Raw genomic sequence first — 82,531 nt, 5'->3', positions numbered from 1 at the left:
GCGTTTCGTGCGGGTGGAGAAGTCATAGATAATCTGGACGCCTTGGCTGCGGAGGTCCGCAAGATGATGGTCAATCCGGCCTGACAAATTCGTGTGGATGGCCTGGTGTTGAAGAATGAACTGCAGATCCCCTTCGTTTAAGGCAAAATCGCCCATGACGCCTTCGACTTTTTCCTTGTGTACCCTGTCGTTACCGTTCAGATCCATGCGGAAGATGGCCGTTTGTCCTTCTTCCTGCGTATGCATGTGAGTCACATCAATGCGCTCCTCACGGAGCTTGTTAATCATGAGCGCCCCATAAGGGTCGCCGCCGACTACGCTGACCATCGACGCGTCTGCGCCAAGCCGGCTCATGTGAATCACGAAATCGACACTGTTTCCTGTGGGATACAACCGGTCTAGATTTTCGTATACGTCTATACAACAAAAGCCAACGCCTGCCACCCGCATATCGTCCCCCCAGTCCTTAAGCTGACAACATAGAAGCTAACATTGTATATGTTGTTATATTATATTGTATACCATCGGAAATTAAGCAAGTCAACAAAAAAATCTAATGTAAATGCTTTCCTCATGTCATATTAATGATCATCACTTCAAAAACCTCTTTTCCGGCCAATAAAAACACAAAAACGTGTAAGTTAATCTTACACGTTTTTGTGTTTGGGAGAACGTTATTCCAAGATGATTCCATATCCATAAGCGCCATAGTGCTGGCAAGTCGCAGCTGCCGAATAAGCCGCTTGCTGAAGCGCTTTTTCCATGTTCCATGTACCGTGGTAGGAAGCCAGAAATCCGCCGATGAAGGAATCACCGGCACCCATTGTATCTAAAACATCGACTGCCATCGGCGTTTGTTCATATCGGATGCCTTCGCATGAGAACTGCGCTGCTTCGCTTCCACGCGTAACGCCGACCACTTTTACGCCTAGTTCATGTACGAGAGCAATCAGATCATTTATTTCATTCCGCTCCATATCGCTGCCAGAAAAAAAGGCATACGCCAGATATGGACAAACCTGTCGTAAATACTTCTCATTCCACCGGTTCTTTGTCGAGAAATCGAAGGAAACCGGCCTTTGATAAAGGCGCGAAAGCTCATGCTCAATATCGCTGTTTACGCTCGTATGGATCATATCGAAGGTACTAATATACGCGAGATCGGTTTCAGTCAGTTTAAGCTGCAAAAGGGAGGACATGCGAACCCCGCGGTTTGTGCCGATGAAAATCCGGTCTCCCTCCTCGTTAAGCGTCACATTTGCTTCCCCATTGGGTCCATAAGTCTGGCGGATCTGAGCAAGGTCGATCCCTTCCATCTTCAGGCTGTGAATCACATGCAAAGCGGCTGCATCATCACCGGTAATTCCGATATAAGCGCAGTTCTCAGCGCCATTGCGCTTGGCTGCAACGGCTACATTCACGGCATTCCCGCCTGGATATATCCGTCTCTGATCCAAATAGCAGTCCACCACATTGTCTCCGATTGTAACAAGTTTCATATGCAGCGCCCCTAACCTGTTATGTGTTGTATTATACTAATTTATACAACGCGGTAGTTAACAGGTCAAGCTTCATGTCAGATATTCGCACATGACTCTACGTGCGGCGGTTTATAGCCTGGGCCGGATAGTGCGCTTAACGATCTTCTCCTCCAATTCGCGCAGATGAAGCGTAAGCATCCATTGCGTGATATCATTATCAGGCAGTAATCTTCTTAGTTCATTGATTTAGGAAAAAGCATCTGCACACGCGAAGAAAGTTACCAAACGTTTCTAATTATGGTATGAGTATTGTGCTCGAATCGAATTTCAGTACACCTAACCTTCTGTTTATGTAAAGTCAAAAACTAGCCGCTGACAGTATGTAAACGGCTAGTTTATTTCATTGGAACGGTTCTATTCTTTTCTGTCAAATTTGTCCCGCTGGTTGGGAGGCCTTCGAGTAACGGTTCTCTGGTACCGGAATGCCAAGGTTTCCGCGCAGAGTGCCGCTTTCATATTCCGTGCGGAACAGTCCGCGTTTTTGCAGAATCGGTACTACCCGGTCCACAAATTCCTCCAAGCCGTTCGGCACAGCCGCTGCGACCATAAATCCGTCAGCGCCGCCTGATTCAAACCACAGCTGGACCTGATCAGCCACTTGCTCCGGTGTCCCAATGAAGCTGCTCCGCGGGGTCGCCGATTGAATGGCTACCTGACGCAGCGTCAACCCCCGCTCCTTCGCATCCTTTTTGATCTTGTCGGTACTGCTCTGGAAGCTATTGCGCCCCAGTTCACCCACGTCCGGGAACGGCTCATCCAGCGGATATTGCGAAAAATCATGATGCTCGAAGAATCTGCCCAGGTAGTTCAGCGCATTTTCAATCGTCACAAGTCCGGCAACCTCCTGGTATTTGCGTTCAGCTTCTTCCGGTGTATCCCCAATGATTGGAGCAATGCCAGGGAAGATCAGAACTTCATCCGGGTTCCGCCCGAACGAGGCAATGCGAGTTTTAACATCACTGTAGAACGCCTTCGCGTCTTCCAGTGTTTCGTGTCCGGTGAAGATGGCGTCCGCTTCCTTCGAGGCGTAATTTTTACCGACCTCCGAGGAGCCTGCCTGGAACACTACAGGATGCCCCTGCTTCGAGCGGGCAATATTCAGCGGTCCCTTTACGGAGAAGAACTCTCCCTGGTGGTTCAGTGTATGCATTTTTTTCGGGTCAAAAAAGACGCCTGACGCTTTATTACGGACAAACGCATCATCCTCCCAGGAATCCCATAATCCGCGTACCACCTGCAAATACTCTTCTGCGATGCGGTATCGCTTGCTGTGGTCCGGATGCTCAGTTTTACTGTAATTGGAGGCGGAGCCTTCCAGCGGTGAAGTCACTACGTTCCAGCCCGCCCGGCCCCCGCTGATTACATCCAGGGACCCGAATTGACGGGCCACAGTAAACGGCTCACTGTAGGAGGTGGACAAGGTGCCGACCAGACCAATGTTAGTACTGACAGCAGCCAATGCACTGAGGATGGTCAGCGGCTCGAACCGGTTCAGGAAATGCGGGATGGACTTTTCATTGATGTACAGACCGTCAGCAATGAAGATCAGGTCCAGCTTGCCTTCCTCCGCCTTCTGTACCCACTGTTTGTATAATTCAAAGTTCACACTGGCATCCGGCTTGGCATCGGGATGACGCCACATCGATGTGCTGCCTCCCACCCCGTGCAGCAGTGCGCCCAGCTTCAGTTGTCTTGGTTTGGCCATGTTTTTTCCCTCCTCAAAGTTTTGGTAGTAAAACCGAAAGCATACGCTTAGTTTTGATAGCAATCGTTCAGTGATTCATTTCGTAGGTATTCGCTAAGTCTCACTGAACAATTGCTGCAGCCGCAGCTCCTTGTTTAATCCGTTCGATCTGGGCAAGATGCGTCTGCACATGCGCAATGAAACCGCGGATGATGTCGGTGATTCTCACCGTCTCGCCCTTAAAATTAATTCCGCTAAGTTCCCAATCTTCAGCGCTAAGCCGGTCAAACAGCAGGCTGTTATAGTGCAGCAAGCTGCGGAACAGCTCCAGGCTGTCAGCGGCACTTCCCTGGTTGGCATATTGGCCGCTGATCCAGGCATCCTGGTTAAAAACCGGCAGCTGCGCAGTTGTACCGGCAAGGATATCACGGATGCGGAAGGAGACGACAATGCTGTGATCGGCCAAATGGGCCAGTACCTCCGTGACACTCCAACTGGCCGGCACCGCCTTCCATTTCAGCTGTTCCTCCGTTAATCCGGCTGTCGCCTGTACCAGTTGCTGATGGGTATTCAGATAATCGCTGATTTGACTGCTGCTCATTAAATTTCCTCCCGTAAAAGTTCTGCTACCGAATGGTCCGATGGTGTAAAACGTTCTAATGAAAAGGGCGAAATATTATGGCTTGTCGCTCCGCGCGTTGTGAGATCTGCCAATATTTCTCCCACGACACTGGAAAATTTAAAACCGTGCCCGGAGAATCCCCCGGCGATTAGCACATTCGGGTGGACGGGATGCCGGTCAATAATAAAATCTTCATCAGGTGTATGCTCATATTTACAAACAGAGCCTTTCAGCAGGCGCCCGGCGGCACCCGGCATATATGCCTCCAGTACCCGCCGCAGGTCTGCCTCGTCGCTGGTATCATTGCCAAACGGCGCCAGCGCTTCACCCGGTTTCCATTCCAATCCCTTATCGTGCCTGCCGATCTTCAGCCCATTTCCGCCGATGCCGGGGAAGCCGTAATAGCCGCCTTCTTTTGTTCCAAGCGTAAACCCGGGAAAATTCCCGGCAGCAAAATCCGGTGCGCTGTTAAACCATCCGACTACCTTGCGAACTGCCTTAATTGGCAGATACACAAAAGGCGCCAACGCGCTGAACCAGGCTCCGGCACTAAGAATCGCCGACGCTCCGTGATAATCGCCTTTAGCTGTGTGGACGGTGACACTGCCTTCGCGGGCGGTGATGTTCACTACCGGAGTGTTCGTCAGCAGCACTGCGCCATGTGATAGAGCAAGCTGGCGGTAGGCAGTAATACACCGCTCGCTGTACAAATACCCGGCATCCGGTTCGTACATTGCTGCGAAGGATTCCGGAATGTTCAGAGCCGGCCAGCGCCGCCTAATCTCCTCGGCGTCCAGGTGCTCTACCCTCACCTTGCGTTTCCCGGCTTCTGCCAGACGGCCGCTGAAGGAATAGACGGCACTGTCCGCTATATTGAGTACGCCAGAGCGTACCAGCAGTTCTGCCCCGGTCAACTGCTCGGCTTCCTGCCATAGCTGATCTGCCCGCTGGGCCAGTTCAATATAGACGGGATGACCGCTATAAGCATGGCGAATGAGCCGGGTATCGCCGTGATGGCTTCCTTCTGTATGCGGCGGATCAAAGGCGTCGACCAGCAGTGTCTTCACTCCGCGGCGGGCCAGTTCATAACCTGCGCTGATGCCCATCGAGCCAGCACCGGCAATAATAACGTCATAACTAGCTTGCTGATCTATAATTCTGCACCTCCTCCGGCAGCATAGTACTCCAGCGAACGTACGGCCAAATCCGCGAGGAAGCGGGCGGCAACCGGCAGTGCCCGTTCATCCAAGTTAAAAGCCGGATGATGCCATTCCTGGCTCCCATCGGTGCCGACAAAAACGAACAGTCCCGGCACCACGCGCTGATAGAAGGCAAAGTCCTCCCCGGCTGGGGATGGAACAGGCTTCACCGCTTTATAGCCCAGCGCTTCCGCTGCTTCAGCCCCGAGCGCAGCGAGAGTCTCGTCATTTAGCACCGGCGGCGGCCCGCCGATCCAGCGCAGCTTCGTGGAAGCTCCAAGGGCGGCAGCTACTCCAGACGCGACCTGCTCGAAGCGCTCCAGCACCTTGATCCGCACGGCCTCATCGAAAGTGCGGACTGTACCTTCAAGCACGGCTTTGTCCGGAATGATGTTCCATGAATTGCCGCTGTGGATCTGCGTCACACTGACCACCGCGCTGTGCAGCGGACTGACATTGCGGCTGACGATGGACTGCAGTGCAGTTACAATCTGTGAGGCCGCTACGATGGGATCGATTGCTGCTTCCGGAGCCGCTGCATGGGAGCTGCCGCCTAGAACCTCAACCACAAAGCCGTCCGCTGCTGCCATCAAAGGCCCGCCGGTAATTCCAATTGTTCCGACCGGAAGGTCTGGCTTGTTATGCAGCCCGACGATTGCGCGAACCCCCTCCAGTGCTCCGCTGGCGATGATCCGCTGCGCGCCCTGCGCTTTCTCCTCAGCGGGCTGAAACAAGAGACGAACGGTTCCCGGGAGCTGATCCTCCAGCTGATTCAAATGATACGCAGCACCAATCAGAGCCGCCGTATGAAAATCATGCCCGCAGGCATGCATTTTCCCAGGAATCAGTGAAGCATAATCTGCGCCTATCTCCTCGTGGATCGGCAGGGCATCGATATCGGCACGCAGCGCAACAACCGGACCAGGCTTGCCGCCCCCAATCTCTGCAACAACTCCGGTAGGCAGACCGTAATCTGCGATACGGATTCCGGCCTGCTCCAGTAAGGCAATGATATATTTGGTTGTTTCGAATTCTTCGTTGGACAGCTCCGGGTGCCGGTGCAGATGACGGCGGATCCCGGTCAATTGTTCACCGAGTTCTTCCGAGCTCAGCTCGAATGCTTTGTTTGTCATAAGCAGGCTCTCTTCCCTATACGATTTTCTTGTGCTTTCAATTCTGAAGCCGTCCTGTCCGATTTCACCTTTGGCCTTATACCTCAACTGGCACTTCAGCGAGCCAGCTCAGCTAGGCCTTGGCCGGCACCTCAACGTATGCGCGTCACTCAGCAGCGTTGTTATGCCTCAACCGGCACCTCAGTTAGGCCTCGGCGGGCACCTCGGCGAGTGCTTCACTCAGCAGTTCAAACGAGCGAAGCCGTTTGTCAAACGGTTGTACATTGGTTGTCACGATGAACTCCTCGACACCGGATGCCTCAGACAACGCCAATAGCTGTTCACGTACAGATTCCTTAGTGCCTTTAGTAATCTCCGGCTCCCGTTCTTCGATGGTATAGGCTTCGTTCGTTTGACGGGAAAATTCCTCCGCCTGCTCTCGGGTAGCCACCGTCAGCGTCTTGCCGCTAGCAAGTGTAATCCGGATCAGCTTATGGGCTCCTGCCAGCTCCTTCGCCTCTTCCTCTGTGCTGGCGGCGATCAGCGCCAAGGCAATAATCACTTGCGGCTGCCTGCCTTCCGCAGATACAAACCCGTTGCGGTAAACACGGATCGCCTCCAGCGCCACGGCCTGATCGCCGTTAATAAACAGAGAGAACACATAGGGCAGTCCCAGTTCGGCGGCAATTTCCGCACTGCTTACACTTGCGCCTAACACGTACAGTTCAGGCGGGATACCCGGAATCGGACCTGCCTTCAGCCCGGCCAGCGGATGATCCTCCCCAAGCCGGCTATGTACGTACTTCTCCAGCTCGATAATTTTATCCGTCAGGCTTAGGGAATCTCCTTTCCCCTGCTGCAGCGCTTGTGTGCTGCGCGGCAGACCGCCAGGAGCACGTCCTACACCCAGGTCCACCCGGCCTGGAGCCAGTGATGCCAGTACATTGAAATTTTCCGCCACCTTATAAGGACTGTAATGCTGCAGCATAATTCCGCCGGAACCGATACGGATCGATTCCGTTTTCGCAAGCAAATGTGAGATCAGCACTTCCGGCGAAGATCCGGCCACCTGCTCGGAATCATGATGCTCTGAAACCCAGAAACGGCGGAATCCCAGTTGTTCCGACAGCTGCGCCAGCTTGATGGTATGCTGGAAAGCTTCTTCCGGCGTTTCTCCGGGATAGATCGGACTTTGATCGAGCACGCTGATTGTAATGGCCATGATTTTGCCTCCTAAATGGAATAGTTCAGTTCAGGGGTAATCCGCTTGAGGAACTGCTTTGTTCTTTCTTCGCGTGGATGATTGAACAGCTCTGTCGGGCTTCCTTCTTCAACAATAACGCCACCATCCATAAAGACCACATGATTCGCCACATCGCGGGCAAAACCCATTTCATGAGTCACTACAATCATCGTTATGCCTTCTTTGGCAATCTTGCGGATGACGGCCAGAACTTCCCCCACCAACTCCGGGTCCAGCGCCGATGTTGGTTCGTCGAACAAAATGACCTCCGGCTCCAGCGCCAATGCCCGGGCGATGCCCACCCGCTGCTGCTGGCCTCCGGACAGCTGGCTTGGATAAGCGTCCAGCTTGCTGCCAAGGCCAACCTTTTCAAGCAGCGCAATGCTGCGTTTTCTTGCTTCCTCTTTCGGAAGTTTCTTGACGATCAGCAGCCCTTCCATCACGTTCTCCAGCGCGGTTTTATGGCGGAACAGATTGTACTGCTGGAATACCATCGCCGTTTTTTGCCGGAGCTGATGAATTTCCTTTTTTCGGGCACGCCTGCAGTTTAGCTTAAAATCACCAATGGAAATCTCCCCGTCGTTTGGCTTCTCCAGATAGTTCACACAGCGCAGCAGTGTGGTTTTGCCTGATCCGCTTGGGCCGAGAATAACGACCACCTCGCCTTTTTTGACCGTTAAATCTATATTTTTCAGCACCTGGTGTCTGCCGAATGACTTGGATACATGCGTAATCCTGATCATGCCACTCCTCCCCGGTTATACAGATTGATCCGCTTCTCAATCAGCGACGTCACGCGCTCAATCAGGAACGTTAGCCCCCAAAAGATCAGCGCCGCCGCCAGATAAGCCTCAAAAAACTTCCAGTTCGTCGAAGCCACAATCTGAGCTTTGGCGTTGATATCCACCACCGATACAGTAAAAACTAACGTAGATCCATGCAGCATGCCGATTACCGAATTCGACAGGTTGGGCAGACTTGCCGCCAGCGCTTGAGGGAATACAATCCGCCGCAGCGCCTGAGGTGTGGTCATCCCGATAGAATGAGCCGCCTCCAACTGGCCGCGGTCCACCGCGAGCAGGCCGGAACGGACAACCTCTGACATGTAAGCCCCTGCGGTTATGGAGAATGAAATATAAGCAAATCCAATCATCGGAATCGATACGGATCTAAAGCTCCAGCCGAGGTGCACCGCCAAACTGTCGATCAGCACGGGAAGCCCGAAATAAATCAGCAGCAGATGCGTCAGCATTGGGGTTCCGCGGATAAAGGTGACGTACCCCACAGCGAGCGGATGCAGCAGCGGAATTCTGTATATCCGAATGAGGGCCACCGTCACGCCGATCACAAAGCCGATCAGTACAGAGACAAGGGTAATATATAAGGTCGTAGGAATTGCACTTAAGATTTGCACAAAAGCGGTCCAGATAAACGACGGGTCCAGCTTCATCATCCGGCTCCCCCTTTACCCGGCCCCAGTTCCGCAATGATACGGCGGTAGGACCAGTTTTTGTTGATTTTGAACGATCTTTTTTCCGGAGTGCTCCGCATCTCATGCCGCAGCAGCCGCTTTTCCGCTACCATCAGCAGCTTCTCAATCGTAAAGCTGATGACCAGATAGATTAGCGCCAGGGCGATATACGTCTCAATAAAATGCTGCGTTAAGCTGCCCAGAGTCTGCGCTTTCCCCGTCATTTCCATCACACCCAGCGTAAACGCCAGTGACGTATCCTTCAGCAGGGCAATCACCAGATTGGAGAATACGGGAAGGGCAATACCAAGCGCCTGCGGCAGCACAATCCGTGTAAAAGCCTGGAACCCTGTCATCCCTGTTGCATAAGCGGCTTCTATCTGCCCTTTATCCACCGCGAGCACAGCAGCCCGGATCATTTCGGACATATATGCGCCTGTATGGAGTCCGTAAGTCAAAATCACAAACACCAGCACCGGCGTGCGGGTCATATCCACATGCACCAGCTTCAGTACTTCCGGCAGCCCGTAATAGAAGAGGAAAAGCTGGATCAGAATCGGCGTGCCGCGGAAGAAGGAGATGTAGATTTCGGAGCAGGTCTTCAGCACCGGCACCTTATACAGTCTTGGCAGCGCTATAAGAAAACCGGCAATCATTCCGGCCAGCAGGGAACTGCCGACAATCAGCAGCGTGGTACCTAAAGTTCCCAGCAGCTTGGGCAATAGGGAAAAGACATAGCTGATATCAAACGGTGCGCCCATAAACTCCCTCCTTTCCCGTGCTCACCGGCTTAATCATTTCACCGAATCCGCCGTAACATCCGCACCCAGCCATTCCGTGCTCAGCTTGCCCAGTGTTCCATCCGTCTTCAGTTCTTTAATGGCTCCGTCAATCGCATTTGACAGTTTTTGCGACTCAGCATCCTCCTTGCGGAACACATAAAGTATGTCTGCGGAGGATAACTCGTCACCCGTAGCCTTAAGCTGGCTCTGCGGGTCAATGATCGGCAGGACGAAATCTGCAGCCAGCGTGGCATCCACACGGCCAGTGGTGATCTGGTTTGCTGTATCGTTAGCCGTACCGCTTTGGTAAACGATATGGATTGCGTCGTCATGTTCTTTATTGTAATTCTCAAGAATTTGCGCCTGTGCGCTTGTTGCTCCGGTCAGCACCTTCTTGCCTTTTAGATCATCCAGGGTGTGGATCGTGTCATTGTCCTTGGCCACTACAATGCGGTTTCTCCAGTGGGCATAGGCTTCTTTATTAAAGGAGTACTTCTGCTCCCGCTCCGGATTTTTCTCCATAACATGAGCCACGAGATCGATTTTTTTAGTCTCTAGGCTGAGCAGCAGGTTACTGAAATCCATGGTTTGAAAATCGAACTCATATTCCGGCAGCCGGTTATCAATTTCTTTGAGCAGCTCCACATCAAAACCTGTCAGCTTGCCGTTCTCATCAATGAAGCATACCTGTGGAAAAGCCGTACCTGTACCCACAGTGATCTTTGTAACCTTAGCCGTCTCAGCAGCTGTGTTTGCAGCGGCGGCGTCAGCCCCATTTCCGGACTGGCTGCTGTTCCCGGCGCTGCCGCCTGCTGAGCTGCTGTTATTTCCGCAGCCGGCAATCGCTAGTGTCAATATGGATGCGAATAGGAGTGAAGCGGGTTTTCTCATGGTTCTATCCCCTTTGAGCGGTTTGTGGTTTATTTATAATTTTCTTTTTCAGCAGATACATAATGCCGTCGCCATTCTGCGGATCCAGCTCCCGAAACCGTTCGTAGCCCCGCCGCTCGTACATCTGAACTAGCCACGGGTGTTTCTGTGCTGTTGCCAGCGTCACCTCCGGCGAACCCAATTGTCCAAGAATAATATGCTTTTCCACCCAGTCGAGCAGCTTTCCGCCATACCCCTTATTGCTGTAATCCGGGTGGGCTGCAAACCACTTGATAAAAGGCAGCGGGCTAAGCTTCTTGATCTCTTCTTCCTTGGACAGTGTGATGGTGGCAGCTATCACTCCGTCAATCTCAAGCACATAACACTCATTTACGGCAATGTTCTCTTCAATCAGCGCCAGATCGGCTGTTGCCGCCGGCCAATGCAATCCCAGTTCGCGAATCAGCGCATAAGCGCGGTATGTAACCTCCAACAGTTGTTCCGCATCCTTCCGTTCTGCCAACCGGTATACCTCACTCATGTCATGACCTCCAGCCGTCCGCGATTTAAATTCATAATTCCCATCGAAATAGTCGTGATTATATGCAATTAACTTTATCACTGCCTGATGCCATCCGGCTAATAGAGTTTTTTAATACATCTATACAATTTGTCGATCTCCGGCTTTACCGATCCTCAGCTCGAGCAGGGTTTCTATAAAATCTGCATTTTCCCCGTGTAGTGAAATCAGGCTGGTTCCCAGGGAGATGCCCTCTGTCTCCGCTATATCAACCCGAATCAGCGTTCCCGCCGCCACTTCTTCCTGCACACTCAGTGACGGCAAAAAGCAGATGCCCGCTTTTCTAAGCACAAGCTTTTTGGCGGTTTCCAGATTATCGACCTGATATACAATATTCGGCGGCTGATCCATGCTCTCGAAGACACGGTGCAGCCGCAACCAGTCCAATGAGCCGCATTCAAAAAAGACCAGTGGTTCGTGACGGATATCCTGCAGAGAAGAACGGCCGCCTTTTGCCAGCCGGTGACCAGCATGCACATACAGCGAAATCGGATCCTCACAGAACGGAAACGCCTGTATCGCCGGATTAACCACCTTGCGAATAAAGGCAAGATCAATTTCTTTTGTTTTCAACTTAGCAACCAGCACATCTGTTGAAGCGGTGGTCAGCTTCATATGGATATGCGGAAATTTCCGCTTCAGGTGATGCAGCAGATGCGGCATTAAGTAATTGGAGACCGATACTGTGCTGCCGATCCTCAGCTCATTCGGTATCTGACCCTTCGCTTGGAGTTGATGTTTACCGTTTTGGTAAATTTGGAGGATTTGCTGCGCATAAGGCAGGAACTGTTTACCTTTGTCCGTAAGGGTAATCTGCTTGCCGAGCCGGTCAAATACCCGGCAATCCAATTCCTTCTCCAGCGATTGGATGCGCGCGGTCACCGTCGGCTGTGAAATATACAGAACTTCTGCCGCCTTATTGAAGCTTCCGTAATGGTTGATATAGACAAAGGCCTCAATATTATCGATGTTCACTCCAAGCCCTCCTTTTAGGTCGGTTTGATTAAATTTTAATAGACTATTCCGATTAAAAAACAGTGAATTAAGACGGCGACGACTTGTAATTTTCTATATATCTTAGTCAGGGCCCCTTTTTTTGTCAACTCAAAATCCGAGTGATTTCATAGGAGTTGCAATTCAATCAATCACAAATATAGATAGAATTTTTCTATCCTTTAATTGGAATTGTTAAACCCCTCTTATAACACTAGGGATTGTTAAATATAATGAGGACATTTAATGGATCTTACGTTTACTAAGGGGGTCATCGAAAACATGTCAAAAGAGATTATTATACGTGACGCCTTGGTCTGTGACCGTGAAGCCATCGCCGCAGTACTTCTGGATGCGTACAGCCAGTACTCCGCTGTGTTGCCTGAAGCTTTTTGGCTCGAGTATAAACAGTCGATCCTCGATTCCGTCCATGGAGATGCCCCATTCGCACGAATCATTGCAGAAGTTGATCAGCAAATTGTCGGCAGCGCGCTGCTGTTCAACTCTTCGGAAGCCGCCTACGGCAGACCTGAGCTAGGTATTCATTCACCCGTCCTACGCCTGCTTGCTGTATCCCCTGCCGCCCGCGGCCGCGGAATTGCCACCCTCCTGATTCAAGAAGCCGCACAAAGAGCCCTCGCATCTGGCGCCTCAACCCTTCATCTCCACTCCTCGGATAGGATGGCCTCTGCTATCAGGCTTTACGGGCGATTAGGCTTTAAGCGTGCTTATGAGACCGATATTCAGAATGGCGACACCTTGGTGCAGGGCTTTCAGTTGGATCTTCGCTCTTTCCCTTCTCTACACGTAATGTTAACCAATCATTCTTTATAAAAAGAGGCTGGCCTTCCGGCCAGCCTCTCTGTAATATCCTTAAATAACTGTTCATTCGGATTAAGGCGCAATAATTGGTCAGCCTAGGTGCGAATCTTGTTTTTTTCATCGCTGTTTTGTTCATAGGTGTTTGTTTCCTCCGCTGTTCTCTCCGTCCACCAACATTACCTTATCTTTCTAACCATACTTCTATATAGAATTCCAATCCCAATCAATATAACTCCACCGCCAAGCAGCCAATATTTCTCCCTTAAACTCCCGCTGGTTAAAGAAAATAAATACAGCTTTCCTAGCCTAACGCCTGAAAAGATATTCAGCATGTAATAACCAAGCGGCAGCATGTAGCCAATTACCACGCTGCCCGACAACGAATAGGCCGCAAACCCGATGGAACCCAGGAAAAACGCGGTAGCAAATGTTCCGAAAATAAATGGCCCGGCAGCAAACTGGCAGTGGTTCAGCAGCATGACACCGATAAAGCCGCTCAGGATGCACAGCAGCACAACAACTGCCAATGTAAGCCGGATCAGATAAGTTCCGCTAAGGGAAGTAATTTTGGATTCAATCACTTCCCTGATGCTGTGATCCTGTTCCGGCAGAAACAGCGGGGTACATAACACAATTCCGCTTAGAGCCACAAACCGCTCCAGCACAACGCTGGAAGCTGTGCTGTCCAGATTGTTGATGCCAAACAACAACGGAGTAATCAAGGCGATGGCAACAGCCAATAAGGCATTAGGAAAAAGCGTCAGCTTGAGCTGCATTTTGGCGATGTCTAAATATTTTTTGGATACGGCCATAGAGATCCAGCTTCCCCCTTCTCTTCATCTCATAAATCAGGATGGCTGCCAACACCAGCACCAGCGAAAGAGCCACATAGAACAGCCTGTTCACCACAAGCTCACCGATGTCATCCTTCATCGTCTGCAGGTGGAATAGGGAATTATGGCGGATCGTCAATCCCAGGCCGTAATCTCCGCCGTAGATGCGTGATATTCCGTTGTTGATATCCAAATAGCTCCACAGAAACTGTACAGCAATTGCGATGGGCGTATCGGTTAACGTTGTTAAAAACAATCCGACGGCCGTTGTTGTCATCATAGTTGGCAGCAGCCAAGCTGCAATATATTTAAAAAAGGCAAACAGATCCACAGTTAGATGATTTTCCATTCCATACCGGACCAATTGAAACAGCGGAAGAAGCGACAAAAGCACAAAAGGAAGCAGCAGCATTAGAACCAGCGCAAAATATCGGGTCACAATCAGGTGAACCGAACCGGCTCTGCGGGAATAGATCAGCTCATTCATCCGGGCTTTACGATCTCTGGTTACATATGCGACGGGGACAAAAACTGAAAAAAGCGATATGGTGATCCCCATATAGTCACAAAACAATCGGGCATACGCCCCGCTTATTTGATCCTCGTTGATAAAAGCGTTATATTCCGCCAGTTTTTCTTCATAGGTGACCGTAGCTTTCCCAAATTCCTTGAGCGATTCAGGAGCATATTTCGATCCGCCGCCCAAGATATCATCAATTTCAGCCATTTTGCTTCTAAAGGCCTCGTAAGCAATTTTGATGGGAATATTCGTTTCCGTAGCAGCTGTCTCTTTCCCGGATAACACTGCTGCTTGCTGTTCCCCCATTTGTTTCTGTATGGCAGGCAGTAGAGCGTCAGGGTGCTCTCCCGTGATTTCTGTAATAATATCTGCGACCTTTGCCTGATCGTCTTCACTTAGCTTCACGCTTTTATAAAAACCAAACGGATAGGCCGCATATTGATTATTGGTATATTCCTGAACTAGGCTTGCAATGGCTCCAGGCATAACCTGCTCCGGAATTTCAGCCTCTCTGCTGCCGTAGTCCTTTGCATGGGCTGGCGGTTTCATCAACGGGTTGTCGATGTTATAAGCGGATGGCTGGCGTGCTTCACGGATATCCGAGCCGATACTATCGCCAATTTGGGTGACATAAAACAAAACAATGACGCCAATAAACACAAAATAGATGATACTTTTCGAGATTTGCCGGCATTCTTTGAGGAGCAGACTCATCGTTGCTGTCCTCCCATCCGTTTCATGTAAGCATCCTCGAGGTTCTGTTCATCACCAATAAAATGCTGCAGTGAACCTTGATAGATGATTTCCCCTTTGTCAAGTATGGCAATGTTCTGGCAGGTCTTTTCGATGTCCTCCACGATGTGCGTGGACAGGATAACAATCCGGTCTTCGGCAGTCTCGCACAGCAAATTCCGGAACCGGATTCGTTCTTCAGGATCAAGGCCTGCGGTCGGCTCGTCCACAATCAGAATGCGGGGATCATGCAAAAGAGCCTGGGCGATTCCGAGCCTGCGTTTCATTCCTCCTGACAGCGCCTTGATTTTGAGCTTCCGGCAATCGTCAAGGTTGACCTTTTGCAGCAGCATGGGAATCCGTTTCGCTCTTTCCGCCTTCGATAAATCGGATAATGTGCCCAGATAATCCATGGCTTCATACACACTCATTCCGGGATAAACGGAAAAATCCTGCGGCAAATACCCGATCAGCGGTCTGACTTTTTTGGCTTGCTCGACAGGAATTCCACATACGGTAACCTTGCCGCTGGATTTGTTAAGCAAAGTGGACAAAATTCGCATCAAGGTTGTTTTGCCGGCGCCGTTTCTGCCAAGCAGTCCGTACATCCCCGGTTCCAGATGCAGGGAGACCTGATGGAGCGCTTGTTTTTGTCCAAAGTTTTTTGACAGATTTTGAATCGTTATTTCTGTTTTCACCTCTACCCCTCCTCAATTCAATTTGAAAGCTTTTTGTGCAAAAAAGAATCCCACATATAGCCGAGTACGAGATATACAATACCGACGCCATAAAGCAGGTCAAGGTTCGTCACATCAATGAAAAGCAGGAGCAAAAAGTTCACGCATAATGCCGTGTATATAATTCCATTTTGAATCAACAATGAGCGGTGTTTCTGCCGGGCTTGTCGTTTTTGCTGCTCTTCATGCTCGATTTTTGCGATGGTGGTCCACATCTCATTCAAAAACTCCTGTTCGCTTTTCATTCTGCCTCAACCCCTTTATATTGGTTTTTGAATTTCTGTCTGGCCCTGAACAGCAAAATCTTAATTTGCGGCACGGTTTTGTTCATCGTTCTGGCGATGTCCTTATAACTGAAATCAGCAACAGCATAAAGATATAGGGCGGTTCTATAATCGCCTTGCAGCTGGTTCAGCGTCTCAAAAATATGCTTCGTCCTTTCCCCGCTGCTCACGATTTCCTCCGGTGTGCGCTGGCCGCTTATGAGGGAAACGGTGTCCGAATTCAGTGTCTGTCTGGTTTTCCTGCTCCTAAGATAATCGATGCAGCTGTTGCGGATGACCGTAAACAAATAGGTATTAAATGCATAGGCGGGGCGGTAAGAATCTCTGCTAATATAAATTTTCACAAAACTCTCCTGTACAATATCCTCGGCTGTATACGGATCAAGCACAAAGCTGTTAGCGAAGGCAATGGCTTTCGCTCTGTGCTTTAACACCAGTTGTTCGTAAGCGCGCTGATCCCCCTTTTGCACCCGGATCATTAGTTCATTGTCATCATCCAATACTCCCCACCTCCATCCCGGCCTAGCTTACACGGATTAGGTATAAAAAGGTTACACATTTCCCGGACCCTTTGCGATGAAATAAATCTGAATATGCCGGTTGGAACGGTGCCGATTTGCTGTTAAAAAAAGAAAACCCGCGCTGGGCGCGGGTTTCTTAAGATTAGGCTAAATAAGATACATCCTTGCTTCATAGGGACGCAGCTCTGTTTCCGAGACGTTGTCTGAATAATTCGATAGGATCGGCTGCCGGGTGGCGAACGCCTGTGGAAGTGTGAAGGGTGCCGGGAGTTTATCGAAATTACATACAACCAGTAACTTTGATTCGTTCAGCGATCGAGTGTACACGAACAAACTTGGATCCTCGGGGTACAGCAGCTCGTAATCTCCGTAGATGATCACTTCATTCTTTTTTCTTAACTGAATCAGCTTGCGATAATAATGGAAAATGGAATCAGGGTGATCCAAACTCGCTTGTGCATGGATTTCCTTATAGTTTGGGTTCACTTTAAGCCAGGGTTCCCCCGAAGTAAAACCGGCATTTTTGGAGGCATCCCACTGCATGGGCGTGCGGGCATTATCGCGTCCTTTTGCATAGATAGACTCCATGATGTTCTCAATCGTGTAACCTTGTTCAGTTCTTTCTTTGTACAGATTAAGCAGCTCAATATCCCGATAGTCTTCAATAGGGTATTGAACATTCGTCATACCCAATTCTTCTCCCTGGTAAATGTAAGGCGTGCCCCGCATGCCGTGTAGAAGGGTCGCCAACATTTTCGCCGACTCCTCCCGATATTCTCCATCATTTCCCCAACGGGAAACAATGCGGGGCAGATCGTGATTATTCCAGAATAAGCTGTTCCAGCCTTCCTCATTCAGTTCGGTTTGCCATTTGGATAATACCTGTTTCAGCTGGAGAAAATCAAGGGGCTTAAGGTCCCACTTGCTTTTCCCTTCTTGTTCGTCCAATCCGATATGTTCAAATTGAAATACCATTGAAAACTCACTGCCGTCAGGGTTGCTGTATAGCTTGGCGATCTCCGGCGTTGCGCCCCATGTTTCTCCAACAGTCAGCAGATCACCCGCTTTTTGAAACGTCTCTTTGCTGAGTTCCCTGATATATTTGTGTAAGTTAGGGCCATTGCCGGTAATTTTTTTGTCGGGTTCCTTTCCGATCAAATCAATGACATCCAGCCGGAAGCCGCCTACCCCCTTGTTGATCCACCAAATGATCATCCCGTAAATTTCTTGCCGGACTTTAGGGTTTTCCCAGTTGAGATCCGGCTGTTTTACAGAGAACAGGTGCAAATAATATTGCCCTAGCTCGGGCACCCATTCCCAAGCTGAACCACCGAAGGTGGAACCCAGGTCATTTGGAGGGCTTCCTTCAACGCCATCTCTCCATACATAGTAATCATGATAAGGATTGTCTTTGCTTTTTTTCGCTTCCTGGAACCAGGGATGCTCATCGGAGGTATGATTCAGCACCAGATCCATGATAATTCGGATATCCCGTTGTCCGGCCTCCGCAATCAGCTCTTCCATATCCTCTAAGGTTCCAAACATCGGATCGATATCCTGATAGTCGGAAATATCGTAACCATAATCATCCTGCGGGGATTTACACACAGGCGATAACCAAATTGCACCGATCCCCAGCTGCTGCAAATAGTCCAGACGGGTAATAATTCCCTTCAAATCACCAATCCCATCGCCATTACTGTCTTGAAAGCTCCGCGGGTAAATTTGATAGACAACGGTTTCTTTCCACCATTTTTTATCGTTCATTGCCAAATCCACCTCTTTCGATTCACTATAGATGGAGTGATATCTGTTACCAGCCCATCCTTATTCTTTTACTGATCCTACTACAATACCAGTCACAAAGTATTTTTGCAGTAACGGATAAATCAGTAACAATGGAATAACAGCGACTACAATTTTTGCCGCATTCAAATTTTTATTGGATATTTCCGTCAAGCTGCTGAGTTCCTTGGCGTTCGTGCCGGCTTGTAGAAGTTCGGCAATATTGACATTCAAAGACTGGATGTAGGTCATGAGCGGATAATTGCTGACTTTGGTCATGTAGATCAGCCCGCTAAAAAAGTCATTCCAAGAACCAACAATGCTGAATAAGGCTACCGTTGCAAGCGCCGGAATCGATACGGGTACGTAAACTTTAAAGAGGACCTGGAGCGGACTTGCCCCGTCGATAAACGCCGCTTCTTCCAGTGCACTGGGTACGGCAGAAAAAAAGTTCATCACAAGAATAACACTAAAGATGGGGACCGCCCCAGGCAGAATAAGCGACCATACGGTATTGAGCAGATCCAGGTTTTTGATCAGCAGATAACCCGGGATCATCCCGCCGCTGAACAGCATGGCAAAAATCATAATATTCATATAGATGTTTCTGCCTCTAAATTCTTTTTTCGACTTGGAGAGCGGATAGGCCATTAATATGATCAATATCATGTTGAGGACAAGTGTGAGCGCCACACGGATAACAGAGATGCCAAAGGAACGCCAAAACTGGGCATCGTCAAGAATTTTGGTATACGCTGCGGTTGTAAAGTTAACTGGAATAAGCCCTACAGCGTTCGCCGAGACGGCTTCGCTACTGCTGAAGGATATCGCCACAATATTCCATAACGGAAGAAGGCAGATCAATGCCAGCATGATAATAATGGCATAAATGACCAACCTGCCCATTCGACTTTTTAGATTTGCAGCATAGGTCACAGGTTTGGCCTCCTTTAGAAAATTTTCCGGTCGGTATATTTCTTAGCCAATTGGTTGGCGGATAAGAGCAACACAATGCCAATCACGGACTTAAACAACCCGACAGCCGTACCAAAGCTATACTGCCGGCCGACAAGCCCAATCCGGTACACATAGGTATCCAGAATATCTCCCGTCTCATAGACTACCGGGTTATACAGATTATAGATTTGATCGAAACCTGCACTTAAAATGTTGGTCAGGCTCATTACACCCATAAGCAGGATAATAGGCAGCATTCCTGGCAGTGTGATATGCCATACTTTTCTCCACCAGCTGGCTCCGTCTATTCCTGCCGCTTCATACAATCCCGGATCGATCGACGTAATGGCAGCTAAATAGACAATGGAGCTGTAACCAAATTCCTTCCACACATCTGTGCCAATAATCAAGGGCTGGAACCAATGGTTGCTGCCGAGGAAATTAACCTGTTCAAGACCAAAAAACGTCAGGATTTGATTCACAATGCCGTCCAAACTGAACATATTGACAACAACTGACGCCAACACAACCCAGGATAAAAAATGAGGGAGATACACGATCGTTTGTACAGATTTTTTTATATATTTGATGCGGATCTCGTTTAACAGTACAGAAAAAATGATCGCCATCAATGTTCCTAATACGATCTTGGCAATGGCAATCACCAACGTATTGCTGATGACTTGGGCGATGTCCGGCAGCTTGAACATATAAATGAAATGCTTCAGTCCAACAAATTCCGAGCCAAACATCCCTTTGGCCGGTATATAATCCTGGAATGCCGTAATGATGCCTACCATCGGCACATAACTGAATACCAGTAAAAATAAAATCCCAGGAAGCATCATCAAATGATACATGGCACCGGTGCCTAACCGGCCTTTTGCTTTGGATTTCCCCTGCTGCATAGATGGGCCCCTTTCTGAAAGCAAGGCTGCCTGTCACAGCGCAGCCCCGTCAAACCTCGTTGTTTATTACTCAGACGCGGTCTCTGCTTCAATTTCCTTAATGATTTGGTCTCCGCCTTGTTTCTTCCAATCGCTGACGAACGTATCAAAATAATCAAGAGGCTCTGCACCTGTCACAATCTTAATGAAGGATTCCTGTTCCATCTTGGTCAAATTGGCCCATGTCTGTTTCATGCTTGGTGTTGTGCCGGAAAAAGCCGGTGTCATCCAAACGAACTTCTTCTCCTGTGTCAGTTTATCAATGAGCCCTACTCCGTTGATACGCGAGTGGTATTTGGACCACGCCGTTACATTATCGGTATCCATATTGTTCAGATACGTTTTGATGCTCCCGATATTGTTTTTCGATTCGGTTGTCCGGACCTCATCCAGGCTGATCTCCCCTTTAATTCCGCGGACGACGTCAGAATAATCATCCAGCAGCGAAGTAGCCGAGTTGATTTCGATATTAAAGGGCCGGGTAGAACCGTCTACCCCGTCTTCCAAATACTTGGCGGCTTCCGGCATGGAGGTTTTCACATTTTTATCATTTGCTAATTTATCGTAGAACAAATTGATGATTTTAATGGCCAGCTCCGGATGTTCATATCCTTTTCTCACCACGATAAACTGATTGGATGGATTGGCATGGGCCACGTTGACTTTCCCCTCTGCATCCTCCAAGGCGTAAGCCGAAAATTTGGCGTTTTTGTCCATCTGCTTTACGCTGCTTAATCCCCAGTCAGGGATATGCCATGGGCCAAACGCAATTCCACATTGTCCATTTGTATAAAGCGCGGTAATTTCATCAAATGTGCGTGTGCCAAACTGCTGGTCAATGATGCCTTTTTTATGCCAGTCCGCCATAATACCCAGCATCTGCTTTGTTTCCGCTGTGGTCGAGCCATAAACAATGCTGCCATCTTTATCCTTCATCCAGTATTGCGGGTATGCGCCTTGGGTGGAGGCAACGCCCAGCATCGTATAGGCCGATCCGTTATAGTCTGTTGTATTCAGTGTGTTGACAAAAGGGATACCCACCGGTTTACCGGTTTGACCCGGATCCGACTTCAGGAATGCCTCGGCCGTTTTTTCTACATCTTCGAGTTTGATGGTACCGTCTCCGTCGGCATCCAGCTGGATGCCCAATATATCCAGCCAGTCTTGACGTACCCAGACCATGGCTGGGGCGGAATCCACGGCGGTGGCTGGCAGGCCCATCAAACGCCCGTCAATTGTTGCGTTGTCCAAGGCGCGTCCATCGTAGGAGTCATACGTTTTTTTGACATTGTCTGTGGCATACTGCTTGTAAATCTCCGTCATATCTTCAATCAGATCATTATCCACCAGTTCTTTGAGTTCATCTTTGGAGTCGACACGCATCATGTCAGGCAGTTCCCCGGATGCGATCGCGAGCGAAACCTGACGGCTGTAATCCTCTCCGTTGGCTTCAAATTGGTCTTTAATCTTAGCGTTAAGCGTATCTTTGACCAATCGAGTGTAAGCATTGTTTTCGTACGTATCGCCTGCAGGCAGTTTGGGGTTCGCTGTAGTCACACGTCCCAAGGTTACGGTTACTTCGTCTTTGTAAGGACTAAACGGATCCCCCGGGGCCGTTTCATATTTACCCGCTTCCTCCGCAGTAGGAGGACCGGAAGTCCCCCCGCAGGCTGCAAGCGCCGACATCATTAATGCAGTCACCGACAGTACAGCCAGACGTTTAGTTAACACGTTCCAACTCGTTTTCATATCATTCGGCTCCCCTTTATTCAGGTAATGGCTACGTTTTGTTGTTTCCGCTTTCATCTTACAACACCGTGAAGTTTAATCGGGATAGGGATTAAGCGTTTGTTAGGATAGAGGAATGTATACAGTTCCTGCCGTGACCCCAAAGTAGACGTAGCGTTTGTGATCATTTATCTAACTAACAAAACTACATTTGTCTAACCTCGCTAATGAATCGGAGCAGGGCAAAAAAGCCGACATCTTCTGAAACGGAATTTATCGGCTTAATTCATTGGGTTATGTGGAGGTTGAGGGCGGGTTAGTGTCCCCTCTGCCCTGCTGCCGGTATTCACTTGGCAGAACACCTGCCAGCTCGCGGAATATCCGGCTGAAATATTTTTCGTCCGTATAACCTACATGCTCGGCAATCCAGAAAATCGTGTTATTGGTGTTTAATAAATACTCTTTAGCTTTCTCTATCCGAATATACCGGGAGTATTCATTAAACGTTTTGCCCATCAGATCCTTGAAGCATTGGCTAAAATAACTTCGGCTGATGTTGAACTGACGGGATAGTTCTGAAGCCGTAAAGACTTGGTCCAATTCATTTTGCATCAGGATGACCGCTTTTTTTACGGCGTCAACAATCTCATGTGAATAGGTAGTTTGTTCATCCGTCTTACGAATACTCAAGGAGGTTTGTTTGATCCAACTTTCTACCTCGTACCAGGACTGAAAAGAATGAATCATGGAGATTCTGCCGAGCGTTGTCTGGGCAAAAAATTGATTCCACTCCATAACGATGGAATACAGCAGTCCAGTTAATTGTTCTTTATGCAGCCTCAAAGCTTTGAGCTGCTCAAGGAGTTGATCGAAGTAATAATCGTTATGAGACCATGGAGTTAAAAACCAGCTTTGTTTTATATGATCCAAATCTTCGTCCTGCGGCGGTTCTGCCGGGAAGGAGTCAACCTCCGTATTCATCGAAACAGCCAGGACCGGATGGTCGGGAGTGTAGGTATAAAACAATGGCGTTTCTGTATAATTTATAATCCAGTTTCGAATTTCCAGCCACGACCGCTCCTGCACATCGGATAGGACCAGCAAAACACTCTTGGGAATTTGATTCAGATATCCCTGCAATTTATGGATAAGCTGTTCTTCCTTGTCCGCAGGCCCCGCCCACATCCAACTGCTGCGATCCACTTCCATCCTGAATTCGTCTTCACCAGGCTCAAGTTCAGTAAACGAAAATTGTCCGGACTTCCGTTCCAGTGAAACAAGCGCATATACCTTGCGGTAACGGTCGTTTGTCTCATTCGGCTGCGGCAGCTTTCTTTTGGTGTTCGACAGTTCATCCATGCGGTTACGAATCCGGTTCAGCACGTGTTCAAACTGCTCTTTCTCGAGCTGCACCTTCACGATATAGTCGATGGCGCCCAGCCGCAGCGCTTCCTGGATGTAATCAAAATCTTGATGGAGTGTTAATACGACAATAAAAAGCTCGGGATAACGCTGTCTGGCCGCACGCATCAGCTCAATGCCGGACATCATGGGCATCGCAAGATCTGTCAGCATCAAATCGACCGGTTGAGATTCCAGGAATTCCAGCGCGTTTAACCCGTTGCTGGCTTCTCCGACAACCTCCATATTAAACTCCTTCCAAGGCATCGCGGAGCGAATCCCTTTTCGTACCAGCTTATCGTCGTCTACAATCAATACCTTAATCATGCCGAGCCACCTTCTCTTTTTATGGGCAGGATGAGCAGTATATTTGTCCCCGTTCCCAATTCGCTTTCAATTACCAGCTGTGCTTCATTTCCGTATTGTGCCTTCAGCATGCGGTGAACGTAATTAAGTCCGATGCCCATCCCTACTTTTTTATGTTCAGCCACACGATTGTTCAACAGCCGTTGAATGGCTTCCTCGGTCATCCCCGCTCCATTATCCTGGATCATAATGTTTAACGTGTCAGTTAAGGTAACTTCAATTTGAATAAATCCCTTATCACTTAGTCCATGATAAAGTGAATTCTCAACTAAAGGCTGCAAAATAAACCGCGGCACCGAGATTTCAAGCACAGAATCTTCTACTGAGATGCGCACGTCAAATTCAAAGTCATAACGGATTTGCTGAAGGATGAGGTATTGTCTCAGTGCGTTCAACTCCTCTTTCATTGAGGAGGCTTGTCCTAATTTTCCTAAATTGTAATACAAAAGTTTGTTTAAAGACTGTACCAGCTTGTCAATCTCCTCTTGTCCGTTCATGACCGCCAGCCAATGCACCGTATCCAGCGTATTCATTAAAAAATGAGGATTGATCTGATACAGCAGTTTTTCCACTTCCAAATCCGCACGGATTTTTTCTTTGGACTGCACTTCGACGAAGAGATCACTAATCTGGTGCTGCATCTTTGAGAATTCTCGCAACAGCCGATCAAATTCAGGGATTTGGGTTCGAGTCTGGCTGCTTACGATTTGTGGACTCTGCGACATCTCATTGATTTGCGAATGGAACAAGCTGAGTGGTTTGTATACCATCTTCCACAGCAACCAAGCAAGGAACACTGTAAAACCCAGGAAAAATAAGGCGACTAATAAGATTTGGAGCAGCCACTGATTTTTCTCCTCCTGGTACTTAGACTGTGAGATCACGGATACGACACTCCATTTTTGCGCGGAATCCTGCTTAAACCAATGGTAACCACGCGTGATGCCGTCGCTGATGCTGCCTTTCGCCAGACGCGAAAAATTTTCACCAACCTCCATGACCTCCGGAACTTCACTGTAAATAATGTTGCCTTCCCCATTTAAAATCAGGTGGGATAGCGCTCCCTTGTATTGATTGTAGTTCAGGAAATCTTGGGTAAGCCGGAAGCCGGACTCGACGTAGATATATACATTGTCCTTTTGCGGGAGCTTCACTTTTCTCATGGCGGACAAAACGATTTGATCGTCAAACCGGTTCATGCTGATGTGTGGTCCATGGTAGGTGATCCCGTAGCCTTTGGAAAGCACAGGTAATAATTCAGGTGAAAAATGTTCTTTTATGGGAGCATTATTAAATTGTGTCGTGCCTTGTTGCTGGAAATAATAAGTGGTCAAGCCGATGTTGGGATTGGTAAACGTCACTACACTTAATTCACTTTTTAACTCGTCACGGGCTTCGATCAATTCAATAATATTGGAAGAGGGCGTTAACACTTCGCCCAGTTTCTTCCCCACTGTACCGCTATAAGACAACTGCTGAGTCACATGATTCATGTTGGTAAGGGAATTTTCCAAAGATGAAGTCACTTGATGTAAATTGCTCCGGATGCCGTCATCTATTTTATTTGCAAATATGGAGTCTATCGTGTAATAAGAAATCGCAAAAATACTCATAAAGGGAATAAAGGCGCTAAGAAAAAACAGGTAAAAGATTCTTTTTTTAAGTGTCATTCCAATACGCACCCCTTAAAGAACGTTCCGTCCCGGCTGGTATAGCTTAAGTTCCTGTTCCCTATTATAGTTTGATGCTCGGGCAGATCATAGCTCTTATATTTTGACAAAAGAAAACTCCCCTTTAAGTAACGGTTTATTTAAACCAGTCTACTTAAAAGGGAGCATGTTGTTGAATGTGGCACAAGTTGAAAAAACGCTTCTGTCTTGTTCCTTCATTTATAATAGCGGGGTTGCGAACTTCGCCTCCGGAAAGCGGCTGTCCGCTTCTTTCATTAAGTTTCCGCCTTGATTTTTCAGATACTTATCGAAGAAATCCAGCATATAGGCATTGATAACGGAGTTTGCTCGATCAGGCGAAATCTTGCCGGTAATGCCCAGTATTTTGAAAATAGGAGAAACGAACTGGACATCGGTAAAATTCAAATGCTCCGTATTATCTATATAGAGGACTTGTCCCCCCTCGCCGACCGCTTCAAGCATCCGTTTAAGCTCAAGCTTTTTATCTTCCGTAACTTGATCCGTCCACTCTCTTGTTGAACCCATGCGTTCAAGCTCTTCATCCGTGTAAACCGGGTTTTCCTTCACCCTTTTTAAATTTTCATATTCACTTTCCGAGTTGATGAACAAAAACGGTTTTTGCAGACTCTCCCTCTCACGCAGCCGGTAAAGCCCTCCGTCCAAGTCTATTCCAGCCGTGATTCGCGGATCAAAAGAGGCGTCATAGGCCGTCGCTCCGCCAATAGAATGACCAAACACCCCGACATGCTTGAGATCCATTTTCCCTTTAAAGCGGCTTGGAAGCTGCCCGGATTGGATAAGCTCAAACTGGTCGAGCACAAAAGTCACGTCATCTGTTAGTACCTTCCCCAATTTGTCGCGATTCTCTCTTTCCGTCCGGTAATTATGGTCGGGCGAAAATAAGCCGCTGGTTGTGCTGGTCGTGATTCGGCCGTCCGGAAACTCGGTTGCAAATGTATTGAAGGTGTGGTCGATTACGGCCACGATATATCCATGGCTCGCAAGATCTTCCGCTTGCGCCGTATGGAGGAACCTGGAAGAACCGAAGCCGGGATTTGCAACGATCAGCGGATATGAAGATTGTGCGGATGAGATTTCGGCCCCCAAATAAGTATGACTCGCTACGTATTTCAGGTGTTGAAAAGTAAACCCGGGAAGACCATAATTTGCAGCCATATAACTTAAAATCCGGGTATCAGGAATAAAGGGGGCATATTGGCCGGAGCCGGTTTGGGCCGGATACCATACCTGAACCATCAATTCCCTTTTGCCTGTTGCGGTGGGGCCAAAGGTCTCCTCCCGGCTTGAATCAATGAAATGAAAGACTTGCGTGCCCACCTTCAACTCGCCGGTTGGCGCCGGGTAGTCGAATACGGGAAATACATAGACTAGGCAACCTGTTCCGATTAACCCAATCCCGATAAAAAGGCGGCCCAGCATCCTGCGGATTCGCGAGGCAGTGCGAACGGCTGCCGGTTTTTTGAAGAAGCCGATTAGTGAAAGGATAAGCATCAGAACCGTAAATCCATATAAAAATAAAAGCTGAACCCTGTATCCTTCGACAAGCAAATGGATCACTAAAAAAATGGTGCCTGCTCCGCTTGTCAGGAGCATAGCTAATTTTCGGATACGCTGATTGACAATGAACAGAAATGCCAACGTACAAGCACTTGACAAGAATAACAGCATTTCAAAAACCCTCACGCCAACTCCCCCTCAAATATAGTCCTTTCAATGGAGTATTCTAGAGGAGCCGCAAGGTTGGTACCATTGATTTAGGTGAATATTACCTTACACGCTTGTAAGGTTAGGCAGATGGCGTAGAAAGTAACGTGTTCACCATTAGCCGGAAGGAAGTGCTGCATCTAACTCATTATTTATGATCCAATGCACTAATGTGGTGCTATCCACCGTTTGCTGACTATGCAGGCTATTTAGGAAGTGAATAATCCTATTCTCTTCACGACATAGCTCAGAGATTGAGATCGTAGCTTCTTTTGCTTCAAGATATCCATCTGTAATTAACATAATGTAATTGATTCCTGTTCTAAGTTCCCTGCGTCCAAGTGAATAACTTGGTACGGTCTTATCAAACGTATTCACTTTGCCTATCCATTCGTAGAAATTTCTTTGGTTTAAACGTAATTGCCCCCATTTTTCCAAATCATTATGTACGAGGAATAGCTGACAATCACCAACAGAAAACCACCAAAGGACGTTCTCTTTTCGAATACAGATTAAGCAAGAAGCTTCACCCTTTAAGGAGCGGCATCTTTCCTTAAATCTATTTGATTTGAATGTTTGAATAAGCAGCATTTCAATATGATCGAACAATACATCTATTTTTTTATTGAGAATCCCTTTAATCTTGCTTTCAATTTCATTAAGTGTTTCTATAATTAGTTCTGCACTATCACATGAGTTGTGTGCATCAATTAAGGTTACAAATTCCCATGAACTACTTTGCCAGATTAATAAACCATCTTCATTTTTGTAAGCTCCATTCTCAGTGTTGCCCCCATACCGACCGATTGTTATTTTCTGATATTCATCCAATGAAGGCAGATTAAGATATGCCCGTTCTGATCCAGTCCAGCATATGTCTGATAAATTGCTCGGTTTCACTTTGAATAACACCTCTCTAACGAAAAAAATGGAAGACCGTTTTTTTAATCAATGAAAGGGATAATCTTGTCTAGAAAACGTTCAGACACTTTGGACAAGGGTACTCCCTTCAGAACCGCTATTCCAATGTGCCTCTCCGGGATTGCTGGGGCTATTGGTATTTCGACAAGCTTTCCAGAAGCTAACTCCTTATGAACATAGTCCCTCACAATAAGAGCAAGTCCAAAGCCGCTAAGAGCAAACTCTACCAAAAGGTCAATACTTCCCAACTCAAAATCCGGATTAAAGATTACACCATGAGATAATGCATAGTTATCCAAGTAGGAACGTGTACTCCCTCCCGTCTCTAGCATCAATAAAGGATATTTTTGCAGTTCTCCGAGGGTAGTTGATTCTCCCAAAAGATCAGCAAACCTTGGGATGCCAATCAGGCAGTCTTGTTGAACCAAGCTTTTTTTGAATTGAATTTTTGGATCCTCTGCTGGAAGGTTTACGACCCCAAAATCAATGATCCCCTCTTTTAATAAAGCAATGGTTTCCGGTGTTGTACGATTAGTCACTCGAACTCTAACATCAGGATAATCTTTATGAAACTGCTCCAAATACGGTAACAAATAATGCTTACACAAAGTATCACTAGCGCCTATATTAATCTCTCCAGAAACTAAATTTTGCATTTCAATAAGCTTAGTTTCTCCCTGGTCAATGAGTTGAATCGCTTGTTCTACAAATTGAAAAAGCACTTCTCCTTCTGATGTTAAAGTTACACCCTTGGGCGACCGAAAAAACAAGTTGCCGCCAAGACTTGATTCTAGTTGTTTAAGTGTATGGCTAACAGCAGGTTGAGTAATATGCAGTTTCTTTGCTGCATTGGTTACTCCACCTAATTTTGCGGTCCAATAGAAAACACGGTACCACTCTAAACTCAAACTCATTGGGCATTACCCCTCTTATGATCGTCATTAGTAATTACAATTTTACATGGAAAATGCCTGAAAATATAATGATATGGTAAACAATACAAGATACGGAGGCAATACATTTGACTATCACAGCTATAGTTGGAGCAAATTGGGGCGATGAGGGTAAGGGTAAAATGACAGATTACCTCTCATCGAAATCATCCTATGTGGTACGCTACCAAGGGGGGAGCAATGCAGGGCATACTATTATTAATAAGTATGGGAAATTTGCTTTACACATGTTACCTTCCGGAGTATTTCAACCCCATGTAACCAATGTAATTGGTCCTGGCGTAGCACTTGATATAGAGGCCTTTTTCAGAGAGCGCGAAGAGTTACTTGAACGAGGAGTACCCGAACCTCGCTTGTGTATTTCTGAACGTGCTCAGGTTGTTCTACCTATCCACCGAATATTTGATGAGCTAGAAGAAGAACGGTTAGGCGTACGTAGCTTTGGATCTACAAAACGCGGTATTGCGCCTTTTTATTCAGATAAGTATGCAAAACTTGGCCTTCAAGCAGCTGATTTATTTGATCAGCAAAGATTACGGAATCGGTTGAGTCAGGCATTTGAAACAAAAATTATTCTCCTGCAACACTTATATAATAAAGAGTCAATTTCAGTCGAAAATCTGCTCCCGTATCTGCTGAATCATGGTAAAAAACTGCTGCCTTTTATTTGTAATACTACAAAAATGCTTAACAATGCTTATAACAAAGGTGAAGACATATTACTAGAAGGGCAGCTGGGAGCACTTCGCGATCCGGACCAGGGTATTTACCCTTTTTCAACATCTTCTTCTACTCTTGCAGGTTTTGCATCTGTCGGTGCCGGTCTGCCGCCTTTTGCTATTGAACGCATTATTACTGTTGTCAAAGCCTACTCCAGCTGCGTTGGCAGCGGTCCATTTGTCTCAGAAGTTGAGGGTAACGAAGCAGAAGAACTTAGACAACGTGGTGGTGATGCTGGCGAGTTTGGTGCCACTACAGGAAGACCTCGCCGGGTAGGTTGGTTCGATGCCGTTGCAACCCGTTATGGCTGTATGATTCAAGGCGCCACGGAAGTTGCCCTCACAAATCTTGATGTACTGGGATACTTAGATGAAATTCCTGTATGTACTGGTTACCTGCTGGATGAAGGGATTGTAACTACGGATTTTCCAGTGACTTCAAAACTTGAAACAGCCAAACCCGTTTTTAAAAACCTCCAAGGCTGGAAAAGTGATATCTCAAAAGCTCGTACATTTGATGATCTTCCTATCGAAGCACAAAATTACGTAAATTACGTAGAACAAATGATAGGTGCAAAAATCTCGTATATTTCAATCGGCCCTGAGCGGAATCAGTTAATTACTAGAAACTGCTAGTAGAGGCGCAGCTTGGACGGGAGGCGTGAGTGTTCAAGCATCATTCAGAAACTTTATCCATGGTTTGCAAGTGGACGAAGTTCTGTCCGCATGAGACAAAATAATTGGTATCTTGAAATAGAAGAACCCGCGCCAGGCGCGGGTTCCAATGAAACGATTTCCTTGTCTTTCGACAGTTTGAAGGCATTTTAAGGATCTCACCGGCATTCACAAATTTAATGGCTCATTTTAATTTTTCCGGATTCTTCACTTTAATCGAGACCACTTCTCCGCAATCCAAACAAACCGTGTAAATCCGTTCGGCACCTAACGTCATTTTTTTGTCCAGCGGGCGAAGATTAATAAAGTCCGTGGCTTGTACAAATGAATTTCCTCCACAAGCCGTACATTGCTTTTCGTTAACATCCATGGTAGTGATTCCTCCCTCTTAAATTGAATTCTATTTTAACACGTTATGAATGGAAGAACATTCCTATGGATGTTTCAAAGCGAGTTTCTTCTGTAACCTCAGGCCTTTGCAGCATGTCCACCTCTTCCACTGTCCAGAAGGCTGAATCTTCCGCAAGCGCCAACAACAGAAAGGTTTTGAGCGCCGAATACGGCGAACCCGTCGCATTGTAATTTTCCGATATCACCAGATTGGGATAGGCATATCCCACGGTGAGTAAACCGCTTCTGTCAAAAAAGGGCTGCGCAGGGTCGTCCTCATTCAATCTTGCCAATATTGATAGGCATACACCCAGCCCAAATATTGACTTTGCGCATAAAGTGGTTATAAGTCTAATCACATTAAGGAGTGAATCTCTTAATATGGCATATATGCAACAAATGACTCCCTATAACCCGGCACCCTGGGGACTTCAAAACTGTTTGTATCGTTTCACGTATATGCGCCTAAGAAACGGGGACAACTTCTGGTTTTTTTTGACCGCTGTCGGAGAAGTAAGAGCTTATGGCTACAGGTTTTTTGGTGGAAGATGGAATTCTTATTCCATTGCATTAAGTTCAATTGTTTCATTCCACTGTTCTCCGGTTCCAACTTTATATTAAGGTAAAAGCAACGAGCCGCTGAATAATTTTCAGCGGCTTTATGTTATTCTAAAGTACTCATTTCGATACGAAACCTTATTTACAACCCCACTGCAAAAGGCGCCATACCATAATCAAGCGTCTTACATGTATTGACTTTATCGTTGTTTGCTTTGTGAAGAAATTTACTCCATTTTAGGTGAACACACATACAGTTGGCCTGGTTTTACAGTATATTGTAATAATTCAAAGGAGGTGTTACCCTATGAGTTATGATAAAGGATGCTATCCCATGTTCACTTCTACTGCTACTATACTGGTACTCTATATCCTGCTGGTCATTGTTTTGAAAACTTTTTGTTATTAGTAACATGTATATTTAGCTCCCGCTACTCTTGATACCTGCCTGACCCATTCAATTTGAATCCTCCCCTTTTTATAAACTTCTACGAGAACAGATCTTATCCAGATCAAAGATAAGGTTTGTTCTCGGCCACAATTTAACATAACTATAAAAGCTCAATTTCATGATATTCGGACCCTCAACATACCTATTGGATTTGCTTCATGTACGCTTTGAATTCCTTGGCGATTTCTTTGAATTTCGTATGATGCAGGTAATGTGATCCATCCATCGGGATCATTTTGCCCAACGCGGATTGCTTCGCTTGTTCCTCATGCAGCAGAATCCACTGCTCATTGTGCGCGTTATTCGACTGAACGAACAGCAGCAGCGGAAAATCATGAGGGTAGGTAAGTTTTTCTGCATTTTTGAAATTGGAGCCAAGGTGCCTCAACTCATCCATCATCGTTGGATTGCTGGTGATCTGGTTCGAAATCAAACGTAGCTGTTCTTTGGTATGCTCATCAAATGCAAGTGACTTATAGGGGTCCCCGCTCACTTTTTTGAGCAATCGCATTAGTCCAGATTGTTGAAGAAATTGTATGGATTTTAAAGGCAATTTGACGTCCATGCCGGGTTGATTGGGAACACTGCTGTCGATGCCAACAAAAGCAACAACTTCATCCGGATAGGTGTTTACATAGGACAATCCGTAAAGTCCCCCAATGGAATGCCCCATCAGCACGTAACGGTTTATTCCCAACTGCTGAACAGCTTCGTGAACTTCGCTGACGATGTTCTCAGTTGTTCTATCTTTTTCAGTTTGGTCGCTCAGCCCATAACCGAAGGGTTCGATGACGATGACTTTGTAATTTGGGGACAATTCATTAAGCAACAACTTGAAATCAAGCGCTGGCGACGGGGTTCCTTGTCCCGGAAGGAGAACGACCGTCTGTTCGCCGCTGCCTTGGATAAGCACGTTCATTTTTTTGCCATCCACATTGACATATTGGCCGTACGGTTCAATTTTCTTTTTTTCGATCCCGTTGCAGATTGCATTAACAACAAACACAATGCCCATGAACAGCACAATCGCCCCAAATATACTTCCTAATATTCTTACCCATACCTTCCGTTTCTTTGGACTTTTGGGTCCGGGTTGTTTGACTTCCACCGTTTTTGTCACGCTTCTCTTCTCCTGTCCTGGTATCTGTAGAGCCGCTTTTAGCGGCATATTCACAGTGTAATCAAACAAGATGTCCCCTTCGTTACCGGAGTATGAACGGAATATGAACTTGCAAAAAAAGGAGGCGTAACATCAATAAGATGTAAACACCTCCATCGTCAAAAGGACCTGGACATCATTAGACGCAGCCGAATGTGCAGCCGCTGCCTGAACTTTGCGCTGAAATCATTTTATTTTTCCAAATTGAGATTATACATAATGGCGTTGTAAAGAAAATCCGCTACATCCTTATCGCCGTATTGATTCAAATAGTTTTTGAACCGCGCATCGAATTTGTAGGTATGGGCAATACAAGCCAGCAGTTCGGCATCGCATTTCATGAGCTGCATTAAGATTTTTTTCCATTCCTCAATTAATCGCTGTACTTCATCGGACGAAGGAGGCTGATGGATGCAAGACGCAATTTGTTGAAAGATTGCCTCCATGGATGAGTAACGTTCCGCTTTTTCATCTTGCGGTAAATTATCCAACGTTTCATTAAATACTTTATACGCTTCTGTGTCCCCATAAAGGAATTTTGCTTCATTGGCATATTGTTCTTTTAAAGGCAATACAGAAGTATGGTTAAAGATAGGCAAACTGCTGATATCCGTACCCGCTACATATTCTTCAAGTGCTGACATGATAGTTTCTAGTCTTTGTTTTTTCGATAATAAGGTTTGTCTCTGTTTCTTTAATAGCTCTTTCTGCTCCTGCTCGCTCAGTTTTAGAATGTCTGCAATTTCTTTCAAGGAAAAATCCAATTCCCTCAAAAACAAAATTGTTTGAAGCCGCCCCAAACTGCTTCGGTCGTATAACCGATACCCTTTTTCTGTCAGATGAGCCGGTTTAAATAAATGAATCCTGTCGTAATAATGCAGGGTCCGGGCTGTAATGCCTGTAATCTGAACAATATCCTTAACCGTTAATAATGGTTTCTTCATCCCAAAATCCTTTTACTTCATCGAGTATTTGCGCAGCAGGCGTTATAGTTGCCTCAAAAATCGACTTGCCTGTTTGTCTTAAATAATGTTGGATCAAATAATAGCCGCAAGCGTAGCCGGCGCTGTAAGGCATGTTGACCGGTTTAAAGTTCTGAAGTGCTGCAATTTCGTCACCGTAAAGATAGGCAGCAAAGTTATCAAACCCGGTTAACTCCAGGTGCTCTCTAAGCACAGGCTTTATGCGCTTGTTAAGTGTTTCAGCATTTGTTTTGGTTACCCAAGGGCCAAGCCATTTTTCCCCAAATATAAACGTAGCATAATTTTCAGCTAAACCTTCACTGACAATCAGTTCGCCCAAGTTAACGGTGTGATCCCACTGAATAAACTGATACCTTACATTATGGTTGCATTCGTGCGCCAGTGCAGCCTTCATTCGGGGTATGGTGTATTCATTTGGCAGCAAGGTACATGTGATAAACCCCGGAATGCCCCCAAAGCCGCTATATCCTTCGTTTATGACCAAGGCACGGTTCTCCGGGTTCCCTAATTGTATAGTAAACCAATAGTCGGACACAGGAAGGTTAATTCCATGTTTTATAAACAAACTTAGACTTTTCCGTACAGCTTGCTCACACTCTGACCAAAAAGATTCGGATGAAATCCACTCGATTTCAGCTGAAATCTGCCGGGTAATCTGGTCAGGAGAGCGATGCATCATACTATTAAACGTAATCACATCGAACCCATTTTCTTCTTCCGCTTTAAAAGGAATCTGTTGAATTTCCCACTGCTTCCTAAAAGGAGCCATCATTTCATTTCGGAACAATTCAAGCTTGTCCCCGGGCGATGCTTGAGCAACTTTTTGATAAACGTGATCTGAGCGCAGTGTTTTGATATCCATGTCTCTCACCCCATGTAGTTTATAGGGGGAATTATGCACTATGACGTTGCGTCATAGTCAAGAGCTTTGGATCTAGGAAGTCCGCCCAGAATCATCATCTTCTCCTTCATATAATTCGCCTGCATTTCGAAGCCGGTTAATGCGTGAGACGTTCCGCCGTAGTATATTGAAGGGATTGCCGCCAAAAGTACATCAACATACCCAGCAGCGTTATCAATCCGCCTACAAATTGAAAGACGGAGATGGTTTCTCCCAGGAAAAGATAAGCCAGCATAATGGCCAAAACGGGTTCTCCAATAATACCTACGGACACCGTTGTAGCTCCGATCGACTTTAGCAGCCGATTGAAAATATACTGGCCGAAGATCGTGGGTATAATCGCTAGCAGAAGGAAATACATCCAGTCTGAAGACTCGTAACCGGTTAAGGAAAAGCCGTGCAGCATGCTGAAGATAAGCAGAACAATTCCGCCGAGGAAAAAGACAATGACACTATACAGATTCGCATCGATTTTTCGGCTCAACTTTTGTCCGGCCAGCATATAAGCTGAAACCATTATGGTTCCGATTAAAGACAAGCCGTCCCCAATCAGCGCTTCTCTGGAAACTCCGATATCTCCCCAAGCGATAATGACGGAGCCAAGCAGCGCGGTCACTAAGCAAAGCACGCTCAGCATGCCGGATCGTTCCCTGAATAAAAAATACGAACCGATCATGACAAACAGCGGCTGCAGCGCCAGGATCACCATGGAACTTGCCACCGAGGTATACACAAGGGATTCCATCCAAAACAAGAAATGCAGTCCCAGCAGGAAACCTGCCAGACAAACCATGCCCCAATCCTTTATATTCATGTTTGAACAGCGGACCGTCTTCCAAGGAACGAACGGAAGCATGATAACAGTAGAAATGAAAAGCCTATACATACCTGCTATGGCGGTTGGCGTATCCGAAGATTTGATCAAGATCGAAGAAACGGAAACCGACAAAATAGCAATAAAAAGCAAGACGTAAGGATGAAGCGGGGATGACGATTTACGTTCTTTCATTCAAAAGCCTCCAAGAGGTCTTATCCGGTCGTCTGTGCACAGGCTTTAGTGATAAGCCGAAGATTTGATATAATAATATCATCGTCGTTTATATTTTTGTGTAAATATATCGCTATATTATATCGATATATCGTCTTAGAAAGGAGATGTCCCCTATGGCCAAGCCGCTGCACGAGACGATTGCGTATCCCGATCTTTCGTTTCCTTACATCATGTACACGCACACGCGTTATGCGAGTATTCCTGAAGGCCGGGGATTCAACGACCTGCACTGGCACCAAGAACTGCAAATCACATTGGTAACGAAAGGAACACTCGTAATCCAGGTAAACGGAATCGATCATGAGTTAAAGACTGGCCAAGCGATCCTGATCAACAAGGGGATTCTTCATGTCGCGACACAACTGAGTCATGATGGCGAATACGTGAGCTTTAACTTCCCTGAAAAACTGCTCGCTTTTCACGCGGAAAGTACGATGGAAGAAAACTATGTGCTTCCTTACACCCGATCTTCTTTCGTTTCGATTGTTATACCAGGATACACAGATTGGGAAAAACAGGTATTGGACATGCTTGGGGACATGCGGAAAGTGTTTAATATGAAAAAGAGATGGGGATGGGAATACGAGATTTCGATTAAAACAGTACAGCTCTGGTTTATCTTGATATCTAACCTTTCGCTGCCGCAAGAAGAAGCGCCCAAACACGCGAAGCGGCAGCAGGAAAGGTTACAGCTTATGCTTAGCTTCATTCATCAGCACTACTCAAGCCCAATCAAGCTTCAGGAGATTGCCGATAGTGCGCATCTGAGCATTTCGGAATGTACGCGAAGTTTTAAAAAGACAGTTCGCATGACGCCTTATGAATATCTTATTAAATACCGGATCAGAAAAAGCTGCGAACTATTGATAACCGCCGATGATACGATAACCGAGATTGCCCGCAAGGTGGGCTTCAATCATGTGAACCACTTTATTCAATCCTTTAAAAAAGATCAAGGAACAACGCCTACAGGCTTTCGGAAATTCAGAAGCGGACAGCGACTGGGGCCGGAGTTCAGCCCATTGCCTTGATTTTCCTGTCAAAAAAAGAGTGGGCTAAGCCCACTCATTTCACCGGTCTTCTCCACGGATGGTCTGAGAATTGGACCGGCCGGATGACTTTACAGGGGACTCCGGCAGCAACGGAATTTGGCGGAATATCTTTGATCACTACACTCCCCGCTCCGATAATGCTGTTTTTCCCGATAGTCACGCCTGGCGTAATCTTGACGTCACCACCCAGCCATACGTTATCTTCCAGAATGATTGGTGCTGAATACACCCCTTTTTCCGCTCGTTCAACAGGATCTTCCGCATGATTGGCTGCATACAGTCCCGCTCTTGGGCCTATGTATACATCGTTGCCGATTTTCACTTCGTTACAATCGAGAATAATCATGTCGTGATTAATATAAACGTCATTACCGATGGAGATGTTAAAGCCAAACTCACACCGGAAATTAGACTCGATGTACACGTTCTCCCCCACTTCGGCAAACAATTCTTTTAAAATCGACATATCGTAATCATCATCCGCATTCACTTTTTGGTTGTACTTCCGGCATCTCGATATCGCATGAGCTCTAAGCGCGGATACCTCTTTTCCGGCATCATCATACATGTCGCCTGAATTTATCATCTTTTTTATTTCGTCGATATTCATAAGTCCTCCTGGTCCTTGTGCATTTCTGCACTAATACGATTGCAATGCGTTACGGCTTGTAGTCATCAGAATTATAGTTCACTTAACATAAGGAGTTCAGATTGAATCTCTCGCAATGACCTGCATTCCACTTGGTCCGGAATAGAAGATTGGGCGCTGCAGACGGCCATCGCATATCCGGGCAGGTCTTCATAACTTTTAAAAAACCACGCGGCCTTATCTTCGCCCAAAACATCATTTACATAAATTTGCTCGTCCGCCAGCTCAACCGAAAAACGGTTCAGGGGGATGGATAATCCCTTTCCTTTCGCCTTGATGTAGCTTTCTTTCAGCGTCCATATCCGGTAAAACGAAGTTAACTTGTTGCCGTCTGTCTCCCCTTGTATATACTTTTGTTCGCTTGGAGTAAAAAAACGCTCGGCGATGCCCAGATCAACCGGTTTGATATGTTCCACATCCACTCCTACTGGAGCTTCGTCAATCGCGGCCGCCACCCATCGGCCGGAATGCGTAAGATTAAAATGCAGCTGCGGGTGACGTTCCAGGCGGGGTTTTCCGAATTCGTTGTAAACAAACCGGATCTCGCCGCTGCCGATTCCCCAAACCTGCTTCAGGTTGATCCGGAGAAGCAGTTCACCCAGTATCGAGCGGACCCGGTCTTCGGCAAAATGCAACTTTTCCAGTTTACGCGCCCTCTCCTCGCTTAGCAGAGCCACGGCTTGCCGGTAAAATTCCTCATCGGGATAATAATCATCAATGTATACTGCCGATAGTTTCATGCTGCTCGCCTTCCTAATAAAAAATAAAGATTCTCCTGCCGGTGCGTATGATTGTCATCCCTGTTCAAATCGCCTTCAGATACTGCTGAAGCGGCCCCATATGGTGGCGGTCATGCCAGATAAAATCCTGCAGGTATTGCGGGATATAAAACTCATTCCCATCCGCGTCCATATATTTGCCCTCCCTGACTCCTGCCGGCATAGCATGGATCTCGGAGATGATATCCATTCGAGCGTCGATTGTTTGCTGCACAAGCTCACTCGGCGTCAGGGAAACCGCAATATCCATGGATTCCTTATTAAATTCGTCGTAATTTAAGTGCCGAAGGGTCAGTTCTTCTCCAGTTGCAATGGGCCGGATGGCACTCTCGTAAAAGTAGCGGTCCCATCTCATCATATGGCAGACGATGTCTTTTATAGACCATTTTCCGGGTTCGAGGCTGGAAGCCCACTGCTTGTCGCTGAGGTTCTTCAGCTCTTCACAAAATAAAGCCCATTGTTCAAACGTGCTTAGTAAAGAGGTCAAATCATAAGTCAGCATAACACAATCGCTCCTTATTTATTAATAGGTTTGATCAAGCGTATCCAGGCTACACGGTTGATGCCCGATAGGCGTTGGGCGGTACAAATCCGCCCGTGATCTCTTCACAAATTTCGGCAAAATCTATGGTAATGTGGTCCTGGAAGGGACCGGAAACGATTTGGACCCCGCAGGGCAGCTGTCCTTCCTCGTACTCTAGAGGCATGACGGTTGACGGTAATCCTAATACCGTGGCAGGCACATTCCAGATCAAATGTTCATTGTATCCGACGGGCCGCCCGTTCACATCCAGTCTTCTTCGGGGTACAGCCTGGTGCATATGCGGGATGGCCAACACGGGGCTGACCGGCAGCAGCAGCACATCGTATTCCTGAAAAAGCTGCGCGAATTTCCTGTGATATTCCTGCCGCAATTGATCGGTCTGCCGCTGCTCGTCAGGACCGTCATTCATGGCCGCGTAATATCTGTCCAGCCCTTCGGGGAACGCCGAAGTAAAGGCTTTGGACATGCGCAGGCCAAGCGAAGCCAGGCTCGCTACCATGCGCTGCCTGGCGTTAAACGAAGTCCCCACCAGCCGGCCGGACAGTTGAATCGCAAGCTCAAACAACTCCTCCATCCGGATATCCGCAGGCATCCGGTCGCGGACTTCGATCGCCGTGTTGCTGGACAGCTTCCGGGCGAATTGCTCATACCGGCGTTTTACGGCGGCATCCAGCTCGTGTGCCGCTTCGTCAAACCAAGTGAGCACTTTTATTTTGGGTTTGTTTCTCAGCGTATTCGCAGCAAAATTAGGCGGAGCCGGCACCTCCAGCCACGGATCATACAGCGTGTTCATCATCAGCCGCAGGTCGTTTGCACTGCGGGCGAGCGGCCCGGCGGCAGACAAATCGGGTTCGCTTGGATCGCCGGGATCGCCGCCGGGGATATGGCCTCTGACCGACAGGATGCCCAGACTGCTGCGGTGCGCATAAACCCCCGTATAATGGGCAGGGATCCGCAGGCACCCGATCAAATCGCTGCCAAATTCCAGCGGGGTCAAACCCGCGGCCAAAGCGGCGGCGCTGCCCCCTGAGGAGCCCCCGGGACTTAACCTAAGGTCCCAGGGGTTATTGGTTGTGCCGTAGAGATCATTATAAGTCTGCCAGTCTGATGTCATGGCAGGCACATTGGTTTTGCCCATAATAATGGCGCCCGCATCTACCAGACGCTGAACGGCCGGAGCGTTCTCCGAGGCGATATGGCCGCTCAAATGTTTGGCTCCCGAAGTAGTCCGCCAGCCTTTAAGGTTAAAGGACTCCTTGATTGTCATTGGGAGACCATGCAGCGGCCCGCGGAGTGCGCCTGTCCGCCGTTCAAGATCGGCTTGATCCGCCTCGCGCAAAGCCGTGTCCCTCTGTTCCTGAATCACTGCGTTGATTGCAGGATTCAGACGGTCTATACGCTCGAAATAATATTCCACGAGCTGCCGGGAAGTCACTTGGCCATCGGCAAGATTTTGCAGCAGCTCCGCAGCGGTCTGATAGGCCCATTTTTCCATAAACGTTCCTCCCTCCACCTTGCCTTGAATATGGACTGTTGCCAGGCCTAAAACAACTTTCCAAGCCAATTTTCGAACTTTGCTGGACTCATAATCTCATGTGTCATAAATTGGCCGTTGTAGAACAGACTGAACGTCGTCCACACCGCCGGGGACTGCTGCGCTTCTTCTTTAGAGCGGATACGATGAGCCTGAAACGGCACGCCCTTGGCTTCTGCAACCATCCTTAAATCATCCAGTACCCCAACAGCGAAAGGGCACTGAGCCGTGTAATAAATATAAATACCTTGGTCCGAAGCGGGTTTAGCACGAACGGAAGCTTTGAATGCAGGCTGAACCGCGTCCTCCTTCCATTTCAACACAAGAAGCTCGAAATAGGGAGCAGCCAGATCCGCTACGGTAAACTCCATGTGTTCCAGGTAACGTTTGTCACTGAGATAAGGCAGCTTTTTTTTGCTCGATAAATGGACGATCCCATCCATTCCCGCCTCTTTCGCGTCCCGGATGCACTGCTCCAGCAGACTTCTGCTATGCCCGCTCCCCTTATGCCGCCCAGAAACCCACAGGCAATCTATATACATATAATTGGGGGCATCGATAGGGGCCCAGGCCTTCTCGGCAGGCAGGTATTCAATAAACACTTTGGCCCGCTCGTTCAGCCGGTAAAATTTAAGCCCATCTTCCATGCGTTCACCGAGCCAACGCTTTTTCTCCCGGACCGCTTCCTCATATTGTTTGGCGCCAAGCGCACAGCAAATATGTTCATGCGCAAGATTTTCTTTCGTAATCTGCAAAAAACTCATTTAGTGGACTCGTCCTTTCCGCTTGGACTTCTGCTTGATCCTTGATCTTATGCCTGAAAACCGCTTTGTACCGAAAAATAGGCGCCTTGAGGATCGCATAAGGCGGCGAACCGGCCGGAACCCGGCACATCGGCGGGCGGCACAATGATTTGTGCCCCTAGCTCGCGGGCTTTCCGCACCGTCTCGTCGCAGTCGGGGACTTGAAAGTAAAGGCTCCAGCTGCTGGCCATTCCTTTCATTTCAGGCGAGATGGCCTTCATCCCCGCAGCGTGCTGGCCGTCAGCACGGAACTGGAGATAAGTGCCTGCAGGAGTGGGGATTTCCTCCTTGGACCAGCCTAGCAGCCCTATATAAAACTCGGCAGCTGCGTTCAAATCGGTGGTGTAAAGCTCATGCCAATCCATACTGTAAGGAGCGTGAATCAGGCCGGCTCCCGGATGTTCGCCCGGTTCCCATAAAGCGACAGCAGCGCCTGTTGGATCGCGGAAGGCGCACATCTTTCCTTTTTCGGCGACCTGCCTTGGCGCAATCAGCATTTCCGCTCCTAGCGCTTCCGCCTTCTTGCTGGAGGCTTCGACGTCATTGACAGCGATGTAGCAGCCCCAATACGAAGGAATCGCCGTATCCCCAAGCCCGTACATGGCAACAACATCCCGGTTGTCATATCTGAACACGGTGTATGTTTGGTCAACGCCAAAAGGAGATTCCTGTACAGTCCACGGGAACAGCCGGGTATAAAACTTTACCGCTTCCGCTGGATTCGTGCTGCCCAATTCCGCCCAACAAAACAAACCTTCAACATACGTTACTGTCTCCATCATCGTTTCCTCCTTCAGAATAAGGCCGCTTATTTTTTTAGCTGAAGCTGAATTTCCGTCACCTGTTTCCGGTAGTCTTTAAGGTCTTCCTGGACATAGATCTCTCTTGAAGGAGAAAGAATCTTCACACCGGTGTTTTTGGCATACTCCTCCATTTGCGCCCACACATTACCCAGCGTATCCGGGGTACCCTGATGCACGACGGACAGGAAATATCCGCCTTCAAGAATTTTGGTCACAACCGGGATTTGGCTGCCTTTATACTCGATGGAGGCTCCTTCCACAGCCTTGCTGACAGGAATGCAAATTTCCGTATCATGCCCTGTCTCGTAATTTTGTTCATAATACAAGCTGAAGCCTTTACCGTTGGCCGCCCCTTTGATCTGCTGATCCAGTTTCTCGTATACTCCGGATATCTCTTCATATTGTCCGCGGAAACGCACGCTGGCCACCATAACAGGCATCACATATTTTTTGACTACCGTGAATTCGGGATTCAGCTCAATGGAATGCTTGTCCTTGGACCAATTGACCTGTAACCCAATTTCCTTCAGCGCTTGCAGCGGGACAAGAATCGCAGATTGTTTAATTTGCGGCGCCGTGTCCAGGTTCACCGTTCTTTCGTTGACCACCATCCGCTTGCTCCCGATTTCAAGAACAGCGGTCCGGGCAAAAGTGGTAATGGTGAGCCGCTGTTTTTTCCCTTGTGCGGTGAGCTTGACATCCGCTCCGAATTCTTCGGCCACCGGCCGGATGGGCACCAAGACGGTATCTCCCTGGACTAACGGCTGGACTCCGGTAAACTTCACGGTTTGACCATGCCACTTCACCGTAACCGGACTTGAAGCAGCGCCTGCATCGGCCGCAGGCAGCACAACCAGGCTGAATAATAACAGTAGAGCGAGTCTCCTAAACATAACATCCCTCCCAATTTGTAATACAGCAAACTGCTGAAAGCAAAAGTCACCTCGAAGTTCCCATTCTCCCGGCGAGCTGGTGCAAGGCGTTTCTTCTGGAGTGTGCACGGTCCTTCTCCGCTTCCTGATGGCGTTCTTCGCGCTCCGCTTCTTCATCTTGCAGCAAAAATTCCGCCAAGTCCTTAACCGTGGTGTACCGGAACAGCTCCACCATTGTCAAACGCGAGCCATATTGACTTTGCAGCTCCCGGAACACGGCAACCATGGAGACCGAATCTCCGCCAAGATCAAAAAAATTATCATGCAGGCCGATGTGGCCTCTGCCCAACACCCGGCCCCATGCGCCGGCAATCTCCGCTTGAATCCGGGCCAGCTCGGGTCGTTGTGCCTGTACCGGAAGAGCAGAAGATACTGCTTCGGCTGGATCCGGCGCGGGGATCATGGATGAAATGACTTTCCGGTCCACCTTTCCGTTCGGAGTTAAAGGGAAATCTTCCAGCTCATGCACAGCGGCAGGAATCATGTAAGCGGGCAGACGTTCTTTCAAATAAGCCGTCATCGCTTTGGCTATATCCGGTTTGGCCTGCGATGCTTCCCCTTTGTGTGATGAATACAGATTCATTTCTTCCACCTGCCCTGCCAACGTCATTTGGCTGGGTTCAATCCCGCCTCCCAGCAAACAATGGAGATAGACATCGCTGCTGCGCAGACGGAACAGCGGCCGGATCATGTCAAAACCCAACGTGCCCATCTGAATTAATCCAATGCCATGCGCGGGCCCTTTTTCCTCCAAAAGCTGCGAAATGATTCCCGCCTCCATCATGGCGTACCCGAACCCTTCCTTTTGACCGTACATCGGAGCAATTGCATCCATACAGCCGATCAAAAACACGCTAAAAGCCGACGCTTCAAACACCGGGCGGTTTGCCGGAGAATGAATGAAGACGTCAAGCTGCGGGTCTTCCTCCAGCAGCAGGAACCGGTGTTCTTTGCGGTCGTAGTAATAAAGTCCGCATGGCAAGCCCTCCACCGCATCCGGCTTCAAGTAAAAATACACCTGTACCGGATACAGACCGCCTGCGGAGCCGTATTGAAACTTTGGAAAAGGCAGCCCGTCAAACGTACGCTGGGACAGGCAGGCCACAAACCGTCCGAAGTCCTCCTGCGGGATCGGCCCGTTTTTGAACCGGCGGTAACTGCGCCGCCGCAGATAGGGCTCCACGGACTGCGCGGGTTCATCCGGGCTGTACAGCCGGAATCCGGTCCCGGAAAGATCTCTGCGGAGAGCGGGTTCGCCCAGCTTAAAAACCATCCGTTCCACCGCATCCGTAATCAGTTCTTCTCCCTGAAGTCCGGCCACGCCGTAAGCCTGCTCCCGGTCCACTTTTACGTAAGCGGACAAGCGTTTGCGGTCGCCTTCTCCTTGGGCGGTTACCACCGCGTCTTGAACATAGGGATGGGCTTTTAGGGCCGCTTCAATTTCACCCAGTTCAATCCGGTGGCCTCTCACTTTTACCTGCAGGTCGTCCCGGCCCATAAACTCGATTTGCCCGTCTTGGGCATATCGTCCTTTGTCGCCTGTCCGATACAAACGTTCGCCGGTAAGGGGATGGCGGATAAAACGCTCCCGTGTCCGGATTTCGTCTTTCCAATAACCCATCGCAACGCCCAGCCCGCCGATCCACAGCTCACCGCAGACCCCAGCCGGACACTCTTCAAACCGCTCGTTCAGAATGTATACGCGCTGATTGGGGAGCGATCTTCCGTAAGGAATACTGGCCCATTCCGGCCGTACCTGTTCAACCGGATAATAGATGGACCAGATCGAAGCTTCCGTGGCCCCGCCAAGTGAGATAATTTCCGCATTCTCATAGAGGCGCTTGATCGCGTCAGGCAGTCCAAGCGGTATCCAGTCGCCGCTCAGGAGCACAAGCCGCAAAGAGAAACGCGGATTTGGCCCCAGCTCCCTGCCATACTCCGTCAGCATATTCATCAAGGCTGGGACGGTATTCCACAAGGTGACGCCGGTTCGCTCCATCATTTCCGCCCAATGGGCAGGATCGCGCAGGCGGTCCTTGCCGGGCAGTACGATCGCGCCCCCGGCTGACAGCATACCAAAAATATCGAATACCGATAAATCAAAACTAAGCGAGGACAGGCCGAACATCACATCGTGACGCCCGATTGCAAATTTGTTAATGACTGCTTCAATGGTGTTGATGGCCCCGCGGTGGTCTATCATGACTCCTTTCGGCACCCCTGTACTGCCGGAAGTATAAATAATATAGGCCAACCGCTCCGCCGCGCCGCTGTCGGATTCCCCATAGACTCCTTCCGGGACGCATGAAGTGGTCAACGGTACGGCCGGCAGGGCGGGCCATTCCGCCTGACTGATGCCAGGCTGGATTACGGCCGCCTTCACTTCACTAAGCCGCAGCAGTTCAGCGATCCGGGTTTGCGGCAGAGTTGCATCCACAGGCAAATAGGCGGCTTTGGCTTTTAGAATCCCGACAACCGCGGCGACCTGCTCCCATCCTTTCGTCATCACCACGGCGACAGGATCTCCCGGACTGACTCCGAGCTCAAGAAGCTGTTCGGCCACGTAATCGGCGTAATCATTCAGCTCTCCATAGGTCAACTCCCGTTCGGAAGTAATTACGGCCTTGGCGTATGGCTGCGTTCTGACGTGCCGGTGATAGCGATCCAGCAAGGAAGTTGGCCGATCGGCCGCTTCATAGGCATCTCCTTCGCCCTGAACGGCGTGAATGATTGCCAACTGTTTGCGATGCGGCAGTGCAGCAGTTTCTTGTGTATTTAGCGGCAGCGGCTCCTTCCAGATTTCCTCCGTTGTCGCCAGCAGCTCCAGAAGCCGGCAATATGCCGCAAACATTTCGTCCAGCATGCCCGGTGCAAACAATTCCTCTACGGAATCCCAGTTCATCTGCAGCTCCCCGCCCCGTTCCATCACCTGGTGATCAAGCCACACTTGCGGGGTCTGGGAAACACTGTAGCGATCTTCCTGATTGTCCGCCGGTTCGGAGCCAGTGTTTGTCCCGCCTGCTTCTTGTGAGCCGCCGCCTTGGTTCAGGATGCTGGTGAAGATGACCGGAACAATCGCTTTGGATGGTTCTTTGCTTCTTGCCAGCAGCTCGCGTGTAACTCTGACTCCGCTAAAGTAGCGGTGGTCCATATCCTGCAGCAGACGCTGCTGATGCCGGAGTGCCCTTTGCAGAAATGGTTCCGGCAAACGGTTGTCGATCTCAAGCAAGGTCAGGGATGTGAAATCCCCGATCACTTTGGTTACTTCGGGATGGAGCGGCAGCCGGTTAAACAGCGTCAAATTCAGAGAGAAATGCGGCTTTCGGCTCCAGGTCGTCAAAATTTCGGCAAAAGCGGACAAAAGGATGACGGTTGGCGTAAGGCCATGCCCTTCGGCCTTCTTTTTCAACCGGGTCCAGTGGTCTTGGGATAAGGTATGCCGTCTTCGTCTGAATTCCGGTTTATCGACCAGCGCCGGATCTTTCACAAGTTCAAACTGCGGTCCTGCGGGCAGAGTATCAAGCCGGTCCTGCCAATACGCCTCGGAACGCCGGAATAAATCGGTGTGCTCCAAGTTCCCGCAAGCCAGGACATAGTCCCTGAACGACAACTCCAAAGGTTCTAATTTGGTTTCGGGCTGCTGATAAGCAGCGGTTATTTCCTGAATGAGCAGTTCAAGGCTCCAGGCGTCGGCGATCAGCAGGTCGATGCTGGTGTGCAGCCGTGTAACGCCGCCCGGCAGAACGGTGGCCCTGATGTCAAACAGCGGCCAGCTGTAGCAATCCAGCATTTGATGCGACATTTCCATCCGGATGGAATCCATGTGCTGCCGTCTTATGTCCTCCGGTGCGGACTGCATATCATGCAGCCGAATCCGGTATTTGGACACATCCGGCAGAATTTGCTGCCGGCCATCCGGAAGCATGACGGCTCTGAGCATTTCGTGGCGTTCAATCACCTGTTGGAACACCTGCTCGAACCGGGCAAGGTCCAGATCAGGCAGATCATTTTCAAAATACATGTGAGTGGACACGTTGCCTAAGTCAAGTTCTGTCGATCGTCCAATCCAGTACGCGGTCTGGACATCCGTCAGCGGGAATGGCTGGTGTCTAGCGGCTTTATCGGCCTTCACCTCCGGGAGATCGCTGAACAAGCCAAGTCCGCTGTTCACCTGCTGTTCCACAAGCATGGCTAACTCTTCTACCGTTGGGTGATCAAAGAACTGCTGCATTGTAATTTCGGTGCGAAACGATTTGTTCAGCATAAAAAGAATCTGGGTGGCAAGCAGGGAATGTCCCCCTAACTCGAAAAACGTTTCGTCCAACCGGCCGATTTCCACTCCAAGCGAACTCTCCCACAGCTGTTTGATGGATTGCCGGTAATCGGTAATTCTTTGCTGCGAAACGTTCGACATGGCAGCATAGCCGTTTTGTTGCGCAGGTCTGCCGTTATGCGGCCCGATCCAGTAGATGTCCCGTTCAAACGGATAAGTTGGCAGCGCCAGCCTGGTCCGCTGCTCATCCGCGTAATAGCTTGTCCAGTCCGGCCGGCCCCCGGCAAGCCACAGCTTCGCCAGCTGAGTATGCAGCCAGCACTGCTCCCGATTCACAGTTGGAACATCGGCGCCGTCAGCCGAAAGCTCCGGACTGTGGCTGGCCGGACGGCCAAATTCAATTACACATTCCGACTCGAGTACAGACCGCCCTTGATGCTGTCCGGCAGGAGTTCCCATCAGTTCGTCCTGCTGCACCAACTGTTCCAGGGCATAAGCGGCGGTACAGTTCCCGGTAAGCGGCTGGGCGACCCAGTACCCGATGCCTTCACCGGACATGTCAGACGGCTCCGCGCCGCATTCCATCAACAGGCGGGCCAATGCAGTCTGAATTCCCCAGGAAGCGAGACGTTCCGTTAAGGGGTCAATTGTACCGCTGCCGGAGAGTATGGCCGCCTTCAAATCGTAGGGATAAACCTCCCTTATCCTATGGGAGACTTCGCTTACAATCCCCCGAAACACACTGTTATTCTTATAGAGCGCAGATACCGTTTGGTCGGATAGTACGGGCACTGCAGAAAAGCGGAAAGATACCTTTTCTTTTGAACTTGGAAGAGATTTGGCCGGATTCTCCGCACTGAAATGGCGCAGCTGTTGCTGCAAATCTTCTATTCCCCGGAATACCAGGGCGGCGCGGTGGTCAAAAACCGCACGGCCGGCATGGAGGGTAAATGTCATATCCTGCACATTTGTATCAGGATGATCTGTCAAATAGCGGTCCAGATTCGCGCACATCCGCGCCAAAGCCGTCCCTGACTTGGCAGATATCGCCAAAAGCCCGTATTTCTCCTCTGACCTGCCCTTCTTGCCGGCTTGCTCCTCCGTCCGGCCCTTCCTGTCGGCTTCCTCTGCCCGCCGCCGGTCCGGCGCTTCCGCCAATACAAGATGCGCGTTTATACCGCCGAGACCAAAAGAGCTGACCCCGGCATAACGTCCGTAGGAACCGGGCTCCCAATCGGTGAGCATGGTGTTTACGTAAAACGGGCAGCCGGGTTCTTCCAGTCTCGGATTAGGGGTTTCGAAATGCAGGCTGGCCGGGATTTTACGGTGCTTCAGAGCCAGCACGGTTTTTATCAGACCCGCCATGCCCGATGCCATCTCGACATGTCCCACATTGGTTTTGGCCGAGCCGATTGCGCAGTACTGCGTCTGCCGAACTGAAGCGAAAGCCCGGGATAAGGCTTCGAGCTCAATATCGTCTCCAAGCGGAGTTCCGCTTCCGTGTGTCTCGATATAAGTGATCGCCTGCGGAGGCAGCTGAGCGACATGTAACGCTTCGGATATAACCGAGGCTTGCCCGTCAACCCCTGGAGCCGCATATCCGATCCGGTTGGCTCCATCACTGTTGATCGCCGAACCTTTTATGACGGCGTGAATCGTATCGCCGTCGCGAAAAGCATCTTCCAGCCGCTTCAGCACAATAATCCCCAATCCGTTGCTGTAAACCGTCCCCGTCGCGTCGGCGTCAAAGGCCCGGAGACGGCCATCCGAGGAGGTCAATCCGCCCTGCTGGTGAACATACCCCGGCACTTGGGGGTATTTGATGGTTACCCCTCCGGCCAAAGCCATATCGCATTGACCGCTGAGCAGGCTTTCGCAGGCCAGATGGGTAGCTACCAAGGAAGTCGAACAGGAGGTTTGAACGGCAACAACGGGTCCCCGGATATTCAGCCGGTAAGCCACCTGGCTTGTCATATGATCTTTATCGTTTCCGATCATCAGCTGTAAATCGCTGACTGCTTCCTCCTGCTCCCGTACGCCGAGCAGATGGTTAATCAGATACGTGCTGGAGCTTACGCCGGCAAACAGCCCCATCATTCCTTCATATTCCAGCACGTTGTACCCCGCTTTTTCAACCGCTTCCCAGGCACTCTCCAAAAACAACCGGTGCTGCGGGTCCATAATCTCCGCTTCTTTAGCCGTCAGCTTGAAAAAGGATGCATCGAACCGGGCGGTGTCCTCCAGCGCGGTGTTGACCCGGATCGGGGTACCGCCGGTAAGCCGCCGCAGCGGTTCGATTCCCGGATCGCCATCGGCTGCGGAGGACCGCTGAAGGGCATCTTCGCCTTCGGCCAGAAGCTCCCAGTATTGCTCGACAGATGTTATCCCTGGAAATCGGCACACCATACTGATGATGGCTATATCATTGCTTACATCCTGATCCGTTTGCAGGTTGCTCAATGTTTCCTCTCCTCCAGTCAAGTTATCTTCGCCGGGTTCTTCTTGCGCCCAGACGCAATTCAGCACGGCTGGCGGCGGCTTCGTCCTCCGCGGCCGGCATACCATTCAAGCCGTTCAAGCCGTTGTCCCGTTCGAGATATTCAAGCAGCATCGATACGGTAGTATGCCTGAACAACTCAACGACCGGAATCTCCCGGTTCAGCAGGGATTGAAGCTCGGCCTGCATCTGGATCAGCTTCAGCGAGTTGCCTCCGATGTCGAAAAAATGCTCATCCAGACCAATGTGAGATATTCCCAACAGCTTTTTCCAGATGTCCGTAATCTGCTGCTCCAGCGGGGAACCCGGCATTTTCCCTTTGGTTTCAAGAGAAGCTGCAGGCACGGATTCCAGCAGCGCCTTGCGGTCGATTTTTCCGTTTGGGGTTAAGGGCATTTGCGTCACAAAATGGATATGCTGCGGAACCATGTAGCCGGGCAGTTTGCTTTTTATAAAAGTTTTGATGGCCTCCTCGCCAACTTGCCCCGCTCCCGCAGCGTCAAGGGTGATTTCAGTTTCAAGCGTGATTTCAGCTTCAAGCGTGATGAATGCCCGCAGCCGCTTGCGGTCGCCTTCTCCATCTGCCAGGACAACCGCTTGTTTGACCGAAGGATAAGATTGCAGGATAATTTCGATTTCACTGAGTTCCACCCGGTATCCATTGATTTTGACCTGCAGGTCCTCACGCCCCATAAACTCAATCACTCCATCCGCTCCGTACCGTCCCCAATCCCCGGTCCGGTATAATCGTTCTCCGGTGACGGGGGAGACAATAAATTGGCGTTCCGTTTTTTCTTGATCCTCCCAATACCCCGCCGCCACTCCGGCTCCGCCGATGTAGATTTCCCCCGGAACCGCCGCGGGACATTCTTCCATACGCGCATTCAGCACATATACCCGCTGCCCGGACATGGAAACGCCGTAAGGAATGCTGTTCCAGGAAGGATCCACCTCGTCTACCGGGTACTGAATCGACCAGATCGAAGCCTCCGTCGCTCCGCCAAGCGACACAATCTGAATATCCGGGTTCAACCGCCGGACCTCCGCAGGGAGCTCCAGCGGAATCCAGTCCCCGCTAAGCAGACAAAGTCTGAGCTTGGGCAGCCGGGCGGAAGTGCGGCGGTAAGCAACCAGCATGCTCATAAACGCAGGCACGCTGTTCCAGATGGACACTCCATATTCCGTTATCAGCTCCATCCAGTGGGACGGGTCGCGCAGCCGGTCCGGTTCCGGCAGAACCAAAGCGGCTCCGGCGCTCAGCGCACCGAATAGGTCGTAAACGGACAGGTCAAAGCTTAGTGAGGAGAGACCTAAAATCCGGTCCTCCGGGCCAAGCGAAAATCTTGAGTTCATATCCTTGATCGTGTTCAGGGCGGCCCGGTGCTCAATCATAACTCCTTTCGGTTTTCCCGTACTGCCGGAGGTAAACAGGACATAGGCGAGCTGGTCCGGCCGGATATCCGCGCCCCTTATGTTATGAACCGCTTCTGGGGGAAGCTCCTGGCTCAGGTCCGCAACTTTCAGTTTGTCCACTGCTGGAGGCCACCAGGATTCCAGAGAATGGCTGCCGGACAGTAGTATGCCGGACTGAACAAATGCCGCCTTCACCCTGCCTGTTTCCATGAGCTCCAAAATTCGTTCCCGGGGCAGAGTGGCGTCAATTGGAAGATAAGCCGCTCCGGCCTTAAGGATCGCAAGCACCGCCACAATTTGTTCCCAGCTTTTGTCCATGACGACAGCCACAAGGGTTCCCGGCCGAACGCCCCGGTCCAGCAGATCTCTTGCCGCAGCGTTTGCACGGTGGTTCAGCTCCCTATAACTCAAAGAGCCTTCAGGCATGATCAGCGCCAGCGCCTCCGGCATCTCACAAGCCAGACGTTCAAAGTCCTGGTGAAGAACTCCATTCTTGCAGGCGGGAGGACTATTATGCAGCTCCCCGATTTGCTGCAGGTGAAGCCGATGTTTAAAGCGGCTTGCACCCGAACCCGACAATGGAAGCTCTTCTTCCCAAGTTTCGCCGCTGACGGCGAGTGCCTGAAGGAAAGAACAGTACCCCTCAAACATCTCGTCCACTATCCCGGCAGGGAAAATCCGCTCCATCACGTCCCAGTTAAAATGCAGTTCCCCATCCCGTTCGGCAACCTGATGATCCAGCCAGACCTGCGGGGTTTGGGAGATGCTGCGGGCCTCCGTGATCTCCTCGTTGCGCTGTTTGAAGATTTGCCCGAACACGGTTCCGGAGGACGTTTCCCCTTGGGACATATCCAGCAAACTTGTAAACACAACCGGAACAGGTTCAGTCAAAATCCCCCGCCGCAGCAGCTGCTCCGTGACGCGAATTCCGCTGTACAGCCGGTGATCCAGATCGGACCAAAGACGGCTTTGCAGCTGGAGAGCCCGCTGGTGGAACGGAGCTGCGGCGCTGTAATCGACCTCCAGCAGGCTGACTGTGGTGAAATCGCCCACCACTTCATTTAGTTCGGGATGAATGGGCAGCCGGTTAAACAAGGTCAAATTCAGCAAAAACCTCGGTTCTTTTGCATAAAGGGCAAGCACCTCGGCAAAAGCGGCCAGCAGCAGCGCGGACGGGGTCATGTTCCGCCCTCTCGCCTGCCGGCGAAGGCTGCTCCAGGTATCCGGGCTAAGCCGCGCTTTCAGACGCCGGAATTGAGGTTTGTCTTCCATGATGCCGGGTCCGGCAAGCGGCAGCAGCGGACCGGCGGGCAGCCGGTCGGCCCGCTCCAGCCAATACGTCTGGGACCGCTTAAACAGCTCCAGCGCATTCATGCTTACAAGCGAATTCACATAATCGCGGAAACTGGCTTCAAGCCCGGGCCGTTTTTCCTCCGGATTAGCGTACAACTCCGCCAGATCATTTAATATAATCTGGAAGCTGCGCGCGTCAGCGATCATCAGATCCAGACTGAAGTGCAGGCGTGTAATGTTCTTCGCCATCTTCACGGCTTTTACGGCAAACATTGGCCAGGTTCCAGGATGAACGTGATGCGATAACTCCTGCCGGATTTCATCCAGCAAGCGGCTGGCCTCTGCTTCTGTACATTTGGACACCTCAAACGTCTCAATAGGATAATAAGGAACCGATTTGAGCACCTGCTGAACGCCATCGGGTTTAATGACCGCCCGGAGCATGGGGTGTCTTGCAATCAGCTGTTGGAAGCAGTATTCCAGACGCTCCAGGTCCAAAGCTTCAAAATCCATTTCCTGATACACATGCGTTGCTATCTGTCTCCGCGAATCTCCCGCCTGCCTGCCCGACCAATAAGCCATCTGCACTTCCGTCAGCGGGAACGGCTCGAATGCATCTTCCGGCGAAGCCGCATAACGGGGGAGCTCCAACTGTTGGCGGGCGGGAATACCGCCGGTTCCATTCCCGTTTCGCAGCCGGGAGGCGAGTCTGGAAATGGTGGAGTACTCCAACAACTCCCGCAAGGTCAAGCCGGCTCCTAATTCCGTGTTGATCTCATGAAGCAGCTTTACAGCGGACAAGGAGTTCCCTCCCAAGTCAAAAAAATGATCATCCGCGCCAATCGGACAACGGTTCAGGACACGCTCCCATAGTTCTGCAAGCCGGCGTTCCGTCTCGTCCGCCGGCGGACGGTAATGCTCCGATGCCGCACCGCGGGATAGCGGGCGTTTTGCCAAAGCGCGGCGGTCGACTTTTTTGTTGGGCGTCAGCGGGAGCTCTTCCACCTGGATAAACCGGTCCGGTACCATATAACCCGGCAGCGTTTCCCGGAGCTTGTGTTTCCAGTGTTTGGCCAAGTCCTCCCCTGCCTCCACTCCACCGGAAGCTACCCAATAAGCTGCCAAAATCCATCCGCCTGAACCGTCCTCCGCAGCGACAACAACCGCTGCCGCCACCTCTGGCTCTTCGTGCAGCCGCTGCTCGATTTCAGCAGGTTCAATGCGAAAACCGCGTACTTTGATCTGCTGATCCGCACGTCCGCAGTACACCATGGTTCCGTCCGGAAGCCACCGTGCAAGGTCGCCGGTGTCAAACAGCCTTTGTCTGTCTCCGGGGAAAGGCTCAGCATTCACAAATTTCCGGCTGGTCAGCTCCTCTTGACTGTGATATCCGGGAGACACGCCGTCTCCTCCGATATACAGGCTGCCGACCGCTCCCATAGGCAGCAGTCTGCGTTCTTCATCAAGAATATAGCAGCTTGTCCGTCCGATCGGCAGGCCGATGGGCACAGCCTGAAATCCGCCGCGGTCCTGAACTTTGTGCGCAAGCGACCATACCGTTGTTTCAGTCGGTCCGTACAGGTTCCAGACTTCTTTCCCCCGCTGCACTAACTGCGCAGCCAAATCGGGCTGAAGCTCCTCTCCCCCGCACAGCAGGGTCATATGCTCCGATCCCTGCCATCCTTCCAAGATGAGCATTTTCCAAAGGACCGGTGTTGCCTGCATCATTGTAGGACGGTATCGGTTGATTTCCCGAATCAGCCGCTGCGCATCCCCGGAGCTTCCCCGTTCCGGGAATATGACGGCCGCTCCCTGAGACAAGGGCAGAAACAGCTCCAGCACAAAAATATCAAAGGAGCAGGTGGTGACCGACAGCAGCGAGTCTTCGGTCCGGACCTGCAGCAGCTGCTGCATGGCGCTCAAGAAATGAACCGCATTCCGGTGGGTAATCGGTACCCCTTTGGGTTGTCCTGTGCTGCCTGATGTATAGATCATGTACGCTAAGCCTGACCGTTCCCCGCCGGGTTCGCGGTAACGAAGCCCCGAATCCTGCCAGCAGGAGCTGTTTTTGCCGATATCAACACAGGTAATGCCTCCAAACATCCTCGCCAGCGCGGGATCATCCACCAGGACGCAGTCCAACCCGGCATGACGGGCGATATACTGCAGCCGCTGTTCGGGAAATGCCGGGTCCAAAGGCACATAGGCGCAGCCGTTTTTTAGGATGCCAAGGATGCCTGCAGCCAGCTGCGGCGAAGCAGACGCGCAAATTCCGATCCGGCGCGAAGGGCCCGCCACATTTGCATGCTGCAGATAAGCAGCCAGCCGCCGGGCCAAGTCCATGAGCTCTGCGTACGTGTATTGCTCCCCAGAACAGATCAGGGCAGTCGCGGAAGGCGTACGCCGGGCGTGTTCTTCAGCCATCGTGTCCAGCCGGGCGTTTTTCGGATAAGCAACCCCCGGACCGGAAGCAGCCTCCTGCAGCCGCCGGATTTCAGCGGGTGATACGATATTCAGGGCGGAGAGCGGCGTATGCAGCTCCGCAGACAGCCGTCCAAGCAGCCACACGTAGTTCTCCAGTAAGGAAACCGCCGTCTCTTCGGCATATAAGGCTGAATTGAACTCCAGCGAAAGCTCCAGCACCTCCGGGTGTTCAATGACCTCCAGGGTCAAATCGAATTTCGAAGAGGTGTTAGGAAGCTCCAGAGGCGTAACCCTCGCTCCCTGCATGGAACCTAGCGACTCACCGCCCTGCTGAAAGATAAAAAAGAGCTGGAACAAGGGAGCGTAAGCCGGGTCCCTTTCCGGCCGCACTGTATCCAGGACGCTTTCAAACGGGACGTTCTGGTGCTGAAGGGCGCCCATGACTGTCCGGGCCGTGCGGCGTAACACTTCGGCAAAGCTGACCGCCTGCCCGATATCCGTACGCAGGACTACATTGTTGACAAAGCAGCCGATCATGGATTCCGTTTCTTCTCTGCAGCGTCCTGCCGTGGGCGTGCCGACAATCACGTCTTTCCTGCCGCTATAGCGGGACAGCAGCAGTTTAAAGGCGGCCAGTAACACCATAAACAAAGTTGCCCCCGAGCTGCGGCCGGCTTCTCTTAACGATTCAAGAGGTCCCCGGTCCACATGAACCTTAATTGTCTTCCCGGCAAAGGTAAGCTGTCTGGGACGGGCATAATCAGGCGGTATCGTAAAAAACGGGTCCGCTCCTTTAAGCTGCTTCTCCCAATAACTGATCTCCTCCCGAAGCATCTCCTTATCCATCCATTCCCGCTGCCAGACGGCATAATCCGGATAATCAAACGCAGCCGAAGATCCTTCGGGATGGCCTCCTTGAAGAAGGGTGTTGTATATTCGTATCCATTCTTCGGTCAGCAGTTTGAGCGACCAGCCGTCCGAAATGATGTGATGGATCACAAACACCAGCACATGTTCTTCGAGGGAATGCCGGTACAAGCCGGCCCGAACCAGCGGAGGCTGATCCAGCGAAAAGCCTTTATTAACCAGCAGAAGGGCCTTCGATGTCAAATCCTGAATCTGCTCTTCCCGGGTCGTTCCCTTTACGTCATAGTACTGAACGTGCAAAGCCGTATCCTCTGCTACGGATTGGACCGGGACTCCTTCCTCCAGGGGGAAATACGTACGGAAACTGTCATGCCGCCGAACGAGAAGCTTAAGGCTTTGTTCAAAAAGATCATAGTCCAGACGCCCGGTGATCCGGATCGCCTGATAAAGATGATAGCTGGAGCCCGCGTCTTCCATTTGTTCCATCAGCCACAATCGTTCCTGGCTGTATGACAAAGGGAAACTCCGGCCTTGTCTGTCCTGGCGTTCCAGCGGAATGTCCGTCACTGGAATTTGCCGCTCTCGCATCCGCTGTTTGAACCACTGCTTTTGCTCAGGCGATAAAGCGGACAAAGTTATTTGTTGTCCCATGAACCATTCCCTCCACGCTCATCGGGATCGCGGCCGTTCTGGCGGCCGTCTTCGCGGGCTGCCGCTTCTGTCTGTCCCATAGCGGCCAGCTCGTAGAACAACTCCTCGATGGCCGGGTTCTGCAAAGAGGATGGGCGGGAAGGCTCAAGATAAGCCGCCATCTCCCGGACGGTAGGCTGCACGAAAATCGTCTCCATGGGCAGCCGGACGCCCAACTGGCGGTGCACTCTATCCAGCACCTGCGTGGCAAGCAGGGAATGACCGCCCAGTTCAAAAAAGTTGTCGTCGATGCCAACAGGACTAAGCCGCAGCTGATCTTCCAAAATATCCACCAGCTGCCGCTCCGTATCCGTCGACGGCGGCAGGTAAGCCGAAGACAGCTTTGGCCGGGCATGTTTCGCAGCGCCTTCTGCAGCGGACCGGACATCTCTATCCACATCCGCGGCTGGCCGACTGCCCAAAGTCTCCCGGAAAGCGGAAGGCTGCGGATTTAAAGCTGCCTCCGAAGGTTCCGGGTAAACCCAATAGCTTTCATGCGAAAAAGCATAGGTCGGCAGCGGAACGCGGTTGCGCTGTTTGCCAGCGTAGAACTTATTCCACTGCACGGTTCCGCCTTTTGCCCACACTTGAGCCACCGCCCGCAGCAAATATTTCCCGTCCTCCTCTTGTAGGGAGCCGGGTTTCATGGCGGAGACAAACAGACGCTCTCCATCGGCACGATGGTTTTGTCGTGCCAGGCCGCATAACGTGACGCCGGGCCCGACCTCGATATAAAGCCGTTCCGGATCGGCAAGCAGCTCCTCCATGCCCCTCATAAACAAAACCGGCTCGGTTATATGGCGCACCCAATATTCCGGATCGGCAGCTTCCTCGTTCTTCAGCCATGAACCTGTCAAGCAGGACATGATGGGGATTGATGGAGCATGGAATTCGATTTGGGACAGCAAATCGCGAAAAGGTTCAACCACCGGACGCATCAGCGGCGAATGGAACGCATGCGAGGTGGTCAATCGTTTATTAAAGATCCCTTCTCCGGTTAACCGCTGCTCCAACGCATCGATTGCGGATATGGACCCGGCCACGACACAAATCCCAGGGCTGTTGACAGCTGCTAAAGCGAGCTCTTGTTCCAAGTATGAATTCACTCGCTCACGGTCTACGCCGACGGCTAGCATCGCGCCGCGCTCCATGCCCATCATCCATTCCGCCCGCCGGCAAACAAGAAGGAGCGCATCTTCAAGCCGGAATACGCCGGCTACCGCAGCTGCCGTATATTCACCCAGGCTGTGGCCAATCATGGCTGCCGGTTCAATTCCTTTACTGATCAGCAGCTGGGCCAACGCGTATTCCACGGCAAACAGCAGAGGTTGGGTAATGGAGGTCGCATGAATATCCAATGTCTCCTCCCCGTCCGTTTCCCCCAGCCCATTCGAGCGCATCAAGGGAAGAATATCAATCCCTGTACAGCGGCGGATGACATCGGCACAGCGGTCATAATGCTGTCTGAACATTTTTTCGTCCCGGTATAAGCCTTGGCCCATGCCAACGTACTGGGAGCCTTGACCCGTAAACATAAACACAAGCGGCCGGTTAGAAGAAACCCCTTCCGCGCAATAGAGATCGGCCGTCCCTTCCTCGTACCGGCTTAACATCTCCACCGCCTCCTCCCGGCTGGAACAAACCCAAGCAGCGCGATGGGAAAAGGCTTTTCGTCCGGTTGCGAGCGTATACGCCGCATCTTCAAGCGGACACAAATCATCTTTTTGCAAATAGCGGTAGAAGTTGCTTACGTTTTCGTCCAGGGACGTTTTGGTTTTGGCGGACACGGTCAGGAGATGCCATTGGTCTTCCGTATGATCCACGTTCCGTTCTGGAGCTTCCTCCAAAATCAAATGCGCATTGGTTCCACCCATGCCAAGCGAATTTACGCCAGCGCGCCTTGGGTAAGACCTGGCCGGCCAATCCTGGAGCCGCGTGTTGACATAAAAAGGGCTGTGTTCAAAATCAATCGCGGTGTTAGGCGTACTGAAGTTTAAGGATGGCGGGATTTGCTTGTGATGCAGCATCAGAACAGCCTTTATTAACCCGGCGATTCCCGCTGCGGAATCCAAATGACCGATATTGGTCTTAACCGAGCCGATCGGGCAAAATCCCGTTTCCTCCGTGGAATGCCGGAACGCCTGCGATAGGGCTTGAATCTCAATCGGGTCTCCCATTCGTGTACCCGTGCCATGAGCTTCCACATACCCGATTGTGGAGGCTTCGACTTCCGCCAGGGCCTGCGCCTGGAAGATTACCTCCGACTGGGCGTTGACGCTGGGCGCTGTATAGCTCACTTTCTCCGATCCGTCGTTATTGACGGCAAATCCTTTGATAATCGACCAAATCGTATCCCCGTCTCTCAAAGCGTCATCCAATCTTTTGAGGACCACTAACCCGTAGCCGTTGCCTGGAACAAACCCGCTGCTGTTTTCGTCAAAAGCGCGGCAGTGTCCGTCGAAAGACATGATGCCGCCCGGTTCATACATATAGCCCGAACGTTCCGGCGGACCTACTGTGATCCCTCCGGCCAGCGCCATATCACATTGATAGGTCAGCAGGCTTTGGGCAGCCATACAAACGGAGACCAGGGAGGTGGAAGATGACGATTGAACAGCCATCGACGGCCCTTTCAGATTTAAACGGTAAGAGATGGTTGTTGCCATGCTGTCTTTGTCATTGCCGATGGCGGCTTGCAAATTGCCGGTGGCCAGCATTTTCTGAATATGCGGATATAAGTTCAGGAACAGATAAGAACTCATGCTTTTGCCGGCATAAACCCCTACCGAACCTGGGGCTTCCTGGGGATTGTAGCCGGCGTGTTCCAGAGCGGCCCAGGCGCATTCCAGCATCATCCGGTGCTGCGGGTCCATCAGCTCGGCATCCTTTGGATTAATCCCAAAAAAAGAGGCGTCAAATGCATCAAGGCTGCGAATTTCCCCTTTTGCTTTCACATAATTCGGGTGTCGCAAAATACCGCCGTCAATTCCGGCTTCCTCCAGCTCCTCATCGGAGTAGTAGGTAATACACTCCCTGCCGTGAACCAGGTTGTCCCAAAACTCGTCAAGATCGGCCGACTTTGGAAACCGGCCTGCCATTCCGATGACGGCGATTTCATTTCCTGTGTAGGGATGCTCCGGATACCTCATGTCATCTTCCTCCCTCTATTTCAGTGCCGGCGGACGCCACGGCGGAAGCGGCTTTCCGGTACCGGCGAAACGCATTTTTTTGCTGCTCCGCCTTCGCCTGAAGCGCCGATGCCGAAGGATCTTCCGCCTCCTCGTTCAAGTACATAGCCAGCGAACGGATAGTAGGATATTTGAACAAACTGATTAACGTCAAACGATCGCCAAACCGTGGATTCAGTAAATCGAGAACCTTGGCAAGCAGCAGCGAATGTCCGCCCAAGTCAAAAAAATTATCATTTACCCCAAAATCGCCGCGCTGGAGCACCTCTTCCCAGACATGGGCAATTTGCTGTTCAGTGGTGGTTGCAGGTCTGTCGTAGACTGAAGACCGGTGTTCTCCCTGCCTATCCGGATCTGGCAGCGCCGAGGTATCCAGCTTCCCGTTCAAATTCCACGGAATCCTCTCCAGTTCAATATAAGCGGACGGCTTCATGTAAGCAGGGACGCGCGAGTCCAGCCATACGGAGAGCTGTTCTGCAGTAAAACTGCGCGGTATCCGCAGCGCATAATAAGCAATCAGCCGAACGTTCGCTTCCGGGTCCATTTGGGTATATACGGCCGCCTCGGCAACTTCAGGGCAAGCGTTCAGATGCTGTTCCAGTTCACCAAGCTCAATCCGGTAACCCCGAATCTGTACCTGGCGGTCTTCCCGGCCAGCGAACAACAGCTCCCCTTCGCTATTCCAGCAGCCGTAATCTCCCGTTAACAGAAGTTTTTCGCCCGGTAAAAACGGATGATCCCGGAACTTCCGGTGCGTGAGTTCCGGAAGATTCAAATACCCTCTTGCCAGCCCTCGTCCCGAGATGCACAGCTGTCCGCGTACCCCGACAGGCACGGGCTGCAGGAGATGATCCAGCACATACACTTGCTGGTTTAGGACCGGCCGGCCAACAGAGGAAGCGGCGCGCTGTGAGGTTTCCGCTTCATGCCTAAAAATCGAATACGTGCTGCATACGCCCGACTCGGACAATCCATATCCGTTAACGATCGTAATGTCCTTCAGATGCTGGACATGCGCTGGACTTAAGTGTTCTCCGCCGCTTAATATCAGCCTTAAGCCGGCGGGCGCTCCCGATTGATTCAGCCGTTTTAACACGGAGGGAACCGTACTCAGCATCGTAACTTGATGTTTCTCCATATATTCGTACAGCCGGGACGGATGCAGTACGGTCTCCCGGTCCGGGAGCGCCAAGGTTCCGCCCGCCGCCAGGATAGGCAGCGATTCGCCGATAAAGCTGGACGAAGCGACCGAAGTAACGGGCAGTAAGCGGTCGGCTTTTCCTGCCTGGTAGGATGTAATAAACGAGTGAACCAGATTATCGATGCTGCGGTGTTCGAGCATCACTCCTTTAGGTACGCCGGTAGTGCCGGAAGTGAAAACAATATACGCAAGGTCCCCTGAATCCGCCATCCTCCCCGTTTCTTCAAACGGTGGACAACCCTGCTGCTGAATCTGCCGTTTTGAGGTTTTTATATCAGCAAGATCATCAAGATGTATACAGTTTTCCCCGGGAAGTCTCAGCTCGGAAACTAACTTCCGGTCACTGAAGATGTAATAGCTGCCCAACTCTTTTAATATGGAATGAATTCGCTCTTTCGGCTGCTCTGGATCGACCGGAACCGCTACACCGCCAGCCTTGGACACGGCCAGACATGCCGCCACAAACTTTGCCGAAGACGGAAGGCATACCACGACCGGCATCTGGTTGACCTCCCCTTTGTCCAAGAGGGTTTGCGTGAGCCGCTTGGCCACACTCTCCAATTCCCCGTAGCTTACAGGCGTTTCTCCATCCAGCACTGCACAATGCTCAGGGTCCTCCAGCGCCATCTGCGCGATCCGGCGAACAAAAGAAATCTGCGGCTCAAGCGATGCCGTCGTAACGTTCCAATCCGCTGTAACCAACCGGAAATGCTCCTCATCCAGGAGATTATGCCGTTCCAGCACTTCCATCGGGTTGGCGAGGACGGAACGGATCAGTTGAATATAACAGGAAATCCAGCGGCGGATGGTCGGTCTTGCGAACAGGTCTGTACTGAATTCGAACGTTCCTTTAAGCACGCCATCCTGTTCCCAGCAGGATACGGAAAGATCGTTTTGGGCAAACCCGGCGTCCAGCGGAATGACCGACAACCGGATACCTTGGATCTCCATCCGGGGTACCGGGAGATTGTCCATTTGAAACATGGTTTGGAATACCGGATGATAGCTTTGGTCTCTGAAAGGATTCAGCTTTTCCACAATCCGGTCAAACGGGACTTGCTGATGATCCAAAGCCTGTATGCTCTCTTGATGTACCTGTCTGAGATATTCCGCAAAAGACAGCCGGCCGTTAGGCTTACTGCGAATCACCACGGAATTAACAAACATGCCGATCAGGCCTTCCAGCTCCGTCCGCGGCCGACCGGCGACAGGTGTCCCTACCAGCAGGTCTTCCGCTGCGCTGTACCTGTAGAGCAGGGTTTTAAAAACAGTGAGCAAAAAGGAAAAGACCGAGACCTGCCCGCTTCTGCAGTAAGCCTGCACCTGTCCATACAGCTCTTCATCCAGCTGAAAATATTCGAGTCCGCCCCGCCCGCTTGCTTCGCTTCTCCTGCCATAGTCCGTCGGCAGTTCAAGCAGCGGCGGCGCCCCTTCCAGCTTATCCAGCCAGAACTGCAGGTCCCGTTCGTATTCGCTCCGGCCTGCCTGCCGTTCCAGCCAATCTACGTAATCCCTGTATTGCAGCGGGAGCGGCTGGAGCCCTGACGGTCTGTTTAATTCGGCCGCTTCATAAAACCGGATAAATTCCTCAAGAAGCACGGACTTGGACCAACCGTCCGAGATGATATGATGCATGGCGATCACCAGCACATGTTCCTCTTCCCCAATACGCAGCAGGGTGAAGGAGATCAGCGGGTCCGCATCCAGCTTCATTGTCCGGGCGGCAAGCCGGGTAATGATCTCCATCGCTGCCGGATTCTCCGCACTCTGAATCTCCTGTTCAAGTGAAAGGTATGTAAAATCCGGTGTTTTGTTATGAGGAATGGCTTGCGGAACGCCTTGCTCGGCTGCGATAGTTACATTTAAAATTTCGTGACGGTCCATTATCCCGTCCAGCGCCGACCGCACACTTTGGATGTTCAGCTTCCCGGTGAGCTTGAGCGCCATTCCGTTATTAAAGGCCGTACTCCCGGGATGCAGCTGCTGCAAAAACCAGATGGCCCTTTGCGCATCCGACAAACCAAACGGCCCTTTCCGCCCTGAACCAGACAGTTCCTGTTGGCCGGGGACCGCAATCCCTTTTTTTCTAAGCAGCTTTAAATACAGCTCATCATTCATCATTACTCCGCTCCCTTAGCGATGTGCGGTAGTCTCTTTCCGTACCGGAAAAAACACGCCCCTGTCCGCTTTCCCGTTCGGTTTAAGCGGGATTTCCTCCACTTTTACGATATGTGTAGGAATCGCGTACTCGGGCAGCATGCGGGCAAGTTCGTTTTGAAGCTCCCGCTGAAGCTCCGCACCGGAACCGGTGCCTCCAACCACGTAGGCCGTCAGAATCTGGTCTCCCGATTCATTGAGATGCACCCCGGCAATGGCGTTGTTAATCCGTCCGCAGCGCAGCAGACAATGTTCAATTTCCCCGAGTTCAATTCTTAAACCGCGAAGCTTGATCTGATGATCTTCCCTGCCTACATACACGGCTTCTCCCTGGCCGGTCCAGTACGCCAAATCTCCCGTGCGGTACATGCGTTCGCCAGCCTCATACGGATTGGGGACAAACCGGGAATGAGTTAATGCCGGACTGTTTAAATACCCCCGTGCAAGCCCGGTGCCGCCAATATACAGCTGGCCTGTTTCGCCAAGCCCGGCGCACGTAAGATCGTCCCGCAAAATATAAAACCGCGTGTTGTCAATTGGTTTGCCGATAGGCACCGGCTGAGTCAGTTCATGGTTCCGTTCGCACAAGTAAGATGAAACATCGATGGTTGCTTCTGTCGGACCGTACAGATTGATCAGCTTAATGTCGTGTTCTTCCGGGAAAACGGTATAAAACCGTCGCACCAGGTCGGCCGGCAGCGCTTCGCCGCTGCAAAACACGTAACGGAGACTGTTCAGCCGCCGGAGGTCAAAGCCGGTTCCGACATATTCCAAAAACAAACGGAGCACTGAAGGAACAAAATGAATGACGCTGATCCCATGCCGTTCAATCAGCTTGACGAACCGGCGCGGATCATTTTCTTTGCCTGAAGGCAGCAGGACAACGGAAGCTCCCGACACCGTCCACCACATCAGCTCCCAGACCGATACGTCAAAGGTGTACACGGTTTTTTGGAACAGGACATCGTTTGACGTGAGCGGAAAAGCTTTTTGCATCCACTCCAGCCGGTTCATAAGTCCGCCGTGCTCCAGGAGCACCCCTTTTGGGTCCCCCGTTGACCCGGAGGTATAAATGAGATAAGCCAGATCATCCGGGCGAAGCACCACCCCGGGATTGCTATCTGGATAACGTTCCAGCTCAAGGGCTTCCAGGGTAATCTGTTCGGTATCCGGATCAGCGGAATGCGAACCTTCCGGATACGGCGAATCTCCCGATTCTGCCGATTGATCCTTAACAAGGACCAAAGCGGCTGAGCTGTCGGTCAGCATTTTGTTCAGCCGTGAAGGCGGCCCGCCCGGATCCAGCGGGAGATAAGCCGCCCCGGCTTTCAAGATGCCGTAGATGCAAACCAGCATGGGATAGGACCGCTGCATTTTAATTGCCACAATGCTGCCCGGCTCTACTTCTCTTTCCATGAGCGCATAGGCTAAACGGTTGGCGTCGCGATTCAAGCTGCCGTAAGTGTAAACCCGGTCGTCATCATAAATAGCGGGCCGGTCTGTTGAAGACGCCGCCGCCTCTTCCAGCCATTTGACCACGGTCAGATCGGCAGAATAGCCGCACGCCGTCCGGTTGAATTCTGCAAGTTGGCGTAACAGGTCTTCATCGTTCTCCAAGTGATTCATAAGCTGCCTCCCCTGGATTCGGATGAACCCTGCGTTTCTGCCAACAAAGGGCCAAGACCGGTTTTATCATGAATTAGCCGCAGACGTTGTTGTCTTTCTGCCTCGGGTGTCCGCTTATCTTCAAATACCGCCAGGAGCATAGCAAATGCCTCACTTAAATGCAGATCCGTAAGTGACAAACGGTTGGCATCAATCTCCTGCTTGGTCCGCTTCACTTGTTCGTACAACCGTAAGGAATGCTGCCCGGCTTCTCCGTTTTGATTATGATTTCGTGTGGTTACCGCATGGGTTAGGCACATTTGTAAAGCTTTTAAGCGTTGGTCTGCCGAGGAGGCAGCGGCCGGATTGGGATGCGCCGCTCCTGTTTCGGCATGATTGTTATTCAGCCTGTATTCCGCTAACTTCACACGGTCTGCCTTTTCATCATGAGCCAAAACCTGAATCTTTCCGGAGCCTTCTTCCGTCAGAAGGGTTTTCAGAACGTTTTGCGGTCCCATCTCCAGAAATAACGACGTCTCTTGCTCTCTCAGATAACGGATGGACTTATGCCATTGCACGGGCCTGAACAACTGCTGTGGCAAATTATGCAAAATTTCATCGACAGACCGGTATGGGAGGCCGGTTACATTGGACAGAACCGGGCAGGACGGCATTCTCCATTGGTATTTTTCCAGCTCACGGGCCATAAGGTCCGCCTGCGGCTTCATTAGCACACAATGGTAGGGCGCACTGCCGAGAAGATAGGTGACTTTTCCGCCTTCATCCGTAATTTGCTGCTCCAGTTCTTTGAGGACCTCATCCATACCGGATACTGCCGTTTGAGAAGATGAATTCAGACATGCCAGGCCGATTTCCCTTCCCGGGCCGTTTAGCCGTGCGCATAAAGCTTCAACCCTGGCGGGGTCCACTTGGTTTAAAATGCTCATGCCGCCGCCCGTATTCTCCATAATTTCTTCCGCGAGTTTTGCCCGGAACTGCACCAGCTTCAGTCCGTCTTCAAAGGACAACGCGCCTGAGCAAATCAACGCGGAATATTCTCCGAGGCTGTGCCCGGCCATATAAGCAGGCTCGATCCCCGTCTGCTCCAAATACAAGCGGAAATGGGCGACACTGGCGGCGCAAATGGCCGGGAGCATCATGCCGATCCGGTTCAATTTCACGGTGCTTCCGTTCTGCATGACCCGGGACAGCTCTACCCCCAAAATACGGTCCGCATCGTCCAGCGTCTGCTTTACGGTAGACGAAGATTCATACAAACTGCGCATCATACCCTTGTATTGGGAACCGGAGCCCGGAAACAACAGTGCCAACTTTACGGTCATTGACATTCCTCCACTGTTCGCTTGAAGATTCAATTACAGGGTTCACAAAGTTATAAAGTAAAGGTTCTTGCGATCTGCAGCTCATGCATTTGTGAAGTGCCTTCGATAATTTCCATGATTTTGGCGTCCCGGTAAAAGCGTTCCACCGGGTTTCCGTGAATACAACCGGAAGCGCCGTGAATCTGCAGCGCGTGATCCGCCGACCGGACGGCGGTTTTGGAGGCATAATATTTAGCGATCAAGGTATCCGTAATGGCGGCAGGGTCCCCTTGTTCGCGCATCTGGCCTGCAGCCGCGCACAGCTCGCGGGCGGCCTTAACCTCTGTAATTATTTCGGTCAGCATTTTTTGCACCAGCTGATGTTTGCGCAGCGGTTCGCCAAATTGGGTCCGTTCATTCGCATACGACAAGCTGTGCTCTAGGCAGGCTTGGGCCAGGCCGACGCTGCCGCAGGCGGTCGTATAACGGCCTTCATCAAGGGCATAGTTGGCCAAATGGGTAAATCCATAACCCACCTTGCCAACCAGTTGATTGGCCGGGACTGCGCAATTTTCGAAATTGAGCTCGGCGAGCATGTTCCCCCGGAGTCCCATCAGCCCGGGCAGCGGGGTGATTTGCAGACCGGGGGTCTCCCGCTCCACCAGGACCGCAATGCCGCGCCCGTTCAGGCGGGCAAACACGAGGAATAAATCGGCCACCTGGCCAAGCGTGATGTATTTTTTGGTGCCATTTAATAGAATTTGGTCATTTTCAAGCACGGCCGCTGTCTCCAGTTTCGCAATATCGCTCCCCACATGGGGTTCCGTTATGGCGATGGCCGGAATAACTTCACCGGAGACAATCCGCGGGAGCCACTTTTCCTTTTGTTCTTCACTTCCAAACCGCGTCAAGGGTTTACAGACCATGGCAAACACGGTACAAGCGTTTTGAACCGAAGCAAAGCCGCGGCCCAGTTCCTCATGCAGAATGCCGAGCGTAGGATAGTCCGTCTCCGATCCGCCGTATTTTTGCGGAATAGACAGGCCAAATAGTCCAGCTTCCGCCATTTTCCGGAAAACCTCCGGCGGGATCCGCTGCTCCCGGTCCATATCGGAAGCGGTGGGAACAACCTGTTCTTCTACAAATTGACGAATGTGTTCTGCGGCGGCAGGTGCAGGGACGGTGGCTGGGATGGTCGCTGTCTTATTCATCAGAGGGACACTCCAGTCTGCTGGTTGCGCTCTATGAGGGACACGATTTGTCTAACCGTCCCGATTTGCTCCATGTCGAGATCGTCATCGTCGATTTCCACCTGGAAATTTTTTTCGATAAACATAATCAGCTGAATCATAAACAAGGAATGGACCAGGCCAAGCTCCATGATGTTTTCGTCTTCACCCAACTCTTTGTTCCGCAGCGAACGGGTCAAAAATTCAATCACCTTTTGTTTGATTTCATCGTGTGTCATAACCGCATACCTCCTCTTTTTAGATATAAGAATAAAAACCTTGCCCCGATTTCATCCCGTGCAGTCCGGCATCCACCATTTTTTTGAGCAGCGGACAAGGGCGGTATTTGCTGTCGTTAAATCCGTCATACAGCACTTCCAGGGATTTAAGGATTGTGTCCAGCCCGATAAGGTCGGCAGTTTGCAGCGGCCCCATTTTGTGGCCAAAACACTGCTTGAATAAAACGTCGATGTCCTCGGCTGTAGCAACCTGTTCCTGCAGCATAAACACGGCTTCATTTACAAAAATCATCATCGCCCGGTTCGTAACGAAACCAACCGAGTCGTTGACTACAACACATTCTTTGCCCAGACTCTGCAGAACGTCTCGGGTAACGGTTAAAGTTTCTTCACTGGTGTGATGCCCGCGGATCACTTCTACCATCGATTTCAGGGGCACGGGGTTCATGAAATGAATGCCCACTACCCTATCCGGATTCTGAACCAGCGAAGCCACCCGGGTGATGGAGATCGCGGAGGTGTTCACCCCCAAAATGCAATCAGGCGCACAAATCTTGTTGAGTTCTTCATAAACTCCCCGCTTGATGTCCCAATTTTCGGTCACGTTCTCCACAATAAAAGAGCACGGCTGCAGATCTGCCAAAGATGTTGTAAATTGAATGCGGTCCAGCACCGTCTCTGCATCTTCTTTAGGAGCTGTACCCGTCATCATTTTCTGAAAACGAACTTGGCTGCGGATTTTATCCTTTGTCCGTTCCATTTGTTCTTCCGAGCGGTCAACCACAATCGTCTTGTAACCTGCCTGAGCAAATACCTGTGCCACACCGCTGCCCATCACTCCGGAACCTACCACACCCGCAATGCGATTCATCCTATCATCCTCCAACTGAATCCGAATCGGAATTCCTCTCATTTCAGCTCTTCCAACATCAGCTTCTGGTACTCCCTGAAGGAAACAGCAATTTCCTCCAGCACCTCCCGACTCCCCCATTCCCGTTCCAGCCCGCCAAGCACGCCGCTCACCGTCGGGGATTCCAGCATGGTGCTTAAGGGAAGCTCTACACGAAACACATCTTTGATGCGCGACAACAATCGGATCAGCAGCAGCGAGTGACCGCCCAAATCGTAAAAATGATCCTCTATCCCCACCGGATGTACACCAAGTTGTTCTGAAGCCAGTTCGCAAAGTACCTTTTCCGCTTCCGTGACCGGATGCAGACAGGGTCCCAAACGGGGAGAACGTTCCAGGAATCCGACTGGGCTTGCCAACGGTCTGGGGCTGACGGGGCTGTTTCGGTCCGCTTCTAATCGCTGCCGTTCCTTATTTTTTGCCCTGTCCCTGAGGGGAGCCGCCGAAATAACCGCCCGGCTCAGCTGGTCCCGCAGCGCCCACAGCTGCTTATACGTGGACACCGCCTCTTCCTCTGTAATGCCCGTAACCGGATACGCTCCCTTGCGGATAAAATCCCGGTTAACCGGCGCCCAGGTGATAGCGGAGCCGAATTTGCTAACGCTTAACGCGTCGTTAACACTTGCACCTGCTGCGAGTCCGCATAATCCATAACCGCCCACCACAGAAGCGAGGGAAGAAAGAATCCAGCCGAATCCCAGCTCGGCTCCGCATGCAGCGAGGCAGGCGTTTAAGTGCTTGAACACCGTAATGTTGTTATTCCACTGCGAAATCGCGTCCTCCGCATCCTCCCTCTCTTTTAGCGTTCTAATGTCCGTCCAATCCAGGGCCGGCTCGAAAATGATGCCGTCAATCCGGCCGGTCAATTCTGCAGCATTTGCTACCGCTTGTTCGATCTCGCGGAGATTTTCTCCCGCTGAACGCAGAACCGAAACCTCCTTGCGGCTTGCAAGAAATTGGAGCAGATTTGGATCTTCCGATGAAGAGAGATACAAAATGACCTGTCTGTCCTCCATTTCGGCCGCGGCTGCCGCTTCCTGCATCGCAGCTATGGCTTCGCCGGAGTCCTTACCCGCTTGATCCGCCGCATAGGGGATGGGCTCAAACTGCCGGACCAGCCGGGCCGTTCCCCGGTAGGCAACCAGACCGTCCTCATCCTGCGACGTGATTTCCTGCTCAAGCCGCGCCGCGAGTTGTTTACCGGATAGGCCGTGTACATCAATGATTTTGCAGCGGTATCCGGGAAATTCGTGCGGGATCGCCAGCAGCGGACCCATCATAGCCGCACGGATCGGTTGAGTGTCTGCGGAACCGTAGACGTCGGCAATTCCGGAGGCGGCTACATATAACTGCAGTCCTTCGCTGAGGACTTGATCACCCAGCGCGGATAGGAGATGGAGCAAAGAGACATATCCGTGAACGTGATCATCCGTACTGCCGGACGTTTGTTGCGGCGGAGATAATGAATCAGCCTCCCCTTTTTCCTCCAGACACCAGCCATGAAGCAAACAATCGATACCTATTCCTTCCCGCGTTAGTTCTTCCGCCAGCTTCAGGAAATGATCCTTTGAAGCGGGATTCAGCGTATAGGATTCAGGACCATTTCGGCTGAATGCTGCACCAGGCTGAACTGTAATACATCTGTCTCCGTTTTGGCGCATACGAACTGCATACGGGCCGAGATTGCCGGAGATCTGCAGGATCAGCCAAACGGCTGGACGAAGATCCTTTTTTGGCTTAAGTTCGGGCAGAGGTATTGGTTTCCATACGGGTTGATACAGCAGAGCTCTGCCATGATCTTTGCTTTCGGCCTTTCCAGTTGCACTCGCTTGTGACGGTGACGGTGACGGCGGCATATAAGTTTGACGGTCAAAACAGTAAACAGGCAGCGGGATCCGCTGACGGCTGACTTCTGTATGCAGTGCCTCCCACGTAACGGCAGCACCCTGCAGCCATAGGCTGGATAAACTCTCCAGGAAGGAATGGCGTTCCGTCTCCGAACGGGAACCCAGTGTAGACAAAACAAGCCGTTTTCCGTCCGCTTGGGCTTCGATTAAGCTGCACAATGTTTTGCCGGGACCCACCTCAATAAAAATATTGCGTTCGTCGGCCAGACAATGGGCCGCAATGGCACTGAAACGAACAGTACCCCGGAGCTGATTTACCCAGTAATCAGGATCCATGGCCATCTCGCCGGTGATCAGTTCACCGGTCAGACAGGAATAAAACGGTGTTTGGGGCACGGACAAGGTTTTTCCCCGAACGACGGCCCTAAACGGTTCCAGGATGTCATCCATCATTGCCGAGTGAAAGGCGTGCGATGTATTGAGCCGCCGGTAAAACACCCCGCGTCCCTCCCACTCTGCTTCTCTTTGAGCCAACTCCGCCTCCCCGCCGGAGAATACGCAAAGTGATGGGGTATTTACCGCAGCAAGCGAGATTTTGCCGCTGGTGTACAAAGAGGCTTCAGATGGCGGAACCGCGGCGGCCACCATTATGCCGTCCGGGGCGGACTGCATGAGACGTCCCCGGGCTACCACAATATCCAAAGCATCCTCAAGCCGGAACACTCCGGCAAGCGTTGCCGCCACATATTCACCGATGCTGTGCCCCGCCATAAGCGCCGGCTTGATCCCCAAGCTGATCCACAGCTTGGCCAGAGCATACTCCAGCGCAAAAAGTGCAGGTTGGGCCAGCCAGGTCTGGTTAAGCTCGGACAGGCCGGGTCCAGATTGAGCGGAAGAATCGTCTTGATGGATAAGAAACTTCCGGATATCGGTTCCCAGCTTTGGAGCAAGCATCTCCGCAAGCTTGTCCAGCTCTTGGCGAAATACGCTGTATTCGTGGTACATTTCCGCCCCCATGCCCGGATATTGGGAGCCCTGCCCCGTAAACATAAACACGGGTTGTTGACCGCCCTGAATCTGGTTGGATGGCATCATCACGGCATTCTCCGCCAACCGGCTTAAGCGTTGAGCCGCCTCCTCCGTGCTTTCCGCCATGCATACCGCCCGGTAATTGAATTGCCCTCTTCCCACCTGGAGGGTATAGGCGGCATCGGCTAGATTCACATCATCCTGACGCTGAAAATAGGCCGCCATATCGCGCAGGCTGTTTTGAAGCGAAGCCGCGCTTTTAGCCGAAAACGGCAGGATCACCATGCCTTTTGCAGGGGAAGACAATCGCCGCGGCGGCGCTTCTTCAAGAACCAAATGCACGTTGGTTCCGCCCACCCCAAATGAACTGATCCCGGCACGCCGCGGTGCGCCTTTCCGCTTCCAAGGGAGGGGCTGGCGGTTTACATAAAACGGGGAGTGCGCCATTTCCAGCAGCGGGTTAGGCTCCTCAAAACCCGCTGTTGGCGGTATGGTCTCCCGCTCCAGAGCGAAAACCGTTTTAATAAACCCGGCAATGCCAGCCGCCGCATGAAGGTGACCGATGTTGCCTTTTACGGAACCGATGGGCAAACGTGCCTCCCGCTGACCGGCCAACTGTCTTAAAGCTTCAAACTCAATGGGATCGCCCACTTTAGTGCCCGTTCCATGGGCTTCAATATAACCGATTGTCGAAGGGTCGATATCGGCAAACTCCCAGGCCGAGCGAAGGACCTCCTTCTGGCCTTCCAGGCTGGGCGCGGCAAACCCGACTTTTCTGCGTCCGTCATTGTTGCTGGACGATCCTTTGATTACCGCATGAATGTAGTCCCCGTCCTGTACAGCATCCGCCAGCCGCTTCAGCACAACCGCCCCGGCGCCTTCACCAAAAATCGTGCCGTCAGCCCGGCTGTCGAACGGCCGGCATACCCCGCTTTGCGAGTGGATTTTGCCTTCTTCATAGAGATAACCCGACAAGCTGGGCTGCTCCAGCGTGACGCCTCCCGCTACAGCCAGATTGCAGTCTCCCAGCAGCAGCCCTTGGCAAGCAAGATGAATAGCTGCCAAGGAAGTCGAGCAAGCCGTATAAAGCGTATAACTTGGCCCTGACAGGTTCAGCTTGTAGGAAATCAGTTGGCTTAAAAAGTCCTTGGACGAAACGATGCCGGTCTCCAGCACCTCCTGGCTGCTGCCGCTTTGGGACAAATGGCGGCCGGTCCATTCGATATCCAGCGGTGCGCCGGCGTACATACCGATTTTTCCGTCATATTGATCCGAATGATAACCTGAATGCTCCAGTGCATGATATACGCATTCATGGAACAGACGGATTTGGGGGTCCATGTTTTCGGCCTCCCAGGGCGCATAGCCGAACAACGCCGCATCAAAATCGTAAACATTTTTAATGTAAGGTTTGGCCTTTACATAACGGGGATGTCTGACGGTGTGCTCCGGCACCCCATGCGAGATCAGTTCCTCCTCTTGAAAGTAAGAAACTGCACTTGCCCCCTTCATTAGGAGCTCCCAGTATTGCTCCAGATCATCGGCGCCCGGGAACCTGCCGCTCATGCCGATGACGGCGATCTCCAGCCCGGTTTCCCGGCTGCTAACTTCCTCGTTGTCCACCGTACTCACCTCAATCCCTTAATTGACTCCAGGGTTTTCAGCCGGTTTGCTTTACGTTTCGAATCCTCCTGCTGCCCGGCTTCCGGCATGGTTTCCTGCCGGTCTGTCTGCCCGCCGCCATTTTCCCCGAACAGGTACCGGTTTAATTCATGGATCGTTGGGTAGGAATACAGCTTGACGACTGAATGATCTTTATCCGTCAGCGCATTAATTCTGGTATTGATCTGAATCAGATCAAGCGATGTCGCTCCGGCTTCAAAAAAATTATCGTGCAGCCCCATCTGCTCAAGTCCCATAAAATCCATAAAAACAGCGGCCAGCTGTTGTTCCGTCTCCGTTACCGGAGCGGCATATTCCACACTCATGAAAGACCGCTTCCTGGTCCGTACCTTGCCCAAAGGTTTCTTATCCACGGTGATTCCATCCGTCAAGCCCGGCATAAGCCCATGCCGGCGGACACCGAGATCCGATACGGATAAGAGGTACTGGGACGCCGCACCGGTTTGGCCGGAAAAAGCAGCCCGCAAAATGAGCTCCAAAACCTCCATACCCTCGGCATTTCGGATACCCCCGGTCATTTTGGTCTCCGGGTTTCCGGGAAGCTGCGCCGTCTCGTCTTGGCAGATGACGATTTTGCCGATATGGCGGGCGGATGCCATGAACCGGAACGCTTCGGCTGTTTCCCCAATGCGGTATGCCGTCAGCGGCAGCGGGGGAATCGCCTCCGTCTCCAGCAGCTCCACTATTTTCTTGAACAAGTTATGGAATTGGGGCAGCTTCGTATCCACGCTGATCGCCGAAAAAGATATGCCATCCGCAAATGCCTGCATGCCGAGTGCTCTATTCTCTGCAATATCCCGGATGCCAAGCTCCAGGAATCTGCCATGGGGAGCGAGGAGAGAAAGCCCAAGCTCCGCCGCTTCTCCAGTCAGCGAATTCAGCACGACATCCACCTGACCGCAAGCTGTCCGGATCTCTTCCGCGAACTTCAGGTCACGGGAGGAACATACATGGCGAACGCCGATGGAACGAAGATAGTCCCGTTTCTCCTCGGTTCCGGCTGTTGCATAAATTTCGGCACCCGCCCATTTGGCGATATGCACGGCGGCCAGTCCGACGCCGCCTGTGGCGGAATGGATCAGGACTTTCTCCCCCGGGGAGAGCTGCCCGCGAACGATCAGCGAATAATAGGCGGTCATGTAGGAAATTGGAATGGTTGCCGCCTCCGCAAAAGATAGCCCGGCAGGAACAGGTACAGTTGAAGAAGCTGGAACACAAACGTATTTCCCCAGGCATCCTCCGCCTATCGCCATGACGCGGTCCCCTGGACTCACTCCGGCTGCGCCTTCCCCAACACGTGTAACCGTCCCGGCACATTCCAGTCCGAACCCAAACGGATGGGAAGATGGCAATTTGAGCATGCCGAGCGCATACAGCACTTCTTTAAAATTCAAACCGTTGGCCGCCACTTTGATCTCCACTTCACCCGGACCCGGTTTATGCCTGAACTCTGTGCGGAAATGAAGTCCCTCCAGATTGCCCGGCTCAGCGAGCGACAGGCGGCTGTTGCCCGCTGCAGGGAGTCTGAAATCGGTGTCCAGCGGCGGCAACGGAGTATCTGCTATGGACCGGTTATGAACTCTGCTCATGATGAATTCGCCGACATCCAGCTGTACTTGACCTTCCGCATCGCATAATTTGAAGGAGAAGGACTGCATGTCCCCGTTGTTCCCGCAAACTTCACCGAAGCTATAGGTAACCGGAGGCAAAGCTCCGTAAATGCGTACATTTTTATAAGCAAAAGGCAGATATGCTTTTCCTGGCTCGCTTTGTGCCGCCATAAAGCTGGTGGCCCGGTCCATCAAAGCGGGATGAATCGGGAGGTTCTGCGCATCCGCGGTGCATTCCTCCTCGAGAGAAAGCTCGGCAAGCCCTGTCTCGCCTTCCAGGCACATCCGGCGGACAGCATTCCAGTGCCTGCCGTACTGCAAGCTTTGGACGGAATCTTCTCTCTCGGGAGAAAAGTCATGAACTTCTTCTTCCCAAGGCTGGAGCCGGTCTTGCATCCGTTTCAGGCGTTCCCGGTCCAAAGGTTCGAAAGATGAAGTGACCACACTGGAAACGGTGCCTTTTGCGTGTTCATGCCAAACGCTATCTTCCCCTGCGAGCATGACGCTGAACATCCATTTCTCCTCTTCCTGGGAGAGGAAAGTAATTCGGATCTCAGCCTGCAATTCCACAATGATCGGCTTCACAAACAGCAGTTCCTGAATTTCCATCCCGTACGTTCCGGCCAGATCGGCAAAGGACGCCCGCACCAGTTCCAGAACCGCCGTTCCGGGCAGCACGGAGGTTCCGAGCAGACGATGCTCGTCCAGGACCCAATCGCGGTCGGCCGATAGCCGCGCGACATAGGTGGTCAGGTTTGGCCGGTCTTCCTGCTTCAGAACTTGTCTTTTTTGTAATCCCGGCTCCCGGGTGCCGGCTTTCGTGAACTCTGAGTCCCACCAGGTATCGCTTCGGCCGGAAAGCCAAGGATGCGGCAGCTGTAACGGTTCGATCACCAATGGTTGTCCCGCTTCCTCCCGCTTCCCATGCCTGCGGAGTGCGTCCTGCGCCATGCCGGTTTCGCTCCAGGTATCCCAGTCGATGCTTATCACCCGGATGCGGCTTCCGCTGTTTGCTTGGGCAAAGGCGTCAAGGAAAGCATTGCCCGCCGCATAGCTGGCTTGGCCGAAAGACCCGAACACACCGCTGACCGAAGAGAACAGGACCAGGAAGGAAGGCGGAACCTCAAGGGTGTTCATTGCCTCATAAACCGAGCAGGTTCCTGCCACCTTTGGCGCTAACACCGATTCGGTATGTTCACGGGTGACCAAATGCAGCATCCCCCCTATATCCGCAACTCCTGCAGCATGGAACACGCCGTCCAAACCTCCATACCGCAACGCCGTTTCGGCGATAATGCGTTTCATGGCGGCGGCGTCCGACACATCGGCCGTTTCAATATGCACCTGGCCTCCATTACGCACCATGCGCTCCGTTTCCCGCTTCATCTCGCGGGGAGTACGACCGATTAAGGTAAGCTTGGCATGATACTTCTCCGCCAGATAGTGGGCCAGCACTAAACCAATCCCGCTTAGTCCTCCGGTAATCAGATAACTGCCGCCTTGCTGCAGTACCGGAGAGGAACGATAAACCGGTGTGTCCTCCTTACGTTGAAAACGATGACTATAACTCTTACAGTGGCGCAGCGCGGTTCGGATCAACGCCTGTCTAGGCGGCACTTGGTCTGCCTCTCTCTTCCATTCCTCAGGCCACTCTATGAGGCGCACGGGGTCCTGTTCAATGGATTCCGAATCGGCGTCAACCGAATGAACCCGCAGCTGCGGGAATTCCAGCGGGATTACGCTAGCCGCCCCTGTCAGCAGCGATTTCAAAGGGTTGATTTTGTCCTCAGGACGGACCCGCTCCATTCCTTGAGTGCAGAAGGTGAAGTAGACCGGATTGCCGCTGGAGACGCTCCCCGCTGCCTGGACAAGATACATCACGCTGTATAAAGAACGGTCCAGCGTCTCTTGGCCGTTCTCCTGGTTATGCTCCGTTTCTCCCTTGCGATCCCCCATGGCCCAAAGATGGATAACGCGGCTTGGAAGCGGCTGTCCGTTCTCCGCCAGATACCCGTACAATTGCTTGTAATGCTCCGCATTACCCGGTTCCAGGACATACATGTGCTCAGATACGCGTCTAAAGCCCTGCTGCGGATAAACCCGAATCACTTCATGCCCCTGCCGCTTCAGTTCATCGAATAACCGGTCCGCCAAGGTCCCGGGATCTCCAAGCAGCAAAACAGTGCGAAGTTCCGAATGCGGCACCTTGGAATTATCCGTTTCAGTCGCCGCTGCCGCCTCCATCTCCGTTTCCACCCACTCCGGAATGTGAACCCAGCCGGCTACGTCCCGCTGTTCCTCTTTGACACTGGGTACGCGGGTAACATGTACCGGATCCGTTACCGATTGATACTTCCAGTAATATTGCGGTTCAAACGGATAAGCGGGAAGAGAAATCCGCCTACCAGGCCGGTTGCTGTAAAAGGCAGCCCAGTCGACTTTTCCGCCATGCATCCATAACGCCCCAAGCCCCTCCAGCCATTTGCGCTCTCCCAGTGCTTTCTCGCGCTGGCGCGGAATCAGATCAATGACGGGCGCGGACTCCGGAATATCCTTGTTCTGGCGTATAAGCTGGCTCAGCGTCCTTCCCGGTCCAACTTCCAGGAAAACCGGCTTCAGGCGTTCCGCCAGTGTTTCTACTCCTTCCCTGAAACGCACCGTCGAGCGCACATGGGAAGCGTAATAATGCGGGTCGGCAGCCTGTTCCGGCGTGATCCACGATCCCGTCACATTGGAAATGTAAGGAATGGCGGGTGCCGACAGCTCCATTTCCGAAGCGAACCTCCTGAAATCATCAAGCATAGGCTCCATCATGGCGGAATGAAAAGCATGAGAGACCTGGAGCGGAAATGGCTCCACTCCCATTTGCCGCAGCTCTAAAGCCATCTTGGTTATGGATTCCGCCGGACCGGAGATGACCGTAAGTTCCGGTCCGTTACTCGCCGCAGCGGATAGTTCCGGCCACTCCCGCAGTAAATCAGCCGCCTTGTCATAGGACAGGTTTACGCTGAGCATCGATCCCGGCTGCATCTGCTGCATCAGCGCAGCACGCCGTACTACGAGCTGAATTGCGTTCTCCAGCGACAGGACGCCGGAAATACATGCAGCCACGTATTCTCCCAAGCTGTGCCCGATCATGCCCACAGGCTGGATTCCCCATTGCTGAAGCAGGCGCGCCAGCGCATACTCAACCATAAACAGCAGCGGCTGAGCAGCCTCTGTCTGGTCAATCGCATTCAAAACGCTGCCCTGCCGTGAGCCAGTGGTTTGGGCTTGTCCCGGTGCATATTTCTGCAGCCAACGCTCCGCCGGATCAAAACTCATGACCGATCCAGCAATCTGCAGACAGCGGTCCATCTCCTCACGGAACAGCGGTTCCGATTCGTATAGGAACTGGGCCATCCCGGCATACTGCGAGCCTTGGCCCGGAAACAGGAACACAATATGCTGCTCGGGCTGAAGGCTGACAAACGGCGTTTCTCGCTGAAGGAATGCCTGCAGTCCTTCAGCCAGTTCCTGCCGGTTGGAGGCCGTCAAGGCGATCCGGCAGGGCAGCTCTTTTCTGCCGACTGCAAGGGTGTAGGCTATATCGTGAATGTCCCCTTCCGGGTTACGCTCCATAAAATCCAGCATGTCCATACACTTCCGGCGCAGCGCTTCCTCCGTTAAGGCGGAGAATACGAAGATTTCCTCCGAATAACCTGATCTCACTGGATAACCTGGTCTCGCCCGGTAACCTAATCTCTCCCGATTTCCCGGTTTCTCCCGATAACCTGGACTTTCCGGCTCAATCTGACTGTCGTGTGTTAATCCGGCCGGCGCTTCTTCAACTATGACATGGGCATTGGTGCCGCCGATGCCAAACGAGCTGACTCCCGCCCTGCGCGGATAAGCCCCCGCTGGAACCCAGTCCTTCAGCTCTCCGTTGACATACAAAGAGGTCCGGTCAAACGCGATGCCAGGATTGGGTTCCCTGAAGTGCAGGCTTGGGGGAAGCTGTTTGTGATGCAGCGACAACACCGTTTTGATTAGTCCGGCGATGCCGGCAGCCGCGTCGAGATGACCGATATTGGTTTTGACCGATCCAATGGCCGTCGAGCGATGATTCCCCTGCGGAAAAAAGTGGGATAAAGCTTCAATTTCAATCGGATCTCCCAGCGGCGTCCCAGTTCCATGCGCCTCCACATAACTGATCGAGTTGGCCGGGACTGATGCGGCCCGCAGCGCCGCCGCCACGACTTCTCTTTGCCCTGTTACGCTGGGTGCCGTAAATCCGGCTTTGCGCGTCCCGTCATTGTTAACCGCCGATCCCTTGATTACCGCATAGATATGGTCGCCGTCCCGCTGAGCGTCCTCCAGCATTTTAAGGACAATGACCCCGAGGCCGTCACCGCTTACGGTACCTTTAGCATTGGCATCAAATGCCCTGCAATGCCCGTCCGGAGATTTGATCATCCCGTCTTGGTACACATACCCCGACTTCTTCGGCACGGTAACCGATACGCCGCCGGCTAAAGCGATACCCGACTCCCGGCGCAGCAGGGACTGGCAGGCCAGGTGAACCGCTACAAGCGAGGAGGAACAGGCGGTTTCGACTGTAAGCGAAGGACCCTTCAGATTCATTTTGTAGGAAATCGGCATGCTCAGTGAATGTACATTCAGATGGGATGCCCTCCAGCGGTCCGTGTCGTCATCCAGCCGATGATACAGCTGATTCACCCAGTCCAGATTCACCGTACCGCCCACAAATAAGCCGATTGCTTCCGGGTAACGCTCTGCATCATAACCCGCATCCTCCAGTGCGGCCCAGACTCCTTCGTGCAGCAGCCGCAGCTGCGGATCCATAAGCTCTGCTTCTTGTCCGCTGTAGCCAAACAGCTCCGCATCAAAATATTCAATGCCTTCAAGCATTCCTTTTGCCTTGACGTAATCGGAGCGCTGCAGCAGTTCAGCCGAAATGCCGGATTGCCGCAACTCTTCCTCCGTAAAAAAGCTGATGCCTTCCCTGCCCTGCTGCAGCTGAAGCCAAAACCTTTCCAGGTTATCTGCCGCCGGAAACCGCCCCGCCATCCCGATGACGGCAATGTCGGCGTTGTGCGACGCTGCCTCCTGCATGCGTTGGCTTTCCGCATTTTCCTTTTGTGAACCGGCCTGTTGCCGTTTAGTCAAGCATGCCGATAATTCGCGGATCGTAGGGTACTGGAACAGATCCGTTACGGACAGTTCAAGGCCGGTAGCCTGATGTATCATGTCGCTGATACGTATGGTTAACAGCGAATTGCCGCCGATATCGAAAAAGGCGTCGTCGAGGCCAATTTCTCCGGTACCCAGCACGTCTTTCCAGATTTGAAGCACGGTTTGCTCCATAAATGCGGCCGGAAGTGCGGAAGAACCCATCGCTCCGGCAGTCTTGTGCGACTCCATAGCCCCCGAAGACTCGGAAGCTCCAATATCTCCATTAATCTCGGAAGCCACGACATCCCCGGATGCTCCAATATCCCCGGATGCTCCGGCTCCCCCTAAAGCCCCAATATCCCCGGTGCTCCCTGAAGCCGGCCGATGCGCCGTTTGAAGCAGCGCTTTTTTGTCAATTTTTCCGTTCAGCGTCAGCGGCATCGCATCGACCTGGATGTACCTTGTGGGTATTGCGTAAGGCGGAAGATGCTGCGCAAGCTGCTCCCTGACCGCAGCAACCCGCACAGGTTTATGCGCTGTATAATAAGCGGCCAGTTCTTTTTCGTCCTGCTTAATTTGTGTGGCCAAGACAACACAGGTTTCGATTTCGGGCAGCCGGCTTAAGGCTGTTTCGACTTCCCGGAGTTCAATCCGGTACCCCCTGACTTTAACCTGATCATCTGTTCTGCCAAAAAAATCAAGATTGCCGTCAGGCAGCCATCTGGCCAAGTCCCCGGTCTTGTACATGACATAACCCGGGTAAAGGGGATCGGGGATAAATTTCTCCCGGGTCAACTCCGGTTTGTTCAAATAGCCGCGGGCCACTCCCTCCAGGCCCACACATAATTCGCCAACGGCTCCCGCCGGCAGCAGCTGATTGTAGCGGTCGACAACATAAGCGGTTGACCGGGTGATGGGTTGTCCAACCGGTATCCGTGTTTCGTAATTTTTGGTGATATGCAGCGCTGTCGACAGTACCGAATTTTCCGAAGGACCGTAGCCATTGACCAGGGTGAGCTCAGGGCAAGCATTACGTACCTTACGAATAGGGGAAGGCGATAATATATCTCCCCCAACGATCAGATAGCGGAGCGGCCTAAACAACGCGGCATCCACTGCGGCAAGCTGGTTAAACAGCGGTGTCGTCAGCCACATAAGAGACACCCGGTATTCCAACAAAACCTCCTTCAGCACCTGCGGCATCAGCAGCTTCTCCTGGGAAAGCAGACAAAGGGCGGCCCCGTTCAGCAGCGCTCCCCAAATCTCAAAGTTGGACACATCGAATTCAAAAGGGCATGTAGGAAGCACCACATCGGTAGAACGAAAGTCAACAAACCCGGTGTTTTTTACCAGTCTTACAATGCCTTTATGTTCAATCATGACGCCTTTGGGCACTCCAGTGGAACCGGAGGTATACACGATACAGGCCAGATTGGTGCCGCGAACCACAGATTGCCCATTAGAAAAAAAGGAATCCGTCCCAACCTTTTCCGCAGCCGGATGTTCGACGTCGATGCCTTCGACGCCCGTTGACCGGGCATATTTTGCCGTGAATTCAGGCTCGCCCAGCAGCCATCTCATCGCCGTGTCTTTGATGATGTACGCTACGCGTTCAGCCGGATAATCCGGGTGAATCGGCACGTAGGCCGCCCCCGACTTAAGGATGCCAAGCAGTCCTGCTATCGTCTGGGGCCTGCGGTGGGACTGGATACCCACGCATTGCTCGGGCCCGGCTCCCTTCCGCCTGAGTTCCGCGGCGATAACATCGGACAACGCATCCAGTTCACCATACGTAACGGTTTTGCCTTCAAAAATCATCGCTGTCCGGTCCGGATCACGCCTCGCTGTCTCAACGAACAATTGAGGAATACTTAAGGACTCAAGATCAAGTTCGGATTGATAAGGCGTCAGCAGACCGTTTAGCATCGGTTGGTCCGTTTGAACCAATGCGATATCCGCCGTTTTTTGCAGGGGATTCGCCGCCAGATCCAGCAGCAGCTTCACGAAACAGTCCGCCATTTGCTGTACAACAAAATACTCATATTTGGAGCCGTCATAGATAAAATCGAGCACAAGTCCTTCATCTTGATTAACCAGCAGCGTCAGCGGATAATGCGTATGCTCTTCCATCCGGTACGAGTTAAAAAACAGCTCGCCTGCTTTGCCCGCCGGATGTCCCGGTTTTTGCAGCAATTTTTTATCAAGCGGGTAATTTTCGATCACGACCAAGGTGTCAAACAGCTCATCCGGCCCTTGCAGTCCGGCATCTTTGCGGATAGAGGACAAACCCGCCCACTCATGAGGCCGCCTGGACGCCAACAATTTATGTACTCTTTTGAAATACGTCTTCACATTTTCTTCTTTATGGCTGCGAATCCGCAGCGGAACCGTATTAATCAGCATCCCGGCCGCCGTGTCCATGCCGCTCGCATTGATCCCCCTGCCGGACACGGTTGTACCAAATACCACATCATCGCTGTAGGTAAACCGGCTGATCAGCATCGCCCAGGAACCGTAAAGGAACGTGGCCAAGGACATGCCCGCTCCCCCGCAAAACGATTGCAGGCGGGTCAAAGTCTCCGAAGAGACATGTTGGGTAACTTGTTTGAACCTGTGGCGCGAAGCTTTGTAGAACGGTTGGACGGGCGGCTTGATTTCATAATCCGAAAGATGCTCCGCCCAAAACCGCGCATCCGCTTGACGGTCCTGTTTGGCCTGGATTGCGGCCATAATGGACTTTAAGGAGGTTTTATTTTGCAGAGCCGGCATGCGGTTAGCGGAAAGCGCGCGGTATGCAGACAGCCACTCTTCGAGCACAAGCCCCAAACTCCATCCGTCCAAAAGAATATGATGATAGGTTAGAAACAACCTGCACG

Annotated in this window: 56 protein-coding genes (1 of these 56 only partly in view); 4 read left to right on the top strand and 52 right to left on the bottom strand. The window is 51.2% G+C overall.

The window, feature by feature from the left end; all coding sequences use genetic code 11:
- The 14 genes from ACE6ED_RS09245 to ACE6ED_RS09180 all read right to left on the bottom strand — a co-directional run.
- The coding region (locus tag ACE6ED_RS09245) for a PfkB family carbohydrate kinase (RefSeq protein ID WP_410826831.1) at window positions 1-354 on the bottom strand (354 nt) is incomplete at its 3' end.
- A 320-nt stretch (window positions 355-674) separates the two neighbouring features.
- Complete coding sequence (locus ACE6ED_RS09240) at window positions 675-1,499, bottom strand: PfkB family carbohydrate kinase (protein WP_410826825.1); 825 nt, start codon at window positions 1,497-1,499, stop codon at window positions 675-677.
- 111 nt (window positions 1,500-1,610) lie between these two features.
- On the bottom strand, window positions 1,611-1,727 hold the full coding sequence (locus ACE6ED_RS09235) for a winged helix-turn-helix transcriptional regulator (protein ID WP_410826830.1): 117 nt from the start codon (window positions 1,725-1,727) through the stop codon (window positions 1,611-1,613).
- Between the two features lie 181 nt (window positions 1,728-1,908).
- On the bottom strand, window positions 1,909-3,246 hold the full coding sequence (locus ACE6ED_RS09230; RefSeq protein ID WP_410826824.1) for an LLM class flavin-dependent oxidoreductase: 1,338 nt from the start codon (window positions 3,244-3,246) through the stop codon (window positions 1,909-1,911).
- A 100-nt stretch (window positions 3,247-3,346) separates the two neighbouring features.
- Window positions 3,347-3,826: a DinB family protein gene (locus ACE6ED_RS09225; RefSeq protein WP_410826823.1), complete on the bottom strand. Its 480-nt coding sequence runs from the start codon at window positions 3,824-3,826 to the stop codon at window positions 3,347-3,349.
- A complete protein-coding gene (gene solA, locus ACE6ED_RS09220; protein WP_410826829.1) occupies window positions 3,826-5,001 on the bottom strand; it encodes an N-methyl-L-tryptophan oxidase in 1,176 nt (391 codons plus the stop codon). The genes ACE6ED_RS09225 and solA overlap by 1 nt, the downstream gene beginning before the upstream one ends.
- Window positions 4,998-6,179, bottom strand: coding sequence for an amidohydrolase (locus tag ACE6ED_RS09215; RefSeq protein ID WP_410826822.1), 1,182 nt, complete (start codon window positions 6,177-6,179; stop codon window positions 4,998-5,000). The genes solA and ACE6ED_RS09215 overlap by 4 nt, the downstream gene beginning before the upstream one ends.
- Before the next feature lie 184 nt (window positions 6,180-6,363).
- A complete protein-coding gene (locus ACE6ED_RS09210; protein WP_410826821.1) occupies window positions 6,364-7,380 on the bottom strand; it encodes an LLM class flavin-dependent oxidoreductase in 1,017 nt (338 codons plus the stop codon).
- An 11-nt stretch (window positions 7,381-7,391) separates the two neighbouring features.
- Entirely contained in the window at window positions 7,392-8,144 is a 753-nt protein-coding gene (locus ACE6ED_RS09205) for an amino acid ABC transporter ATP-binding protein (RefSeq protein ID WP_410826820.1), read from the bottom strand.
- A complete protein-coding gene (locus tag ACE6ED_RS09200; protein WP_410826828.1) occupies window positions 8,141-8,851 on the bottom strand; it encodes an amino acid ABC transporter permease in 711 nt (236 codons plus the stop codon). The genes ACE6ED_RS09205 and ACE6ED_RS09200 overlap by 4 nt, the downstream gene beginning before the upstream one ends.
- Window positions 8,851-9,633 (bottom strand): amino acid ABC transporter permease, encoded by a 783-nt coding sequence (locus tag ACE6ED_RS09195; RefSeq protein ID WP_410826819.1) that lies wholly within the window; start codon window positions 9,631-9,633, stop codon window positions 8,851-8,853. Before ACE6ED_RS09195 ends, ACE6ED_RS09200 begins: the two co-directional genes overlap by 1 nt.
- Before the next feature lie 33 nt (window positions 9,634-9,666).
- Window positions 9,667-10,545, bottom strand: coding sequence for a transporter substrate-binding domain-containing protein (locus ACE6ED_RS09190; RefSeq protein WP_410826818.1), 879 nt, complete (start codon window positions 10,543-10,545; stop codon window positions 9,667-9,669).
- 4 nt (window positions 10,546-10,549) lie between these two features.
- A complete protein-coding gene (locus ACE6ED_RS09185; RefSeq protein ID WP_410826817.1) occupies window positions 10,550-11,065 on the bottom strand; it encodes a GNAT family N-acetyltransferase in 516 nt (171 codons plus the stop codon).
- Between the two features lie 120 nt (window positions 11,066-11,185).
- The gene (locus ACE6ED_RS09180) at window positions 11,186-12,079 is read right to left on the bottom strand and encodes a LysR family transcriptional regulator (protein ID WP_410826816.1); all 894 of its coding nucleotides are present in this window, start codon (window positions 12,077-12,079) and stop codon (window positions 11,186-11,188) included.
- Window positions 12,080-12,379: 300 nt separating this feature from the next.
- Between ACE6ED_RS09180 and ACE6ED_RS09175 the strand changes: the two genes are divergently transcribed.
- Complete coding sequence (locus ACE6ED_RS09175; protein WP_410826815.1) at window positions 12,380-12,931, top strand: GNAT family N-acetyltransferase; 552 nt, start codon at window positions 12,380-12,382, stop codon at window positions 12,929-12,931.
- Window positions 12,932-13,095: 164 nt separating this feature from the next.
- Here ACE6ED_RS09175 and ACE6ED_RS09170 read toward each other — a convergent pair whose 3' ends face one another.
- From ACE6ED_RS09170 to ACE6ED_RS09105, 14 genes are all read right to left on the bottom strand, one after another.
- A complete protein-coding gene (locus tag ACE6ED_RS09170; RefSeq protein WP_410826814.1) occupies window positions 13,096-13,731 on the bottom strand; it encodes a hypothetical protein in 636 nt (211 codons plus the stop codon).
- Window positions 13,667-14,986, bottom strand: a complete 1,320-nt coding sequence (locus ACE6ED_RS09165) for a hypothetical protein (protein ID WP_410826813.1) — start codon at window positions 14,984-14,986, stop codon at window positions 13,667-13,669. The genes ACE6ED_RS09170 and ACE6ED_RS09165 overlap by 65 nt, the downstream gene beginning before the upstream one ends.
- Entirely contained in the window at window positions 14,983-15,702 is a 720-nt protein-coding gene (locus ACE6ED_RS09160) for an ABC transporter ATP-binding protein (protein WP_410826812.1), read from the bottom strand. Before ACE6ED_RS09160 ends, ACE6ED_RS09165 begins: the two co-directional genes overlap by 4 nt.
- A gap of 17 nt (window positions 15,703-15,719) precedes the next feature.
- Window positions 15,720-15,986 (bottom strand): hypothetical protein, encoded by a 267-nt coding sequence (locus tag ACE6ED_RS09155; protein WP_410826811.1) that lies wholly within the window; start codon window positions 15,984-15,986, stop codon window positions 15,720-15,722.
- Window positions 15,983-16,525 (bottom strand): RNA polymerase sigma factor, encoded by a 543-nt coding sequence (locus ACE6ED_RS09150; RefSeq protein ID WP_410826810.1) that lies wholly within the window; start codon window positions 16,523-16,525, stop codon window positions 15,983-15,985. The genes ACE6ED_RS09155 and ACE6ED_RS09150 overlap by 4 nt, the downstream gene beginning before the upstream one ends.
- A gap of 168 nt (window positions 16,526-16,693) precedes the next feature.
- Entirely contained in the window at window positions 16,694-18,313 is a 1,620-nt protein-coding gene (locus ACE6ED_RS09145; RefSeq protein WP_410826809.1) for a glycoside hydrolase family 13 protein, read from the bottom strand.
- A 60-nt stretch (window positions 18,314-18,373) separates the two neighbouring features.
- A complete protein-coding gene (locus ACE6ED_RS09140; RefSeq protein WP_410826827.1) occupies window positions 18,374-19,237 on the bottom strand; it encodes a carbohydrate ABC transporter permease in 864 nt (287 codons plus the stop codon).
- Between the two features lie 44 nt (window positions 19,238-19,281).
- Window positions 19,282-20,196 (bottom strand): ABC transporter permease, encoded by a 915-nt coding sequence (locus tag ACE6ED_RS09135; protein WP_410826808.1) that lies wholly within the window; start codon window positions 20,194-20,196, stop codon window positions 19,282-19,284.
- A gap of 66 nt (window positions 20,197-20,262) precedes the next feature.
- Window positions 20,263-21,984 carry a type 2 periplasmic-binding domain-containing protein gene (locus ACE6ED_RS09130; RefSeq protein ID WP_410826807.1) on the bottom strand — a complete coding sequence of 574 codons (1,722 nt, stop codon included), beginning with the start codon at window positions 21,982-21,984 and terminating at the stop codon, window positions 20,263-20,265.
- Window positions 21,985-22,257: 273 nt separating this feature from the next.
- Complete coding sequence (locus ACE6ED_RS09125) at window positions 22,258-23,691, bottom strand: response regulator transcription factor (protein WP_410826806.1); 1,434 nt, start codon at window positions 23,689-23,691, stop codon at window positions 22,258-22,260.
- A complete protein-coding gene (locus tag ACE6ED_RS09120) occupies window positions 23,688-25,400 on the bottom strand; it encodes a sensor histidine kinase (RefSeq protein WP_410826805.1) in 1,713 nt (570 codons plus the stop codon). The genes ACE6ED_RS09125 and ACE6ED_RS09120 overlap by 4 nt, the downstream gene beginning before the upstream one ends.
- A 219-nt stretch (window positions 25,401-25,619) precedes the next feature.
- Window positions 25,620-27,125 (bottom strand): alpha/beta hydrolase family protein, encoded by a 1,506-nt coding sequence (locus ACE6ED_RS09115; protein WP_410826804.1) that lies wholly within the window; start codon window positions 27,123-27,125, stop codon window positions 25,620-25,622.
- Between the two features lie 138 nt (window positions 27,126-27,263).
- Entirely contained in the window at window positions 27,264-28,046 is a 783-nt protein-coding gene (locus ACE6ED_RS09110) for a protein phosphatase 2C domain-containing protein (RefSeq protein WP_410826803.1), read from the bottom strand.
- A 44-nt stretch (window positions 28,047-28,090) separates the two neighbouring features.
- Window positions 28,091-28,981 carry a LysR family transcriptional regulator gene (locus ACE6ED_RS09105; protein ID WP_410826802.1) on the bottom strand — a complete coding sequence of 297 codons (891 nt, stop codon included), beginning with the start codon at window positions 28,979-28,981 and terminating at the stop codon, window positions 28,091-28,093.
- A gap of 107 nt (window positions 28,982-29,088) precedes the next feature.
- Here ACE6ED_RS09105 and ACE6ED_RS09100 point away from each other — a divergent pair, with 107 nt between their 5' ends.
- A complete protein-coding gene (locus tag ACE6ED_RS09100; RefSeq protein WP_410826801.1) occupies window positions 29,089-30,375 on the top strand; it encodes an adenylosuccinate synthase in 1,287 nt (428 codons plus the stop codon).
- A 223-nt stretch (window positions 30,376-30,598) separates the two neighbouring features.
- Here ACE6ED_RS09100 and ACE6ED_RS09095 read toward each other — a convergent pair whose 3' ends face one another.
- The gene (locus ACE6ED_RS09095; RefSeq protein WP_410826800.1) at window positions 30,599-30,784 is read right to left on the bottom strand and encodes a hypothetical protein; all 186 of its coding nucleotides are present in this window, start codon (window positions 30,782-30,784) and stop codon (window positions 30,599-30,601) included.
- Window positions 30,785-30,827: 43 nt separating this feature from the next.
- Entirely contained in the window at window positions 30,828-31,097 is a 270-nt protein-coding gene (locus ACE6ED_RS09090; protein ID WP_410826799.1) for a DUF2264 domain-containing protein, read from the bottom strand.
- A gap of 572 nt (window positions 31,098-31,669) precedes the next feature.
- Between ACE6ED_RS09090 and ACE6ED_RS09085 the strand changes: the two genes are divergently transcribed.
- Window positions 31,670-31,771, top strand: a complete 102-nt coding sequence (locus ACE6ED_RS09085) for a YjcZ family sporulation protein (RefSeq protein ID WP_410826798.1) — start codon at window positions 31,670-31,672, stop codon at window positions 31,769-31,771.
- A gap of 184 nt (window positions 31,772-31,955) precedes the next feature.
- Here the strand turns inward: ACE6ED_RS09085 and ACE6ED_RS09080 are convergent, their stop codons facing one another.
- The 4 genes from ACE6ED_RS09080 to ACE6ED_RS09065 form a co-directional block, all read right to left on the bottom strand.
- Entirely contained in the window at window positions 31,956-32,933 is a 978-nt protein-coding gene (locus ACE6ED_RS09080; RefSeq protein ID WP_410826797.1) for an alpha/beta hydrolase, read from the bottom strand.
- Window positions 32,934-33,163: 230 nt separating this feature from the next.
- Window positions 33,164-33,916, bottom strand: a complete 753-nt coding sequence (locus ACE6ED_RS09075) for a MerR family transcriptional regulator (protein ID WP_410826796.1) — start codon at window positions 33,914-33,916, stop codon at window positions 33,164-33,166.
- The gene (locus ACE6ED_RS09070; protein ID WP_410826795.1) at window positions 33,891-34,817 is read right to left on the bottom strand and encodes a DUF2268 domain-containing protein; all 927 of its coding nucleotides are present in this window, start codon (window positions 34,815-34,817) and stop codon (window positions 33,891-33,893) included. Before ACE6ED_RS09070 ends, ACE6ED_RS09075 begins: the two co-directional genes overlap by 26 nt.
- 136 nt (window positions 34,818-34,953) lie before the next feature.
- Complete coding sequence (locus ACE6ED_RS09065) at window positions 34,954-35,865, bottom strand: DMT family transporter (RefSeq protein ID WP_410826794.1); 912 nt, start codon at window positions 35,863-35,865, stop codon at window positions 34,954-34,956.
- A gap of 155 nt (window positions 35,866-36,020) precedes the next feature.
- Between ACE6ED_RS09065 and ACE6ED_RS09060 the strand changes: the two genes are divergently transcribed.
- The gene (locus ACE6ED_RS09060; RefSeq protein ID WP_410826793.1) at window positions 36,021-36,938 is read left to right on the top strand and encodes an AraC family transcriptional regulator; all 918 of its coding nucleotides are present in this window, start codon (window positions 36,021-36,023) and stop codon (window positions 36,936-36,938) included.
- A 34-nt stretch (window positions 36,939-36,972) separates the two neighbouring features.
- Here ACE6ED_RS09060 and ACE6ED_RS09055 read toward each other — a convergent pair whose 3' ends face one another.
- From ACE6ED_RS09055 to ACE6ED_RS08970, 18 genes are all read right to left on the bottom strand, one after another.
- A complete protein-coding gene (locus ACE6ED_RS09055; RefSeq protein WP_410826792.1) occupies window positions 36,973-37,569 on the bottom strand; it encodes a sugar O-acetyltransferase in 597 nt (198 codons plus the stop codon).
- Window positions 37,570-37,640: 71 nt separating this feature from the next.
- On the bottom strand, window positions 37,641-38,348 hold the full coding sequence (locus tag ACE6ED_RS09050) for a 4'-phosphopantetheinyl transferase family protein (RefSeq protein WP_410826791.1): 708 nt from the start codon (window positions 38,346-38,348) through the stop codon (window positions 37,641-37,643).
- Between the two features lie 64 nt (window positions 38,349-38,412).
- Entirely contained in the window at window positions 38,413-38,889 is a 477-nt protein-coding gene (locus ACE6ED_RS09045; protein ID WP_410826790.1) for a DinB family protein, read from the bottom strand.
- 49 nt (window positions 38,890-38,938) lie between these two features.
- On the bottom strand, window positions 38,939-40,426 hold the full coding sequence (locus tag ACE6ED_RS09040) for an amidase family protein (RefSeq protein WP_410826789.1): 1,488 nt from the start codon (window positions 40,424-40,426) through the stop codon (window positions 38,939-38,941).
- Between the two features lie 47 nt (window positions 40,427-40,473).
- Window positions 40,474-41,229: an N-acetyltransferase gene (locus ACE6ED_RS09035; RefSeq protein WP_410826788.1), complete on the bottom strand. Its 756-nt coding sequence runs from the start codon at window positions 41,227-41,229 to the stop codon at window positions 40,474-40,476.
- 47 nt (window positions 41,230-41,276) lie between these two features.
- Window positions 41,277-42,050 (bottom strand): VOC family protein, encoded by a 774-nt coding sequence (locus tag ACE6ED_RS09030; RefSeq protein WP_410826787.1) that lies wholly within the window; start codon window positions 42,048-42,050, stop codon window positions 41,277-41,279.
- 26 nt (window positions 42,051-42,076) lie between these two features.
- Window positions 42,077-42,964, bottom strand: coding sequence for a stalk domain-containing protein (locus tag ACE6ED_RS09025; RefSeq protein ID WP_410826786.1), 888 nt, complete (start codon window positions 42,962-42,964; stop codon window positions 42,077-42,079).
- Between the two features lie 46 nt (window positions 42,965-43,010).
- The gene (locus ACE6ED_RS09020; protein ID WP_410826785.1) at window positions 43,011-49,736 is read right to left on the bottom strand and encodes an amino acid adenylation domain-containing protein; all 6,726 of its coding nucleotides are present in this window, start codon (window positions 49,734-49,736) and stop codon (window positions 43,011-43,013) included.
- A 22-nt stretch (window positions 49,737-49,758) separates the two neighbouring features.
- A complete protein-coding gene (locus tag ACE6ED_RS09015) occupies window positions 49,759-56,421 on the bottom strand; it encodes an amino acid adenylation domain-containing protein (protein WP_410826784.1) in 6,663 nt (2,220 codons plus the stop codon).
- Window positions 56,406-59,609 (bottom strand): type I polyketide synthase, encoded by a 3,204-nt coding sequence (locus ACE6ED_RS09010; RefSeq protein ID WP_410826783.1) that lies wholly within the window; start codon window positions 59,607-59,609, stop codon window positions 56,406-56,408. Before ACE6ED_RS09010 ends, ACE6ED_RS09015 begins: the two co-directional genes overlap by 16 nt.
- Before the next feature lies 1 nt (window position 59,610).
- Window positions 59,611-62,970, bottom strand: coding sequence for a non-ribosomal peptide synthetase (locus ACE6ED_RS09005; RefSeq protein WP_410826782.1), 3,360 nt, complete (start codon window positions 62,968-62,970; stop codon window positions 59,611-59,613).
- A gap of 12 nt (window positions 62,971-62,982) precedes the next feature.
- Complete coding sequence (locus ACE6ED_RS09000) at window positions 62,983-64,632, bottom strand: non-ribosomal peptide synthetase (protein WP_410826781.1); 1,650 nt, start codon at window positions 64,630-64,632, stop codon at window positions 62,983-62,985.
- The gene (locus tag ACE6ED_RS08995; protein ID WP_410826780.1) at window positions 64,629-65,954 is read right to left on the bottom strand and encodes an ACP S-malonyltransferase; all 1,326 of its coding nucleotides are present in this window, start codon (window positions 65,952-65,954) and stop codon (window positions 64,629-64,631) included. The genes ACE6ED_RS09000 and ACE6ED_RS08995 overlap by 4 nt, the downstream gene beginning before the upstream one ends.
- A gap of 50 nt (window positions 65,955-66,004) precedes the next feature.
- Complete coding sequence (locus ACE6ED_RS08990; RefSeq protein WP_410826779.1) at window positions 66,005-67,144, bottom strand: acyl-CoA dehydrogenase family protein; 1,140 nt, start codon at window positions 67,142-67,144, stop codon at window positions 66,005-66,007.
- Complete coding sequence (locus ACE6ED_RS08985; RefSeq protein ID WP_410826778.1) at window positions 67,144-67,401, bottom strand: acyl carrier protein; 258 nt, start codon at window positions 67,399-67,401, stop codon at window positions 67,144-67,146. The genes ACE6ED_RS08990 and ACE6ED_RS08985 overlap by 1 nt, the downstream gene beginning before the upstream one ends.
- Window positions 67,402-67,420: 19 nt before the next feature.
- Window positions 67,421-68,272 carry a 3-hydroxyacyl-CoA dehydrogenase family protein gene (locus tag ACE6ED_RS08980; protein WP_410826777.1) on the bottom strand — a complete coding sequence of 284 codons (852 nt, stop codon included), beginning with the start codon at window positions 68,270-68,272 and terminating at the stop codon, window positions 67,421-67,423.
- A 38-nt stretch (window positions 68,273-68,310) separates the two neighbouring features.
- Complete coding sequence (locus tag ACE6ED_RS08975) at window positions 68,311-72,810, bottom strand: type I polyketide synthase (RefSeq protein WP_410826776.1); 4,500 nt, start codon at window positions 72,808-72,810, stop codon at window positions 68,311-68,313.
- Window positions 72,811-72,815: 5 nt separating this feature from the next.
- On the bottom strand, window positions 72,816-82,531 hold the 3' portion of the coding sequence (locus tag ACE6ED_RS08970; protein WP_410826775.1) for an amino acid adenylation domain-containing protein. It continues 397 nt past the right edge of the window; the window shows 9,716 of its 10,113 coding nt (coding positions 398-10,113); its start codon lies off the right edge, out of view; the stop codon is at window positions 72,816-72,818.

The organism is Paenibacillus nanchangensis, from assembly GCF_046543445.1.
Lineage (GTDB): Bacteria > Bacillota > Bacilli > Paenibacillales > Paenibacillaceae > Paenibacillus_AQ > Paenibacillus_AQ nanchangensis.
Note: the sequence above shows the minus strand (reverse complement) of the source record. Positions and strands in the feature narration are given on the sequence as shown.

Coding starts and splice junctions, on each gene's coding strand:
- ACE6ED_RS09165 (WP_410826813.1), bottom strand. CDS start 14,986: ATGAGTCTGCTCCTCAAAGAATGCCGGCAAATCTCGAAAAGTATCATC.
- ACE6ED_RS09040 (WP_410826789.1), bottom strand. CDS start 40,426: ATGGAAAAATGGGCCTATCAGACCGCTGCGGAGCTGCTGCAAAATCTT.
- ACE6ED_RS08990 (WP_410826779.1), bottom strand. CDS start 67,144: ATGAATAAGACAGCGACCATCCCAGCCACCGTCCCTGCACCTGCCGCC.
- ACE6ED_RS09000 (WP_410826781.1), bottom strand. CDS start 64,632: ATGAATCACTTGGAGAACGATGAAGACCTGTTACGCCAACTTGCAGAA.
- ACE6ED_RS09075 (WP_410826796.1), bottom strand. CDS start 33,916: ATGAAGAAACCATTATTAACGGTTAAGGATATTGTTCAGATTACAGGC.
- ACE6ED_RS09145 (WP_410826809.1), bottom strand. CDS start 18,313: ATGAACGATAAAAAATGGTGGAAAGAAACCGTTGTCTATCAAATTTAC.
- ACE6ED_RS09130 (WP_410826807.1), bottom strand. CDS start 21,984: ATGAAAACGAGTTGGAACGTGTTAACTAAACGTCTGGCTGTACTGTCG.
- ACE6ED_RS09105 (WP_410826802.1), bottom strand. CDS start 28,981: ATGAGTTTGAGTTTAGAGTGGTACCGTGTTTTCTATTGGACCGCAAAA.
- ACE6ED_RS09060 (WP_410826793.1), top strand. CDS start 36,021: ATGGCCAAGCCGCTGCACGAGACGATTGCGTATCCCGATCTTTCGTTT.
- ACE6ED_RS09125 (WP_410826806.1), bottom strand. CDS start 23,691: ATGATTAAGGTATTGATTGTAGACGACGATAAGCTGGTACGAAAAGGG.
- ACE6ED_RS09140 (WP_410826827.1), bottom strand. CDS start 19,237: ATGGGCAGGTTGGTCATTTATGCCATTATTATCATGCTGGCATTGATC.
- ACE6ED_RS09200 (WP_410826828.1), bottom strand. CDS start 8,851: ATGAAGCTGGACCCGTCGTTTATCTGGACCGCTTTTGTGCAAATCTTA.
- ACE6ED_RS09085 (WP_410826798.1), top strand. CDS start 31,670: ATGAGTTATGATAAAGGATGCTATCCCATGTTCACTTCTACTGCTACT.
- ACE6ED_RS09010 (WP_410826783.1), bottom strand. CDS start 59,609: ATGAGGTATCCGGAGCATCCCTACACAGGAAATGAAATCGCCGTCATC.
- ACE6ED_RS09135 (WP_410826808.1), bottom strand. CDS start 20,196: ATGCAGCAGGGGAAATCCAAAGCAAAAGGCCGGTTAGGCACCGGTGCC.
- ACE6ED_RS09015 (WP_410826784.1), bottom strand. CDS start 56,421: ATGGGACAACAAATAACTTTGTCCGCTTTATCGCCTGAGCAAAAGCAG.
- ACE6ED_RS09185 (WP_410826817.1), bottom strand. CDS start 11,065: ATGAGTGAGGTATACCGGTTGGCAGAACGGAAGGATGCGGAACAACTG.
- ACE6ED_RS09210 (WP_410826821.1), bottom strand. CDS start 7,380: ATGGCCATTACAATCAGCGTGCTCGATCAAAGTCCGATCTATCCCGGA.
- ACE6ED_RS08985 (WP_410826778.1), bottom strand. CDS start 67,401: ATGACACACGATGAAATCAAACAAAAGGTGATTGAATTTTTGACCCGT.
- ACE6ED_RS09155 (WP_410826811.1), bottom strand. CDS start 15,986: ATGAAAAGCGAACAGGAGTTTTTGAATGAGATGTGGACCACCATCGCA.
- ACE6ED_RS09195 (WP_410826819.1), bottom strand. CDS start 9,633: ATGGGCGCACCGTTTGATATCAGCTATGTCTTTTCCCTATTGCCCAAG.
- ACE6ED_RS09175 (WP_410826815.1), top strand. CDS start 12,380: ATGTCAAAAGAGATTATTATACGTGACGCCTTGGTCTGTGACCGTGAA.
- ACE6ED_RS09035 (WP_410826788.1), bottom strand. CDS start 41,229: ATGAGTTTTTTGCAGATTACGAAAGAAAATCTTGCGCATGAACATATT.
- ACE6ED_RS08980 (WP_410826777.1), bottom strand. CDS start 68,272: ATGAATCGCATTGCGGGTGTGGTAGGTTCCGGAGTGATGGGCAGCGGT.
- ACE6ED_RS09190 (WP_410826818.1), bottom strand. CDS start 10,545: ATGAGAAAACCCGCTTCACTCCTATTCGCATCCATATTGACACTAGCG.
- ACE6ED_RS09215 (WP_410826822.1), bottom strand. CDS start 6,179: ATGACAAACAAAGCATTCGAGCTGAGCTCGGAAGAACTCGGTGAACAA.
- ACE6ED_RS09170 (WP_410826814.1), bottom strand. CDS start 13,731: ATGGCCGTATCCAAAAAATATTTAGACATCGCCAAAATGCAGCTCAAG.
- ACE6ED_RS09225 (WP_410826823.1), bottom strand. CDS start 3,826: ATGAGCAGCAGTCAAATCAGCGATTATCTGAATACCCATCAGCAACTG.
- ACE6ED_RS09070 (WP_410826795.1), bottom strand. CDS start 34,817: ATGGATATCAAAACACTGCGCTCAGATCACGTTTATCAAAAAGTTGCT.
- ACE6ED_RS09240 (WP_410826825.1), bottom strand. CDS start 1,499: ATGAAACTTGTTACAATCGGAGACAATGTGGTGGACTGCTATTTGGAT.
- ACE6ED_RS09095 (WP_410826800.1), bottom strand. CDS start 30,784: ATGGATGTTAACGAAAAGCAATGTACGGCTTGTGGAGGAAATTCATTT.
- ACE6ED_RS09205 (WP_410826820.1), bottom strand. CDS start 8,144: ATGATCAGGATTACGCATGTATCCAAGTCATTCGGCAGACACCAGGTG.
- ACE6ED_RS09025 (WP_410826786.1), bottom strand. CDS start 42,964: ATGTTTAGGAGACTCGCTCTACTGTTATTATTCAGCCTGGTTGTGCTG.
- ACE6ED_RS09230 (WP_410826824.1), bottom strand. CDS start 3,246: ATGGCCAAACCAAGACAACTGAAGCTGGGCGCACTGCTGCACGGGGTG.
- ACE6ED_RS08995 (WP_410826780.1), bottom strand. CDS start 65,954: ATGACCGTAAAGTTGGCACTGTTGTTTCCGGGCTCCGGTTCCCAATAC.
- ACE6ED_RS09055 (WP_410826792.1), bottom strand. CDS start 37,569: ATGAATATCGACGAAATAAAAAAGATGATAAATTCAGGCGACATGTAT.
- ACE6ED_RS09045 (WP_410826790.1), bottom strand. CDS start 38,889: ATGCTGACTTATGATTTGACCTCTTTACTAAGCACGTTTGAACAATGG.
- ACE6ED_RS09120 (WP_410826805.1), bottom strand. CDS start 25,400: ATGACACTTAAAAAAAGAATCTTTTACCTGTTTTTTCTTAGCGCCTTT.
- ACE6ED_RS09050 (WP_410826791.1), bottom strand. CDS start 38,348: ATGAAACTATCGGCAGTATACATTGATGATTATTATCCCGATGAGGAA.
- ACE6ED_RS09065 (WP_410826794.1), bottom strand. CDS start 35,865: ATGAAAGAACGTAAATCGTCATCCCCGCTTCATCCTTACGTCTTGCTT.
- ACE6ED_RS09030 (WP_410826787.1), bottom strand. CDS start 42,050: ATGATGGAGACAGTAACGTATGTTGAAGGTTTGTTTTGTTGGGCGGAA.
- ACE6ED_RS09005 (WP_410826782.1), bottom strand. CDS start 62,970: ATGATGAATGATGAGCTGTATTTAAAGCTGCTTAGAAAAAAAGGGATT.